Here is a 112,632-nt window from a genome sequence, read left to right as displayed (position 1 = left end):
CGTAGAGGTGAAGGTCCGATCCGCAGATCGCGGTCGAGGTGATCTTGATGATCGCGTCGCGCGGGTTGAGGATCTCGGGATCGTCGACCGTGTCGACGCGGACGTCATGCTTGCCGTGCCAGGTGAGCGCGCGCATCAGGCCTTCTCCTCTTCGAGCTGCGCGCGGGTGCGCGACGAGGTGGCGACTTCGCCGGTTTCCATCAGCTGTTTGAAGCGGCGCAGGTCACGCCGCGCCTGAATGGCGGGTTCGCGCTGAAACATTTTGGCGATGAGCTTGCCCAAGACACCGGCGGGCGGGTCATAGACGATCGTCGCGGTGACGATGGTGCCGCGATCGCCGGCATCGCGGAATTCGATGCGGCCGCTGTTGGGTATATCGGCATCCCCGGACGAGGCCCAGGCGATGAGTTCCCCGTCCCTTTCTTCGGTAATGCGGGCGTCCCATTGGACGGTCTTACCGCCGGGCGCCTTCACGACCCAATGGGACAGTTCACGCGAAGGCACGTCTACCCGCACGACGTTTTCCATGAAAGTGGGAAGCCGCGCGAAGTCGCGCCAGTATTCGTAGAGTTCCGCGCGGGGCCGGTTGATCGTCACGGTCCGCCCGATCAATGTGTCGCCTCGCGTTTCCGGAAGCGCCTGGACTGCGCTATCGCGCGTCGCTTGGGATTTGGATGTCGTGGGCGGGGCGTCGTCATTCCGGCGTGCCATTCCTGCTCTCCATCTGCTTGGATATGCGGCCGGTCCATTGAATAGGGCGGCTTTCATAAATCAAACGACCACAGCGAGCATAAAGACCCAGGAATTCGGCTGGATAATCTCGTCAGGGAAACGTCCTGGCGCAACTGTCGGTCAGGTTGCGAGCATATCGAGAAGGCTCTCGATCCGCGCGATGCGTTCGTCGTCGGAGGCAAGGGGCTGGGACAGGATCCAGCGCCCGTTCTTTTCGACAAATCCGGCCGCCCCGACCTCGATCCTGCATTCGGGGCGCAGCGTGAAGGCTATCGCCGCCGGGCCTGCATCGATGCGCGGGATAAGCAACGCCCGCGCGGCAAGACGGATGCGGGCATGGGCCAGCAGCCGTTCCGCTTCGGCGGGGAGCGATCCGAAGCGATCCAGCAGTTCGGCCTCGAAGGAATCAAGCGCATCGTCGGTCTCGATGCGTGCCAGTCGGACATAGAGGGACAGTCGCAAGTCCGCCTCCGGTATCCAGTTCTCGGGAAGGGCGCCGGTCGCACCCAGGTTGAGTTCGGGGCTCCATCGCTCGACATTCTCGCCGCGCGCGGCCTTCAGCGCGATGCGCAGCAGGTGCTGGTAAAGATCGACGCCGATCAGCTTCATGTGCCCGGCCTGGTCCTCGCCCACAAGATCGCCCGCGCCCCGCATGTCCAGATCCTGGCCGCTGATCGAGAAACCGGCGCCGAGCCGGTCGAAGGTGGCGAGCGTGCGCAGACGCTTGAGCGTGCGCGCGCCGATTGCGTCCTTGCTTTCGATCAGCAGGATGACTTGCCCGCGCCGATTGCCGCGCCCGACACGGCCGCGCAGCTGGTGCAGTTGTGCCAGCCCGAAGCGATCCGCGCGCCAGACGATCATAGTGTTCGCGCGCGGTACGTCGAGGCCGGCTTCGATGATGTTGGTTGCCAGCAGGATATCCCCCAGGCCATTGCCGAAGCTGACCATTACCTCGTCGATTTCGCCGGGCGACATCTTCCCGTGCGCCTGGACCAGGGTCAGATCGGGGGCAGCACGTCGTATCTTCTCGGCGACCTTCGCCATGTCCTCGATACGCGGCACGACTACGAAGCTCTGGCCTCCCCGGGCCTTTTCGCGGGTGAGGGCGGTACGGATTAGTACATCGTCGTACTCGCCGATGCTGGTGCGGATCGGCTGCCGCCGGGCCGGAGGCGTGGCAATGACCGACATCTGCTGAAGGCCCACGAGCGCCGCCTGCAAGGTGCGCGGGATCGGCGTTGCGCTGAGGCTCAGGATATGGACGGTCCCCAAGCCGCGCAAACGGGCCTTGTCGGCAGCACCGAAGCGTTGTTCTTCGTCGATTATCACCAGCCCCAGCCTGGCGTAGTTCACGGCTTTCGCCATCACAGCTCCGGTACCCACCACTATACCGATCGACCCATCGGCAAGCCCGGCCTTTGCGGCTTTCCTTTCCGCAGCGGTGCTCAGCCGCGACAGGCCAACGATCTCTATCTTCGTCCCCTCGAAGCGGCGGCGGAACGTCTCGAGATGCTGCCGCACGAGCACCGTGGTCGGTGCGGCGACCACGACCTGGAAGCCGGCCAGCGCCGCCAGCGCGGCGGCCCGCAGAGCAACCTCCGTCTTGCCGTAGCCCACGTCGCCGATGATCAGCCGGTCCATCGGCCGCCCGCTCGACAGATCGTCCCTGACGGCTGCGATGGCCCGGGCCTGGTCGGCCGTCTCGTTGAAGGGGAACCCGCCGGAGAAACGTTCGTAAGCGGCGGGCTCGGGTTCCATGACCGGCGCCGTCAGCGTCTCGCGCTCGCCAGCAAGCGTCATCAGAGCCTTTGCGCTCTCCTCGATCGCGGCGTTTACCGTCGCACGGCGCTTTTGCCAGGACGAACCATCCAGCTTGTCGAAAGTCACGGCGTCACCGTCGGCACCGTAGCGCCAGATACGATCGGCCTCGTCAACGGATATCAGACGCCGCCCGCCCCCCGCATATTCAAGCACGATCCTTTCGATCGAAGGCTGGTCGCCGCTCTCGCCACCGGCCGGCGAAGATTCCAGCCCCTGGACGCGCGCGACGCCGTGGTCTTCGTGGATCACCACGTCGCCGCTGCGCACGTCGATGCCGATGTGCCAGGGGGACGTGCCGGCCGGGCCGCCATCGCCGATCAGTGCGCGACTGCCCATGAGGTCGGCCGCCGCGACGAGCACTATGCGCTCGTCGACGTATCCGGCGTCGACCGGAGCCATCAGGCTGCCGCCGCAGCCGGCGGGCAATCCATCGAGGTCCGACCAGCCGTTGAGCTCCACGATTTCCAGCGTCAGGCGCTGGGCGATCCTGCCCCGCAGGAAGCGCAGGTCTCGGGCACTGCCGGCCAGTACGAACTTGCGTCCGGCTGCCAGAAGCGGCTTTGCGAAGCGAGCCATGGCGGCGAGCGGTGAGCGCTCATCGGCAAAGCGCGGGACTGCCGTGAAGTCCGCGTCGAACGGCGGCGGCGCCCAGGCCTTGCACGCCGTCTTCCAGGGACCATCCTCTATCGCATCCGGGCGTCTGTCACCGGCAGCGTCGCGGGCAAGCTGGATAAAGCGCTTGCGGCGATGGTCGGCCTTATCCGAAAACGCGAGTATCCCCGGCGTCAGGTGGTCAAGGATCGATGTCGGCTCGCCAAGAGGCGGTTCGGCTGCGCGGCCGATTTCCAGGCTTTCCAGATCAGCGGTGGTAAGCTGGGTCACGGGATCGTATGACCGGATCGCAGCGATCCTGCCCGCTGCCAGTTCGATGCGTGCCGGGCCGCTGGCATCGGCGGGAAATATGTCTATGACCTCGCCGCGTACCGCCATTTCGCCCGGCTCGTCGACCCGGTCGTCAGCGAAATATCCCAGCTCTTCTAGGTGTATCGCGAAAGTCTGGGTGTCGGCCTCGTCACCCGGGTGCAGAGTGGGCGGTGCGCTGTCGAACGCGTCAGGGCCGGGGTAGCACCGCGCGGCAGCTTCCCCGCTCAGGATGCAGGCGACGTGGGTGCCTTGGGCCAGCCGCAGCATCCGTAGCGCGGACGCGCGCCGCCCCGCGTTCGCCGGGCTCGCAGGAGCCGCTTCTCCTGGAAGCGTATCGCTGGAGGGCACGTGCACGACCTTCGCCATCGGCGACAGCGCCTTGACGGCCTCGGCCAAAGCCTCGGCCTGCTGCTCGTCGTCCGCGAGGAATGCAATGGATTGGTCGGCAAGGGTCTGCGTGATGCGGACCGCTGTGAAGGCCAGGTTCATGCGGCACCTGGAGCGCTGACCTGCCACTGGTTCGCTGACCGAACCCTTTTCCATTCACCGGGTTTGCCCCGCTTGGTCATGTCGGTCAGAACCTGTTCCTCTCCGTTCGAGCAAGCCTCCTGCGCGCTGCGGTGGCCATACTCAGCTCACAACGCGCGAAGAAAGCGAAAGGAGAGGCTGCCTGCCGGCTATATTTGATTGACCTATGTTGATGGCCGCATTTGCCGGGATTTGCCGCGAGACGGTTCGTTGCGGCCGAGTTCGAAACAGGATCGGGAAACCGGATATTCCTCCCGCACTCTGAAACTCTGCTCAATCTTCGCTTGTTAGCGCAAGCGACAGGAGAATTCGTTGGCTGATCAAAAAACAGATGACCGACGCGGATTCCAGGCGACGAAGCCGACTGCAATCCCGGCGCCGGGCTGGAAGCAGATTTTGGTCCGCGCCTGGCGTGAGGCAAGCCAGGACAACCTCGGGCTCATCGCTTCAGGCGTTGCTTTCTGCGCGGTTCTGGCGCTCGTACCTGCGCTGGGCGCCATCGTGATGACCTATGGCCTAGTTGCCACGCCCGAGACTGTAGCCTCCAACGTGGCCTCGCTGACTGCGATGATGCCACACGACGCAGCCCGCCTCATTGGGGAGCAGCTCTCCAATGTCGTTCACGCCTCGGACGGCAAGAAGGGTATCGGACTGTTTGTCGCGCTCGCAATTGCGCTCTACGGGGTAATGAAGGGAGCATCGGCTCTCATTGTCGCTCTCAACATCGCGTATGACGAGGAGGAAGACCGTGGATTCTTTCGCCTCAACTTCCTTGCGTTCAAGATCGCGGCTGGCAGCGTTACTGTGGCCGTATTGGCCATGGTCGGCATCGCCGGGTTGCCGGCGTTGACCCAAACATCGAATTCGACACAAGGGTTTGTCGCTGTTCTGGTCACCATTGTATCGTACACGCTGATCGGTCTCGTCGGCGCGGCGCTTGCCGCCACGATCTACCGCTACGGGCCGGACCGTGCTCACGCTAAATGGCGGTGGCTTACGCCTGGATCGATATTCGCTTCGGTATCATGGATGGCCATGACTTTTGGTTTCGGGCTCTATGTTGCGAATTTCGGCAACTACGACGCCACTTACGGCTCGCTTGGAGCGATAATGGTATTGCTCACCTGGCTGTACCTTTCAGCCTATGTGCTGCTGCTTGGCGCCGAGATTAACTGCGAACTTGAACGACAGACCTCGCGAGACACGACCACTGGCGCCGAGGTGCCGCTTGGGCAACGGGGTGCTTACGCCGCCGATACTGTCGCAAGTACACCATAGCATGACAGTGTTTGGTGCCGGATCGATCAGAGCGGGGCGAGGGCTTGGCTGGGCTCTCCAGGGCTCCCCCGAATTAGCTTGATCTCAGGTCATGCTGTCGCCGCCGGTTACCTCCTGACTTCCGAGACGAAGTTCCGGCCGAGGTTAGTGTCGGAAACGGAACCAATCGCGGCTTACACCTTTGATACCTGACAAGGAGACACGACATGATTGGTAAGATTTTTGGAGCAATCGTCGGGAATCAGGCTGCCAAGCATGTGAAGGGCGTCAGTGGCACGAGCGGTACTCTGCTGGGTATCGCTGCGCCTGTGGTCGTGCGGCGTCTCGGCCCCCTTGGAGTGATTGCCGCCGCAGCCGGAGCTTATGCCTACAAGAAGTACAGCGACCGGCGCGAAGTCGAGAAGGCGAGCCGCGTCCGTTCTTTCGGTTTTGCCGAGCCCACGCGTACGCAGGCCTGACACTCACGATCGGAGATGACGTCGGAGCATGGCCGAATGGCGGGCACCTGCGTCATGCGGCAAACCGGAAACTTAGACCGGTGCAACCGGATCGGCAATCGCTCTAGCGTAAAGTCGGCTGCCGACGATCCGTCTCAGCCGGCACGGCGAAGGGACACGCAACGGGCGGGCGCGTTCTATCTGCGCCGCATCGGGCTCGTTCATAACGGTGATCCCGCTTTCATTCGAGGCGATCAGGCCGGCCCACTCGAAAGCGACCAGCCAGCCGGGCATCGGCCATTGCTCCCATTTTTTGTGAAATAGGCCTGCATTGCGCAGGATGTCGCGGAAATGCTGGAACGGTGGGTCAAAGGTGTCATGGAACTGATGGAGCACTCCAGGGCCGCCCATGCGCCGCCTTGCCCGACATGTAAAAGGTGACGTCCTTCGGTTCCAGGCGCTTTAGGCTATCACCGATCACCTGGAAGGCCTCATCCCAACCGGCCCGCACATAGCGGTCGCTCGCGGCGTCGTAGCGCAGCGGTTCGGTAAGACGTCCGGCCTTTTCCAGATAGTGATCCTCCCAGTCGAGCAGTTCAGAAACCGAATGCTCCGCGAAGAACTCGGGCGTGCAGCGCTGCGAGGTCAGGTCCCAGATCGTCGCTTCGGCGCCGTTCTCGCAGAATTCCGCGATATGCGGTTTCGGAGGCTTGGCCTAGGCGCAGGACGAGCACATATAGCCGCCCGGCTTGTTCTGCTCGGCCAAAGTCTGAAGTACGGCAGGCTTCACCTTGCTGGTCTTCTCGACACGGGCGATCCTGTCCAGGGAGGCCCAGCCACCGGTTGCTTGATCGTAACGGTGTGGTTTTGTGGAATCATCCATTATCGTTCCCCGCTGACTCATGATGTAAGCAACCGACGGCGGTGGTCCCTTCGATCTCAGGAAAATAGAGGAACGGCGGTGTAAGGGGCATGCGTTCACTCCCTATAGTTCGGACGTTAACTCCTCGCACCGAGGAACCTTGATAATGCAGGCTTGAAAACTTTGTGCCGAGCCCGGTTTCGCCGACTTACGGTGCCGATTGTCGAAGAAGGCTGCGATTGGCCCCACACATGGTTAGTCGCAATTCCGCCACCGTCCGGCGGGTTCTTAAGCAAGATGGTGCGGGCTGAAACCCGAATTGGATGCAACCCCCGCTTTCGCATCTTATCTCCGTATGACCAACCCAGGAATTTGCTATGGCTAATGGCTGGGCACCCGACGGTGCCGTCCAGGATCAAATTGATGACAGTGTGAAGGACGGCGTTTCAGCGGCTCGAGCTCGGATGCCATGCGGTGAGGGACTGTCTGATTGCGAGGATTGCGGCGAGGCGATTCCCGAGGCAAGGCGTCTGGCCCTGCCAGGAGCGCGGACCTGCATCAGTTGCCAGAAGCTCCGCGATCGCAAGCCGCTCCACTCAGCGATCAATCGCCGGGGAAGCAAAGACAGCCAATTGCGCTGACGGTAAGACACTTGGCCTGTCGAAACACTTGGCATGGCCATTCCAGTGCATATGCGTCGATAGACCATGGCAGCGTGCCGGACGTGCGCCGGCGCTTCGCGCGCAGATTTTGAACCAATGTCAATGATACTGCGGCTGCTAGAAAAATTGCTTTTTATTGCTGCTTGGCACGTTTTGATCTCTGCGCACTTCTTCTTCGATGGACTCGAACTTCCAACATGTCGAATTGTCATTGCTTGGCGGTCATTATCCGGGAGAGGCTTGGGTCGACCGGGTAAACTCTGGGCTTGAAGCGGGATGGCGACGGGGCTGGCTGTCTCGTCCCCAACTTTACCCAGAGGCGCTGTTGTCGGCTTCTCGGCGGATCACTGGTCTCCATGATTTCGGGAGGGACCACGGTTGGGCCGATCGACTGTACCTTTTATGCAAAGCGCTGCGCCAAGAGGCTGCCCTTTCTCCACTGGGCACGACCGTCGCCTATGGTCAGTTGATCGCGGCATTGAGCAACCGGTTGCGTGCCGCCGAGCTATGGCGACAAGTGCCTGAGATCGGGCACGTGCCGATCACTCGCCCGATCCTCGTCATCGGGCAGATGCGTTCGGGCAGCACGCGGATGCAGCGAATGTTGGGATGTGACGCGCAATTGACCTGCACCCGCTTCTTCGAAAGCTGGAATCCCCTCCCGCGTTGGAATCTCGGTGGTCTCGATGACCGTGTGCTGCGCGCCTGGCTGGCGCTGCGGATCGCGCGATGGCTTAACCCTCGTTTCGACGTCATGCATCCCACCGGTCCATGCAAAGTCGATGAGGAAATCGGCATCCATAATATCGCATTGTTCGGAGCAGCCTTCGAAGCGCAATGGCGTATACCTTCGTTCGCCCGCGAGATGGAAGAATCGGACAATCGGCCTGTCTATGCCGAGTTTCGTCGCTTCTTGCAGACCATTCGCTGGCTAAGACGTGATAAGCAGGACAAGCCTTGGGTGCTTAAGCTGCCCCAGTTCGGGCAGGATTTGCAGGCCGTGCTTGAGGTGTTTCCGGATGCCCGCGTCATCTTGCTCGACCGCGATCCGGTAAGCGTGGTGGCCTCTTCGGCCTCGCTGGTCTTCAATCAGATGGCAGTGCAGAGCCGCGATGTCGATCCTGTATGGATCGGCAAGGAATGGCTTGGGAAAACGCTTTTGCGCAAGTGCCGGATAAACGACGGGCTAGAGCAGTTTGCCGGGCCGGTCGTGCGCGTGACGTATGATGATATGCAAGCCGATTGGCGAGGCCAGATGCGACGCGTCTACGCTGGCTTTAGCCTTAAACTCACAGCGAGGTCAGAAGAAGCAATGACAAATTTTGTGGAACGCTCCAAGCACGGTTGCCTGCGCGATCATAAATACCATCCTGAGCATTACGGACTAAGTGCTTCTGAAATTGATCTGGTGTGGAACTTTGCGGATCGGCGATCGGACTTGTGTGCATCGGCTACGGCCGCTTGATGTAGCCTGGATCAGAAGCTTGGGGCAGTCGAAGCCGGGTTTCGGGCTGATACTTGATCGCGTGAAAGTTACCGAGCGATGCTATGGTGCACGACCTTAAAATCCATGGGCGATATCGGCATGGGAACGGCGGCGATAGTTGGCGATTTGCGCACTAGATGAGTGCAGGGCCCAATGGCGGAGCGAATGACGATGCCTTTCAAGCCGAACACCGCACCCATTCTGCGATCAGGCGTGAGGAAATAGGTTGCTTGCTTTGAGCGCTATCGATGCATCAACCAACTATCTACACTGGAAGATACGATGTGGTCGGTATGCTGTTTGAAGGGGGGGCGGCCCAACGCCGCTAAGATTATCAATCAGCGGAACAGGTTGCTCGAAGGATGAAGGTGGCCACTTACAACGCGAATGGCGTCAATGGCCGGCTGCCGGTGCTACTGCGGTGGCTTGAGGAAGCTGAACCTGATGTGGTCGTACTACAGGAACTGAAAGCGTCATCGGAGCGGTTTCCGGAAGCGGCAATTCGCGACCTCGGCTATGACGCCGTCTGGCATGGACAAAAGTCGTGGAATGGGGTCGCCCTTCTAAGCCGGGTCGGCGAAATCCACGAGACGCGGCGCGGCCTGCCCGGCGATCCGGATCCAAGCCAGAGCCGTTACATCGAGGCTGCTGTCAACGGAATCCTGATTGGCGGCTTGTATCTTCCTAATGGAAACCCCCGGCCGGGACCCAAATTCAATTATAAGCTCGCATGGTTCGAGCGTCTTATCGAACATGCAGCGGGCCTGCTCGAGACCGGGCTGCCAATCATGCTCGCCGGCGATTTCAATGTCATCCCGAGCGATCTTGACGTCTATAAGCCCGAGCGGTGGACCGATGACGCGCTGTTCGCGCCCGAGGTTAGGGACGCCTATTTCAGGTTGCTCGATCAGGGATGGACCGATGCTTTGCGCGAGCGCCATCCGGGTGAGGTCATCTACACGTTCTGGCACTATTTCCGAAACGCCTATGGGCGGAACGCGGGCCTGCGGATCGATCACTTTTTGTTAAGTCCGATGCTCGCCGAGCGTCTTAGCGATGCTCAGGTCGACACCCATGTGCGCGGGTGGGAAAAGACCAGCGACCACGCTCCGGTCTGGATAGAGCTCGTCGACAAACCCAAGACTAAACTCGGGAAGAAAGCGAGAGCCTGATGGATATCTCTAGTTTCCTGCTTACCGAAAACGCCTGGCTGCGCAACAATGACAGGGTTCCGGTGGTGATCTATCACGCGGTGCTCGCGGGCGAGAGCGATGATCTGGCTGAGCGGTTCGAAGCCCTGTTCGCCGCCAATGGCTGGATGCCGGACTGGCGTGATGGCATATTCGATTATCATCATTATCACTCAACCGCGCACGAGGTGCTCGGAGTATTTGCCGGAACCGCGACGCTTGAACTGGGTGGACCAGGCGCCAGGCAGGTCGAAGTTGCTGCGGGCGATGCATTGATGCTGCCGACCGGAACCGGACATCGCTGCATCTCGGCCAGCGATGACTTCCAGGTGGTGGGCGCCTATCCCCGAGGGCAGGACTGGGATATTTGCCGGGAGGCGCCTGATGATGCGGCCCGCGCGCGCATGGCGGCGTTACCTGATCCGCGCCCTGACCCAGTTACCGGCGCAACTGGCGCGAGGACCGGCGCGTGACAACCCGCTGGAAGTTCGATGTGATGAACCTGTCGCTGTACCCAGCCAGCTTATGCCGGTTCAGCCGGATGTAATTGCACGCATGTGAGCTCAAATCCGGCCAAAAGGACGACTCTCTGTAAGAGCAGTGCCTGACACGGCGTCCACTCGGTGGATGCAACGACGTGCCAGGCATCACTATTCGAGGGCCGTGCAGGTGGTCCCTGCGCCGCCGATCGAATCAGAAGTGGAAGATCACACCGGCCATAGGGCGAATGCTGTCGAAGTCGTAGGTTTCGGCGGACAGGCGAAGGCGAACGCCGCTGTTCCCGGTCACACCTCCGAGGCCGATGTCCTTGGGGCCAACCTCAACGCCAACGCCGTAGATCCAATCCTTCTCGTCTCCGTAGGCACGCTTGCCGTTGACCCATTGGTAGCCGGCCGATGCGTAGATCAAGCCGCTCTCACCGGCTCGACCACCGATACGGCCCTTGACGCTGTATTCCCAGTCGATGTCGCCGAAGCCTTTGGTCGCATTGCCTTCCACGCCGACAAAAGCGGGCCCGAGCGGGATATTGACACCGGCGACGCCACTCACGAGGCCGCCGTTCATCCGTCCGCCCCGGGGCGAACCGAACTCGCTTTGACGCGAAAACTCGTGGTATCCGCCGAGGACACCGACATAAGGCTCAATACCGAAGGCCTCACTGCCGTCAGGAGCCGTTTCCTCCTGGGCGAAGGCTGCCGTCGGCATTGCTGCGGTGAGTGCGAGAGCAAGAAGACACTTCTTCATGAGAAACTCCAATCGATCCGACGATTATGTCGATGTGCGATTGCTTGAACGACGAAGGCGGAAGTCAGTTTCTCGTGTCTGCGGCTTTTGTCACAAGCGTGTCATTTGTGCATCAGCAGTTTTTCATCAATACTGTTGCATGCCAGTACCGCTTTCGCCGATTGGGTAGGTCGTGGCAGGCTTATCCGAACGATGGTTACCGAATGCGAGGTGCATCGAGTTAACCCCGTTAGAGCCCGTTTGAACAATGCCCGAGAGGGCATTTTCAGAGCGGCACCAGCCCGCGCCCCCGCCCTACCACCCGCAGGATACTACCGTTGGGTGGTAGGGTGGGGGCGTGGGCTGGTGCCGCAAAATTCGCTTTCAGCGAATTTTCAAACGGACTCTTAGGACTGATTGGGTGGATGCGCGTAACTTGGCAGGATCAGTTTATCGCTAGAGTTTCATTCCCGGCCACCGCGGCAGTAAACTGCGGCAGGTGGTTCCGTCGCTCTAGGCTGGCCAGAGGTCAGGTTGGTTTTTAAGGGACGTCTGCGCTAGGCTTCGAAAAGTGATCGACCAGCGCGGGCGCACCATCTCGGCGATACTGTGTTCCCACTCATGGCGGGCGGGTCCGCTCAGATGATAGGCCCCTCTGGGGACCAGCGGTATGGTGATCCGGGCAAAGCCATTCCCACGCCTTCGCCTGAAGCGCATCGCGGCCGGTTCGCCCAGCGAAATACCGACGACATGCTCGTAAAGGGGCCTATCGCGGTGCCACCCGATCCCTGCGCCGGCGTCGTAGCGGATCAGCAAGGCCTGGACGAGCAATGCCGGATCGAGCGCGGCAAAGCTCGCGGCGCGGTCACGCAGCAACATGAGCCAGCCAGGGAAGGGAGGCGCTTCACGCTGCCGCCCCGTCTCGAAATCGTAGTTCCACCCGAACGAGGCAGTGAGGCGCTTGCCGGTCCAGCCCTGGAACCGGAACGGCTCCAGGGCGCATGCGTCGATACGGCTGATGAGTTCGCGTTCCTCGGCATCGTCGATGAAATCGGGCCGGGTCGAAAGACCGGGCAGGGCAGGGGCGCCGAACAGGTCGAGCATCATGCCGCCTGTTCGGTTTCGAACATCGGCAGCGCGGTATCCTGTGCAGGCGAGGGATCGCTCAGGTTCGACACCGTTACGCCGACCAATCTTATTCCCTTGGCGGTCGGAAGGACCGAGCGGGCGAGATCGAGTGCGGTGCGCACCAGAAGCTCGTGCGTCATCACCGGCTCCGTCTGGCTGCGGCTGCGGGTGATCTGCTTGAAGTCGCCGTACTTGATCTTCACGGTGACGGTGCGGCCAAAGATTTGGCGGGCCTCGCACCAGCGCCATACGTCCTCGGCCATTTTCAGCACGCCGGCCTCAATTTCACTGGGGTCCGTCAGGTCAAGGTCGAACGTCGTCTCGGATCCTGAAGACTTGCGGACGCGGTTGGGATTGACCGGACGATGATCTTCGCCGCGGGCAATCGCATAATACCATGCCGCCGAACTGCCAAAATGACGTTCAAGGAATTCCTTGGGCTTGGCACGAAGGTCCGCGCCGGTCTCGATGCCCAGCCGCTTCATCTTTTCCGCCGTCACCGGTCCCACGCCGTGGAACCGGCTGACGGGGAGCGTCTCGACCCAGGCGCCGCCCATGTCCGGGGTCACGGCAAATTGTCCGTTGGGTTTACGATGATCCGAGGCAAGTTTCGCGAGGAACTTGTTGTAGGAGATGCCAGCTGAAGCGGTGAGGCCGGTTTCCTCCAGGATGTCCGCGCGGATGGCCTTCGCGGTTCGCCAGGCGGTTTCGAGGCCGCTTTTATCCGCCGTTACGTCAAGATATGCCTCGTCGAGCGAGAGCGGCTGGATGAGGTCGGTGTAGCGGGCAAACACGGCGTGGATCTGCTGCGAGACCTGCCGGTAGACTTCGAAGCGAGGCGGTACGAACACCAGCTCGGGACAGCGGCGCAGTGCGATGACCGACGGCAGCGCGGAGCGTACCCCGAACTTTCGCGCCTCGTAGCTGGCAGCTGCAACCACGCCGCGCGCCGCCGCATGGCCCACGGCAACGGGACGTCCGCGTAAAGACGGATCGTCGCGCTGCTCCACCGAGGCGAAGAACGCGTCCATATCGACGTGGATGATTTTTCTGATCGCGGAATCGTCCATGCCGTGACCATATCACGATAAGAACAAATATCGAACAAAAAGGATTACTTGCCTGTCTAACGTCATGCCTGGGCATGCTTGCTGCACAGCTCTGTCCACAGGGTTGTCCCTGAACGCGGCTTAGGCCTTCATCGCAAATGGCTTGACCCTGCGGCACCTCGAATGGGAACATAAAGCGAACATCACGAGTCTTCCGAGTCATCATGCAGCTGCTGTCATCACCGCCTCCGTTTACTATCGAGCAGCTGCGCACCCTGGCGTCACCGCTGGCGGAGTATCGCACCATGCCGTTCGCCGTCGAAGCCCTGGACAGCCGATTGAGCGGCGGCGGACTGAGGGCCGGTGCGTTGCACGACGCTGCAGCGCTCACCTGCTCGCTTGTCGACGATGCAGCCGCCACCTTGTTTTTTGCAGGGATAGCAGCGCGCGAGGCGCGCGCTGCAGGCGCTCCGGTCCTGTGGGTGAGCTGCCGCCATGACCTTTACGCGCCTGGCCTCGAACAGGCTGGGCTGGCATCGGCCGATGTCATTCATGCGCAGCCGCGGGACGATGCGGCGCTGCTCGCCGTCGTCGAGGACGCGGTTCGCGACGGTACCCCGGCTGCGGTGGTTGCAGAGGCCAGTAGGGTGTCGATGGTGGCGACGCGCCGGCTCCAGCTGGCGGCAGCAGAAGCCGACATCCCGGTGTTGCTGCTGCGCCGCCACCGCGGACGCGAACGGGATCCGCTCGGTGACCCGTCGGCGGCCTGGACCCGGTGGCGCATTGCCAGCGCGCCTTCCGAACGCCTCGGCGTGGCCGGCGTCGGACGGCACCGCTGGCTTGTCGAACTTGCCCGCCAGCGCGGCGGCGAGGGTTTTACCCTGACCGTGGAGGGATGCGATGAGACGGGTCGTCTCGCTGTTCCTGCCCTATCTGCCGATCGAGCGGCTGAGACGGCAGGACCGGTTCGCCGCTCCGCGGCCTGAACCCCGCGTCCTCCAGCTTCCTGTCGACGACAACCCTGGCGCTTGTTCTGTCCCGCGCGGCGGTGGGTGGCGGCCGGGTGCGCGCTGGGCGCGAGCGGAAATGCTGCGGAAGGTTGCCGGGGAGGCACGGTCGCCCGCCGAGGTGCAGCGCGAGATAGCCTTGCTTCCCTTGCACGCGCAGCCGCCCATGCGGGAGCTTGGTCGCCGTTCGGAAGCAGCGCAGCATCCCTTCAAGCGTCCGGCATCGCCGCCGCGCGCCGCGCGTACCGACCCTCAGGTCGCCGCGTCTCCGCTGGCGCTGATCGGCAAAGTTGGCCGCCGCGACGAGATTGTCGCTGCCTGCCCGGCGGCAAAGGCCCTCGGCATCCATGTCGGGATGGCGGCGACCCATGCCCGGGCGCTGGTCTCCGATCTCGATTTTCGGCCCGCAGCGCCGAAAGGGGACGCGATGCTGTTGGACCGTCTGGCCCTGTTCGGGATCCGCCGGTGGTCGCCGGTGGTCGCCGTATCGCCGCCCGACGGTGTCTGGCTGGACCTGACCGGCGCAGCGCACCTCCATGGCGGCGAGGCGCGCTTCTGCCGCCGCCTTCAGTCCTTTTGCTGCCGCGCCGGGTTCACCGCGCGGATCGCGATCGCCGATACGCCGGGCGCGGCCCACGCGCTTGCCCGCTACGGCCGCGAGGATATCGCGATCGTAGCGCCGGGCGGCGTCCTGCGGGCTTTGTCGCCGCTCCCGGTGGCGGCGCTGCGGCTTGAAGACGCCGCGCTGGCCGCTGCGCGCAAGTTCGGCTTCGAGACGATCGCCGATCTGCTCCCCGTAGCGCGCGCGCCCCTCGCGCGCCGCCTCGGCATGGCGACGATCGACCGGCTCGACCAAGCCCTGGGCGGCAAGGCGGAGCCGATCACACCACGCGAGAATATCGTCGTCCCGATGGTCGAGCGGCGCCTGCTCGAGCCGATCGGCACCGCCGAGGCGATTGCGCAGGTCATGCAGGATCTTCTGAAGGACCTGGCCGAGCTCTTGCAGCGCAAGGGGCTTGGCGCGCGCTCGCTGCGGCTGATCGCGCTGAGGATCGATGGGGGTGAGCAGATGGTCGCCATCGGCACCTCGCGTCCGACCCGCGAGGTCGCGCATCTGCTGCGGCTGCTGAAGCTCAGGATCGACCGCATCGATCCTGGCCTCGGCCTCGAGCAGTTCCGGCTACTCGCCCCGCACACAGAAACGCTCGATGCCGAAAATCTCGGCGCTATCCTTGCCGGTGAGGCCGTGGTGCGCGATCCCGCCCGGCTGGTTGACGTGGTGGCGGGACGGATCGGGCAGGGGGCCGTCTACCGGTTCGCCCCGGTCGAGAGCCATGTTCCCGAGCGCGCGGTGCGAGCGGCGAGCCCGATCGAGGCGCAGGGAACCTGGCCGCCTTGGCAGCGGCCGGTGCGCCTCTTCGCACGGCCCGAGCCCTTGCACGGCGTGATGGCGCTGATGCCCGATCAGCCGCCGCGCCGTTTCGAGTGGCGAGGGCGCACTCACCGGGTCGTGGCGGGTGACGGGCCGGAACGGATCCACGGCGAGTGGTGGCGCCGCGATGCCGAAGTCTGGGCGGTGCGCGACTACTACCGCCTCGAGGACGAGTATGGCGGGCGCTACTGGGTGTTCCGGCGCGGCGACGGCGTGACGAGCGACACCGGCGATCTGACCTGGTGGATGCACGGTGTCTTCGCATGACCGAATATGTCGAGCTTCAGGTGCTCACGCACTTCACCTTTCTCCAGGGCGCCTCCAGCCCCGACGAGCTGTTCGCGGCCGCTGCCATGCTAGGCTATTCTGCACTTGGCATTGCTGATCTCGGCAGCGTCGCCGGGGTCGTGCGGGCCTGGGAAGCCGAGAAGGTCACGGGTGTGCGGCTGATAGCCGGCACCCGGATAGATCTGAGCTGTGGCCGCCGCCTGTTGCTCTATCCCACCGACAGGCAGGCCTGGTCGCGGATCACGCGCCTGCTCACGATCGGCAAGCGCCGGGCGGGGAAAGGCGGCTGCTTGCTGCACTGGTACGAGCTTGCGGCCTGGTCCGAAGGCGTGATCGCCATCCTGCTTCCCGGTGAAGCCGATGGTGGCAATGTCGCTGCGCTCGCTGACCTGCGCCAGGTCTATGGCAAGCGCGGCTACATGGCGCTGTTCCAGCGCCGCCGGCCGGACGACGCGCTGCGCATCGCGGCCCTCTCCCGGCAGGCGGTGGAAGCCGATGTGCGGCCAGTCGTCACCGGCGATGTGCTCTACCATGCGCCGGATGCCCGCCTCCTCCAGGACGTGGTCACCGCGATCCGCCATGGCTGCACGGTCGACGAACTCGGCTATCGGCGCGAGGTCAACTCTGACCGAGCACTCAAGTCGCCGGAAGAAATGGCCCGTCGTTTCGCTGCTTATCCGGACGCGCTGCGCGCCAGTGTCGAGATCGCCGAGACCTGCACTTTCGCGCTCAGTGACCTGACCTATCACTACCCCGAGGAGCGGATGATCGACGGGCTGACCGCGCAGCAGGCGCTGGAGAAGATGGCGTGCGAAGCACTTGACGTCATGTTCGACGGCGCGCCGCCTCAGGATTACCGTAACCAGATCGCTCATGAGCTGAAGCTCATCGCCGACTTGAACTATGCGCCCTATTTCCTGACCGTCCATTCGATCGTCAGCGAGGCGCGGCGCCGGGGCATCCTTTGCCAGGGGCGCGGCTCTGCCGCCAACTCCTGCGTCTGCTTCGTGCTCGGGGTCACCTCGATCGATCCCATCAAGCACGAACTCCTGTTCGAGCGCTTCGTGTCGGGCGAACGGCGCGAGCCGCCGGACATCGACGTGGATTTCGAGCACGAGCGGCGCGAGGAGATCATCCAGTGGATCTTCGAGACCTATGGCCGCGACCGGGCAGCGCTGACGGCCGTCGTCACCCGCTTTCGCGCGCGCGGCGCCGTGCGCGATGTCGGCAAGGCCATGGGTTTGCCTGAAGACCTGACCTCCTTGCTGGCAGGGCTGGTGTGGGGCTGGTCGGCCGAAGGCGTCGGCGAGAAGCAGGCGGCGGAACTCAATCTCGACATGACGGATCGGCGGCTGCGCCTGACCCTTGACCTGGCCCGCCAACTGATCGGCGTGCCCCGCCAGTTCAGCCAGCATCCCGGTGGCTTCGTGCTCACCCACGACCGCCTCGACGAGCTGGTGCCGATCGAGCCTGCCGCCATGGCCGATCGCCAGATCATCGAGTGGGACAAGGACGACATCGATGCCTTGAAGATGATGAAGGTCGACGTCCTGGGCCTCGGCATGCTCGGCTGCATGAACCGCGCCTTCAACCTGCTCGAAGAAGCCAAGGGCATTCGCATCGGCCTTGCCGATCTGCAAAGCGACGATCCGGAGGTCTATGCCATGATCCAGAAGGCCGATACGCTCGGTACCTTCCAGATCGAGAGCCGCGCGCAGATGTCGATGCTGCCCCGCATGAAGCCCCGCCGCTTCTACGATCTCGTGATCCAGGTGGCGATCGTCCGGCCCGGCCCGATCCAGGGCGACATGGTCCATCCCTATCTGCGCCGCCGCGAGGGGCTGGAGAAGCCGGAGTATCCCCGCCCCGAACTGCGCGCTGTCCTCGAAAAGACGCTTGGTGTGCCGCTGTTCCAGGAGCAGGCCATGAAGGTCGCGATCGTCGGCGCGGGGTTCACGCCGGCAGAGGCCGACCAGTTGCGCCGCGCGATGGCGACCTTCAAGATGACCGGCGGCGTGTCCCACTTTTCCGAGAAACTGATCGAGGGGATGGTCGGCCGGGGCTATCCGCGCGACTTTGCCGAGCGCACGTTCCGTCAGCTCGAGGGCTTCGGCTCCTACGGTTTTCCCGAAAGCCACGCGGCGAGCTTTGCCAAGATCTCCTATGCGTCGAGCTGGATGAAGCATCATCATCCCGACGTCTTTTGCGCCGCGCTGATGAATGCGCAGCCCATGGGGTTCTACGCCCCGGCCCAGATCGTTGGTGATGCGCGGCAGCACGGCGTCGAGGTACGTCCCGTCTGCGTCAACGCCAGTCGCTGGGACTGTTCTCTCGAGCCTGCGCGAGGGCCGTATCATGCCGTGCGGCTAGGCTTGCGGCAGGTGCGAGGGCTCTCCAATGCCGACGGCGCGGCGATCGTCACGGCGCGGGGCATGATCCCTTTCGAGTCCGTGGATGACCTGTGGCGGCGCTCAGGCGTACCGCGCGCCGCGATCGAGAAGCTGGCCGATGCCGATGCATTCCATGGCTTTGGCGCCGATCGCCGCCAGGGCCTGTGGAAGGCAAGGGGGCTTGGCGAAGCGCCCTTGCCGCTGTTTGCCGCTGCGGACCGCGCCGCGCAGGCGATCAGCGCCGAGGCGCAAGAGCCGGTGGTGGAACTGCGGCCGCTTACCGATGGACGCGAGGTCATCGAGGACTATCGCTCGCTCCAGCTGTCGCTGCGCGCGCATCCGCTGACCTTCGTGCGCGATGAACTCACGCGGCGCGGCGTCACCCGCTGCGCGGACCTTGCGCATATCCGTGATGGCCGCAAGGTCGAGGTGGCAGGAATCATCCTGGTTCGCCAGAAGCCCGGTTCGGCCAAGGGCGTGCTGTTCATCACCATCGAGGACGAGACGGGCATCGCCAACGGCATCCTCTGGCCCGACCGCTTCGAAGCCCAGCGCCGCACCGTCATGTCCGCCTCGATGGTGAGTCTGAAAGGCCGGGTCCAGAAGGAAGGCGAGGTGATCCACGTCATCTGCGAGAGGATCATCGATCATGGCGACCTCCTGCACCGCGTCGGCGAGATGTCCTTCCCGCACCGCACCGGGAGGGGTGACGGCGCCCGCCACGGCGGCGCGCCCGACCGGGGCGACAAAGGCTGGAGCCCGAAGCCGACGAACAGTTACTGGCCACCGCATTCCGATGGCCGCGATCCCGAGGAGTTTGTGCGGTTCAAGTCGCACGATTTTCACTGACAGGTGTCCACGCTTCCCAAACACCAGCGCGTGATCATCGCGCTTTCGGTGCATATCCTTCGCGGTGGTGTCACCCGGTGCGGCGACGGCCGGGTCGATACTGTCGAGGTTCGCCTGGCGCTGCGGTGCCTGCTGCCGCACTGCCGGGAGCGCTGGCCGCTGGAGCTCTATTGGGATGCCGCCTCTCAGGACAACGAGATCGGCAGGGCGCAGGGCGTGACCGCGGCCTTCAACGGGATCGTGCGGCAGCTGAGGCTTGCCGGGCGTTATGATGAGGCGGGGGCACCGTAGCCTGCTGGCGATAGTTCTTGCACATCTTGCTCTACTGCTCGCGGCGGGCAGTATCCCACACAGCCTCCCCTCGCCTGGCAACGCCAGCAGCTGCAGCGCGTTCTTATGGCTACGGGACTGCCTTCGGCGAATCCGGCTCGAACCGGACAGTTTTCAGGGGCAGATTTGATCCGCCGGACAATATAAGCGCTGTCGCCCGATTGGCAAACACAAGGACTTGTTAACTAAGGCACTTTACATCGAGTTCAGTTCGGCACGCGATTGTCGATTTCAGCAGGAGGGTATTATGCTCACGTCTGGAATGAAACGTTGCGCGTTGGCAGCAGCTTTGCTGCTTTTTCCCGCAACTTCCGCCACCGCTTACGACGGCGCTTCGATTGCCGTGACCGGCCGCGTACGTACAGTCTGTCAGGTCAGCATCTCAGCACCGGCTGCGCATGCCATCCAAACCGGTGCCAACGATCTGGGAGTGATGCGCGAACTGTGCAACAGCCTCGCCGGCTACAAGATTACGCTCAACCATCCCGCCGGACTCGTGGATGCCTGGGTGGATGTCGGCGGCGTTCGTGTACCGCTTTCACCGACGCAGACGCACACGGTGATCGTCGATAATCGCACCCCCGCCTATCGGGAGCGCCAGCTGCGTCTGGTCTTGAACCAGGCACCGGGCGTGGACATGGACTTCAGTCTCGAAGCCGAGCCCAAGGGGGCGGTCTTTTAAACCGAGCGGCTAATCAGGGCCGGACCGATGAGCATCCCTCGCCGCCCGAAAGCCCAAGGCGGGGTGAGAACGTGAGCGTGACCACGTCGGCATACTGACCTGCTGGCAGGCGATGCAGATCGTTTCCGGCAAGCTCGACCTGCACGCCATGATTTCGGCCGCCAGGGGCCGGCGTCTGGCTGCAGGCGATCATCGAGCGATCGGTTACCGGAAAACCCGACACTTTCAGCGCGTAGGGAAGGTCGGCGTCATCGCCGGCGAAGCGCTTCATGGTGCCGCGCTCCTTGTCAACCCGGATCTCGTAAGGAACAGTCGACTGGGCGGTCACCGTGAGACTGCGGATGACGTTGCCGCTGGAGCCGTCCACATCTCCGAAATCAATACGTCCGCGCTGCGTACCCATCGATCCGACGAACGTCGCGATGCGTTCCGGCACGGTCAGATCGACCGCGACCTGGCTGCCAAGCTGCATGCCGCGATCGAGTTCGTCGCGGCCGGCAAGGCACACGAAGCGCAGTTCCAGCGGCTGATAATAGTTTCCGGCAACGATTCCCTGACCCGCTGGCACCTGGATGCGAAAGCTCTCGTTGACATTGTCCCCGCTGGCGCCGGCACCGAATTGAACGACTGCTCCGTTGGTCGGATTGGGCTGCTCCGCGCCGGAAACCAGGACCATGCGCCCGGCATCGCGCACCCAGCGGATATCATAGCGTACCGAGTCCCTCCGCCCCAGGGCCGCGCCGCGATTTACCGCCCCGGGATTGGCAAGCACGAGACGCACGGCTGTGACGCGCGGGTCAAGGCGCCGGACGTGAATGGTGAAGTTCCGCTCGATCTCGGCCGGGTTGAACGGGTCGTAGTCGAGGGTGAGTTCGCTCACGGAGGCCCGGAAATCGGCGCAATTGGCTTTGGCTGCCTGGGGCAGGGCCAGGGTGAGGACGGCGCAAGTCAGGAGCGTGGCGGCGATCTTCATGGGGTTCCCTCGGGCTTCAATGCACCGCCGCGCTGCAATGCGGCTTCGGTTGTCGTCACATCGATCATGTAGACGAGCTTGCCATCGTTCATGGGCATCTCGATGCGCCACTTGCCTGAACGCAAACCTTGCACGGCGAATTGGCCGCTGCGGTTGGTGAACATCTGCACCGGCTTGCGATCAGGCGCTGCGATCTCGAAAGCGTTACCGCCGACCAACTCGAGCGGAGCGCCGCTGGGCATCAGCAATTGGCCAGTATAGGTGACGAAGTAGTCCGAGCCGATCTCCACCAGATGGCCCGAGCGATAAGGCGGCCTGAAATGGACGATGCCCGTTCCGATGTCGTATCCGGCAGGCGCATCGGGCACGTCATAGGTCAGCAGACGGGGAGAATAGGACGTCAGTTGCGACATGACCGCGCCGCCGAACGTACCGGATTTGGCGACGTACTCGTCCTTGCGCGGATCGATGTAGACGGCCTTGCCTTCCAGTGAGGCATGGGGCTTCACGATCGCGAAGCTGTCGTAGATCGGGCGGGACAGGGCAACACTGCCGCCGGTATAGGCCACCGAGAAGGCCGTGCGCAGCGACGTGCGCTGGTCGATGATCGTGCCGCTGTTCGAGAACGATGTGTTGTGGGCCGCGCCGAGTTCGGCGCGGTTGAGGAGAACGTTGGCGGCGGCATTGACGCCCACTGAATCCTCGACCCGGTCGATGTTTGCCGAGGCGTTGTAGGATCCGACACCGGTGCCGCTGGAGCGCTGATAGCTGAGGCGCGCACGCTCGCGCTGGGTATCGAGATCAGCGGTGGCGCTCGAACTGCGGTCGAAGCGGTAGATCAGCGAAACCCGGGCACCCGGCCCGGACCGGCGCTCGCTGCTCTGGTAAGATGCTTCCGCCGTCAGCAGCAGGCGCTGGTTGGGCCGCCACCCGTACGTGGCGCGGGCGGTAGACTGATCCTTCCGATCGCCGCGAGCAAGTGAGTAGAACCCGTCGAGGCTGAAATAGTGGTCGGCCCCCAGTGACTGGGAATACGTTGCCCCCAGATCCAGAGCGTAAGGGTTGCTGGCGGAGAGGCTGTCCGGCAGTGCGAAGTTCTTGCTGGTCGCCTGTATGGAAGCGGTCAGCGAACGGGCATTGCCGCCCGTCCCAACGCGCGAAAGCTCGTAGCCGACATTGACGGCATAGCCGCTGCCGGCGTCCTTGTTGTGCGAGCCGGCGAGATTGAAGGCCAGGGTGCCGATGGGCGACGCCCAGACCACCTCACCGCCGCCCACCCCGCCCCGGCGCTGAAGCTGGAAGTTGCCGCCGATGGTCAGTTCCTCGGTCAGACCATGGCGATAGAAGCCGGAAGCGATCGGATCGTCGCTATAGTGCCGACCGCCGGTACGGAACGGTGCTTTCACACCGCCAAAGAGCCCGAACTCGCTGAGGCCGGCGGCAAGCAGGGTCCGATCGAAATTGATGGAAAACGAGATCACGTTCTCGCGGCCGCTGTCGTCACGGACAATCAGCCTCACATCGTTGGACCCTTGCGCGAAGGGAAAGTCGCCGATGTCGTAAGTGCCCGGGTTGAGCCGGGTGACCTGCACCGACTGGCCGTTGACGATCGTTTCCACCGTGGAGGCACGGGTCAGAGTGAACGACCTTTGGCCGCGCGGCTGGATATTGCGCTGCGGATCGAGGTCGGCATAGACCCGCGAAAGTGAGAGGCCGGCCATCGGGCTGGACCCGGAAAAACCGCGTGACACCGGCTCCAGATCGCCTGCGGTATATCGGGCGGTGCCTCGTGCGTCGTCATAGACGATGCGGGTGCCTTCACGCCGGAAGCTGTCCTGAATGCTGCCTTCGTTCTCGAGCACGAAACCGCTGACCCGCACCGCGCTGTCGAAGACGATATTCGGCGTCTGGAATCCGGTCCGGCTGCCCTTGTGCACGTAGTCGCTGTTGACGAAGGCCGTAAGATAGGCAGAGACATCTTCGGCGGGCTGGATCGGCCCCGCCACGGGGTCGTAGCCCATCACCCGGATCGACTGTCGCACGCGAAGCGCGGGGTCCAGCGTCATGAGCAGGCCGAGGCTGGCCTGGTCGTAAGAGAGACCAACGCCCAGCGCCTGCAGGTCACCGGTAGAGACGGCAGCCTTGCTCTCGATCCCGGCGGCAACCCTCGTCCATGCTTCGGTCGATAGAACGCCGCGCAGCAGGGCAAGCAGTTCCCGGGTGTCGACCAGAATACGGTCGTCTGCGGTCAGCGTGTAGGAAACCTCGCCCAAGACGAAGCCGTTGTCGGACAGCGGCCCTCCCATGGGGATGTCGCGCCCGGTTCGGTTGAGGCGTTCCGAGGGGACGGCGGGGCGTTCGCCCGGCGTTGTCGGTTTTTCGGCCAGCGAGGACACATTCGTCTGCGCATAGGCAGCGAGTGAACCGAACAGCGTCAGTCCCGGCGCCAGGCATGCAAGGCCCAGGAGATAGAAGGAACGGCGGCTGGCCACGGCGTCATTTGCTTCCGGCCGGATTCAGCTCGACCGAGAGGGTGCCGCCGGCATCCGGGAGTTCGACGTTGATCGGGAAAATTCGGCTGGCTTTCGAAGGCACCAGCCCGAGACCCATGCTCTCGCGGATCTCCTCGGGTTCGAAGGTCTTGCGATAAGCCTCGGAACCGTCCCCGCGCCGCTCGATCAGGGTCATGCGGTTGGTGGCGACGTAGCCGTAATTGGCACCGTCGTTGGCGATCGTGATGACCGGCTGCGGCTTTCCGGCCGCATCCGTGCCGACCTTGGCCTCGACGATCTTGAGCGAAGGCGCATTGCCGTTCGTCCCGACGCTGACGAGCACCTTGAAGCGGTGGAGGACCTGGATCGCGTTCTGGCTTTCCGGCATGGCAACCGGAAGCTGGGCGATGGTCACATAGTAGTGACGGCTTTCGCCGTCCAGCGGCTGACCGATCCACTGGACGCGGAACGCCTGGGACTGGTTGCCACCAAGGGTGGCTTGGCTGGGGAACACGAGGACATCGTCGCTTTCGACGTCCTCAGCTTCGCGTAGTTCCCCGTTCACGACATTGACCGGGTGGACCGTCACTTCCACAGGCACAGTGTCGGGGAAGGTATTCTGCAAGGTGACAATGGCCGAAGTCCGGCGACCTGCGGTCTGGAGGTCGACCACGACAGGCTGCACGTTCAAAGCCAGGCTGGGGCCGGTGGTCGCCAACAGCGCAAGGAACGACAGCAGCGGGCGCAGCGCGCGCCGGGCAAGAGGCGTGGTCATGAGGAGGTCTCGGGAAGCAGGGCCAAGGGCAGGGGCAGGAGAAGCCGGAGGCGGACGCAGGCGCCCGCCTCCGAGCAACATCAGGCAGCCGGGGTCAGCTCGATCGAGACGTAACCCGAGTAGTTGCCGGCAGCCAGCCGGCGATCGGTCAGCGACGACCAGTTGGTGGCGGTGCGGCTGGAGCCGTTCGACGAGGCGACAGCGGCGCCCTGGCTGGCAGCCTTGACGAACTGGACGCGGGTTGCGGCCGAGCTGAGGCTGTCATGGCCGCCGAAGCGCTGTGCCACGGTCGAGCCACCGTCGGTCGAGGTCGAGTCGAGGGCAAGGCCGTTGATCGAGGTGTCGAGGTTGTAACGGATGAACTGGGCGAAATCGCCCTGGGCGAGGCCGGTGCCGGAAGCGCCATCAAGGGCGAGCACGGCGCGGGCGACGCGGACGTTGCTGCCGCCATTGTTGCAGAAGGCAACGACGCGGGCGTCGGTCAACTTCTGGGCGATTTCTTCGGTAACGGTCGAACGGACCTTGGCATTGGCATCGGTCAGATCGCCCAGGGTGATCGACGAAGCCTGCGACGAGATGCCGCACTTGCTGTCAACCTGCGCATTGATGTCGATGCGCGTATCGGCGGCGTGGGCCGAACCGGCGGCAACTGCGAAAACGGCTGCCGCGCTGGCGGCGAGGATCGAACGCTTCATATTCAGCTCCTTGAGTATCTTGACGCAGGAACGCGCCGGAGAATTGAAGACCGCTTTCGCGGGTCTTGCGACTTGCACCGGCTACCGGGACAGGCGGCCGATGGTTGAGCGGTGCGTCGACCCAACGCTCCGCCCTCCGTGTGGGTGAACTGCAATTATGCGCGTGGTCCAACCACCAGAATGAGGGTGTCTTTGTAACGGCCCGCCGCAAGGCGGGGCTGGGCAAGAGCTTGCGCCGCCCAGTCGATCGAGATCACGGCATTGCGACCCACACTGATGCCGGCGCCGGACTTGAGGCCGCGTCCGGGAACGAGGCTTGCGAAAGCGCACCGTCCGCCGTCCGCCATCTCGTCGGACGCACAGGGCACACTGCGAACGGCGCCCTTGTCGGTCTCGAGCATGATCGAAACCCGGTAGCGCTTGCTGAAGGAAAAGCCCGAGCCGTCGTCATTTGCGTCTATGTTCGTCAGCGCGCCGCGCTGCGACGTTACGCCCAAGGCATAGGGGGTATTGCAGTCGAGCCCGACTGCCAGCGAGAAGTTGGCGGCGTTTTCAAGATCGCGCGGCGCGGTGATGCTGGTCGGACCGTTGGCGGCAAAGCCACACCGTTCCTTGATGCGGGCGACGACATCGATCGCCACGGCCTCTGTGGCAGCCTGAACCGGCTCGATGATGAGCAACGCGGCAAGCAATACGCTGCCGGTCTTGATGGCGGCAAGCGGCAGCCGCCATGAACAATCAATCATCATCAAGCCCCCGCTTAATGTGTGACCGGCATGATTACCCCTGCCGTCCACATCTGTACGCCCCGCACCGGGCGCTGTCGGGGGCTTAGAAAGACTAAGCAGGGTAAGCAATTGCTAAATGTTAGTTAACGACAGACTTGTCCATTTTGGGACAGTTTGGGAGCGGACTATGAGGCGAAATATCTGATTATTCGCTGGATTCCGTGTGTTGCATTTGTCTTCGTGTGGCCATTGGTGAATCTGAATCGCCCCCCGTCTTCGAGTGGATTAGCTAAATTCTCAGATTGATTGGGCGTGTGAGTAAGCTAGGCGAAATCTTGGGAGAGGACGCGTGCCCGGGGCAGCGGAGATAGGCCGAGCCTCGTAACGAGGCTCGGCGCAGAAGTCAGGCGAGAAACCTGATGAGATCTTCGTTCAGCCTCGCAGGCGCTGTCGCGAAGAGGCCATGCGGCTCGTCCTCGTACTCAACGAACTGCGCACCGGCGATGCCGGCTGCGGCGGCGCGACCTGTAGGATCGATGGGAACGGTCTTGTCGGCGGTACCGTGAATGACCAGGGTGGGGACGGTAAACGATGCAAGGTCGGGCCTGAAATCGGTCCGTGCGAACGCGTCGATGCATTCGATCGTGGCCTTGGGACTGGCCATGGCGGCAAGCAGGAAACTCCAGTCGAGAAGACCTTGGCTGACTGGGCTCGAGATGAAGCCGACACCGTAGAACTGCTTTGCAAAATCCTGAAGGAAAGCGAACCGGTCTTCTCGAACCTGCGCCTTCATGGTGTCGAACACGCTCTCTTCCACGCCATCAGGATTATCATCGCCCCTGAGCAGGTATGGCACGACGCTGCTGACGAGAGCGACCTTCGCAATGCGCGCGGTTCCGTGATTGGTGAGATATCGCGCGATCTCGCCGCCCCCCATCGAGAAGCCCACGAGTGAGACCGTTTCCAGACCCAATTCTTCGATCACCGCAGCGAGGTCGTCGGCGAAAGTGTTGTAGTCATAGCCGAACGCCCCGTGCTCCGATTGCCCGAAGCCGCGACGATCATAAGTGATGACTCTATACCCTGCCTCTAGCAACGCCAGGGTCTGGTATTCGAACATGTCACCGGTGAGGGGCCAGCCGTGAATCAGAATCACGGGTCTGCCCCGTCCCATGTCCTTCACGTGGATGCTGGTGCCGTCGTTAGATTTGATGAAAGCCATTCAGAAGCTCCTTGAGAATGATCGCCTCCACCCACAACGGTGATTATCGAGGATGGTTCGGTTTGCCGCGCACCGTTGTCAGCCCGACTGCGCGACATTTGCGGAGGTCTGATTCAAAGCGCCTAGGCTCCTTGTTCGAACTCTTGGAAACTCTCCTTTCTTCTGGAGGTGCAGGCGCAAGGGGGGCTTCGAAACCTTTCAGGAACGAGACAGGCCGCAGGCGGTTAACGCTGCATGAAGATGATAACCACGCTGACAGCTTCTGCAGCATTGGCCTGCATGATCGCCGCCTGTGACGGCCCGCGGGAAAAGGCGGGTGCAGCCAAAGACGAGGCCGAGGCGAAGGCTGCGGGATTGCCTTACGAAGGCACTGGTCCTGGCGAACGCGCTGGAAAAGCAGCCGATCGGATCGATCGCGCCACCGCGAAGGCTCGGGAAGCTCAGGCAGATGCGCTTGAAGACGAAGGGCACGTAATCCAGGCGAAAGCCGATGCTCAAGCAGACAAACTCGAGGCGCAGGCAGAAAGTATCCGAAAGACGGCTGAGCAGAAAGTTAAATCTCTTCGGGGTCAGGCAGGCGAGCTAAGGGAACAGCGCTGATCATATCAACGCTGGCAGTACCTGTCGGGAGTGGGTTCATGCTTGACTCTACCCCAGCTATTTGGCGACGGTTCTCAGCACATTTGGTTGGCAATCTTCAAGATTGCCGGGACTTGTGCCTGCCTGCCACCGTTAAAACACCCCCTCTAGGCAATTTAGAGCGGCGTACCGCGACCCCACGCAGATGTCTCGGGACTTGGCTGTTGTTGCAGAGCGGACGAGACCTTCTTTCCGGCCACAGACTTTACCTGGCAGCGACGGAAAGAAGACCATGGCGCATTTTAATTACCTCGATATGTTGAATAGCCATACGGACTGACCACCACTGGCACGTGATAATGCCCTGCCTTGTCAGTCACCCTGAAAGTCAACGTAATTTCCGGGAAGAATGGCGACGCTGCGGCATTTGGGTAACCAGACATGTCGAATTGCAGCCTGTAAACTCCGACATCAAATGCACTGGCGGTACCGAAGGAGCGGACGCGGCCGTCGGAGTCGGTTATTGCAGTGCCGATTTTCTGCCAGCTACCGGCTGCGCTGCGCTTGGAGAGAACGACAGGGACCGCTTTGCCACCCACCCCCTGAGCCAGATCAAGGATATGGGTCGAAATATCCGCAGCAGCGGCGGGCGTCGCGATTATGCCAAGCAGCAGTGCCAAGGCAGTGATCTTCATGATCAGGATCCTTGCTGAGGGTAATAGAAAAAGGCGAGGTGGACGCCTAACAGAGAAAAGTAGGTCCGGTGCGGTTCATTTGCGAATTAAATGTGTCGATATCAAACATGCAAAAATCGAATGCCTTTCGTCGACATCTTGACCAGGCGGACGTGCCATGTCTCGACGGCAAAGGCGGCATTCCCGATCGGGGGAAGCAGAGCCTCATGGCGACGCCTACTTCGTTGCCATCTCGCATCCATCATGCCGTCGCAATTTATGTCGCCTATTCATTATCGCGTCACTATCAAAAACCGGAGAGTGGCTCGGGTCGCTAAAGATTAGATTAGCGGCGGCTGCCGACCTGTGCACGCCGTTTACCAAGCGAGTAGCGGCTGCCAGCTTTGCTGCGATGTAGCCGATCATCAGGTCCGAGAGAAACATCTACGCTGACAGGAACAATCACCCAGCATCTCGTTTTTTGTAACATCAAGGAGACGGGTATGATCGGAAAAGTTATTGGCGCTATCGCAGGCAAGCGCCTTTCGCAGGACGTCAGCGGTGTTGGCGGTACTCGCGGCGCGCTGCTGGGCGTAGGCGCAGCCACGGTCCTGCGCCGGCTTGGGCCGCTCGGCATGGTTGCAGTGGCTGTCGGCGGCTACGCCCTCAAGAAGCGCCACGACCAGCACGGAGCGACCCGGTCTCGCTGACACAGCCCCCGGACTATGCCGGGATTCTGAACATACTATTTTAGCTCGGAGACAGACATGGGTTGGATAATTGCGCTTATCGTAGGCGGTGTCGCAGGATGGCTCGCGAGCATGGTCATGAAGCGCGACGCTTCGATGGGAATCTTCCTCAACATCATCGTCGGCTGCGTCGGCTCTGTCATTGGCAACGCCTTGTCGGGTCCGCTGCTTGGTGTTCGCGGTAGCGTACAGCAGTTTTCGCTGACCGGCCTGATCATCGCTTTCGTGGGCGCGGTGATTCTTCTTGCGATCGTGAACTTCTTTCAGCGGAATCGCGCGCGCTAATTAGCAGCTGCTGCTTATGCTAGAACGCCGTCCACCCGTCATGGGTTGGGCGGCGTTTTACGTTAGAGTCGATGCCTGGCGTCGCTATCAAGGACGACGTCGTGCTGCGAACCTTTCAAGAATTTAATCTTAGCGCCGGAGCTGCGATGATACCCTGCCATTGCGGCGACCAACATTCCATGATGTCGATGCAATTACGTCGGCCTAGTGGATTATTCGGGCCGCCGAGATGTATGTCCAGGCCGCTCGCGGCTAAAGATCTCGGCACTTGTTCAAGCAATGTACCTTCAGCCCGGGTCCCGTACTTTCGCAACTTGCATTGTGAATGCACCTGCGTAGTATCGGCCGTGCGCTTTTTATCAGCGTAGAGGCGTGCCAACTTCCTCTTGAAACTATCGCTCGGCGCGAAAGCATCCGGGCCGCCGGCGTGAATGTCCAGGCCTTAGTGGCTAAAGGCGCCGGTACTCGATTTCAAAACGTTGGCTTCGTCCGGTTTAGGCCGGACGAACTCCGTGTGGAGAAAGCCCATGAAGATGGGCAACGAGAGCGCCCGCAACTTGCGGAGCGTATCAGCTGCGGCCGTTGCTGAAAGGGCATGGTCATGCGGCTGAACCGGGCATTGGAAGACCGCCCGGAATCGCGCGTCATCTGCGAAGGCGAGCCCCTGCCGCCGGAGGACCGGCTCGTCAGGCGCGATTCCGACTGGCTCGAGGGTCTTTACCACGCGCATCGTGACCGGCTCATGCGGTTTGCAGTCCGTCATACTTCTGCCGACCGCGCCGCCGATATCGTCCAGCAGCTTTTCACCCGGCTTGCCGGACGAGGAAGGGACGATCCGCTCGAAGTCGTCGCCCCGGCTGCATACCTGAGGCGAGCGACGATCAATCTGATCAGGGACGAGGCGCGCCAGGCGGTTCGGCGCTGCGCCGAATTCCACGATTACGCGGTGGATGAACTTGAGGGTTTCGATACCGTCGCGGCCCTTGAAGCGAGGGATACACTTGCGCGCCTCGAGGCGATCATGGCTCGCCTGAAACCCAGGACCCGGGAGATATTTCTCGCGCACCGGCTCGACGGCTATAGTTATGGCGAGATAGCGGCAAGGACCGGGTTGAGCGTGAAAGCGATCGAAAAGCATATGAGCAAGGCGATCGCTCACGTTTCGCGGCATCTGAAACCGTGATGGTAGCGGCGGGAGCAGGGTCGATGCCGCGATGAGCATAGAGCAGGAAGCGGCTGATTGGTTCGCGATCATGCGTGGGCCCGACGCGAAAGCCTCGTGCGCTGCCTTTGAGGCCTGGCGCATGGATCCGGTGCGCGCGCAGGCCTATGAAGACAAGCTGCGGGCCTGGGACACCACCATGTTCCTCGCCAATACCGCGACGGGCAAGCGTCGTGGTCTCGAAGGCGTTGGGCGGAGGAAATTCACACCGCAAGGTTGGCCATGGGCTGCCGCGGCATTCCTCGCTGTTGGCGTTGGCGCCATGCTGGCCTTCAAGGTCGCGGGCGGTCTCGATGCGCAGACCGGCTCCCACCGGCTCGTGTGGGCGGCGATGGACGAGGCGCCCCGAACCATCCACCTTCCCGACGGATCGAATGTCACCCTTGATCGTGGGGCGCGCCTGCAGGTGGCCTTCGATGACGTAGGACGGCGGCTGCGATTGCTTGCGGGCCGGGCACGCTTTGCTGTCGCTCATGACACAAAAAGGCCGTTCATTGTCGAGGCGGGCGGTGGCAGTGTCGAGGCGCACGGGACCCTCTTCGATGTCGCGCTCCTGCCGGGCGCCGCCGCCGATGTCTCGCTTCTCCAAGGCGCGGTCGAGGTTCGAAGCGTCCTTTCTGGAAGGCGGGGTGTCGGTCTCAAGGCGGGGGAAAGCATTTCTTTTGCCGGTGGGACCTTCGGCAAACCTCGTGCCATCATCGCCGCAACGCTGCAGTGGCCGCGCGACATGATCGTGTTCGACGGTCTGGACCTGGTCGCCGCCGTCGCAGCATTCAACCGCACGAGCTCCATCCCTGTCGTAATCGACGGCGCCATTCCGGCCGGCATGAAGATAACCGGTTCCTTCCGGCGCTCCGATCCGGAGGCTTTTGCCCGGCAGGCGGCGCAGACGTTCGGCCTGGTGGTACAAGCCCGGGATGACGGCACTCTGGCGCTGGTTCTCCGGGCTCCGGAAGAAAATCAAAAAAGGCGGTAGGGTAGATTCGGCACGAGGCCGTTCCCGTCATGAAGGATCCAGCGAACAGCGGTTCTTCGGGATGGAGGTCACCAAGTGCGTTACCGTTTTCTGGCGTGCTGCAGCCTGGCTGCAGCCGCAATGGCATGCTGCGCCCCTGTCGCGGCGCAGTCTCAGGCAAGTGCCGGGGTACTTGAGCGGCAATCGGTTCACATTCCGGCGCAGCCGCTGTCGAGCGCGCTTCGCGAACTCGGGCGGATATTCGCTGCCAACATCAGCGCCAATGACGCCGAAATCGCCGGTCGCAGTGCGCGGAGCCTCCACGGTGATTACAGTGTGGAAGAGGCGCTTCGCGTGCTTCTGGTCGGGACCGGACTGACGGCGACGGCGAGCGGATCCGGTTTCGTGGTCGGGCCGCGGGAGCCGGATGGTGAGGACGGCGACGGGATCGTCGTCACGGGAACGCGCATTCGTGGCGCGGCCATTGCCTCAACCACCCTCACTTACCAGCGCGAGGCTATGCGCAATGCTGGGCAATCGTCCGTCGCCGATGTCCTGCGCGCGATCCCGCAAAACTTCGGCGGCGGGCAGAATGCGGGCGTCGGCTACAATGTTCCGGGCGGGCGGGGCGTCGACCTCGACGGCGGTACGTCGATAAACCTCAGAGGGCTTGGCAGCGATGCCACGCTGACGCTGCTCGACGGTCGGCGGATGAGCTATGCCGGGGTAACCCAGGGGGTCGACGTCTCCGCCATTCCCTTCGGTGCCATCGAGCGCATTGACGTGGTTCCCGACGGGGCCTCGGCGCTGTTCGGTTCGGATGCGGTGGCTGGCGTTGCCAACATCGTCCTTCGTCGCCGTTTCGACGGCTTTGAGACGAGTGCACGGCTTGCCGGTTCGACGGACGGCGGCAACTTCCAGCAGCAATATGCCGCCACGGCGGGCCGGACCTGGCAGTCGGGAAGCGTGCTTGCCGCCTACGAGTTCGCACGCACTACCGCGATCGAGGCGGGGCAGCGCTCCTATGCCGAAACGCGTACCCCCGGGGTCACGTTGACACCCTATCTACGCCACCACAATGCCGCGCTCGTGGTGCGGCAGGATCTCTCCACCAATCTCACGTTCGATCTCGACCTTCTCTACAACAAGCGCTGGTGGGAACAGACGTTGCCGCTCAATGCTTCCGGCGACCTTGCCATCAGCCGCGTTGATTTCGCGCGCGGGTCGGAGGCCTGGGGCGCGGCGCCGTCGCTCACGCTTGCGCTGCCTTCTGACTGGCTGGTGACGCTGGGCGGCAGTTACGGCTGGAATCGCTCCGCGTTCGGCGGTGTGAACACGATCCGCGGGACTCGGACCGAAGCCAGCTCCGGTGTTTATCGCAACACGACCCGGAATATCGAGCTCTCCGGCACCGGCAGGCTTGTCGAACTTCCCGGCGGGAGCGTGAAGGCTGCGCTCGGGGGAGGATATCGTCGGAATGACTTCCGGCGCACGGGCTCGACGCCCGGTGCCTCTATCGAAGCTTCGCAGGACAGCTACTATGCCTTCGGTGAGCTTGCGGTTCCCGTGTTCGGCGAGGGTCAGCTCCCCGCATTAGGCGAGCAGATCGATGTCAGCCTTGCCGCGCGCTACGAGCGTTATCCCGGCGTCGGCTCAGTCGTCACTCCCAAGTTCGGGGTGATCTATGCGCCGACCAGGGATCTTTCGGTCAAGGGAAGCTGGGGGCGTTCCTACCGAACGCCGACGCTTTACGAGCAATTTCGACCGTCGACAGTCTTGCTTTACGCCGCCCCGGTGCTGGGCGGAAGCGGCGGCGGAACGGCCCTGCTGGTCTCGGGCGGCAATCCGGATCTGCGGCCCGAACGCTCGACCAACTGGTCGGCCACGCTCGATGTTCATCCCCGGGCCCTCGAAGGTTTCAAACTCGAAATCAGTTATTTCGACATCCGCTACCGCGACCGGATCGTCACGCCGATCCCTTATACCGCGCAGTCGCTGTCGAACGCGGTCTATGCCCCTTACGTGACGCGCGATCCGGACCCTGCCCAGCAGGCAGACGCGCTGGCGCGGGGGTCAACCTTCACCAACTATTCCGGGGCCGTTTACGATCCGTCGACGGTGATCGCCATTGTCGAAAATTCCAACATCAATGCCGGACGCCAGACGGTGCGCGGGGTCGATGTGCTCGCCAGTTACCGGTTGGATCTGGGCGGCGGCGTGCTGCGCACCGTCTTCAACGGCAGCTACATCGAGAGCAGGCAGCAGATCGCGGCCGGACAGGCGGTCACGCAGATGGCCGGCACGATATTCAACCCGCCGCATTACCGGGCGCGCGGCGAGGTCGGATGGAGCGACGAGCAGTTTTCGCTGCTCGCCGCGGTGAACTACATCGGGCCGGTCCGCGATGTCCGCTCGGCTTCCTCGCCCCGGATCGGCGCCATGGCGCCGGTCGATCTGACCTTGCGTTACCACCTGGAGCGGAACGACGCAGGCCTGGATCACGAGAAGCCTAGACGCACCCTGCTCGCCGGGGTCGAGGTGATCGCCTCGATCCAGAACGCTTTCAACGACAAGCCCAGCCCCATCGCGGTCCGGGCCTACACCGATACGCCTTACGACAGCACCAACTACTCGCCTTTCGGCCGCGTCCTCAGTCTCACGGTGTCCAAGAAATGGTAAAGTTATCTTCAAGCCTGCTCGCACTGGCGGGTGCTCTCTGCGGTGCGGGGCAGGCGCGTGCTGCCTGCGACGACCTCCTTCCTCCGGCTCAGGCAGCGCGGTCGCCGGAATTGTCGTCGGGGGCGGCGCCACCATCAGGGCCGTCGTCAGGAGCATCGCGCCGGACAATGACCACAATGGATCTCGCCCGGATCCGTGACATCGGCGACACCGAAGTGATTTCAAATCCCCAGAGCCCCTATGCGCTGTCGCCCGACGGGCACAGCATCGCCTTCGTAATCGCCCGGGGCGATCCCAGGACGAATGCCTACTGCTCGGCGCTGGTCGTCATGCCGCGCAGGGGCGGGGGCGCGCCGCGGATCATCGACCGCGCGGGAGCGATCCCGCGCCTCGCGGGGGTGTTCCGGGATCTCTACATCGTCACCGGCTTTCCCGACACGATCGTTCCCGCCTGGTCACCGGACGGAACGTCGATCGCCTACCGCAAGGAGGTGGACGGCATTGTTCAACTCGTCTCCGCGAAGGCCGACGGGAGCGGCAGCCGCGTGCTCACCCATGAAGGCAGCAATGTCGAGAATTTCACGTGGCTCCCGGATTCAGCTGCGCTTGCCTACTTCACCAGACCGGGCCGGGACGCAGCGAGACAAAGGATCGCTCGTGAAGCCCGAACCGGCTGGCTTTACGACAAGAGTATCCTGCCCATGCAATCCTGGGAGCCGCAGCCGTGGGCAAAGGATCTGACGAGGGCAGCCTTCGTGGTGGAACTCGCAGGTCCCAGGGTTCGCCAGGCGACGCCGGAGGAAGAGCAGATCATAAATCCGCCGCCGGCGGCGGGAGCTCCTTACGAGCTTGCCATTCGGAGCACGAACGGCGCATCGGCATGGACAGCGCCGATCAATGACCTTCCCTATGCGAAGCGCCGGGTTTGGGCGCGGCTTCCCAGCGGCAGGGATATCGCCTGCAAGGCTGAGGCCTGCGCCGGCAAGATCGGCCGCCTGTTCTGGCAACAGAACGGTAAGTCCGTCGTCTTCCTCGCCCGCGAAGGATGGAACAGCGAGGAATTCGTCCTCTACCGCTGGGTGCCGTCCAGCAATCGCCTCACCACCATCCTGCGCACGAAGGATGCCCTGACCGGCTGCATCTTTGCAGGTGACGAACTCATATGCGGCCGCGAGAACGCCGCCACGCCCCGACGCATCATGGGGGTCGATCTTGCGTCGGGGCGCAGCCGCCTCATTTTCGACCCGAACCCGGAGTTTGCGGACCTAAACCTCGGGAAGGTCACGCGCCTCAAGGTCACCAGCGATCGCGGCTATCCCGCCTGGGCCGACCTCGTGCTGCCACCGGATTACGACGGCAAGAGCAAGCTGCCTCTCGTTGTGGTCCAGTATCGTAGCACCGGCTTCCTGCGGGGTGGGATCGGCGATGACTATCCGATCTATCCCATGGCCGCGAAGGGCCTCGCCGTACTGAGCTTCGATCGCCCGCCGACCGTAGGCAGCCAGGACCCTTCCGTAAGGACATTCGAGCAAGGCCGCGCTGCCGACTGGAACGGCTGGGCCGATCGCAGGAACACGCTTTCTGCGATCGAGGCGGGCATCGATGGCGCCGTGGCCACCGGGATGATCGACCCTGAACGCATCGGCATCAGCGGCCTCAGTGACGGTGCCTCAACCATCGAGTTCGCGTTGATCAATTCCGGCCGTTTCAAGGCGGCGGCAATGAGCACATGCTGCGACGACCTGCTGACCCAGACCGTGCTCGGGGGCTTCGCGTGGGGCGAGGAAATCCTGCGACGGGGGGGTCCGCCTTCGGTCGACAACGACCGGGAGTACTGGAAGCCGATTTCGCTTTCGGTCAACGCGCGCAAGATCGATACCCCGATTCTCATGCAGTTGGCCGACCGGGAGGCGTCACTCGGGCTACCGGCCATCGGCGCGCTGACCGAGGCGGGCAAACCGCTCGAAGTCTATATTTTCCCGGACGAGTATCACAACAAGTGGCAGCCGGCGCACCGGCTTGCGGTCTACGATCGCGCCATCGACTGGTTCAACTTCTGGTTGCGCGATCATGAGGATCCGGCGCCGGGGAAACGGGAACAGTTCGCGCGTTGGCAGGAGCTTGCGCGCAAGGCATCGAAGGGAGGCAGTCCTATCAGTCCCTGACCCCGCGGGCCCAGATCTCTACGTCCATCAGCCTGACGATCCGGCTGCATTCCCGTCCCCTGAAGGGTGTCGGATCGTCCAGAGCTGCTTCGACGGCAGCGATATCGATTACGCCTGCCGCAGCCAACCGGCCGCCGAGCAACCGATCGCGGATCATCTCCCGGTTGGCCTCAAAGAGCTGCACGATAAAGCTGTCCGGGATGCCCTTGCTGCGCCGCCAGATGACTTCGGGCGGCAGCATTTCCGAGAAAGCGCGGCGGGCGATGGCCCGGTTGCATCCTCGCTCGACCCATTGCCATGGCGCGAGCGATAGGCAGTGTTCGATGAGCGGCTGGCTCACGAGCGGAGACACGACATTCGACTTTGCGCCGTGGGGGCCATCCTCCATGAAACTCTGGGCGCCGATGAGCTGCGCGATCTGAGCAGACCGACCCGGTCGCGGCGGATTGCCGGCCGACAGCCATGGGTGCAGCGGTGAGCGGTGGGCTGCGGCAATGGCTTTCGGTGACAGCATCTGCTCGGCGGCGGGCCAGCGGTAGGGTCGCGAACGTTCCCAGGCGCGTCGAACGGCTTTTCTCGCTACCCGCCATGCCGAGGCCTGGGTGAGCGCCGCTATCTCGTTGCAGGTGCGCCGGAACGCGCGCAGCCCTTGCCGATCAAGCAGGCAATCTGCGGCGGGCGAAGCCGACTGCAACGAGCAGAACACATTGTCGCCGCCGCCGCCGTCGACGATCGTGTCGCATCCGAGCTCCTCAGCGATCCCTCCTGCCGTCCGGTAGAGCATCTGTTCGAAGCTGCGGGCCACCGGACGCGGCAGACTTGTTGTAGCCGGCAGGTCCAGCAGCAGTGCGCCTTCGTCCATTCTCCTCTCGGCAAGGGTGAGCTTGAGGCGCTTGCAGGCTGCCCGGGCATAGACCCGTTCGTCGCCGGCCGATGCCGGTGCAACTAGGTTGAGGCAAGCGACGTCCCGGCCCTTCGCGGCCAGCGCAGCAGCGACAATCGACGAATCGACCCCGCCTGAGAGCATGACCAGGCATCGATCTGCATTATGGGTTTTAGCCTGGATGCAGCGCATCGCTTCCTCGCGAAGCCTTGCTGCTGCTTCCTCCGCGCTTCTTGGCGCTCTGCCCGCAAGCACGAAATCCCAGGGCGACCAGAGGATATGATGCTCGACTTTGCCGCGAAGGAAACGGACACGTTCGCCGCCGCGCACTTCGCAGACGTCTTCGAGGCAGGTTTCCCGCAGCCGCATGTCGGCGAATACAAGCTGCCGGGCAACCGCGTCGTAGTCGATGGACCATGACCGCTTCGTACCGAGCTGCAGGGTGTCGATATCGGAGGCCAGATACGCATGCCGGTCGGTGGCGCTATAAAGACAGGGCACCGTGCCGAACGGACTGCGCAGTACCGCCGTGCCCTCGGCAAGCGGTATCAGTGCGATGTAGTCACCCCAATACTTGCCGATCAGGTGTGTGCCGCCGCTCCCCAGTATATGCTCCGCCTCGGATCCGTGCAGGGACAGCACCCGCTTCGCGCTACCCCGCACAAACAGCGAACCGAAAATGCAACCCGATTGTCCGATCGGGATTGCGTTGCACAGCGCATTGCCTGCGGCGAGCAGTCCGGGGCGATCCAGAACGATGGCAAGGCCGGCACGGCGGACTTGCCCGTGAAGGCGGTATTGCCGGCCCTCACCCAGCCCGACGGCGATGAGATACTTCTGCATTACAGCACCGCGATCGGCGTGTAGTGGGCAGCGATCTCCAGTCGCTCGTTGACCAGAACATTCCGCCACTGAACCCAGGCATGGGCTCGGAACGGCGGCATGCCGACGGCGATCACGACATCGGCGGGGATGCCGGCTGCATGGAGCCTGTGCGCCGCTGCGATCGCATACGGCAGGCACAGGTCATGGGAACCGAACATGCGGGCGCAGGCTTCCTGCGCGCGGGCGACCACAGCAAGCGTGTGCCGTGTGGTTTCTGCATCTCCATCTCCATCCTGCGTCGCTGCATACTTGCGCCGCACGAGTGTCGCTGCCGTCGCCGGTAGGCCCCGCAGGCGCAGGCTCGCGCGCGCACGAAGCAAATGCCAGGCGAGGACGGCGACGTCACGTCGGCGCGAGGGGCAGGGCGTCTGGTCGAAAACGCTGTGATGCGGAATTTCTGCGACGCAGGGTGCGAGGCTCAGCGGCGCATTGCCCGGGACGATTATCCGGGCCTTTACCAGAATGTCCCGCTCGGTTCGCGAAATCGGATGACCGGCCAAAGCCCGCCTGAAAACATCCTCCGCTTGTTGTGATAGGCCAAAATAGCGGTCGGCGGGCAGGTCTAGGAAGACGATGCGGTCACCAAGGGTGCAGAACGATAGGCCTCTGCGAAGCGACGTCGGCATGATGCGTTTCCCCGAGAATGTCCTGGCAGAAGGATGCGCGGCCGCAGCCGCGCATCCTCGTGGGTCAGTCGTCCGTGAGACCCGGCTGCTCGAGAGCCAGCACGAGATCGTTGCCCTGGCCGATCGGGCCCCTGGTTTCCACGGTGGCGGAGCCCAGGTCGATGACGATGTCTTCGCGTTCCATTTCAGTCTCCTTCTTCAAGCGCCGCAAGATTGCGGCTTGAAGAAGGTGACCCAAAATCCGAATTATAAAAATTTATAATTTCCCTATAAATGGAGTATAATTTTCTTGATATTCAGTCCGTTCTGTAAATCGTCGAAACTAATGCTCGTGCATTCGCTATTCTCTTGCGGTGATAGGCTCTGATCGCGCGGAGGAATGCGTTTTTGTCTTCATGTTTCGCGTCGTTAATTGATTTTATTTCCTGCATGACGTCATCGAACAGCAGGCTTTCTGCTACGCGGGCGCTCGCGAGCCGGTCATTAATCATGACGAGCTGGGCGAGAAGTTCCGGCCGCTGCGACGAGTCGGCGATAGCGAGAAACAGACCGGCGGCGCTATCGGCATAGGAGGTTCCAGGCAAGTGGATCGGCATCGCCGGGTCCATGCTTCCCGGAACGACATGGCCTAGGCGCAGCAATTCGAAGTTCAGGCGGTAAAGGTCGATGAGGATCGTCTCTGTCATCACCGGCAGGTGAAACCCCGTGTTGAGCCGAATTTCCACCAGCCGCTCACCCGCGAGTCGCAGTAACGCCTCGCGTATCGGAGTGACGCCGGAGACGAGATCGTCTGCAAGCCTCGCCGGATCAAGCCGTTCGCCGGGAGGGATCTTTCCGGAAAGCAGCAGGCGTTTAAGGTCGTCGTAAGCCTGCGAGGAGCGCGGACCGGCGTTCATCATCCGCTCCGCTGGCGCGCCGCATACTCGGCAGTCGCGCTCCACTGTGCCGGAAGCAGCGCGTCAGCCGCGCCGCGGGCCGGTGCGGGGCCGTCACCGAGCAGGAGCGACGGACACAGCCCCTCGTGGTTACCCAGGTTCGGGCGGTGCTGCCGATAGCCCACCAGCGCGGCAAGCTCGGGGGAAAACCGCCGAGCAATCGCCGGTGGATAGGCAAGCCACTGGTTCTCGTAGGGTTTGAGCCAGCCGAGACAGTACCCCGCGATCATCCCCCGCCTGATGTCGCCGCTGATGTTGGCGCCCGCGCCGTGGAGCGCAGAGCCGAGGAACACCAGCGCATCGCCCGGCTCCATCTCGATCTGCAGCGCTTCACTGTCCGGCGGATCTTCGCGAGCGGCCGGACCATGGCTACGCGGCCAGATCCGGGTGGCGCCGTTTTCGCAGGTAAAGGGCGTGAACGGCCATATCACGTTGACCAGGCATTCGGCGGCGCCCGGGCCGAGCCGCCACATGTCCTGGTCGCGATGCGGCATCTGCGCCAGCTCGCCAGGATGGATCGCTATCCCTTGCGTCAGGTTGAGCTGGATCGTGTCGCAGGCGGGAGCCAGGATGTGCTCGGCCGCCTGCAGGATCGCCTCGTGCTGTACAAACGCTTCGGCATGCACCGAACGCAGCAGCAATCGCCCGAACCGCCTGGTGCGGTTGCCGTAGAAATGGCCGGCGCAGAAAGGCGTATTCTCGAAGGCGGGCGCGAGATCTCGGTCGATCGCCTCGACCTTTCCTGCCGGCATCGCGGCGGGCACCAGGCAGAAGCCGTCGGTGAGAAGTGCGTCGGCGATCACGGCGGCCTGATGTTCAGTGGAAGACATCGTATGTCTCCCGTCCGGAACACGGTGCAATGAGACCGCAGCGCTGCAGCAGGGCCGGGGTGTCCTCGTCGATCTCGATGGCCATCGCGCATAATGTGCGCCGGCCTATCTCTCGCGGCGCCCCGAGCGGGCGGCAACGCCAGCCGAACGACAGGACCTGGCGCATCCAAGCTATTTCTGCGACGCCGGTGAAGCGCTCGATGCCGCTGCGCAGCGCAAATGTCACGAGCGCATGTATCAGTTCGTCGCGATCCCGCCGGCGCCGCGCTGCCGAAGACCCGCGATCGAGGCAAAAGCGGGTGATCTCCATGGTCGTCGGACCACGCGGGATTTCCTCATCGCACAGCCCGGCGAACAGCGCCGACAGAATATGTGGTCCCGTGGTCGGCAGCAGGCGGGCCGACGCCCGGTGGGCACCGTCCTCGCCGCTGAGCACAACATAAGTAGCAGGCTCCATGTCGAACTCGTCCAGTTCGAAACGGTCGGCAATCACCGCAAGGTCCCAGTGCAGCAGATCGATGAATACGCGCTTGCGCGCCTCGAACATGCTGCGCAGGACCTTCAGTTCGGCGGCGCCGGGTGCATTGGGCAGGCAGTGGATCATCGCGAACCTCCAGAAAAGGGTTCGCAATCCTGCCTGCCGTCCGGCGCGGAGCGATAGGGACGGTTCCGTCCCTATCGGGCGCAGCGAACCTCGTGATAGCTGATCGCTCCGCCGCGACATGCGAGGAACACTGCCTGTGGCCTTTTCACCGCACCAAGCCGGGCACAGGCGCCGCTGATATGGCGCCGGACGCTGCCCTCCCGGATCCCGATGATCTGTCCGATTTCCCAGTCGGTCTTGCCGGCCGCGACCCAGGCGAGGCATTCGCGCTGGCGCCGGGTCAGCGGAGCACTGCGCATCTGCTCCATGAATTCGCGGTAGCCGATCAGCCGGCGGGCAGCCTTGAAGGCATCGTCCGCGATCAGCCGCGCCAGGACGAGCCCGTCCTCGTCGAGCTTGCGACCAGGGACTGCGGCGAACGAGCACGATGCCTGGATATCGCCGGGCATATGCGCCGGCACGGTGAAGCCTTCCCCGAGGCCATGCCGCTGCGCGAGTTCCATATGCCGCTGGTCGATAGGACTGAAATCTATGTACTGACCGGCATCGCTCCACAGAAACGCTTCGTGGGTTCGCCCTACCGCCCGGTGAACAGGATCGCGGCCGCTAAGGTGGTTTTCGTCATAGAACTGCACCCAGCTCGGCGGATAATTGCACAGTCGCAGCGCGAGCTTGGCTTCGCCCTGTTCGACGTGATGGCCGAGGGCGTAGTAGTCGCAGCCTATCGATCTCGTGATCTCGGCGAGGGTCAAATCCAGATCGTCAAGGTTCGCTGCGCTCTCGATCCGGTTCCGGAAACTCCTGTACATTCTTATGAAGCCCATGCTTCGCCTCGGTTCGCCGCGGCGTCTCAAGCCGCCTGTCTGCGCCGAACCGTCCCTTGCCCGTTCTGGCGCATTCGGCTCCGGCCTTCGTTCCGGAAACGAAGCGCGATTGCAGATAACGCCTATCCTATAAGTTGCGGCTCCGACGGCAAGACACATTCTGTCATGGAATCGTCATGAATGGAGCTGCTGAACACGGCGCGTCAGGCGTGCGTGGCTCGAGCCGTGATGCCTTCGATTGGCGCGATTATAAGTCCTATCGCCCTCTTGCCGGTATCGATCGGGCGGCGCTTGCCTGGGAATGGCTGCGCCGCGATCAAGGCTACATCGACTGGTATGCGCGCGCCAGTGAGGTTACGCGCTCAGGATGTGACGGAGGCGCTGTTCGGGCGTGGGGGCTCCACTTTTGCCGAGAATCCCGAGGTTTCCGCACCGGGCGCACAGCTCATCTGGTCGGCCGATATCGATTCCGGCACCATCGAGGTCGAGGCGCAACCCGCTGGGCTCGATAGCGGCGATGCCATCGATCCGGCGGCATTCGCCAAGTGGCTGGCGCTTGTTCGGGCCGAAGACGGCAGGGAGCATGTCGTCATCAGCGACGGGTTCCGCCGGATCAGGCTTGATGTCGCCGCTGGCTCGCTGGCAGCGGGACCGGTCCGCCTCCGTTACCGGCTGGAGGGCATCTCCGCGCTACGACCGCGCGTGCTCCCGCTTCGCAGGCTTCTGGCGCTTTGCGACAATCACCGCTTTGCTGTCTCCCTCTTCCCGGAAGATCCGAAAATCGGGCGCTTCGTCGATATGCTGAGAGTTCATGACGGGCTGATCGCCGGTGCCAGTCTCGGGGATCTTGCGGAGGTGCTCTACGGTACCGAGGCAGGTGATGCCAAAGCGCGCCGTTCCGATTCCCTGCGCTCACGCGTGCGGCGCCTTGTTCGCGAAGCACGCGCCATGGCGGCGGGAGGCTATCGCGATCTCATGCGCAGCTGATCCCGGTTGATCTGACGTTCGCGAATTCACCATAGGCGATCTGGGAACGAGCTATCCCAGCAGGGCTTGCACACCCACTGAGCAGGGGCGCGGTTACGCGCCTGCGGGTGTGCCAGCATCCTGGTCGTTTGGCAGATCGATAGGCGTTGCCGCACATATCGTACGTAATGCCTGCTTCAGCCCTTCTTCAATGGTGGGGTGATAAACGGGCATAGTGAGGAGCTCGGTCGCGGTCTTACCGTCCTGGATGGACCAAGCTAACAAATGCGCAAGGTGCTCGCCAGCGGGTGCGAAGAGGTCCGCTCCGATCAGGCGGCCGTCCGGCGCGGCGGCATAAAGCGTCAGCGAGCCCTTGTTTACGCCATCTACACGCGCGCGGCCCTGATCATCAAACTCGGCCGTGCCGGTCACCGCCCCGTCCTTCTCTGCAGCGCCTATCGTCGCGAGGGGCGGGTCCGTGAACGTGATGCTGAGCGCTGTATTGCGTTTGATCGGGATTGGCGCCGGATAAGCAGCCGCGTTTCGGCCCGCGATAGCACCGTCGTGCGATGCTTCATGCAGCAGCGAAAAGTCGGCGGCGGCATCGCCAGCAAGGAAAATGGCGCTTTCGCCGCAGCGCATCGTTTCCCGATCGTGAACGGGGATGCCCTGGTCGTTGAGTTCGAGCTGGGCTTCCTCCAGATCGAGCCCATCCAGCTGCGGTTTGCGGCCGACGGCGACGAGCACCTTGTCGAACTCGGCGCTTCCCGAGCTCGATCCGCTCCAGCGCAAACGGACACCTCGTTCCGTAGTCTCGGGCGAGACGTCAACACCAAGATGAAGTGCAAGGTCCTGCTCGAGTACGTCGCGCAAGTTGGCGTGAACCCTGGGGCAGCGCAGCCTGGCCATGCGCTCACCCTTGTCGAAGACGGCGACCTCGACGCCCAGATGCGCGAAGGCCTGCGCCAACTCCAGGCCGATCGCGCCCGATCCGATTACCGCGAGACGGCGGGGCAGGTCTTCCAGCTCGAACACCGTATCACTGGTGAGCGCGGCATCGCCCAGCGCTGCGAAGTGCGTGGGCAGAACCGGCGCTGATCCGGTAGCAATCACGATGGTGCGGGCCTGCACCTTGCGGCCATCGCTCAGCACCAACCTATTGGGTCCAGCAAATCGGGCACGCGCGCGGATAGTAACCTTCTCGGGAAGCTTATTGATCGACTTTCGAGTCAAAGCAGCAAACCGCTCGCGCTCGCGACGCACTCGATTAAGCACGGCACGGCCATCGATGCGTACAGATTCAACCTCGATCCCGAAGAGAGCGGCATTGTTGATGCGAGCTGCTTCTTTTGCCGCCGCGATCAGCAGCTTGGAGGGCATGCAGCCTACCAGCGCGCACGTCGTCCCATTGAAATCAGGATCGATCAGCAGCGTCGATGCACCGTTCTTGCGGGCGGCTCGTTCGGCGGCAAGGCCTGCCGTGCCGCTGCCGATCACTGCGACGTCACAATGGATTGTTTGCGACATACGAAGTTCTCTCATCCGTGCCGGGCGCGGTGGTGATCGAGCGTCTTGACCACATTGGCCAACGCCCGTTCCATTTCCTCACGCCAGCCATTCGGCCCTAGCCGACGCACAGTGGAATGCGCCGCGCAGACAAACGGTGTTCCCGCCCACCGATTCGCGAGATCGCGCGCCCAGGTTGCGAAATCGTCGGCTGCACCGGGCCGCGCTTGCAAAGCCTTGGCGAGCATAGGATGGAAACGCAGCCGCGACTGCGGGAGGACCATGCGCAGCAGGCCGGGTGCGGCGAGCACCATCAGCGTATCGTCGACGTGAACGATCCCGCTCTGTCTGTGCCGCACGAGCACAGAGGCGGCGTGAACGCGGTCATCCGGGGTGACGAGATCGAGCCCAGCAGGAACTGAAAAATCCAGCTCCTTGAACTTCGCTTGCGTTGCTGGATCTTCAATGATCTCAGACTCCCAGGGAAGTTCGGGCGCCTGCTCGCGATGTCGTGATGTCCCAAACAGCCGCGCCTGCGGCGCCAGGAGATGCGCCGCGCGGCAATGCAAAGTGTGAAACGGGTGGACGTTTATGATCGCATCGATCGCAGCGCCCCCGTCCGTTAAAGCGAGCAGCGCTTCCCGATCGTTCCCATCGATGCCGTAGCTGTCTAGCAGGAGGAAACGCCCGCTCGAGCGTCGCACCAGCGACATCTGCGTACCGACATCGATCACCCGAGCGATCTTGAAGGACCCCCGGAAATTCCAGAAGTTCTCGTTGAGTTGGTTCATGTGCACTGGATCCAGGCAGCGGTGGGTGTGAAGTGAGCAAGTGGTTTCAACAAGACGCGACAGCCCCGATCGTTCCGCTGGCCGATTAGGGCGGGGTCAGGAAAGCGCGTCTAGTTGTTTTTCGCTTATGGCCAGGTCACGGACATCTCCAGTTCTCGCGACGTTCCGGCTTGCCAAGGCTTTCGTCCTACCGCTCTTCCCAACTCTGCGCCCGGTGCGTTCGCCCTAATCCATGGCTGTTTTGCCGCGATAACGCCATGCATGGGCGCGTTCGGGTCGGCTAGACAAAGCCGTTGACCCACAGCTGGGACCCTAAACTATCGTGTTCGGGACCACGGCGTGGCTGCCTTCCTCGTCCGGCTTGATCTTGCCGCCAAAAAGCATCTTCAGCTTTCCGGTGAGAGACATGTCCGACTCCCACAGCTCTGCTTCGTTGATGTCAAAGCGAAGCAGGGCAAGGTTTGGATCGGACTTACCGCCGGGGAACCAAGCTTCGACAGGTTTGGACCAAAGCTTTTCGATCATCGCCGGATCATTATCGACGGCAACATTCCCAGACAGGGAAGCGAAGAAGTCCTGTCCCTTTGAGACAAATTGCGCCATTGCCGCACCGCCTGCCGCCAGGCGGTTGTCCTTGCCGATGAAAAACCAGATTGTATCAACCTGATCCTTGTCGAGCTGCGCAGTCAGCGGTTCCGAGTGGGTATTGCCACCGTCGGCAATCCCGACCATGATAAAGGGGCCTTTCTCAAGCTTGTCCCACATGTGCTGCTTCAGGGTGTGCGTGTCGGTTCCCATTGCGATCTCCTCAGGTTGCGCAGCCACAACACATGAGGACCAAACGAGGTTGCGCTGGGTGACGAGGCGCGCAAGGCGGGGATTTGCAGGCTCTATATCGATACCAGCCAATGGTAGTCACAGACCTTGAACATGCGAGCTGTACACCGTTTGGTTTGAGCACGACCGCAGTTCTCCCGCCGCCGGGAGGTGGTGAAGAAATCTGCGTCAGCGGCAAACTATGCGGGTTTTCAGACTGCCCAATCACTTGGAAAGGCACAGGTCGGTTAGACGACGGTTCAGCCGCGAATGATCAGCCTCATACCTTTTCGGTGAAGCCGCCCATTATCGGCAATGGCAACTTCTGAAAGCCTGGCTTGGCTAGAAAGTACCCTTGCATGTAACGGACCCCGAGATCGCGGAGCACAGTGTATTCGCCGCTGGTCTCGATGCCTTCTGCAATGACAGAAATTCCCAAGGCCTTTGCTATATCCATCACACCTGCAACCACCACGCGCCGTGGTTCGCTTTTGTCAATGCCGCGTATCAGGTCCATGTCGAGCTTGAGCAAGTCAGTTTGAAATTGAACAAGTAATCCAAGTCCGGCGTGTCCGGCTCCAAAATCATCGATCGCGGTCGTAAACCCCATTTCACGATAGGTAGCGATAATGTTTTGTATATGCTTGGTATCCGCGATCTGCTCGTTCTCTGTGAATTCCAAGATTAGACGTTCCGCCGGAAATCCGACTTCCGACGCGGTGCTAATGGTCAGCTGAATGCACGCAGCGGGAGAATAAACGGCATTGGGAAGGAAATTTATCGAAAGTTTAGCGTCGGTATCCAAGATCCCAGCATTTACCGCCTCCTTTATGGCAGTCACTCTACATTGCTGGCCGAAAGCATACCGATTATCCGGCGTTACGCGTGAAAGCACAGCTGTCGCGCTTTCACCCTGACTACCACGAACCAGCGCTTCGAAGGCAAAAACACTGCCCTTCTCGATATCGATGATCGGCTGGAAGGCCATGGCGAGATCGAAGTTCTGGCTTTCGCTTCGGCAGCCCTGGCATCCAACAGTCATCGCATTTCTCCTCGGCTGGCGCGGGAAAGCCGCCTCGAATGATTCGGCTAAGCGGTTATGGCAATTTGAAACTCGATGCCTGCCGGCTTGTATTCGATTGCAGATGTCCCCCTAACGTGGCGGCGCAACATCCGCTCGATCATCTTGGTCCCGAAACCAGCACGCGCTGGCACGGTGACGGGCGGGCCGCCCTCTTCGCGGCATTGGAACCAGATATGACGTTCGCCATCGCTGTCATTGATCGCCCAAGCGATATGTACGCGGCCATGGGAGGTGGATAACCCGCCATATTTAACGGCATTTGTTGCTAGCTCATGGAGTGCCATAGACAACGCCAGCGTGATTTCCGGCGATAGACGGACATTCGTCCCGTTAATAAGGAAACGATCACCCGCCCGATCCGAGAACGGAGAGAGGCTACCCGCTACAATATCAGCGAGGCCGGCCCCTTCAACTTCATCTTTGATCAGCAGTTCATGAGCCGTCGCCAGACTGGCAATGCGGCCGGAGACGCTGTCTTTGGCATCTTCAAGCGAGACGGCATCACGCAGAGTTTGTGTCACCACAGCGTTGACGGTAGCCAGGGTATTCTTGACCCGATGGGTCAGCTCTCGCGCAAGCACCGCGCGGTGCTCTTCGGCAAACTTGCGATCGCTGATATCGGTCGAGAACCCGCTGAGCGACAGTGGCGAGCCATCTGCACGATACTGCATCTCGCCATGTACGCTAACCCAGCGTTGTTCGCCTTGTGGGGTGAGGATGCGATACTCAATGTCGTAGGGCGCCCCTTGAGTGATTGTGTTCTCGACGGCCTGTCTCATGCGAGGGACGTCGTCCGGATTGATTGCCGCTAGCAATTGCTCATAGGTAAACGGGTCATCCACCGGCCGGCCAAAATTCCGCTTGCAACTGCTGGATGCGGTGAGCACCCGGTGGGCGAGATCCAACGTCCACGTGCCCAAACCACCGGCTTTCAGAGCCATCTGCAGGCGAGCATCATGGTCCACAAGGTCGGCATCGCGCCTCGCTATCTCGGCAGCAAGTTCCTCGCGATCCTGTTCGAGCAAAGCCACGCGGTGACGCTCGATGGTCACATCGAACTGCGAAGCCACGAAGTATCGCAGTGCACCGTCAGCCTCGAAGACCGGTGCTACCATCAACCGGTTCCAGAATGGCGTGCCGTCGCGGCGATGATTGAGGAGATCAATTTCGATCTGTTGGCGGGATTCGACCGCTGATCTCAGCTTCTCGACGTCGGAAGGGTCCGTCAGTGGGCCTTGCATGAAACGGCAGTTACGCCCCAGAACCTCACATGCCGCGAAGCCCGTCAACCGCTCGAACCCGGGATTGACATATATCACCGGATTGTCGGGCAGGGTGGGATCGCTGACCACCATTGCCACCGGCGTCATGTTGAAGCCGATGAAAATGGGATCGCGAGCATCCAGCCGCGCAGCAAATGCGTCTATGAGGCGGACAGTCGAACGGAGTCAGCGGGGCGTGGGGAAGCGGTGATCGGTCCAAAACAGGAACGGTATAGCCCAAGTTGCTATCGCCAGCAATTAACCTAAATCAATAAGGCCATCGCGAACTCGTCAGGCAAGCGCGATTTCCAACGCTGTTCGAAGTTGTTTTGGCGTGGAAGGCTTGTTGCAGATCTGAGATCCGGGATAACGTTCCAGCAGATGCGTTACATCTGCGTGTCCGGAATGGAAAATCATTGGGACCTGTGCAGCGCGAAGCCTGTCGGCGACCGGAAACACCTCACCATCTTTCAATCGCACGTCGAGGATTGCGCATTGCGGCATGCGCAAATCCAGCGCCTCGTTGGTCTCCGCAACCGAGACGTAGGGACCATCAAACTGATGCCCCGAATCCTCAACGATGGTTTCCAGGTCAAGCGCGACAAGAAGCTCATCTTCAACGATCATCACGGTCGGCACGACTACTCCAGCACACTTTCCGGCAACCTGAGGGTCAGATTGTATTCACAAACCCCTGTCGCTTGGTTTAGCTCCCCGTCCAGTTGCCGGACGGACGTATTCACCAGCACCGTGCCAAACCCTCCCTTGCTTTGGGGCGGTAGCGGCGACGGGTTCGTCTCTCGCCAGAAAAGGGTGAGATAATGATCGGCCACGGTCCACTTTATGCCGAGCTTACCCTGCGGCGTGCGTAGGGCTCCGTATTTTGCGGCATTGACCGTCCACTCGTGGAGAATGAGAGCGAATGCCGACAAGGCGTCGGAGCTGATCGTACTGTCGTTTCCCTCGATCGAGATGCAGGCTCGTCCGGCGTAGGCTTCAAGCGTCGTGTCGATAAGAGCACGCAGGCGGACGGCCTGTTGTTCACCCGACGGCGATGCAAGGGAATGCGCTCGACCAAGGGCGGAGATACGATCGCGTACGTCCTCGCAATAGGTTTTGACATCGTCATGCGTTCGCGCAGCGACCGCCAGGAGGCCGCTTACGATTGCAAACAGGTTTTTGACACGGTGATTCATCTCGCGCAGCATCATTGCGCGATTTTCTGCCAGAGAAAGTTCCGGCGTCACGTCAATCGTCGCGCCGATCAGGCGGGCGGGGGCGGAACCAGTGACTATTTGTGCGAAGCTTTTAAGATGCCGCTCTTTCCCGCCAGACCAGACGCGATAATTCTGTTCAAAGGCCTCACCCGATGAAACCGCCAGATGCAACGCAGAGAGGACGCGCCCACGATCTTGCAGATCGATGGCGGCAGAGAAGGTCGCGATGTTTACCGTGCTTTCGGGCAGGCCGAGAAGCGTTCGGTTCGTGTCATCCAGGACGACCAGATCATCTTCGGCGCACAGTTCAAAAACACCGATGCTACCAGCCTGGGCGGCGAGCTTCAGCCGCTCCCGTTCAACTGCAAGCTCGCTTTGCAGCTGCAAAGCACGGGTGATATCGGTCAGCACCAACGTGGCGCCATCTATCTCACCTTTCTGAGTCCGGTAAGGAAGAACACGAAGGGCGTAGGTCCGATGTCCGTCCTTGGAATGGATCTGACGCTGGATTTCCTGCCCCGAAGCCGCAACGCTTTGCGCGTCTTCCAAATAGGCACTGTCTGCCAGGCGCGTAGAGACGTCCGCCAAAGGCCGGCCACGGTCAGACGCTTGAATCGGAAACACCGCAACCGCCGCTTCGGTGAAGCTACGGATACGCAGTTCATGATCCACCACGATCACCGCCATGTCCGTCGATTCGAAGAAATTGCGCACGTCCGCATTTGCTACCGTTAGCTGCTCGACTTTGTGTTTGAGTTCGTCGTTGACTGTGGACAGCTCCTCGTTTGTCGATTGGAGCTCCTCGTTCATCGACATCATTTCTTCATTCGAGCTCTTGAGTTCCTCGTTGGCCGTCTCAAGCTCTTCCACAGCCGAACGAAGCTTGTGCCGGGTGAAGCGCAACTCCTCCTCGAGCGCATCCATGTGATCGCCGCCGGCTTCGAGATCATCAACGCCTGGATCATCGCTGATATTGAAGACGCCAGTCTCGCGGTACACCACAAGAAAACTCTTATCCGCCAGAGGCTCGCAGATCACCTCGATGGGCTGCGTTCCGAAATCGGTGACGACCGTAATATTGCGCGCAGCGGTGCGACGGCCGGTGTCGCGGGACTGACGCAGCAAGGGACCGAGGCTTTCGCGCAGGCCTGGGCGGGCAAGGTTAAAGGCGCTGACGCCGCCGGTGCGGGTGACGGGGAAATCGAAGTAGCGAGCCAATTTGCCGTAGGCCGCAAGGACAAGGCCATCCTGGTTGAGAATCATCGATGGCGGCGCGTACCGCTCGGCAAGCCGATTGACCGCTTCCGAGGTTTGCACGGGATCGGCGTTACTGCTTCTGCGGCCGTACCCTTCATCGCGCCGTCGCACCGTCCGATCACTCATCGGCAAATCGAGCGGATAGCGGGTGCCGCCCTCGCTTCGCTCGAAAATTCGAGCATGATGGTCAATTGCCGGAAATAACTGATCAAAACGACCGATGCTTTCCGAGGGGCCAAGAAAAAGATAGCCGCCAGGACGTATCGCATAGTGCAGAAGCGGCATGACGGTCTGCTGTAGCCGATCGTCAAAATAGATCAGCAGATTGCGGCATGACACGAGGTCGATCCGAGAAAACGGCGGATCGCGCACGACGCTATGATTTGAGAACCTGATGAGATCTCTAATGTGGCTTGCGATCGTAAAATGATCGCCATGTGGAATAGTGTACTGCTCCTGAAACAAGGGCGGCAAATTGCCCAGCGACGAAGTGGGGTAGCGGCCCTCGCGGGCAACCTGCAGCATTTGCTCGTCGATATCGGAAGCGAAGATCTGCACCGGATTGGGCACATCGAGGTTTCGCGCCGTTTGCGCGAACAGCATGGCGATCGTGTAGGCTTCCTCCCCGCTCGAACAGCCTGGCACCCATACGCGGATTTCTTCCTCAGGGTGGCGGTTGCGTAGCAGGGGTTCGATGACCTTGGCGCGCAAGGCATCGAACATTTCGCTGTCGCGGAAGAAACGGGTCACGTTGATCAACAGGTCGCGAAACAATGCTTCGCATTCGGAAGGGTCGGAGCGAAGCCTTAGTACATAGGCCTTGCCCGATGTAATGCTCAGGACGTGCATCCGCCTTTCCACCCGGCGTACAAAGGTCGATTTTTTGTAGCCAGAGAAGTCATGCCCCACCGCCTTGCGCAGCGTGGTGCACAGATCGTCGACATGATCCGCGACCCGCCCTGCCTCATCTTCAAGGTCGTCCGAACTGTTTCGACCGAAGAAACCTAGAAGACAGTCGATGATCTGCTCGGGCGGCCGCACGAAATCGATAAGGCCAGTGCCGACGGCAGCCGTGGGCATCCCATCATAGCGCGCGGTGTCTGGCCGCTGCGCGATGCTGATGCCGCCGTGCTCTTTGATGGCGCGCAGGCCTGTCGATCCGTCGGCTCCCGTTCCAGAAAGGATCACGCACGCGGCATTACCCTGCTGGTCATTGGCAAGGGAGACGAAAAAATCATCGATCGGTCGCCGAAGTCCCCGAGGCTGTGCGAAATCAGTAAGAACAAGCTTTCCATCCTCTATCGCCAACCCCCGCCCAGGCGGAATGATATAGACCCGGTCGGCAAAGATCTGTTCGCCGCCCTCGCATTGCAGGACGTCAAGCTTCGTCGCTCGGTCAAGCAGCTGCGCGAGCATACTTTCGTGAGTTGGATCCAGATGCTGAACGACGACGAAAGCAAGACCTGTCGGCGCCTCAGCGGCGCTCAACATCTCTCGCAGCGCTTCCAGGCCACCGGCAGAGGCGCCGATGCCAATGATCGGCACCCCACCGTCATCATTGGAATTGTCGGGCAGAGTACTATCCCGCGTGGATATCATGGAATGGAGCGGCCTTCGAGATCGGCCAGCATCATTCTGGCCTGCGCTATCATATGTGCGGAATTGGCGATCGTGGTCAACGAGCCCTCGATGATCATGCCTGATTCCGCCACGAGCGGAGTGATCGAAGCCAATGTCTGCCTCAGCCTATGATCATACTCCTCCAGACGCTCTGGGTGCGCCCGGCTCACGTCGAACTGCGAAGCAAAGAAAAACTGCGTCCGGCCGTCCGACGAGCGCAGGCGCGACATGTAAAGCAGGTTAACGAAAGCTGGTCCGTCCTTCCTGAAATTCACAATGGGCGTACGGACATTCGGCGACGCTTCATTTTCGAGGAAGGCGCGAAGGATAGCGCGAGCCTCCCGGTTATCGGCGTCACCTTGTAGGAGTCTGCAATTTTTTCCCACTACGTCGTTCAAGGTGTAGCCCGTCAGTTTCTCGAAACCCGGGTTGGTCAGGATCAGCGGGGTGTCGTCGCCGGTCGAGGCCAATGCCAGAGCGATCGTCGACGTCTCAAAATATGCGCGCAAATGGGCAGGGGCATTTTCCAAGGCATATTTCGACATTGGTACCTAACTCCAGAGGCTCGTTACCCCCCCGGTTGAAGCCAGGGCCGCTTCTGCACGAATTTGCCGAGCGGCGCCATCCTGCGCGCGTTTTCAGGAGATGCGCCTCCTCTGAGCCCGCGCTGGTTCTCGATCGCGCCATTCTGATGAGATTGGCGCGGCTGCTGCTGCTCTGCGTCCTGCAATGATATTCACACTGGGCTTCATATCATAGCGTCAGATCCTGCAGACCTTTGGTAATGAGATTTCAGCACGCGACCGACTAGCTGTCGCTGCGCTTCTCGGCCGCGCGACGGCTGTCGGTGGGCAGGGAATTTTAGAACCTCTCCGCGAGAGCGACATGGATCATGTTCATCCGGCGAGAGCTCCTTACAGGGTCGGCCGTTCGCGCTCAGGCCGACCCCATGAATGTGACCTCGGCCCCCGTCTATGCCGGGCTTAATCCGTCATGAAAGTCGGCCGTCACCCGACAGCAGCTCAGCGATTTCCGTCTTGATAAGCTCCATGGCGAATGGCTTGGTCACTAGCCTTACGCCTGGTTCAAGCTGGGCGTTGCCCACCACAGCGTTCTCTGCGAACCCGGTTATAAAGATGACCTTGAGGTCTGGCCGTCTGGCACGAGCGGCATCCGCCACCTGCCTGCCGTTAAGGCCGCCCGGCAAGCCAACATCTGTGATCAGGAGATCGATATGAGCGTCGGAATTCAGGATGTTTAGCGCCGACGGCCCGTCACCCGCCTCAAGTGTGGCGTGATCCATATCCTCTAGCAGCTCGCAAACCAACATCCGGATGGTTGGTTCGTCGTCCACCACTAGCACGCTACTTTTATCGGTGCTTGGAAGCTCATTGATTGCACGAGTACCATCTTCAACAGGCGTATCGCCATAATGGCGCGGCAAATATAGGCATGCCGTCGTGCCCATGCCGAGTTCGCTATAAATGCGGACCTGCCCGCCGGATTGACGGGCGAAGCCGTAGATCATCGACAAACCAAGCCCAGTGCCTTCCCCCATCGGCTTGGTGGTAAAGAAGGGATCAAACGCGCGCTTGATTGTCTCAGGAGTCATACCGGTCCCGGTATCGGTGACGCAGAGCGAGACGTATTGTCCCTCAGGCAGATCGCGCTCACGGCTGGTGCGTGTGTCAAGCCACTTGTTCGCCGTCTCGATGGTTATACGTCCGCCACCCGGCATCGCGTCGCGTGCATTGATGCATAGATTGAGAAGCGCGTTCTCTAGTTGATTGGGATCGACGAGCGTTGGCCATAGTCCAACGGCACCAACCACCTCGACATGTACCGCAGGCCCGACCGTTCGCCGGACCAAATCCTCCATGTCCGCGATGAGGCGATTGACGTCGGTTGGTTTGGGATCGAGAGTCTGGCGTCTTGAGAAAGCCAGCAGGCGATGCGTCAGCGCAGCAGCTCGACGCGATGCTCCTTGCGCCGCTGTGACATACTTCTCCAGTTCGCCGATGCGCCCCTGCGCGATCCGGATCTGGAGCATCTCAAGCGAACCGGCGATGCCAGCCAGCATGTTGTTAAAGTCATGAGCGAGGCCGCCGGTGAGTTGGCCGACTGCCTCCATCTTCTGCGCCTGGCGCAATTGCTCCTCTGCCGCAACAAGGCTCGCGGTACGCTCTTCGATTTGCTCCTCAAGCGACGCTGTGAGCTCAGCTAGATCATGCTCGGCTCGGCGGCGTTCGGTGGCGCTGCGGGTTCGCGCGGCGATCTCCCGCATGAATTCCTCTTCTTCCGCCAGCCACGCTCGCGGGGTGGCGTTGTTGACGTAGATCAGCGCGACGAATGCGCCATTCTCATGCAGCGGCATATTAATGAAGGAATGCGCGGTGATCGCCTTGAGGACATCGGCAGTGTCTTTCGTCCGCGCATCCACATCGGCATCGACACATAGCACGGTTTCGCCCCGCTTGAGATCCTCGATGTAGCTTCCGTGTTCGCGAAAGTGCAGAGTTCCCGCGATCGTTTTGACCCCTGGGGCGTTCCAGTCGCGTTCCACGGTGATCGTCTCTGCGACTGGGTCGATCGTGCCATAGCCGGCCCGGCTTACACCGAGCGTACGACCAAGGATTTCTGAAGCGGTAAAAGCGATATCAGACGGGTCGTCCATATCGCGAAGACGATCGCTTAGTTCGAGGAGTGCTGCCTGCCGCGCCTCTGTGCTGCGGCGTTCGGTGATGTCGAAGCTGACACCAGGAAAATGTCGCGCACCATTAGCGGACACTTTACATTGGCCTTCTGCGGCGACCCAGCGAAATGACCCGTCGGGCTGGATGAGACGATATTCGGATGAGAATGGCGCCGCAGTTTCCACTGCCTCGTTAATCTGCGCGGTCACGCGTTGACGGTCGTCAGGATGGATATTCTCGAAAAACTCGTTGATGGGCACTCCGCGTCCGGCGCGTTCGATATCGACGCCGTAAAGATGGGCGAAATTGGCATCGGACACGACAAGGTCCTCGCCGACGTGCCAGTCCCAAGTTCCTACCGAGCGTGCGGCTGCGAGCATCGCGTCCCGCTTACGCTGCAGGATACGCAGTTCGATCATGGCCATGATCTGGCGTGCAAGTACAGTCAGCCCCTTACGCTGTTCTTCGGTCAGGCCGCCAGGCCGGGGGGCTGTGTCGATGACGCACAACGTGCCCAAAGGCAAACCGTTCTCGCCGACAAGAGGAACACCTGCGTAGAACCGGATATGCGGTGCATCCGTGACCAGGGAGAAGGTCGAAGTTCTTGGATCTTGCGAAAGATCCGTTATCTCGAAAATCCTGGCATGGCGAATGGCAAGCGCGCAAACCGAAGTTGCGATTGGCGTTTCCGAGACGGTAACGCCAACCCGCGCCTTAAACCACTGACGCTCCGTATCGACGAGGCTGACGAGTGCAATGGGCGTGGAGCATAACGTTTTTGCAAGCCATGCAATCTCATCGAATGCGATCTCGCGAGGCGTATCGAGCAAGTTCGCCTGGATCAAGGCATCAATACGCGATGCTTCGTCCCAATCTGAAGGCATCTGTTCGCTGCTCACTGCATTTCCAGACCGCTGAGCATTACAAAAACAAGGTATGGTTGGTGGGACAATTCAGCTTCCGGAATGCGCGGGTCTGAGGATCAGTTACTGCGATTGCAAACGCTTCAAGCGGATACCGGTTGCGGACCGTCTCCCCTCGTTACGAAAAAGGTCTAGGCTTTGGTCAAGAGGCAGCCTGCATGCAATTTGGAAATGCAAAAGGAAGTCCTGTCTGAAATGCCACAGTTCGCCACCCGTTGTCGCCATTCCGATGCAGATTTTCGATCCCAGGTGCAGACCTACCGCTTTCATAGCAGGTCGCGACCAGAGCAAGTCGTTAGCGCGAAGAATGGCGAATGACCTTTCCCGACGAAAGCGGATAACAGCCTAGATTCGGAGGGACAGGCGGCTGCCCATAGCTAACCGATCGCGGTCGCCTTGAACCTCTTCTGATCGTGACGCTGAGCTTACGACTGGACGATGACGTTTCGTCCCGGTCGTCGCTCTCTGTTGGGAAGTGCAGCGTCCTAGCGGTCTGCATAAAACACGCGCCATCGCCCAGGCCCAGCCCGCCGATCCGGGAGTACGCCGTATGACCCGGCATGATCCGCCCGTCCCATGGCCCCGCAAAGCGCGTGGCGGTCAAAGGGCCGACTTGCTCCAGGCGCGCGCCGCACCCGCGTCCGCTCTTGGCATCATCGTCGACAGCGCGGAAAACATACCAAATCGCAAATCCCCATAGCGCAGCCTATCATGCCCGCAGGTTCCTGCATGGGAGGCATTCATACGCAGCGCCCGAAAAAAAAGTTCGCCATTTCCGCCGTCGTGCTAGGAAATTGCCTGCCCGTTAGCGGGCAATCGCTTTCTCGTCCAAGACAAGACTTGGCATGGCGGCCCTGCTCTGCGAGGGCTCTGCTTATGCAAACTGACAAGGCCATGCTGCAGCCCGATCACAACTGCTGGCGGATAGAGCGTGCCGATCGCGCACGCGTCATCGTGGATGCGGACGATTACTTCAAGGCCGCCAGATCAGCGATGCTGAAGGCGCAAAAGCAGATCCTTCTGGTGGGCTGGGATTTTGATGCCCGTATCCGGTTTGGCGAAGAAGCCGATGATGGCGGCCCCCCGCAAATCGGCGAATTCCTCAGCTGGCTGGTACGCCGTAAGCCAGGGCTGCAGGTTTATATCCTGCGCTGGGACACTGGCGGGCTCAAAACCTTGTTCCACGCGCGCACCCTGATCCGTCTGGCGCGCTGGATCAGGGATCCGCAAATTCATCTCAGGCTCGATGGGCACCACCCCCCGGCTGGGTCTCATCACCAAAAGGTCGTGGTGATCGACAACGAGGTGGCGTTCTGTGGCGGCATCGACATGACCGTCGACAGGTGGGACACATCCGCGCACGCCGATGATGAGCCCAGACGGATTGAACCTGACGGGACCGCTTACAAGCCTTGGCACGATGTGACGACACTATTGGAAGGGCCGGCCGCACGCGCCTTGGGCGATATGTGCCGTGGACGCTGGGAGCTGGCCGGGGGTGGGGAACTTTCGGAAGAGCAAGGAAGCGGTTCTTGTTGGCCCGACGGCTTCGAGCCTGACTTCAAAGACGTGGATGTCGGCATTGCTCTGACCGTTCCGGAAATGGCGAAGCAAGACCCGCGCCACGACATCGAGGCGCTGTACGTTGACCTTATCGCGCGGGCTCGCAAAAGCTTTTATGCCGAAAGCCAGTACTTCGCGTCGCGCAAGGTGGCAGAGGCTATCGCCAAACGGCTGGGGGAACCCGACGGACCCGAATTCGTCATCGTGCATCCTGTCAGCGCCGAAGGATGGCTGGAGCCGATCGCGATGGACTCCGCCCGCGCGCGGTTGGTCGAAGCGCTGAATGCCCAGGATCCATACGGGCGCCTGCGGTTGTACCATCCCTACACCGCCGGAGGCGCACCGATCTACGTCCATGCCAAAGTGACGGTCGTCGACGACGAAGTGCTGCGGGTAGGCTCGTCGAATTTCAACAATCGCTCCTTGCGGCTCGATACCGAATGCGATGTCGTCATCGATGCCGACATGACCGCAGGGCAGGACGTGCGCAAAACGATAGTGGGCATCCGCGACGCCCTTTTGGCTGAGCATCTCGACACCGATTGCGAAACGATCGAGACTACCGTCAGGGAAACGGGATCTCTGATCGCCGCGATCGAAAGACTGCGCGGGCCGGGCCGTTCCCTGCGCCATTATGAAGTGCCGGAGCTCGACGCCGTGCGGGCATGGCTGGCCGATAACAAGGTGCTCGACCCCGAGGGGCCGGGTGAAATGTTCGAACCGCTGTCGCAGCGCACAGGTCTCCTTAAACGGTTGCGGCCCGGCAAATTGCCCGTTCATGGCAAAGGCAGCTTGATCGGTGCGGCGGCAGCTGGGGCGGGAGCACTGCTTGCAGTTGCTGTGGCGTCCCGGCTGGTCAGGTCGACGTCCAGGGTCATCTACGAGCCCCTGCCTGACGGTTGAGATTGGGATTGAAATGAAGTTGTGGGTCTTAGCTCCTGCCAGCGATTTTTTTGATTGCGGTTTCGTCTTCTGCTGTGCACCAACTTGCTGGTTCAACGCGGGCGGCCGCCATTTCGCATGCTGTCGGCAGGCGCAAGAGATCCAAAGCGTTCTCCTCCCAGCGCACGAGGCCGAGCCGTTCGAAGTCTGCAAGCCAGCCTTCCATCGGCCACCGATCCCAGCGCGCCTGGAACACCCGTGCATTGCGCACAATATCAGCGACGTGCTGCAGAGGTGGCTCATAGCTGTCATGATACTGATGGCAGGCGATCGCCTCTCCGACGAATAGCAGCTTCAGTCCGGCAGCAGCAGCCCGGAAACCGAAATCGGTATCCTCGGCGCCATAACCGGTGAATCCCTCATCGAAACCGCCAAGCGCTGTAAATGTCGATCGGCGCAGCGCGAAAGCAAGCGACCAGAAAAGCCCGGCATTCGTTTCCTCACGCACGCCTTGGGTGGGAAACATCCGCACGGGATGCGCCCGCCCACGCTTGAGCAAGTCGGCTTCCTCCCAAGATCCGCGCGCATCATCGGGGCCAAGATAGCGAATATCCGCGCAGAGCAGGCCGTCATGTTCGGTGAGGGTTTCGGCCAGGACACAAACGCAATCACGCAAGGGAATGCAATCGACATCGAGGAACACCAGCATATCGTGATCGGCCAAGGCCGCCGCGCGGTTGCGGGCGGCGGCCAATGGAAGCCCGACCGTCTCGAACCGCTCGATGCGGACGGGGAAGCTTGTCGGTCCCACTGTGACCGGATCGTCACTCATATCGACGACAATCAGCTCATCGGGTCGGCGATCGCTCCGGCGAAGGCCCTCGACGAGCTGCTCTAGATGCGCGCTCCGGTTACGGACAATGGTGAGGACCGAGATCCCCATCAACGTCGCTTCCACAAATCGAGACGATATGTGTCTCGCCGTTCGGCGAGCTCAACGTCAAAGTCCGCTGCAAGTTCGGACCATAAGGCTTCGACGGCCTCATCGCCGCTTTGCGGATAGTCGGTTTCGCCTGTGTAATGGACAAGGATGATCCGGCCGCCGGGAGAAACGTGATCGCGGAGCCATTCGCTTGCACGATCCAGATCCACCAGACCCCAATAATAGGCCACTTCGGACAGCACCACGAGGTCGAAATCTTCGGTCTCGGGAGTTTCGTGCGGAAACGCCATTTGGGCCAGCGACACGCCAGGACGATCCCCGACCCGTTCCCGTGCTTTTGCTAATGCCTTGGTACTGATGTCGACGGCAAGCAGGCTTTCGCACATGGGAGCGAGATGCCCAGTCAGCACGCCATGGGCGCAGCCTATCTCCAGTGCGCGCGCATATCGTCGGTCGGCCAGAACATCATGCGTGTGGGCAAATTTGGCGGCTTCATACTCGCTCGACGCAAGATTCCATGGATCATCGTCCGATCCGAAAATGTCATCGAAATATTGTGCGGTCAGGCTGGCGCCGGTCATCGGCAATCCCTTCTCAATGTCAGAACGTCTTGCGCGGCCATGTTCAACTTCTCCGGTGGAAGACGGAAACCCTCGCCGATCACCGGCGAAAGCTGGCTGCGATGGGCCAGAAGAGCATGCCGCCGCCCAACGGGCATGGTCGGCGTTGCGATACGTCGCGCACGGCGCGGTGCCTCGCCCCAGACATGATAGGCGAACAGAGCGATCGGACGCCTCGCCCTTCGCAATGCCGCTTCGGCCAGCCTGTACGCCGCAACATGGTCGCAATGCGCCTCGCTTTCATCGGAGACGGCAATGGCATCTATCCGGTGCCAGCGCAGCAGCGCAGCAAGCCGATCGGCCCCCCGCGCGAATGCTTTACTGTCGGTGGGAGGGTGGTGCGCATCGCGCCATCCCATCCAGATCGTCGGGATCGCTCTGGCACCTAGCCTGCCAATCGCATTGCGGGCTTCCTTGCGCCGGGTCGCAGCAACGCGGGGCGTACCTTCGGGGTGGGAGCCTGTCCCATCGGTCAGGAAGACGATCCCCCCGAGCCGGTCGTTAGCGGCGCAGTTTGTGATCAAGGCACCCGCGCCGAGCGTCTCGTCGTCGGGATGGGGGGCGAGCACGAGCCAGCGCGCCTGCGCCCAGCGGCTTTGGGCCAAGGCCTCGGCTTTCACCACAGCCGTTCGCTTTCTTCCCAGATGTCATGGTCAAGAAGCGTCCGGGCAGCCTCGTCCCGCGCATGATCGGGTCCGGCCTGGCGCAGGTAGAGGGAAAGGTCGCGGATGATCTTGTCCGCGCGTTCCCCGTCAAAGGCGCTGCGTGTGCCAAGGATGCGCGCAGCGGCCTCCATCACGGTGAACCCGGCATTTTCGACGACCCCGCGCGTCAGTCGCGCGACGGCAACGGCATCCGCATCACCCGAAGCGAAGCGCTGCGCTGCTTCCCCCACCCAGAAACCCGCGGTTCGCACCGCCACGACGACATCGGCAAACCGTACCCGCTGCAGCGGATCTTCGCGGGCGCTATCGCGCATGGCCGACCAGATTTCCGAGACAAGCGCCTCGATGCCGCCAAGCTGCGCCGCGCAGAAGCGCCAGGCGCCTGCGGTAAAGCGGGGATCCCGGTCATAGTCGCCCGGCTTACCCAGCAGCATGAGCGGCTCGACAGCCATGTCGTCGAGGACATATCGACCACTCACGCTCGCACGCATTCCACGAACACGCCAACCTGACAGGTCCGTCCGCGCCTTTTCATTTGCGGGAACGATGACCAAGCGCCGCGCGGTGTTCTTGCAGGCAGCTGTGACGAGTGCATAATCGAGACCGCCGGCTCCGCTTGCGAACATCTTCTCGCCCATCAGCGACAGGGTCGCTTCGCCGGCGAGCCGGACACCGGGCGCCGGCTCGGTCGCCCACACACCGAACCATGCACCGCGATCCAGCACCTGCGTCAGCCACGCAAGCTGTTGGGGTGTTGCGTACCAGTCGAACAGCGACATTGCGTTGACATGGCCTTCATACAAGCGACCGATACTGAGATCGCCGCGCCCGACCTGGCGCAAGGCCTTTGCCATCGCGCGTGCGCGGGCCGCCTCGTTTTCAAAGATATCGCCTCCACATAGTTGCGGTGCGAACCGGCGATGATGACCGCTCTGGATCAGCGCTGCCAGACTATCACTGGGGAAATTAGGTGCGGCGTCATAGCGCGCGCCAAGCATTGCAAGGCGATCGACGATGTCGGTCGAGTCAATGACTTGGTCCTGAGGATCGGGGATCACGCGATATGGCTCCTGTTTAAGACTGCAGGGGCACAAAGGTCATCGAGCCAACGCGCGACTCGTTCCGGCCCGCTTTCACTTTCAAGGCAAGCGGGCCATTGCTGGTTTTGTTCGATGGCCCGACCGATCAGGCCAGGCCATTTCTGAGGCTGGGGCCAGTCATGCCGCACAATTGCTGCGCCCACTGCCGCCAGCCTGTTGGCTTTCGATTCCTGCTCGTGGAACGGACGAGGTTCGGGCAGGCAGATGAAGGGGCGCCGCGCCGCCAGGACGGCGCTGACGACGCCATCGCCTGCAGCGCCAATGACGACCCTGGCCGCAGCAATCTGCGCGTCCGCATCATCGACCCACCCCCGCAATTGGAGATTGGGTGGCAAATCAGCGGGCACGGTGCAGGGACCGATGATGCGCCATTTCCATGCGGGCGCTGCTCGGGCTGCGGCTGCCCAATGCTCGCCATTGGATATCCCGCCCCCGCGCCCAAGAACGACCAGCACAACGTCATCATTCACGCGGATATTCTGGCTGGCAGATCGGACGACGCCCGGCGCGTAGAAGGTCTTCTCGCGCACCCAGCCTGGGGTTTCGTCATCGTCGAGCGCATCGTGGAAAGGAGCGAGCAGAGCGGTAGCTGCGCGAAAGGCGTCCAGATGGGCAGCATCGAGCCGGCGCCCGCTCAACCGGACATAAACGGTCGGCACCGATGCAAGCCGCGCCAGCATCGCCACCTCGGCCGAGACATCCACCACCATCAGGCGCGGACGCGCCTCAGCGATCCAGCCTGTCATTTGCGCAGAGCGCTGGCGGAGACCTTCATGATCGAGCGGCGCATAGTGCAGGGAAGAAGGACGGTCGACATGATCGATGCCGGCGAAGCTGTCGTCGAGACGGTCGTCAGGCAAATCGAGGCAGCGGAGGTTTTCGGTTCTGCCGGCAAGCCCGCTCCCCATGAGCATGACATTGTCCAGCGATTGACCGATCGCGATCGCGCGCTGGCGATGGCCGTCGCCGTGATGATGGACATAATATCCGATCGGGCGGTTCATTGGACGGCAGCCATTTCGACTTCCGCCATGCCGGGAAGCGGCATGTCGCACGGCATGGGTGGTAGGGTGCGCTCTGCTTCCAGACAGGCCACTACGCCCATCTTAGCCCTCTTGCGAAGCCGCCAGCGTGCGCGCTCTTCCCAATGGGAGTAAGCAGGGACCATTGGAGTTTCACCGCTTGCGGCGCAGTCGATCCACCGCTGCATGTCCGCCGCCATACCACCATTAGCACGCCCCGCAGTCCGGGAGGACGCCCGGGTCCACACCGCATTCGGGTGGACGAGCTTGCCCCCCGCCTTGATCGCCGCCTCGACCAAGGCACGATCCTCGCCGGTCGGCAGCAGCGGAACGCCGCCCGCGCGGCGATAAAGGCCGACGGACAGCGCAAGGCTGGCCCCCGTATGATCGCCGTGTCGGGGCGGCATATCCCACGCGACGGGATCGATCTTGTCCTCGATCGCGCGCACGGCCTGCCAATAGGCATCGAACCGGCGGCGCAGCCTGAAGATCGCCGGGGCCATGTCCGCTTCCAGTTCGTCCAGTTCGATGCGACCGCCAATGATCCGCTCCGGCGAAAAATGTGCCAGGTTGGCCTCGATCCAATCGGCGGGAGGTCGGCAATCCGCATCCGTGGAAAGCAATAGGCCGCCGGGCGTCAGAAGATCAGCGCCCATGTCCATCGCCGCGCGGCGGGCAGATCCGGCGTGGGCAAGTTCCGGCTCGAACACACGCTGAACGATGTGAAGCGCAAACCCGGCATTGGAGCGAAGCGTGGCTTCAACGGCATTCGCATGGGTGGCATCGCTACTATTGTTGACGCATATCGCGACAGCGAAGGTCTGAACGGTTTGCTGTGCCAGAGCTTCGATCAGGCGACCGATATGCTCCGCCTCGTTACGAGCCGGTATGCAGACGCAGACTGGTGGCCTCATGCGACGCTGGCAATGAGAGGTGCAGTCTGCGGCTCGTGGGCGACAACAGAGGCAAGCGCAAGCTGACGGTACACGGCTTCATACTCATCGACCATCCGCTGCGCGTCGCAATATCGCTCCGCATGAGCCCTGCAGGCGCTGCGGCTCAGCACGGAAGCGGCCAGCGCCGACGCTGCGAGCGATGCGACATCGTCCGGCTGCGCAAGAACGCCGCAATCTTCATTCAAGAGCGCAGGCACCCCGCCGCGCCGAAACGCGGCGACGGGGGTGCCGCAAGCCAGCGCCTCTGCCACGACCAGGCCATAGGGTTCTTCCCATCGCGGGGTGCAAAGCGCGGCGATAGCCCCTCCCACCAGGCGGGCGAGCTCGCGGTGGGACAGATGCCCGACATATTCGACGTTCGCACCAAGACGCGGTGCGATCGTCTCATCGAAATAACTCTGGTTCGAAATGGGGCCGGCGATACGCAGCGGCAATCCTGCAAGCCGCGCCGCATCGATCGCGTAGTCCAGTCCCTTTTCCGGGACGATCCGGCCATACCAGACCAGATACGGCGTTTCGCTTGCGACATTCTGGTACGGGAAGTGTGTGAGATCGATGCCGTTGGGAATGACATGATCGGTCCTGGCCACGTGGCTCCACATGTCGGCCGTCGCCTGCGAAACGGCGACATAGGTCATCGGTCCGCGGTTGAGCCGGACACCGCTTTCCAGCCAACAAAAGGGCGGGGTGTGGAGCGTGGTTAGGACGGGGGTAGCAAGCGTCTCGGCCATGCTGACGGGGAGATAGTGGAGCGAATTGTTGTGGATCACGTCAAACGAGCGCGACCGCAATTCGGTCATCAGCCCGAGATACGCATGGTGTTCGCGGAAGAACGCAACATCATTGGCTTCAGCAATGCCCGTTTCGAGAAGCGAGGTCTCATCGCAGATCGCTTCCACCCCTAGTGCGGGATCGGAGCGCGTCGAAGCAAAGAGCGTGACGTCGTGCCCGCGTTCGCGCAGTGACCGCGCAAGCATGTGGGTGTGCATCTCCAGCCCGCCTGCAAACGGCTCACTGATGGGAAACTTCAAATGGGCTATAATGGCAATGCGCATTCAACGGGCTCCCAGCGACGATGCACATGTTTCGCAATCGCCACGCCGTTAACGCCTATATGAAGGTTTATTTCCCGGAGGTGGCAGGGTTTTTCTGCGGCGAATGCAGGTTAACTTCGGTCGATATAGTGATCGCAAGCTTGCGCCGCTAACAGGCGAAAATCAGATGACCACATAGAGGCATTTTACATACACGTGATAATCATAGAGAAAAATCTTGACTATAGGGACATTATAGTCCGCCCACACTCGTGATTAAATATCCTGCTATTTCTAAAGTATAATTTGCAACCCTCCAGTTTGCCCGTTCACCATCACGGACAATCTTTTCCGAATCTGATTTTCAGATGCCGACTTTTTCCCCCCTGATGCGTTGCGCGAGTGAACCATTTCACGATCAGCGCGAAAGGGACCGACATGGCCAGTAAGAACGCAATCGAAAACACCACGGGAAGTGGCGGGGAAACGCATCAGCAAGCAAGCGACGATAAAGTCCTGACCACCAACCAGGGCATCCGGATTTCCGACAACCAGAACCAGCTCAAGGCAGGCTCGCGGGGCCCGGTCTTGCTGGAAGATTTCGTTCTGCGCGAAAAGATTTTCCATTTCGACCATGAACGCATCCCCGAACGCATCGTCCATGCCCGTGGCTCAGCGGCCCATGGCTATTTCGAGGCGACCGAAGACATCTCCGACATCTGCAAGGCGGCGGTCTTTACCAAGGGTACCAAGACTCCGGTCTTCACGCGCTTCTCGACGGTTGCGGGCGGCGCAGGTTCGGTCGACACCCCGCGCGACGTGCGGGGCTTTGCGGTCAAGTTCTACACGACCCAAGGCAATTGGGATCTGGTCGGCAACAACATCCCGGTGTTCTTCATTCAGGACGCGATCAAGTTTCCCGATTTGATCCATGCCGCCAAGATGGAAGCCCAGACCGGCTATCCCCAGGCGGCGACAGCCCACGACACCTTCTGGGACTTCATTAGCCTGATGCCCGAATCCACCCACATGATCATGTGGGCCATGAGTGATCGCACCCTGCCGGCTTCGTTCGCCACGATGGAAGGCTTTGGCATCCACACGTTCCAGATGGAAAACGAAGCGGGGGACGTGACCTTCGTGAAATTCCATTGGAAGCCCAAGGCTGGCCTTCAATCGACGATCTGGGACGAGACGGTGAAGATTGCCGGCGCCGATCCTGATCATCAGCGCCGTGATCTGTTCGAGCGGATCGACCGGGGCGACTTCCCGGAATGGGAGCTGGGCATCCAAGCTTTCGACAAGGCGTTTGCCGACAGCCTCGATTTCGACGTGCTCGATTCCACCAAGATCATTCCGGAAGAAATGCTGCCGGTGCGTGTGATCGGCCGCATGGTTCTCGATCGCTATCCTGACAACTTCTTCGCCGAAACCGAGCAGGTTGCCTATTGCCCGGGCAACATCGTGCCTGGCATCGGCTTCTCCAATGACCCGTTGCTGCAAGGCCGGCTGTTCTCATACCTCGACACCCAGAAGTCGCGGCTTGGCACGGCTAATTTCCACCAGCTTCCGGTGAACGCGCCCAAATGCCCGGTGATGAATTTCCAGCGCGACGGCCAATTTCAGATGGCGGTGCCGAAGGGGCGCACGAATTACGAGCCCAATGGCCTGTCTGAAGGTGCCGAGACGCGGCCTGGAGATGAGCCTGGGCCGCGCGAATGCCCCGTCACCGGCTATCGCAGCATCGCCGCTGCAACGGGGCCGGACGAGGAAGGCGGCAAGCTTCGTATCCGCGCCGAGAGCTTTGCCGATCATTATAGCCAAGCGAGGCTGTTTTTCCGTTCCCTCGCCGAGCCGGAGCAGGCGCATCTGGCCTCGGCTCTCGTATTTGAACTCAGTAAGGTCGGCTTGGCCCATGTGCGCACGCGAATGATGGCCAATCTCGTAAATGTTGATCCCAAGCTCGCCAAGCGCGTTGCGGACGGGCTCAATATGGAAGTTCCTGAGGCTTCACCATCGGCTGCGCCGGTCAAGGACATGGAGCCTTCGCCGGCCCTGCGCATCATCGATGGTCCGCGGGCGCCAAAGTCGATTGAGGGGCGCACCATCGCGATCCTCATTGCTGATGGCTCTGATGCGGGCGTTGTCGACGAGCTGACCAGTCAGATCGGGGATGCCGGGGGCCGGCCGGTGATCGTCGCACCCAAGATCGGCGGCGCGAAGATGTCCGATGGTTCGGTGCTGGAAGCGGATTTCCAGCTCGCTGGCGGTCCCTCTGTGCTGTTCGATGCCGTTGCCGTCGTCCTGTCGGCAGAGGGCTGCACGCAGCTTCTCAAGGAGGCGGCTGCCGTTCAGTTCGTGATGGATGCTTTCGGGCATCTCAAGGCCATCGGCCATACAGAAGAGGCACAGCCTTTGCTCGACAAGGCAGGTGTTGAGCCCGACGCCGGCGTCACCGACCTGGGTGCAACCTTCATCAAGGTTGCCGCGACCCGGATTTGGGCGCGCGAACCAAAGGTCCGCATGCTGGCGTAGGCATCGATTGGGAACACGGCACCCCGGCACGTGTTTTACAGTCATTCCATTTGAAGGAGAGCATCATGAGCATCGAAGGCAAAGCCAAGGAAGCTGCCGGTTTCGTCAAGGAAGAGCTGAACGAACACGGCGACACCCCCGAAGCGAAGAAGAAGGCTCAGGAAGGCCGCGATCTACGCAACGAAGGTCGCGTCGAAGACGGCAAGGCGCCCAAGACGACCGAGCCGGGCACCGGCGCCAAGGAATAAGTCTAAATCGAGATTCGGGACGCCGCCCCTCATGGGGCGGCGTCTTTGTATCTGCCAAGGTTGATCAGATCGTCAGGGCATCTTCCAGCCCATCAGCATTCCCGGCCATTCCCGGAACTTCTTCCAACTGACGCAGCGCGGTGAACGCGCCGCGATCTTCACGGTAGCGCACGATCTCAAAACCATGGCCCTTGAGCCGGGGTATCGCATCGAGCTCGTCAGCGCTCGCCGTATTCACATTGATCTGCGTCATAGGTTGCCTTGCTCCTTCAACGGCACAATGGCGTCGGGCGGGTAATAAAGGGCAGCGCATTCTTCTCGCAGGCACCCGCCTTCAATCACGATGTCATCGCGATAGGCATCAGCGATGAACGCCAATGTATCTACATGCTTGGCCTCGAAATACATTTCATGCACATCGTCACGCCCTGCGCCATAGACAACCCTGCCTACTTTCGACCAGATCGACGCCATCGTACACATCCCGCAAGGCTGGAGCGTCGAATAGAGCGTTGCACCGCGCAGCTCCATTTCACCCGTGTCTTCGCATCCTCGCCTGATCGCCATCATCTCGGCATGCGCGGTAGCGTCGGGCAGTTCCTCGGTCTGGTTACGCTCACCGGCAATGACCTTGCCATTCAGCACAATCACGCAGCCCAAGGGTGAGGTAGAGGGATCGGAACCTTTGGACCGTGCAATCTCGATGGCCTTGCGCATCCACTCTTCATCTTCGGCCTGCGACACTCTCGTCCTCCTACTCGTCAGCGAACGCGCAAAGGAGCGCTACCTGCCCCGGATAATAGGCGTTCGGCAACGCCAGAGCCCCTTATGGCCCCAAAAAACCAGTTTCCTCCTGGCGCGCCAACAGCACGCAGATCGGCGCAAATTAGACAGGCTGGATGCTGAGACCATTGTCAGGTCGGGTTTGAAAGACTTCGCGGTCATCATGTCTCCCCTGTCGGGTTGAGGAACGCCTTCGGTCCGGAGATGGTTTCGCGAGAGGATTCGTGGAAGTGAGCATGGCGGACGAACGATCATCGCCTACCAAGGCCGCACATCATCCCGTCACGCCTGACGGACGCTATTTCGTCGTGCGTGGTCGGCTTTGGCGCACCTCCGATCCATCACTCGACCCGGACGAGCGCGCGCAGATGGTCCGGCAACTGATAGCGGCCCGGCGCGCGGTCGCGCAGGCCAGAAGGACCGGCGACATGGCGGCCGAGGATGGGGCCCACGCCGATGTCGACCAGGCGAAACGCGCCCTGGGCGAGCGTGGTCCGGTCTGGTGGAGCGACGGTGCGCCCGATCTTAATCGTCACATGGCGCGCACCGGTCCCTATGCCCAATGGTATGCCGATCTGAAAACTGACGAATAAGAGGATCGCGAAACCCTAGCCGCGTGCTTGCCTGCCGCGCGTATCCCATCCTTTCTTCGCCGCGGCGGACCGTTTCTCGTGGCTCTGGGACGAACCGCTCTTGCGACCGCCCTTGCGCGACGCGCTGTGGTTATCGGGCTTGCCGCGGCCCGATCCGGATTTGTTGACGCCACCGGATTTCTTGTTCACCGTCGCCGACGCACGGCGTTCGGCTTCCTTCTTGCCGACACCGCGGTCCTCATAGCCTTCCTCGATATGCTCGGCCTCGCGCTTCTGCTTGTCCGTATAGCTCGACTTGTCGCCCTGCGGCATCGCTGGTCTCCTGAACACTGGCCCCCGCATTCTGCGAGAACGACCAACCCGCAAATTTGCTTTCTCGCTTCGTCGCGGATGCCGGCACGGGAACCGACGGTTCATCTCTCCGTTCTTAAAAAGAACAATATGGGAACATGAAATTGCTATGACCGAACAGCTGCACAATCTCAAGCTCGATGAGCATCCCGGCTCGAACACCGAAAAGAATCCCGAAGACTGGGTGTCCGGCGACGATCCGATGACGGGGGCGCAGGGCTCCTATTTGACCACGCTGTGCGAGGAAGCAGGCCAAGCGCCGCCGCCTGCCGACCTCAGCAAGGCCGAAGCGTCAAAACGCATCGACATGATCAAGGCGAACCTCGGTCTCGACTGACCGCAAACAATTCGTTGGTCAGTGAGCGAGCTGGACGCGGGCGAGGCATATGGTCACGACCCGCTCGTCGCCATGCCACGCTTTTTCGATCGTCCCGCCGAGTCCACGCAGAGCGGCGCTCATCAGCTCTGTCCCGAAGCCCTGATCGCCATTGTCATCACTGCCACCGTCTTCGCGCCAGGCGATAGTGATGGTTGCATTCGCCACGGTGATATCGACCGTGAGTTGGCCGTCGGAATGGGAAAGAGCGCCATATTTGACGGCGTTGGTGGCGAGTTCGTGCAGAAGCAGCGCTAGTGACGTCGAGGCATTAGCGCCGACGGGCGCGTCGCACCGCGCGATGGTGATCTGACCCTCGTTGCGATAGGGCTCCAGTACCGCCCTGAAGACCTCGCTTAGCGTTACACAGGGCTCCTCTTCGCCAGGAAGCCTGAGGACAAGTTGCTGCGCAGCGCCGAGCGCGGTGATCCGGCTGCTCAGGTCGTTAGCGAAGTCATCGACATCGTCGGCCCTTCGGCGGCCGACTCTGACCAGCCCTTGCACGATCGACAGCAGGTTCTTGATGCGGTGATGCATCTCGCGAACAAGGAGCCGCTGGTTCTCGGCATGACGGAGCCGTTCGCCGATATCACGCGCGATCGTCGACGCCCCAATGATCTCGCCCGCGGCGTTGCGCACCGGCGAAATGGTAACCTCGATGTGGACAGGTTCGCCATCCCTGCGCCGGCGTACCGTTTCGAGCCGATCAATGCGTTCGCCGGCCCGGAGTTTGCCGATGATGTCGGCTTCCTCCTGGAGCCGGTCCTCGGGAATGATGAGGGTAATGGGCTGGCCGATCGCCTCTGCGGCGGCAAATCCGAACAACTTTTCGGCTCCCGCATTCCAGCTGGTGATGATGCCATTGAGCGTTTTGCTGAGGATGGCGTCTCCGGAATTGTCGACGACCGAGGAAAGCCACAACCCGGCGTCGAACTTGGGATCATACAAGGTCCAATGGCTCATGTTCCCTCGTTCGCGCAATGTCCGGAGGCCATTTGAAAAACTTGTGGTAACGGCCCACGTGCAGAGGCGCAGCAGCGGGCGGCGAGCGGACATTATAAATATCGGCGGATGACATCAACGCCTGTCGGGTTGCCGGTTTCGTGGTTGACCAGCCACCCTGATTGCTGCGGTTGTTTGTATTGGCGCCGAAGCGGACCTCTGGTGATCGTCCGATTTCCCTTTACCCAACTTTCAAGAATGTGCTCACAGCCAGCAGCTTTTCTCAGCCGACGTGGTCGTGTCCCGCGGGGTGGTGTAGGAACCGTCGATCCACGGCAGGATCGAGTTCAGATCAGGCTGCCAGTGCTGGCAAGCTGACGATAGGGTTATGGCTCACCGAGCCGAGAGTTTCCAGTGTCATGTAGCGGCGCGATACCGCCCACTCATCATTTTGCTCCAGCATGAGTGCTCCGACGAGACGAACGACGGCAGCGTCATTCGGGAATATGCCGATCACGTCTGCCCTTCGCTTGATCTCCTTGTTGACCCATTCCGGTGGATTTGTGGAGGCGATCTGCGCCCAATGATCCTTGGGGAAGGCCATGTAGGCGAGCAGGTCCTCGCGTGATGCGTCCATCATGTCGGCCAGCTTTGGAAACTTCTTGCGCAGGGCATCGGTAACCTGGTCCCACTGTTGTCGCGCTGCCTCGGCCGTCTCCTGCGCGAAGATGGTCTTGATCATGGCAATGACAGCGGGTCGTTGTTTCGGCGCGGCATGGGCGAACGCATTGCGCATCCAGTGCACCCGGCAGCGCTGATGGGTCGCGTAAAATACCTTGCTGGCGGCAGCGCACAGCCCTTTGTGATCGTCGGCGATGACCAACTTCACACCGCGCAAGCTTCGGTCAGCCAGAGAGCGCAGGAAGGCTTTCCAGAAAGGTTCGGCTTCCGACGGGCCGGTGGCCACGCCCAGAACCTCGCGTCGGCCAGGGGATCGGCCACGGGCCGCCAGCGCGGCGAAGCGCACCCGCCATTGTCCACGCCAAGCGCGTCCAACCTGGCTGGTCGCACTCGGCGCTGGCTCGATCACGGGTCGAGCATCTGGCGATAGCGCGCTCGCCGCGCTTGGTCCGGTGAGGTTATCGTTGACGGATGGCCCGGAACCGAAGCCCCGGGCCAGATCGTCAGGCCGCCTTGCCATTGACCGGGATGCGGCGGACATTTTCGTTCGCCGCATCCGTCTTCGGCAGGGTGACCGTCAGCACGCCGTTCCTGAAGGTTGCGCCGGCTTGGTCACGGTCGATGCCCTGGGGCAGTCCGATACGGCGTTCAAAGCGGCCGTAGCTGCGCTCGGTATAGCCACGATCCTTGTCTTCGACCTCGGACCGCTTCTCGCCACGAAGCGTCAGCGCCCCGTCTTCGACGGTAATTTCGACGTCCTTCTCGTCGAGACCCAGCAGTTCCGCCGTGACGCGAATCTCCCTGTCGGTCTCGCCGAGCTCGACATGGGGCCAGCCGGCAGCGCGGTCGAGGCCGGCCAGTGGGGGCACACCGAACCCTCGGAAGACATTGTCGAACAGCCGGTTCATCTCGCGGTGGAGCGAGAGCAATGGGTGAGTATCATTGTCGCGGCCGCGCTCGGCGCTGACCTGGACGGGAAGCCGGTTTTCCTGCCGGCTCCAGGGAATGAGATCACGAAAAGCCATGATGGTCATCTCCTTTTCTGGCTGGAAGAGGCACGGCCTGCCGGCCCGCTTGAAACGGCGCCGGCAGACCTCTTAAACCGGGATCAGGCCGCTTCGCGGACCTCATCCCTGGGCGCTTCGATCTGATCCGGGGCAGCTTTGCTACCGTTGATCTCGATCCGGCGCGGCTTCATTGCCTCGGGGACAACGCGCTTGAGCGAGATGCTCAGCAGTCCATTCTCAAAACGGGCATTGCCAGCTTCCACGAAGTCGGCAAGCTGGAAGCGCCGCTCGAATGCGCGTGTGGCAATGCCGCGATGCAGATACTCGCCCTGATCGTTGTCTTCGGCACGCTTACCGGTGACGGTGAGCAGGTTCTGCTGAGCCACCACCTCGATGTCCTCGTGGCGGAAGCCAGCAACCGCCAGCGTAATGCGATAGCTGTCGTCACCTTCTTTCAGAATGTCGAAGGGCGGATAGCCATCTTCATCGCGTGCGCCTGCCTCGAGCAGGTTGAACAAGCGGTCGAAGCCGACCGTCGAACGCCGATAAGGCGTAAAGTCGAATGCAGTTCTCATTTCCAAATCCTCCAAAGAAGCGATCTGGACATGAGTTGCGCCAGTACAGGAGAGCTGGCGCCCTCGATGTCCACCGGACCCGAACAGCGGCGCCCGGCAAGTGGGACTTAGGAAGGGAATTTTTGCAGTTCAAGACCTCCCTACGCGCAAATGACGAGTTTTCTGCTCCCTTCGCTCCCGCCTGATATTTGCCGCAATTGGCAACGTGATGGCCGGCAACCGGCGTCCATTCGCCTGAGTTTCGCCGTCACCGTTTCTAGCGGGATCAATGTGAGGAGATTCGACGACGCTTCAGCGCGACACTCCATCCTCCGTAAGAGATTAAAGCGTCGCCACCACCCGTTGAACCCACACCCAGCCCCGGTCATAAGCGGACTTACCGCTGTCGACGCAGCTGAGCGGCAACTATCTCCGTATCTGCGCTCCAAACGCGACAGTCGCCTACCGGCCAATTGCGCGCATTCCGTGAACGACAATCAGGGCGTCGGGAATGGCTGGTGCTGGATGGGGACCTGTCATTCCTGGGCCGGATCGCGAAAGTCGGTTTTGTCCCAACGCGGGTCGCTCGGCCTATCCTGAGGTTAGGCGAACAGGGGCCGGCTTTCACCGCACCTCGATAGGGGCTGACATGATATGTCAGCGCGTCGGGCACGGCTCATGTACGTGGGTAAAAGGCGGCACGGAAACCCGCAATGCCGCTCCTGCGTTGCAAGATCGGCATCTTGGCGCGCTCGATCTGCCGCACTCGACTGGAACATGATGATGAAAGAGGACCTAAACCAGAGACACGGGGGCCTCGGCACCGAACATCGCGGCGGAGAGCCCCGCATCCGGCCTTATGTTCTTTGCGCGATCTTCGGGGTATTCGCTATCGCCGTCGCGATCCTGCGGGTTTTGATTGGGGTCTGGGGTCGTCCCCGCCTAGGCAATGTCGATCCCGGTGTAGGCCAACAAGGCCGCGCGCAAGTCCAGAAGTACCCACGCTGAACGCCGTGGAGGCAATCCGCTCCAGCCCTGCGAGCGATGAGCCGCTCCACGACCTTGCCGCGGCGGCCGGGCTTCAGCGGCATTGGCAAGGCGCTGACGAAAAGGCGCATGTCGTCCCCGACGAAGCGCTGCGCGCGATCCTTCAAAGGCTGGGCTATCCGGCGTCGAATCCGGTCGACATCCGGGAAAGCCGCTCGACAGTTGAGGCTGAACTGCAGGCCGTTCCGCGACTGCTGACCGCCGACGTGGGAAAGCCGATAGCCTTGGCGCACGGCCTGAAGCAGGCCATCCATGCCGAGATCGTTCCCGAAAACGGCGGTCCTGGGCGACAGGTCCTGCCGGTCGATGGCCGGCTTCCGCCTGTCGAGGAGCCGGGGTACTACCGAGTGCGGATTTTGGGGCGGGAGCTTCGGCTCGCCGTGGCGCCCCCCGCCTGTTTCTACCCCGCCGGTGCCGAAGGTCGCAAACGATGCTGGGGACCGGCGATACAGATACCCTCGTTGCGGACCGAGCAATCGGCTCCGTTCGGGGATCTGGAGGCGCTGTCGCAAGCGGTAGGCCTGTTCGCGAAACGCGGCGCGGATGCGGTGGCGATCAGCCCCGTTCATGCCATATCCGCCCACGCTGGTGCGGGGTTCAGTCCCTATAGCCCGTCGAGCCGGCTCTTCGTCAACACCGCATTGGCCGCGCCGCGATTGGCGGGTCTTCCCGGTTTCGAGGAAGAGAAAGGAGGCGCGATCATCGACTGGGAGTCGGCGCTTACCAGCCGCAGCGAGGCGCTGCGCCGCCTTTTTGCGGCGCTCGAACCTTCCGCGCGCGCGCGCGTCGATGCCTGGGTGGAAACGCAGGGAGAGGCGTTGCAGCGACATGCCCTTTTCCAGGCCCTCTCTCTGCATTTTGGCCCCCGGCACGCGAGCGGCGCGGCACCCGACTGGCGGGATTGGCCGGCCGAATACCGCGACGCCAGCAGTCCGGCAGTGACGCGTTTCCGAGAAGACCATCCGCAGGAGATCGCCTTTCACCTCTTTGCACAATGGTTGGCCGGCTTGTCGCTGGCCCATTCTCAGGACAGGGCGCGGGGGGCCGGGATGGCGATCGGGCTCATCGCCGATCTCGCCGTGGGCATCGATCCCGGCGGCAGCGATGCCTGGGCGATGCAGCAAGACGTCTTTTCCGGTCTCACCATCGGCGCTCCTCCTGATCCGCTGGGTCCGGAAGGGCAGAACTGGGGGCTCACCGCATTTTCACCGAGGGGGCTGGCCCGCTCCGGCTTCGAACCCTGGCTTGCTACCCTGCGTTCGGGGTTGCGCCATGCGGGAGGGCTGCGCATCGATCACGCGTTCGGCCTCTCGCGTCTCTGGATTATCCCGGAAGGCGCGGACGCGGCGCAAGGCGCTTATCTTTCGTTCCCGTTCCGCGACATGGTGCGGCTCATCGCTTTGGAGTCCCACCTCGCCAAGGCGGTGATAATCGCCGAAGACCTGGGCACCCGCCCCCCCGGTTTTGACGAAGAGCTGGCGGGCCGCGATCTGCTCGGCATGCGGGTGCTCTGGTTCGAACGATCGGCAAAGGGCTCGTACCGCGCCCCTGCGACGTTCGAAGCGGCCAGCGTTGCCATGACGAGCACGCACGACACGCCTACAGTGGCGGGCTGGTGGAGTGGCAGGGACCTCGCCTGGAATAGCCGATTGGGTCGCGGCGGCGACCCGCAGATCGAGCAGGATAGGCGCAGCGAAGAGCGGCAGGCGCTATGGCAGGCGATCGGCGGCACGCCCCCCACCAAGACGCCCTCCACCGAGACGGAGGCGGTCGTCGATGCTGCCGTGTCCCACGTGGCCGGGGCACGATCCGATCTGGCCATCGTGGCTTTGGAGGACCTGCTCGGCCTGGAAGAACAGCCCAACATACCCGGCACCGTCGGCACTCATCCCAATTGGCGCCGGCGCATGGCCGCTACCACGGGAGAACTGCTTCAGGATCGAAGGGTACAGTCCAGGATCGACACGCTGAACCGGCGCGGCCCCTAGGTCACAGATCCATAAACAGGATTCCCAAAGCGCCGTTTCGCCCACACACGATCAATCCCATGTGGACGCACAGTTCATGCGCTTCAGGCCCCGGCAATACCTGTAGGACTGCGATGAGGCGGTTGAACCGGGGCCTTTTCAATCCAACCTTCCTCCTCGACTAGTGCCTGCCTGAGCATCGCGATCTGGGCCACCGGCCCGCCGAAAGCGAGCGAGCCGAAGCGGAGGAACTTCAGGAAAAGAGGCATCATTGTGATAGGCGGCGGCCCGGCCTCAACCGGCGATAGCGCGGCAGTTTCGATCGTCATTCCAACGCTCCCCTCGCCGCAGGCGCGACGGATGGAGCGGACTTGCACGAAACCGTCTAAACGGGCGTGCGCTTAGCCCCGTTGATCGACGCATCGCTTTCATCTGCTTTTAAGTCAACGACAGCTTGTCCCGACATCTCAGCCAGCCTCGGGCGCAGATCGCGAGCCTGACACCGGACGTTCGCTCCGCCGGTCCCGCCTCAGACCATCGGCGGTTTACAGCACAATCAGCCGTTCGGTAGCGACACCGGGAAAGGCAGTAATGTCCCAATCCAGGGCGTTGGGCGCCGGATGAAAGCACCCAATTGTGTCAGTTCACTCGGTGATTTCGTATTTCCAGTTCGACGGCCAGCCTCCCGATCGGAATCCTAGCAAAAGTGGAATGCAGAAAAGAGGCAGCGTTAAGGTTCGATCCGCGCAGATGTTTGACCGAGATGAACCCTTCGAAATATCCAACAATGTCAAACGACGGTTAATACAAGTATTTTGCGCGCAGGCTCGCACAGCTCCAGCGTTACCGTCGATATCAATGCGTTGATCATCCCTTTTATGAGCTATGAAGGCCGCGATGACTGTTGTACAATATGCTATCGGCCAAGCGAGCCTCAGGACGTTTGAGATGGCGTTGCCTACTACGCAGAGATCAGTATTTGCGCCTGACGCGCGGTTCTTTGTGATTACGGCGATTGTTATGGCGCTGATAAACGTAGGCGCTTTTTCGTTCTTTGCAGCCATGGGCATATCGTCGTTCCAAGCGCCCGTTGCGGTACATATTCACGCGATATTGTTCATGGGGTGGATCTTGCTGTTCGTGTCTCAGGTCTCGCTTGGAGCCGCCGGATCGCTCGCCCTTCATCGCAAGTTGGGCTGGCTGGCGGTAGGCTGGGCTTTGGCGATGGTCATCGTCGGCACCATGACGACGATCTGGAGCGCCCAGAAAGCTGCAGTACCGTTCTTCTTCCTACCCGCGCAATTTGTACTGATGAACCCGTTAAGCGTGATGCTGTTCGCGGCGCTTTTGATTGGGGCCGTGGCCAAGCGGCGCGATCGCGAATGGCATCCACGCCTGATAATATGCGGCATGGCAGCGATCATGGGGCCATCCTTCGGGCGGCTGCTACCCGCTCCCTTGCTCATGTACTCGATGCTGACTGCCGTCTTCATAGGGATGATCGCTTTTCCCGTTGCCGGCATTGTCCGGGACAAGCTGCGCTACGGCCGCGTCCATCCGGCATGGTGGCTTGGCTTGGTTTCGCTCTTGCTGTTGCAACTGGCGACTGAGACACTGGGCCGGAGCGCAATTGCAGGGGCAATCTACGCACGCACAGTGGTGGGAACGCCGGGCGCGCGTGTGCCCGGATTGATTTATCAGCGGCCACCGTTTCCGACAGATTCGTGACTTTGGTCAAACTACCGGGGAACCTCATCATCGAAAGCGACCCTTATTGAAAGCGTAATGGTCAATTTGAGCATCTCTCGATGCTGACGGTCCGGTTCCCGACGGACGTCAGGCGACCGGGCCACTTGGAGGTAGGCCGGTAACGGCATTCAGCTTTGAATGTCTCATAACCCGCGATAAGCGCATGCATAATGAACATTCCTTGTGGCCAGCCCGCACGCTGATCGATCTGGGTCGATCGCGAAACCGATCCGCCGCTGCTTGGCAATATGCACCGAACAACCGATCACCTCGTTGACATAAATGGGGTCGTGGACAGCCTCGAGCCATTCTCGCGGCATCACTTCGGGCGTGTGGACCGTCATCGTCACGCCGCTCTCGCCCAGCATCCGCAGGACCAGCGCATACTTGTCATGCGCAAATGTGCCCGTGCGCTCGGTTTCGGCCACGTAGCCGGGATGATGGACGACATGAAGCATGGCCTTGCAGGTAGAACGCCTGGGCACCAGGTCGAGCAGCAATGCCCCGCCCGGGTGCGGGCGGTTGGCTGCATTGCGCGGCTTCCAGGAAAGCGAACCGCGCTCGATCGAGATCGGCCTCCAATCGGCATCTGGTGCGTTAGGACGATATGCCGCACCACAAGCTGACCTTGCCCACCAAAACATGCCTCTCCTGCCAGCGGCCGTTCGCGTGGCGGAAAAAATGGGCGCGGGACTGGGATAGCGTCAAGTTTTGCTCGGATCGCTGCCGGAGTGCAGGGGCGACGAAGCAGCCATGACGACGCTCGTTCCCGTGCTGGGTGACCAATTGTCGCTTGGCCTGTCGTCGCTGCGCGCGGTGGACCCCGGCGATGCCGTGGTGCTGATGATGGAAGTCGCCGACGAGGCGACTTATGTCCGCCACCACAAGACCAAGTTGGCCTACATCTTGTCGGCGATGCGCCATCATGCCCAGGCGCTCGAAGCGGCCGGATGGCGGGTCGATTATCTGCGGCTGGACGATCCGGAAAACAGCGGCAGCTTCACAGGCGAGGTCGCACGGGCAATCCAGCGGCATGATTCAGACAGGATCGTCGTCACTGAGGCGGGAGAATGGCGCGTCTCCGCCATGCTCGATGGCTGGGAGACGCTGTTCGGCCTTCCGGTCGAAATCCTCGCGGACACGCGATTCGTTTGCTCGCATCAAAAATTCGATGCCTGGGCGAGCGGGAAGCGCGAGCTGACAATGGAGTTCTTCTATCGCGAAATGCGCAGGAAGACCGGGCTGTTGATGGAAGATGACAAACCGGCCGGCGGGCGCTGGAACTTCGACAAGGAAAATCGCAAGCCCGCGAAGGCTGATCTGCTCACGCCGCGACCGCTTCGCTTTGCGCCCGACGCGATCACCCGCGACGTCATCGCACTGGTGGAAGACCGGTTTGCCGATCATCCCGGCGAGCTCGAGGGTTTCGATTATGCCGTGACCGCCTCAGACGCCGAACGCCAGGCCGCCAGCTTTTTCGCGAACGCGCTGCCGCAATTCGGCGACTATGAAGATGCAATGCTGACCGGCGAACGGTTCTTGTGGCACTCGATCCTGTCGCCCTACATCAATTCGGGATTGCTTGACCCGATCGAATTGTGCTGGCGTGCCGAAGCGAAGTATCGCAAGGGCCGGGCCCCGCTCAATTCGGTCGAGGGCTATATCCGTCAGATCATCGGATGGCGCGAGTACATGCGCGGCATCTACTGGCGCGAAGGCCCTGGCTATGTCGATCGCAATTTTCTGAATCATCACCGCGCGCTTCCGCACTGGTATTGGACCGGCGACACCGACATGCATTGTCTGTCCGAAACGATCGGGCAAACGCTAGCGACGGCACATGCCCATCATATTCAGCGGTTGATGGTGACGGGCAATTTTGCTTTGCTGATCGGCGCCGATCCCAAACAGGTCCATCTGTGGTATCTCGAAGTCTACCTTGACGCCTATGAGTGGGTGGAGTTGCCGAACACACTGGGCATGAGCCAGTTTGGCGACGGAGGGCTGCTCGGATCGAAACCGTATGTATCGTCGGGCGCGTACATCAACAGGATGTCGGACTACTGCAGCACCTGCCGGTACAACGTGAAGGAGCGGATCGGCGACGATGCATGTCCGTTCAATGCGCTATACTGGGACTTCCTCGCCCGTCACCGGGAAAAGCTGAGCGGAAACCACCGGCTGGCCATGCCCTACCGCACCTGGGATCGCCAATCAGAAGAGGACCAACAAGCCACCCGTGCGCAAGCAGCAGCTTTCCTTCGCCAACTGGATAAGGAATGCCGGCCTTCCTACGCAAACCGTGGATGATCTGTTACAGTCACTACTTAAGCCGCTGACGAGCGGCCGATTGCGCTAAGACCCGCCATCCGCTTGTGGCCGGGATGACTTGCCCCAGCGCAAAACAAAATGTTCTCGGGCGATTACAACGGATGAATATGCCCGGGTGACGGCCACAACCTTTTTTTCGCAGTTCTATGGCGTTGGCGGCACTGCGCCATATGCACGGCTCCGACCAGGGATCTATCCTGGGCCCGGCCGTCAACCGTTCGGCGCAGGGGCGCATGGACGGCGTGGAGGTACGCCTGGCGCTGCGCTGCCTCCTTGAGCATTGCCCGGAGCGCTTGCCCACGGGCTCTACTGAGACGCGGCCCGGCAGGAGAACGAGATCGGCAGGGCGCACGGCGTAACGGCCGCTTTCAACGGCATCGTGCGCCAACTGCGCCTTGCCGGACGCTATGATGAAAGGTCGCCGTGACCGATCCTAGACCGCGTCGCTGCGGACCCAGACGCTGACGCTGCCGCCATTGACCCGCACGTCGAGATTGCCGGCGTCGTCGGCAAAAATCTCTTCCTCGCAGTGACCCAGATAATCGCGAAAGCCCTGTCCGGCATGGCCTTCGCCCACCGGCACCGTCTTGCGGGTTTCTTCGCCATTCGACAAAATGGTGACGCTGCCTTGCTCGTTAGCCGTCCCGGCCCGGATGATCGCAATGCAGTGCGGATCATCGAAAATGTCGGTCTGGGCGCCGTGGGCGAACCGCTTGCGCGCTTCGATGAGCTTGGGAAGGCAAGGGATCGCCGGCATTTCTACCTCGTGGGTCTCTCCATCATCGCCGCTATCGCTGTACTTTGCGCCGTACAGGTCGGGATAGAAGATGCACGGTGTGCCTTGCTCGCGCATCAGAATGAGGGCGTATGCCAGCGGCTTGAACCATGGTTCAACCGAGGCTTCCATTGCTTGTAGGGGCTGGGTGTCGTGATTGGAGACGACTGTCACCGCATGATCCGGGATCGAGGCGGTCAGGCTGCCATCGAAGATCGTGCGCAGGTCGAAACCGCCGCCCGCTTTGGAAGCGTCGTAGAAATGGTGATGCAGTGCGACATCGAAAAGCATCAGCTGCTGGTCGACCTGGTCGAGATAGCGCTGCAGGACATCCATGTCGGGGTGCCAGTATTCCGCGACCACGAACAGCTCGGGGTTCACTGTTTCGCGGACATGGCCGACCCAGTCGCGGAAGAACCAGGCAGGGATGTGCTTGGCGGCATCGAGGCGAAAGCCTGTGCAGGCTACCTGCTGGGGGAGCCAGCGGCCCCAGAATTTGAGCTCCTCGTAGACAGCGTTGTTCCGAAACTCGATATCCGATCCCATCAGGTAATCGAAATTGCCCACTTCATCGTCGACTTCCGCGTTCCATTCGCCTGCGCCATATTCGTTGTCGATTCGGAACACGCCGTTCTCGTCGGGGTCTTCGAGATGATCGACGCCGCTGAAGCACTTCATGTCCCAGATGAACTTTGAGTGCTGGCCCTGCCGCCCTGGGAAGGTAAAGCGGGTATAGGCTGAGGCCTCGAAACTCTCGTCTTCGATCTGGTTGCGATCCTCTGGGTTTGCCCGGCGCACATGGACCCGCTCGGTCTCGTCAGCCCCCATCTTGTGATTGAAAACGACATCATGGATCACGCCGACGCCGGCGTCGGTGAGCGACTGAGTCGCCTTCTGCAGGCTGGCAAGATCACCGTATTTGGTGGCAACGGTTCCTTTCTGGTCAAACTCGCCGAGGTCGAACAAATCGTATGTATCGTAGCCGATCGACGCAGCGCCCGAGGCGCCTTTGTAGGCAGGGGGTAGCCACACATCGGTGACGCCCATCTGCGAGAGGCTTTCAGCCTGATCGGCAACCTCGCTCCAGAGCTTTCCGCCCTCGGGAGTGTACCAGTGGAAAAACTGCAGGAGCGTGCGACCGGGCATCGAGATTTTTCCTAGAAAGGAGCGCGGACGTGAAAACGCCCGCCGGGGGAACAGCGGGCGTTTTCTCTGCCGGGGCAGATCTGCTTAGTTGGCTGCGACCGCTGCCGGTGTGAGGCCACGCGCGGTGGTATAGCCGGTTTCGAGCGAGGGCACGGCGAGGGTCGCGACCTGCTTGAGCGCAGGATCGCTGCCGGTCATCGCATAACCCTTCTGGAGCGCCCACATCGATGGCGAAGCATCGGCCATCTGGGTCAGGTAAAGATTGTCGAAGCTGGAGCTGCTCTTCTTGAGCAGTTCGAGCGAGGCTGCATTCTGCGACGACAGCGTCAGCGAAGGCCGGGTGATCTTGCGATCCTTGTTCGACAGCGCCGCGTAGAGGGCATCGCGCTCCTTCTTCGCCGTCATCAGGTCGGCCTTGGCATAGGCCTTCACATCGGCGCGCTCGGCCTTGCGCATGGCCAGCGTCGAAGCGGCAATGCGGTAGTTGAGCGCATCGGCGGTCATCTTCACATAGTCGGTTGCCGAGACCTGGGTGCGGGGTTGGACCGAGAAGACGGTGGTCGTCTCGCCTGCGGCATTGGTATGCGCGATGCCCGAAACCGTCTGGGCCATGGCGGCGGGGGAAAGAAGAGTGGCGGCCATAACCGCAGAAAGAACATAACGCATTTAGATACTCCGCGTTTGTTGTGTAGATGACGGTAAAAAGCATCTTGGAAAGCGCGGGTTCCACGGACAAAATAGTCAATCAAAAAATTATTTATCGGGTTGGTGGCTGGATCTATTTGTATTCGTCTATGTTGTTACGAATCGGACTCAATAAAACATATCCGATTCAGGATTTCTGATTTGAACTATCTCTTTTTGCGTCATGGGTGTTCAGGGACTTCCTGCTATTGCCGCAGCGTTCGGAGCAGAACTTCGCCTGCTCCCAATCACGCTCCTATTTTTTCGCCATGCGCAACGACGAGCGCCGACCAGGCAGGTCTTGGTCGGATGGTGGGGTTTCTTGTTCGCCAAATGCTACCGGCCCAACCTCACGCTATTGCCCAGCGCTGCTCCAGATGAGGCGATGGAATGAGGCAGGCAGGCATAGGGGAGCTGGGCGGCGGATCGAAGACGCCATTAGCCAGATATCTGAGTGCATGCTTGATGCCTGCATGGGAAAACGGCTTAGCGATGACGCCGTGGGCGCCGGAGAAATCCTCCGGAATCTTGGCAACGTTGGCGGTAACGAAGATGATCAACGCGTCGGGCCAGCGCTTCTGGATCACTTTTGCCACATCTAGGCCGTTAGATCCGTTGGTGAGATGGATATCGACGAAGGCAAGTTGGGGGTCGATATCGTCGGGCAGGTCCTCGACATCCTTCAGGCCAGCGGCCTCGGATAGCACACTGTGGCCGCTGTCTTCGACTATGGCCTCGATGTCCATGGCCAGGAGGATTTCGTCTTCGACTATCAGGACGTTCATGGCGTCGTTCATACTTCCGTCTCACTACGGGGAAAGGTAATCGTCACACAGGTGCCAGGAGCGTTGTCGCTCCATGTCGCTTCCGCCCGCGCCTGACGGGCAAGCCGGGTGATCATCGAAGTGCCGATGCTCTTGGTACGGTGGGTTGAAGGAATGCCGGGGCCATCGTCACAAATTCGAATGATCCCGCGGTCGATATTGTGCTCGACATGGACGCTGAGCCGGCCTGATCGGCCGTCGGCGAACGCATGTTTGATGGCATTGGTCAGAATCTCATTGAGGATCAGCCCGAGCGCGGAGGCATTTGCCGCATCCACGAACAAGGGCTGGGTGGTGAAGTCCAGCATGATATTGCTGCGTCCGCTCGCACCGACCACGTCGGCTGCGAGGCTATGGACGAATGAGCCAAGATCGAAGCGGGCTAGGTCGCTCGATTGGTACAGCTGACGATGAACGACCGCTAGGGCATCGACACGCTCCAACATGGAGTCGAGAATTGCCACTACCCCGGGATCGTCGATCGTGCGAACCTGGAGGCGCAGCAAGGAGCCGATCATTGTCAGGTTGTTTTTTACCCGATGATCGACCTCGTGGAGCAGGAGTGTCCTGGCATCGAGTGCAGCGCGTAAATCTGACGTGCGCCGATCAACCTCGCGTTCAACAAGCAGTTTCTGATCACTGATGACCTGCTGCGCCTCGATGCGGTCGGACACGTCCATCTGTGACGCGAAAAAGAAACGGATTACGCCTTCATCATCGCGTACTGGCGACATGTACAGAGCGTTCCAGAACGTCGAGCCGTCCTTGCGGTAGTTTAGGAGGTCGACATCGACATCATGGCCGTTTTCTATCGCCTCGCGGACGCGCGCGACAGCGTCGGCGTCGGTATCCGGTCCTTGAAGAAATCGGCAATTGCGACCGACGATTTCCTCCCGGGTATAGCCGGTCAGTGCTTGGAACGCTTGGTTGCAAAACACGATCGGATTATCGGCCTTCGCCGGATCAGTAATGACCATCGGCATGCGGGTCGCGCGCACCGCTGCGGCAAACGGGTCGCCGCGTCCATGCTCGTAATCAAGGATGTCGGTAAGATGCCAGTCGTCTCTCTGCTTCAATTTCGCCTCCAGCGAAGGCCAGAGGGCATCGCGCAATTTTCCAAACCGAATCTGCCGACGTTGGTTCCCCAGGCTGGTTGCCTTCAAAGCATAGCAGGGCGCCATTCCTGATCAAAAACCATGACAGACGATCGTCGCACGCCCCGAGACAGCATCGGCGGCTGAGCTGGCAGACTTCGTGGAAGCTGGCGATGCTGATTGGAGAACGGCCTGCTGAGCGTCGCCCCCAAATGCATGGCGCCCGAGGCGATGAAGCCGCGCCGGATCGAGATCGCTGGCGGCAAGGGCGCATAGGATCAGATCGAAGCACCCAGGGATGGGGCCCAGGCAGCACGATTCCTTGATCAGAGGTATGCCGGGCCGCCCAAGGCGGGCCGGCATACCCTGCCCCTTCCAGTGAGAAAAGGAGATGACCATGATGGCTTCTCGTCATCTTACGGCCTGGGTTTGGCAGAAACACGGCTGCCCGCCCCGGTCAGCAATAAGCGCGGCCGCGACACCAACCCGCCGCTCTCGCTCCACCGCAAAGCGATCCGCTGTTCGACGACATCTTACGCCGCCTCGGCGTGCCCGCCTTTGGCCAAGTGTGATCCATTGCCCGCTGCCCCATGTCGAGCTCGATATGCCGGGTTTGCTCCAGTCGGCCGACCAGGTGTTCAACGTGACTGTGATCGCGGAGATGACTGAAGTCGCGGGCGGGCGGCTCTCTGTGGTTTACCTTTGGCGGTTTAATCGTTCGATCAACGCAAGAAGAGGCACGCGATGCCCAGCATCGTGTGCCTCTTCTTGACGTACTCAGTTAGTAATCACGGTGAGTCACAGCAAACTTCCATCAAAACCCCAGGCGAATTCCTCCAGTGATGTTGGTCACGCCATTAGCTCGGGTGAAAGCCGTGTTGCCCCGCGCGAACAAAGTTATTCCTGGGGTCGCCACCCAATCGAATCCACCGCCGACCTGCGCATAGTTCCGATCGCGCTCTGCTCCAGCCACCGTAAACTGGCTGGAGGCGTTTACAAAACCGGCAGTGGCAAGTGTGGAGTCACCGCTGGCGCGGTAGCGCCAACCGGCTGTCAGCCAGGGGCGTAGCCGCGTCTGAGCCGGCATGTCGAGGCGCACGTCCGCGCTTACGAAAGTTGCATCCTGCTTGCGGCCGGCCACATCGAGCGCGAATACGTCGTTGCCGATTTCATGCGCATCACCGCGCTTCACCCGAATGTGCGTCACGCCGATCTCGGGTCCCAGACGCCATCCCCCCTTGCCGATCGCAAAGCCGTAGCCCCCATGGGTGTCGAACGTCAGGCTGTGCAGATCGTAGTGCCCGGTCATTTCGGTGCGATCGAAAAGGCTGCGGTGCGTGGTCGCCGAACTGCCGTCCCAGACGACCGAACCGCCAAGATCCAGGCCGCCTCGTTCGAAGGAGACGCTTGCGCCTACGAAGGTGCCGTCCGACTTGGTCCTGGCCCCCAGTGCCGGCAGGCTCTGGTTGGCGTAGATACGGCCGACAACCGCCGCGACCGCCACCGGCCCGGCCTGATACCCTATACCGCCGAGAAGCCCCCCGCTGTTTTGCCGAACGTTCGAGGTGCCTTCGGCTGAATTGCCGCGCAGATTCTGCCAGCTGCCGAGTCCCTGCCCCAGCATGAAGAAGCGCGGTTTTCCGGCCTCTCCGGTCCGCTGCGAGGCACGCAAGGCCGACGAAATGGCAAGGCCGTTGTCGATGCCGATCTGGCCGGCGACCGCATAGGCTTCGGGATGAAGCGTGTTCATTGCCGCTTCGTTGACATAGCCGTCCGCCTGGGTGAGCTTTTGCACCGCCGTCATGAGACCGCCGTTGGCCGTACCGGCGATCAGCAGGTCGTTCAGATAGCCGGTCGTTGCCGTGACGTTATGACGGGCACCCGCATGCAATTGCAGCGTTCCAAGCAGATCGAGGCTATCGGACGTCTGGACGATGTAACCTAGAACCGTCTGTGCCTTGTCGATCCTGGAGAAGCTGCCGGTTATTCCACCGGTCGTGGTGATCAGATGATAGGTGACACCCGGTGTGAGCGGCCGTTCTCCGACGATGTTCAGCGTCGTGCCACTGGCGATCGTCAGGCTGCCGTTGATGACCAGCGCGTCGCTGACCGTCGGCGTCATTTCGAACAGCGTGGTCGACCCGGAAGCAAGCGTCACGTTGCCGTTGACGGTCATCATTGCCGGAGAGGCGCCCGGCGACAGCGTGCCCTGTACCGTGATGTTGCCGTTGACGGTTCCGGCGCTGCCGAATGTCGCGCCCTGCGCCACGGAAATCCCGTTCCGCGCGGTGATCGTCGATCCGGCAGGACCGATCAGCCTGCCGCCGTTGACCCAGATGCCGTCGAAGCTGGCATCGCTGGCCAGCGAACCCGTTCCGCTTTCCATCGCGAACTCTTCGAAGTTCGCATAGGTATTGAGATCTATCGCAGTCGGTGCTGTCGCAGCCCGGTCGAAGTGCAGAGCCAGGCGATCGGTGCCCGTGCCGCCATCGACAACGCCGCTGACCGTAGAGCCGGCAAATGCCTCGAACACATCGTTTCCGCCGCCCAGCGCGACATTACCGATGATCGTGCCGCGATTGACCACATGCTCGGAGCCATCGGTGCCCGTCAGCACCGTTTCGCCTAAGGTCTGCAGGGTGGAGCCGGCCGCCAGTTCGAACGTCGCGCCTGCGCTGACGACCAGCGTCTGGACCGGCAGGACGCCGTTCACGGTCACGCTGCCGCCGCCCGTCACGCCGAAGTTTTCGAAGCCGGTGAAGGGCTGGAAGAAGGCGCTGTCCAGAGCGCCGCCGCCGGACAGATCGGCCAGGAGCGTATCGTTTCCGGCTCCGCCTTCGACTGTGCCCGTCATGACCGCCGAAAGGCGCTGCACGAAAAGATCGTCTCCGTCGCCGAGATAGACGTCGCCGATGATCGAGCCGGTGTTCTTAATGTAATCGTTGCCGCTGCCAAGGTCGATCGAACCGATGATGGTTCCGCTGTTGACGATCCTGTCGTCCTTGCCGCCGAAAGTCTGCACGGCCCCTGCGAACCGGGTCGTGCCATAGGTTTCTGCACTGAGGTTATCCGCGGTGACAGTATAACCCGTCGTGCCGTCGATCGTGCCGGTATTGACCAGATCGAGCGCGCCGCTGACCCGGATCGCAGCAGCATACGCGCCCTTCGCTTCGATCGTGCCGGCATTGACGAAAGAGATCTGACCTGTGCTGCCGGACACCGACACCGCCGTGGAGGCGAAAGTCTCGGGACCGACGATGAGATCGTAATAAGGATAGTCGGGCAAGGGAATCCAACCGTAGAACATCCTTTCATATCCATCGCCGTCGCTGCGGATCGTTCCGGTGTTGGTAATGGTTATCGTAGCCGACCCGTCACCTCGCATGTTCAGGGCCGAAGCCCCGCTGGCCGAGGCGCTGAGAGTGCCCGAGTTTTCCAGCGCAAGGCTGTAGTTGCCCGGCTGCTCGTAGAGATTGGACGGTGCAATGGTCAAACCGTCTGCCGTCTCGATCGCGCCGCTGTTGCTGAAGGTCAGCGACGGGGAGACCGCATACTGGGCGAAAGCGTAGTCGACGACGGCACTACCGCCCCTGATCGTGCCGCTATTGGTGATCTTGGCGCCGGTCAGTTGGTAACCTGTAATGCCGAGCGCCGAAACGGAGTCGGCTGCAGCAATCGCGCCGCTGTTATCGAAACTGAGCGCGCCGGTTCCCCATTGGGCGACCGTTGGGCCCAAAAGCCCTTCCGAGCCAATGGTTGCGCTGTTGGAGAGCGCGTTGGCCGCCACGGTAATGCTGCCGACATCGGCTTCGTTGGATAGAGACCCGAGAGGCCCGGCGAAGTCCTCTAGGTCAATGGAAAAGACTTCGTAACTGACGAGCGCTTCGCTGGTGGCGGCCTTGTTTACGATCTGCCCGTTGCCAGCCAGGACGATGGTCTCGGCAAGCGGAGCGTCACTGACGATCGTGACAATCGTATCGCTTCCCAAAGATCCGGCAAATTCCCCTTCGAAGGATGTCGGCAACGGGCCGCCAAGGGTGACGGTCCCGCTGGCCTTGCGTACATGCCCGACCCTGTCATAACCGCTTCCGCCGTCGATCGCGCCGGAAACGCCAAAGCCAGAACCGTCCTCGATCAGGACGTCATCGCCGGACCCGAAACGCAAGTCACCCTCGATCGAGCCGCCGTCCGCATAATAGTATCCGCGCGTCGCGGAGTAGCCGTAGCTGGACCACCCCAGATCGACATCGCCAACGATGGCCCCGGCATTGCGCAATGTGCCGCCGTTGCTCTGGATTGCGATACCGGCGCCCCCGGAGATCGTGCCGCCCGCACTATTTTCGACGGCCAATGTAGAGCCGCTTGTCGATACGATGGCAGCCTGTTTTGTGCTGGCGATCGTGCCGGAATTGACGATCGACGTGGCGTCGATCGCATAAACGGCGGCGGCGCTTGCAGAAATCGTGCCCGAATTGTCGAGGTCGGAAACGTAGGCGAGGCCATTGCCGCCTATTGCCGTGATCGTTCCCGCATTGGTTACGGAGCCGCCCGAGATTGCCGACGGCGTGCTCCAGGTTGCACCGGTCGTATTGTTCAGCGCAATCGTGCCTTCGTTCGTGAGGTGATCTCCCGACCCCAGATTGATCGCGGCCAGGATGTAGGTGCTGGCGTTGTCCTGGATGGCCGTGATCGTCCCCCGGCTCGTGATATCCAGCGCGCCGGCCGTCCCGGAATAGCCGGAACCGGACAGCATGCCGATCAAACGTATCGCAGATTGGTTTCGCGCATCAATATCTGCGGTCAGGTCGACGCTGCCCTCGCCTGCAAAAGAAAGCGGCCCAGTGATAGCGCCTTCGGCATTGAGCGTAAGCGCTGCGTCATCGTGAAGTTGATAGCCTACCGAGTTAAAACCGGCATGCGAAACCAGTGTCGCGCTGGCATCCTTGCGCACTTCGTAGCGGAGATAGGATCCTGATGCCTTTACCGTCCCGTTGATACCTGCAAACTCGCCAGCTCCCTCGTTCTCGAGCTCGGTGATCAGATAGGATCCCTTGCCGAGCGTGAGGTTTCCATTCAGGACGCCGCCGGCAAGCGCGTAGTAGCGATTGTCGGACTCAGACGTCGATACATACGGACCAACGAACGAAACGTCGCCGTTGATGGTCCCGCCGTTCCTGACCTGCGCGTTAAAAATGAACGAGCCGTCGGCGGCGATTGCGGCTGTTCCGCCGGAAATCGTGCCGCCTGCTCGATTGTCCAGAACCCCATAGGAACCCAGGAGGACCGCAGTCGCCGGCGAAGATATCGTGCCGGTGTTGGCGAGGCCGGCCGACAGGTTGACACCGACGCTGCCACCGGAAATCGTCCCGCTGTTGGTTGGAAGTTCGGCTGCGTAGCTGGACCCCCATAGCACCAGACCCGTTCCATTGGCGGAACTGATGGTGCCGGTGTTGGAGAAAGCCGAACTCAGACGGACTTCGGCGGCGGTTCCGGTTGCACTGATCGTGCCAGAGTTGTCGAAGGCGTAAGTGTAGACGTTTACGCCGGCGCCCTGGGAATTGATCGTGCCGCTGTTGGTGATGCTGCTGAGCGAGTCGAGATCGAGCGCATAGTTCTCCGACAGGCCCGTGCTCGTTATGATACCTGCATTGACCATCTTGCCACCGCTTCCGATTGAGGCGTTCGAGATGACCGTTCCGTTGGCGCTCAGGCCGGTTTCGTTGCGAAGCGTGCCGCTACCGTCGAAGGCCAGGCCCCCCGGAACTGAGAAACCGTCAGCGAGCGTGACGGTGACGGCATTTTCGACAACAAGCGCAGTTCTTTCGAAATTGGTGGGCAAGACGATGGTCTTGTCCAGCGTCCGATCGCTGGCGAAATCAATCTGGACCGAATCGGTCCCGGCTCCGCCGTCGATCGATCCCGTTACGCCGGTGAGCAGATCGCCGGCCTCGGTGTAGATCGCATGAAGCACATCGTTGCCCGCGCCGAACACCAGATTGCCTTCGATCGTGCCACCGGTCGAATCGACGTTGCTTTGCGAATAGGACAGGCTGCCGATCGATCCGGAAAGAACGGTGCCGGTGATGACGCCCTTGTTTACCAGATTAAGCTGGCTTGAGGCCGAGATCGCAGTGCCCGAGGAACGGATCACGCCGCCTGCATTGTTCGTCACCGATATTGTGGCCGAGTTCAGTGCGGCCCCGGTGGCCAGATTTGCGACTGTTCCCGAGTTATTGAGCGACAGCCCGTACCCGCCGGACAGCGTGCTGCCTTGCGCGCTCGTAATTTCGCCGCCCGACTGATTCACCACGATCACGCTGGCATTGCTGGAGGATATCGCTGCCCCCGAACCGCTATTCGCTATCCTGCCGCTGTTGGTAACCTGCGATCCCAGGTTGAAGATCGTCGAGGCCGCGCCATTGGACACGATCTGGCCGGAATTGGTCAGGCTGGCATAATTCGCGGGAGTGGCGCCGGTGATTGCGCTGTTGAAGCCTCCGTCGATGAGGCCGGCATTGTCGATCGTGCCCACCGTACCGGAAATGCCGCCGATCGTGCCGCTGGCCCGATTGACCATGCTGGTGAACGAGACATAGCTCCCGCTGGCGACAACCGCGGCGCCGGAAGTCCCGATAAGCGAGCCGGCATTGTCGAGCGTGGCGCGCGTAGAGCTTGTAAAGCCCGCGACCGGCCCGAGCGTGATCGCGTTCGCGCCGGAAATGCTGCCGCCTTCGGTCACAGTGATACCGATGCTGGTGGAAATGCCGTAGTAACCGCTAGGCAGTGTTCCCTCGGTCAAGCGGATACCAGCGGACGAATTTCCATTGATCGCGCCGGCTACGAGGATCGTAGCGGTACGCGAAGCGATGTTGTTGGGCGCATTGATGGCAACGGTGACCGCCGAACCGGACATCGCCGAAACGGTTGCTCCAGATTCGACGGAAACGGTCGTTGCGTTGGTCGTCACCGTTAAACCATCGGTATCGCCGCCAGTGCATGTCGTCGTCGATGATGGTTGTGTCGGATCGGGAGAGCACGCTGCGCGCGCCGCATCCGACGCGAAAACTGAACTACATCCAATCGCCAGGATGCTGCAGGCGCGCAAAAACCGGCCACGCGAGCCACTATTTATCATCATTTCGCCAAAATGCCCCGTCTTGCCGCAGTCAACCCGAGCGATTGACCACCCCCAATCCAGGCCAATGCGAAATTTTCTGCCTGAATGCAATGTTATGAATTAAATGCAAATGAGCCGAAACGCGCTGATTGAGGGCGAACGGATAAAACGCTGTCGTTGATGACAGAATTCTCATTTAACGGAGCCGTGTTTTTTCATAGTGGCTTGGCAACCGACGAGGTCTCGCCTTCCTTCGATTGAAAGCGGCCACCTTTTGCTCTCGAAAGCATGAGGCGCATGGCGATCGGACTTTGCCTGCCTACCGCAAGCGCATGTTGTGCTAGGTCGTAGACTCATTACGCAGCACACCAGATGCGCACGCAGATGAGTTTGATGGCAGCGAGGAAGTTGGCTGCGTCTTTGTCGTAGCGGGTTGCGATACCCCGGAATTGCTTGATGCGGTTGAAGAAGCGCTCGACGAGGTTTCGCTGTTTGTAGAGCCATGACTGGAAGGCGAAGCGCTGCTTGCCGTTGGATCGATTGGGGATGTTGGCCCAGACGTTCCTGGCGGCAGCGGCCTCGCGGATGGCGTTGCTGTCATATCCCTTGTCACCCAGCAGGGTTGCGCCCTTGGGAATGGCCTGGATCAGTGCCTCGGCCTCACAGGCGTCATGGACCTGCCCGCCGGTCAGCCTCAGGCTGACAGGGCGTCCGTCAGCATCGACGAGAGCGTGCAATTTGCTGGTGAGGCCACCCCGGGAATGTCCCATGCCACGATTGCAACTCCCCCCTTTTTGCCCGTCGCACCGTTCTGGTGGACGCGCATACAGGTGGAATCGATCATCACCAGTTCGCCATTATATCCCGCTGAAACCGCTGCCAGCAGTCGGTCCCAGACCCCGGCTTTGCGCCAGCGGACAAACCGGTTGTAGCAGGTCGTCGAGGGGCCGTAGCGCTCAGGCACTTCGGCCCACGTCGCTCCCGATCGAAAACGCCACATGATCCCGTTGAGAACCCGGCGATCATCCACCCGCGCCACACCGCGCGGTTTGTTGGGGAGCAAGGGCTCAATGATCGCCCATTCCCGATCCGTCAGTTCATACCGCCGTCGTGCCATCAAGCCTCCATCGCAATGGAAAGCCTGAATCACGTGAGCCAGATAATCTCAAGCCTGCTCGGAAATTTACGGCCTAATGCTGGCATTGGCCGTCCCTCCACGCGCCACCGCTATCGAGGCAGGCATCTTGAGCCACCCAAGGCGAAAACCATATGAACGCTGCAAGGGCGACAATCGCAAGGCTCAACGTCAGAGCCACCCGCTTCCATGTGATGTGCATACCCATCCATATCACACGCAAAATCAGTCGCCAGATTTTATGAGTTTACGGGCTAGTCGGGTACTGCCGGGTCGGCGCCTTCGCGTAGCGGATCGGCAACGCACCGTGGCGCAAGGTATGGTGCATAGCCGTTCCGGTCGTTTCGCAGCGGACAGAACTGCCGCAGAACGGAGCCTTTTGAACTCTGGAGCCAAATTCGTTCTGGAGCCTTTACACCTTGTCGCCGCGGGCCATCGCGGCAAGGACAAAGGAGAGACCGATGAGCATGAAGGGCGAAGCGAAGGAAGCCGCAGGCTACATCAAGGAAGAGCTGAACGAGCACGACAAGTCTCCGGAAGGCCAGCGCAAGGCTCAGGAAGGCCGCGATCTGCGCAACGAGGGCCGCATCGAAGACGGCAAGGCGCCCAAGACGTCCGAACCGGGCGCCGGCAAGCCCGAATAAGCCGAACAGGAGCCGGCGCACCCCGGTGCGCCGGCCCTTTCGTAGCCATCCAGAGGCTCCCAATGTTCACGCAGCTCAACCCCACAATCCCGCTCCACGTCGTCGGCAAGGGCGACGGTTATGCGATCGGAATGATCGACTACGGTCAGGAGCATAATCTGATCTGGGTTACCGCACTTGACAGCTCAGGCGAGATCTGGTGCGCACCCAACGCAACGGTTCGTCTCGGGAAGAACTGGACCATGGGGCGCCAGGAAAACCCACTCATCACCGAAGACAAGCAGGCCGAACGAAGCCGGCAGACGAATTGCTGAGGCAGGCTTCCGGCTTTGCTGCGGAGCTTCCAGCTGGCGGCGCATGGCCCGTCAAGACGACATGACCTCGAGCCATTGAGCGAAAGGACGAATTCGACGCGGTGACTGTCCCGGCCAGGGCCGCATCGAAACCGTTCGGGCGGCGGCTATCCTTGTACGTTTCCAGGTTCGCAGAGGCCAAGTTCGGCAGACGGCCACATGTGGCGCGGCTTGTGGCCGCGCAGCTCTCCGGCGAGACGGCAACAACCGGCTTTGCCGGATACTCATTCGTGAAAGTTCGGTGGCGGCCCCCCCCCCTCGGCCAGGCCGATCTCAGGGCCGCTTCTCATGCGAGGTGGCCCTTTAGAATCTTCCTGTCGAAATCGATCGGGTGGCTGCACGGGATACACGGACGAGAATAGTGCGGCGCTTCTCGGCGAACCCTCCGTTCGACCTTTTCCGGGTGTTTCACATGACCCTTTCCCGGCGAGCGTCTGCCGCATCCGCCGGAACATCCCTAATCCCGGCGAGGTTATTCTGCCGTGCGTAATGCGGGAGCAGAACATGGCGTTTGAATGCGTAGCCTATCGCGATTCGAAAGGCGGACTTCACAGCAGTCTCGAAAAGGCGACGCTGGAGGACCTGGCCTCCGTGCTCGGCCGGGTTGGCGATGAGGGCGGCATGACCAGCGGCGTGGCGCGCATGATCTTCGACAAGCGTGCGGAGATTGAGCGCGTCTTTGCCGAGCATGACGCGCTTGTAGCTTCTGCTTCCGGCTCTCTTACAGGAAATGTCGGCTCCGGATCGTCCGGGGCCGGCACCATTCGCGTCGTGAGCACAGAGTTGCCCTGATTTCCTCAGCGGAAGAGCGTTGTACTGCGCCTTTTTCCTCTATCCCTACCAAATCTTTGGTTCCTTGCCGACCTCAACGCCTAAGGCACGGCGTAGCCAGCAAGGCCCCTTTAAAGCTCGGCAATTAGCTCAAACGGCGGCGCGGAGTGGCGGGCTGATGATAGCAAGAAAAGGCGCAACGTTCTGCCTCTATGCCCAATGTCGCTTACCGCACCGAAAGGAAGAAGATGCGAGGAGCACTCCGAGCCGTGGCATTGCCGCTCGCACGGCCTTCCGCTGCCAAATGAAAAAGATGTTCAGGTAGATCGACCCTCACCTGAATTCGCTGAATATGGCCGCCAATCGATTAGTCGATGAGCTATACACCACAATAAATATGCGCATTTAGCAGAAGCAGCGAGCCGAAGCTTTCATGGTGACGTTAAATAGCCATTGTTCAGATGATGCTGTGACCTGCCTTTTTAGAGGAAGTTTTTATTTGCGTGCATCAAGCAAAATTTTGGAAGTTATAAAATGGTGATATTTTTAACCTCGGTGATTTTTCTCGCAGCCTCGCAGATTTTAATTATAATTCCAAGGGCGAATTAACTTACGAAACTTATGACAAAAACCGTCATTTATCGATCAGATGGGGCTTTACCCTCGTTTATTAAATTTGGCGTGTGAAAGTCGTCGATTGCCAAATTTTCAAGGTATTATAAAGTTTTAACTATCTGGAGCTGTGAAATCAGGCTTAACGACGCGCGAATTCAAGATTCCGGCAGATGGGTGAGCAGCTCAATTTCTGGCGGATTGAATTCGTCACCTTATTTTAACAGGGATTTCCGATCATGAAATTCAGCAAGGCCGTGTCGTTCATTGCTGCCGCCGCTGCCACTTTGGCCGCAGCGGCGCCGTCTTTCGCCCGAGACATTGTAACTCCCGCGGCTGATTATGGTCTCCCCGGCACCCAGATCTTGTATCCGAACGATGCGTTTGTTTCTCAGGACGGCCGCTTCAGGCTTACCTTCCAGACCGATGGCAATTTTGTGCTTCGGCAGGGAACTGCCGTCTTGTGGAGCAGCAAGACAGACTTTCCGATGTGGATCGATGCCCCCCCGGGTGTTCCCGGCCAGATGCTGAACCCGCGTTACGCGGAAAAAGTCGTGTTTCAGGCCGACGGCAATCTCGTCGTATATCATCAGAAAACGCCAACCAAGGATAATACTCCCTGGGCATCCAATACTGATGGCCATCCGAATGCTCGGCTGATGGTCCAGAATGATGGCAATGTCGTCATCTATGACAACGGCAAGGTGATCTGGAATACGAAGACCTGTTGCCACTAACACTTAGTATCTAAAGAATGTAATTGCCGCCTTCTAAGTTTTTTTACGGGGGCGGCAATTCTATTTCGGTGCGGATAGAAAATCGTACTCTACATTATGAAGCTTCGCCCGATCATGGATTTAGGTGATGCGTTTTTTGTAAAACCATCTTCTTCGGCCGCTATTTCCAAATGCCTTGTGTCCGTCATGACATTGCAGCTGGGGTGGTTTGGTGCGCCGGCAGTTGCTCAGTCTGTCGGCAAACCTTCCATTTTCACGCCGCGTGCGTCGGCAGAAGGGTTGGGCCGTAGAAATGAAGCAGCGGATGGAGAAATCATCGTTATCCGTAAACGCCGGGGAGACGCTGATGTCGCCTCGGAAACCGAATTCAACGAGTCGGAAGTAGCGTCGGAAGGCGCATACGACATCCAGGAACTGCTCAACCGCCTTCAGCCGTTCATCGATCCAACCGGTACTCCCCCGCTCTTGCTCATCAATGGGCGACCTGCCGGGTTTGATCGCTCCATCCTCGCTTACCCTCCGGAAGCACTGGAGAAAGTGGCGCTTCTGAAGCCGGAGGCAAGCGTCCGCTATGGAGCAAACCCAGCGCAAAGGGTCGTCAACCTGGTGCTAAAGCCCAAGTTTGCGAGCTATGAAGCCGGCGGAAGCGTGAATTTTGCCACCGCCGGGGGCCAGCTTGGTCAAGACCTCAATGTCGCTCGATTTGCCATCAACGGCGACATGCGCTGGAGCGCGAAGGTGAAAGCCGGACATCAAAGTGAACTTCGCAAGAGTTCTCGCAATGTTCCTGCGGCTTTCGGGATGTTCGACAGTGGAGGCTTTGTCACTGGAATCAACGGTAGCGAAATCGATCCAACGCTCAGTCAGGCAGCCGGAGAGATCGTTAGCGTCGCTGCGGTGCCGGATTACCTGGTTACACCGCCATCGTTGGAAGCTTTTCTGGCAACAGCAAACCGGCGTAACCCAGTCGATGCGAACGCATTCGAGACATTACAGCCTTCCAGCCAAAACCTTTCGGTAGGCTTGGGCGTCTCATATCCGATCGGAAGTTTTTCGGCCTCGCTGTCGCTGGACGCAAATCGAAGCAAAAATGCCGGCTCGAGCGGTTTGCCGATGGTACTACTGACACTGCCATCTACCAACCCCTGGTCACCGTTCGATACAGCGGTATTTCTTTACCGGCCCTTCGCAGGGCTGAGAGCATTGCAAAGCAGAAACGACCTTGAAACCGTTTCGACTTCACTCACGATCGATGGACGAGCGCTTGGATTTCAAACCAATCTTGCCTTGATTTACTCTCGGAGTTCAAGCCGAAGCCTTCAGGAAACGGGCATTGCCGCTGAAAAACTGCAGGATCTAATCGACGGCAACGACCTAGCATTTAACCCTTACGCACCCATAACCACAGGAAAGTATCTGAAGGGGAGCCGTACAAGATCGAACTCCAGCAACATGAACATGCGCGTCAACCTTCAAAGATCACTTCTCAGTCTGCCAACCGGCTCCCTCGGCTGGAATTTTTCAGCGGCTATGGGGCAGGCGAAGAGTACCAGCACAACGACAGATATCTTCTTAGACATACCAACTACCACCCGATCAGACAATGCGCAGTGGAGCGGCCAGATGTCACTGAACTTGCCGATATCACGTCGGGAGTCGAAGTTCGGTTTGCTTGGCGACCTTTTGCTCGATGCGACCTTTGGCTACGCAGGTGCATCAGGGAGCGCCGGCCAAGACACCATGGGTCTCAGCGCCACCTGGCGACCGCTTTCGCAGATACAAATCAGCGGCTCGATAAATCGCAGCAGTGTTCGAGCGACGGTTAGCCAAACGTCAAATCCGACCGTGACGACCGTCAACCGGATTTTCGATTTCAAACGTCAGGAAATAGCAGAGCCCATATGGACGACCGGGGGAAACTCCGAACTTGACCCCAGGCGCAGTCGGCAAGAAAACGTGAATATGGCATTGCAGTTGACGCCATTCAGCAATCAGGATTTCACCCTCGGGGTCAATTATCATCGTTCGAAAGCAACGGACGGTGTTGCCGGTTTCCCTGAGCTTACCCCCGTCGTTGAAGCTGCCTTTCCTGAACGCATAAACCGCGACAGCGAAGGCCGCCTCGTCGCCGTGGATGCGCGCCCTATAAGTATAAAGCATAGTGTCAGCAGCGATTTGGATTCCACCTTGGCCTTTCGTCTCGGCGGCAGAAGACAGCGCAACTCCGGACACGCGCTTTCCTCGCTGATCCGCGATCCTCTCCAGTTCAGCTTTGCTGTCACGCATCACTATCTGCTTCGGGACGAGACGTTGATACGGCGGGGATTGCCGGTGATCGACAGGTTGAACGATAACAGCGGCGTATCCCGCCAGACAGTCGACCTGCAGTTCGGCTTCGGAGAACGCGCCTTTGGCTCCAATCTCGGCATCACGTGGGGAAGTCCCTCCACAGTCCGCGCCGAGGACGCCGCTTTTCGCGTCAAACCGCCGTTGTTGTTCAACCTATCTGCATTCATTAATCCGGATCGCCTATTTGAGGGATGGTCGGATATTTCGTTCATCCGGAAATTGAAAATCTCTTTGAATGTGACCAACCTTTTCAACGGCTATCGCCGGGTTATCGTTGAAGATACCGTTGCCCGCTCCGTTTATACCCGTGATGAGATCAATCCCCTAGGACGGACGGTCCTGATCACCATCCAGAAGCAGCTCTGAAGCGTATCTCCTACTAAGCCCCCTTAATGCCTGGACTGAATGGCACCGGAATGAATTTCGCCCGAACGGCAATAAGTTAACACAAATCAGGTCGAAGCGATGCCAGGCTCCGGATCCGCTCGTGAATCCTCCATCTTGCTGATGTAATTCATCCGGCTCATTTCAGGCAATGAGGTAGCAAGGGCGCCCCATGGCTTCGGCATGGCCGCGCTCTATGCCGCGTGCGGGCGGGCTATCCGCCCTTGATGCCCTGGCGTGGCACCGAGCCCCTTGAGGGTCTCGGCCTGCCGGTTTCGATCGCTGGCGCGCAAGGGGGAAGTGGCGGTCGGCGGGGCATGCCCCGCCTCGATGTTGACGCGCGCAGGCTTCACCTGCGCGCGGCATCATTTGTGAGCCTCTCCCGATCAAAGTCGGGGTGTGGGCTCGACAACCGTCTGGGCCCGCCATCGTCCCCTGCAAGCCGCTCCTTCGTCGCGGCTCCTCCACTTGCGTTCCGGCCCTTCGGGTGCAGGCGCCGCTTAGCGCGGGCCCTGTCGGTCGTCCGGGCCGCCCACCCCCCGCCTTTTCGGGGGAGGCCCATGATGGGTTTTTTCGGGCAGTGCAGGAGGTGAGACATGCGCAGCAATCGCAAGGTCCCGCAATGCGCGAGGCCGCAAGATCAGTTTCATGGTGTTGCCAGTTCCGACCGGTGTTTTGAAGGTGGCAGTGCCGATCCGCTGGGGGCCGAGGCCCGGACGCGAGGTAAGCCGGGGCGGGGATGTCGGGGCGGCTTGAATAGTCCTGATCATAATCTCCCTCATAACCCTGGTGGTAAGCTTGCGGGTCACTCCGGCGACATCCGCTCATGCCCCGAACAGGTTGGAAATCGGGCCCATGATCGCGATAAGGGCCGGGCGGGGCGTCAGGAAGGCCAGCGCGGGAATGACAACCGTGGTGATGGCCGGAGCAGGCGCGGGAAGCAGGAGACGCGGCTCTCGCTTTATGACGAGGTCACGGCGCGGATCATTGCCGAGCTGGAAGCGGGGCGCATTCCCTGGGTCCAGCCATGGAGCAGTGCGGCTTGCGGCGGGGCGGGGGGAAGCGGGGCTATCCCGTGCCTGCCGCGCAATGCCCTGACGTCGCGCAGCTATTCGGGGATCAATATCCTCCTGCTCTGGGCCTCGGCGCTTGCCTCCGGCTGGGAGCGTCCCGGCTGGCTGACGTTCCGGCAGGCCATCGCGGCGGGCGGCAACGTGCGCAAGGGCGAGCACGGAACGCAGGTGGTCTATGCCGACCGCTTCACCCCGGAAACCGAGAAGGAACGGGCGCGGGAAAGCGGCGGGGAGGCGCGGTCGATTGCCTTCCTGAAGCGCTTCACCGTCTTCAATGTCGCGCAGTGCGAGGGCTTGCCGGATGATATCATGCCCCAGCCGGTTGCCTTGCCCGAGCGCGAGATCTTGCCGGTGGCCGAGGTGCTCATTGCCGCAAGCGGCGTCGATTTCCGGGTCGGGGGTGACAAGGCCTTCTATGCTCCGGGCGCGGACTTTGTGCAGGTACCCCCGCAGCAGGCCTTTCATGATCAGGTTAATTACTACCGAACCTGTCTTCATGAACTGACCCATGCCACCGGCCACAAATCCCGGCTGGGCCGCGATCTCACGAACGGCTTCGGGTCGAAGGACTATGCCCGCGAGGAACTCGTTGCGGAAATGGGTTCGGCTTTCCTCTGCGCCTCGCTCGGCATCGTGCCGACCGTTCGCCACGCCGATTACGTCGGCGCATGGCTCGAGGTCCTGCGCGAGGATGCCCGCGCGATCTTCCGTGCCGCCTCCATGGCGAGCAAGGCCTCGGACTGGCTGCTGGCGCGCCATGCCGCAGCGGACGGCGAGGTGGCGGAGGATATCGCGGCAGGTCCCGGTCTTGGCAAGGCGCTAGAGGCGGGCGGCGATCCACGAACGGATACGGATGCACGAACGGAGCCAGCGTCGCAAACCGGTGCGGGGAGGGCGGTATCATGACCCTGCTGTCCCCCGGCATCCGCGCGCTGCTCGCCGCGAACTTCGAGCATTGCGTGCGCAAGCCCCGCTTCGATCCGTTTCCCCTGGTCCGGCTGTTTAATCCTACGGGCCGGGCGGCCTGGCTGGTCAGCGAAATCTATCCCGATGACGATACCCTCTATGGACTGGCGGACCTCGGTTTGGGCTGCCCGGAACTCGGCATCTTCTCGCTGCGCGAGATCGAGGCCATCGACCTGCCGCTGGGCATGAAGATCGCACGAGACCTCGTCTTCACCACCCGGCACCGCCTGTCGGTCTGGGCCGAGGCATCGCGCCTTGCCGGGTCGATTCCCGGTGCCGCCGACCTGTTGGCCCGCCTGACCCGAGAGGACCCGGGCGCCATTCGAATTCTGCCCCGCTGAGGGGCCGATGACGCGGGCAGGCGTTTTCCTGCCCATCTGAAAGCCGGTCCACCCTATCCCATCACGAAAACGGTGGACCGGCACTCCTGAGGAGTACCTGCCATGAAACTCGAATTCATTGCCCTTGGCAACCTTTCCGTCAGCAAGTCCAACATGCGCCATGCCCGCAAGGCTCCCGATGTGGCGGACATCCTGCCCACCGTCCGGGCGCGAGGCGTTCTCCAGCCGGTCTCGTACGGCCCTGTGCACCGCCGGAAGAACATCTCGCTGCCGGTGCCGCCGATCCGCAGGCGCATGCCCGCCGGGAGGCTCGGCATTACGAGATCGTTGCCGCAAGCCGGCGCTTCCATGCAGCCTGCATCGTCGCTGCCGAGCGGCTGGCGGCGTCAGCCGAAACCGGTGAGCCCGATCCCGAAATCGTCCTGCTGCCCTGCGCGGTACTCGATGAAGCGGACGATGCCAGCGCCGTCGAGGCCTCGCTTATCGAGAACATCGCCCGGCTCGATCCGGACGAAGTCTCGCGCTGGGCCTGTTTCACCCGGCTGGTGAAGGAAGGGCGCAGCATTGCCGAGATCGGCGCGACCTTCGGCCTGCCCGATCTCGCCGTGCGCCGCGCGCTGGCGCTCGGCAATCTCCTCCCGCGTATCCGCGAGATGTATCGGCAGGGGGAAATCGATGCCGTGACCATCCGGCATCTGACCCTCGCCTCCAGGAGCCAGCAGAAGAGCTGGCTCATGCTGGTGGATGATCCCGATGCCTATGCTCCGCGCGGGCATTCGCTGAAATCGTGGCTGCTGGGGGGAGCGTCGATCTCGACCCGCCATGCCCTGTTCGATGTCGAGGGCAGCGGCCTTACGGTCGTCACGGACCTGTTCGGGGAAGATGCCTATTTCGCGGAAGGCGTGACGTTCTGGGCCTTGCAGAACGCCGCCATCGAAGCGCGCAGGGTGGCCTATATCGAGGCAGGCTGGGCTGATGCCGTCGTCATCCCGCCGGACGAGCATTTCCATGCCTGGGAATACGAGAAGACCGCCAAGCGCAAGGGCGGGCGGGTCTATCTCGATGTGCGGGGCAATGGCGAAGTCGTTGTCCACGAGGGCTATCTCTCGCGCAAGGAGGCGGCACGTCTTGCCAAGAGCAGGAACGCGGGACAGTGCGGCGAAGATGAGCACGGCAGCGGCGGCGGTACCAGCCCGGTGCGGGCCGAACTCACCTCGCTCACGCAGACATATGTCGACCTCCATCGCCATGCCGCCGTGCGGACCGAATTGCTTGGCAGTCCGGCCCTCGCCCTGCGGCTGGTGGTCGCGCATGCGATCGCCGGGTCGGCGCTGTGGCGCGTCCGGCCCGAGCCGCAATCGGTGAAGAGCGATGCCGTCCGGCAAAGCCTCGACGAAAGCCGCGCCGAAGCGGTGTTCGACGCGCGGCGGCGCGAGGTTCTTGGGTCATTGCGGCTCGACGCCGAGGATGCCACTGTCACCTCCAGCGGCTATGGTTACGGCGCAGCGGGCCGGAATATCTGCGAGCTGCTCGCCCGTCTCGTTCCGCTGCCCGACGCCGAAGTGCTCGATATCCTCGCTCTCGTCATGGGCGAGACTTTGGCCGCCGGTACTCCGGAAATCGAGGCGCTTGGCACAATGCTGGGCCTATCGATGGCCCACTGGTGGGAGGCGGACGAGGTCTTCCTCGAGGGCTTGCGCGACCGCGAGGTGCTGCTCGCGATGCTCGCGGAAGTGGCGGGCGAACAGATCGCCGCTGCGAATGCCCGCGAGACGAGCAAGACGCTCAAGGCGATCATCCGCGCGCACCTTGCAGGCGAAGGCGGCCGGACGAAGAAGGAAGGTTGGGTGCCGCGCTGGATGGCCTTCCCGCCCTCTGCTTATACCTCGCGTGGCGGCGTCGGCACGGTGGACGCCCATGTCCGGGCCATGGCGCTATTGAACGAACCGAAGGAGGCCGCCGGGGAAATCGGTGCTGCCGAGGTCGTCGGTCCGAGCGATGATCCGCTGGCCGTGCCGGTGCCCGGTGGAGCAGCTGGTGATGATAGCTCTGCTCTGGATCAGTCGAACGCCCGACAAGCCGCGTAATCCGGAAAATGCCCGGCAGGACCGTTCAGGACCTGCCGGGCTTTGCGATTGCGGGGAGCTGGTTTGTTCGAGCGATTGCGAGCCGGTGGATCGGATCCCTGCAGCGGTCATGCTGATGCAGTCGGAACAACTGTCCGGCGCGAAAAGGGGGAGAATTTTCGCGCCCGTGCCCCTTTCGGCGCACGGGCGCGCAGCTGGTCGGCCCTGGATCATCTGCCGATTGCGCTGCACACCCTCAGGTGGCACGGATCAGGGAATGGATAACGATGAGATCCTTGGTGCTGTTACGGAGCGGCGCGCGGTGCGCGCCGTTCTCCTTACCCCGGATCGCGAAGTGCTGCTGATCCGGATCCAGCCGCCGGTTGGCGCAGCGTTCTGGGTCATGCCGGGCGGCGGCATCGAGCCGGGTGAGGACCCTGCCGATGCCCTGCGACGCGAACTGCGCGAGGAACTCGGTCTTGTGCATTGCCAGCCCGGCCCGGTGGTCTGGCTGCGGCATCATACGTTCGACTGGGACGGCAGGCGGCTCTCGCAGCGCGAGGAGTACCGCATCGTGCCGGTCCGGCGGTTCGATGCCCGGATGCTTGATCCCCGCGAGGCACAGTTCGTGACCGAACTCAGATGGTGGCGGCTGGACGATCTCGCCCACGCCGCCGAGCGGCTGACGCCGCTAGCCGTCGCGGACATCGTGCGCGATTACCTCGCGAAGGGCGCGCCTGATCCACTGCCGCCCGAGGAAGTCCTGGTCGACTGAACGCCCGGTCTTTGCGGCGGAACCGCGCGCCCGGAAGCGTGGGAGAAGGCCTTTCCGTCCACCGGAATGGTATGGGCGAACGCGTCTTCATCGTCCGATCCGGCGGCGCAGGAAGGGGCCTGGACGAACCCGGTGCCTGAATTCCGGGCGCAGGGCTAGGGCTGGCAGCCGTGGGGACAAGGCGTCGCTGCGGCGGATCCAGCCTGCCCCGACTTCGGCGCCGCCGGAGGTGACGCGGTAGTCCGGCAGGGGTGTCCTTGGACGTGGCGGGACAGGACGATTTCGATGATTGGGCGGATCGAGAGGGAGCTTCCATTCCGGCATCGAAGCTGCGGCCGTCGCGGCTGACATATCCAAGCGGACAAGTCCGTCTCCTCTGAAAAGCAAATCGTCGTAGAGTCATTTCCGGCTGGAGGGCATCGACCTGGAACGGTCGCGGTCTTCCGAAACCATCGACCGGCCTTATTTCCCCGCCTGCCTTGCGGCAGGCTCCTCGCGGCCGCTTCGCTTCAAATAAGGCCTTGTCTTCCGGTCCTTCGCTGCCGCTGCGGCCTGGCGGTTCGGATGCCCGCTGCAACCGTTCCCGAAGGTCTGCCCATCGCCCGGAAATCGCTCTGCGGCGAATGCTTCAAGGAGACGAAAGATGCCCGCAATCGGATATGTCACCCGCGACGGCCGCAGCTTCAAGGGCCAGCTGCGCACCCTCTCGATCCGCACCGAGATCGAGATCACCCCCAACACCGCCAAGTCCGGCGACACCCAGCCCGATTACCGCGTCACCTGCGGCGGCGCCGAAGTCGGGGCAGGCTGGATCCGCCGCAGCGAAGCTTCCGGCAACGACTACGTGTCGCTGAGCCTTGCCGCTCCGGAATTCGGGCCCCGGCGGCTCTACGCTAACCTTGGCCGTGCCGCCGGACGGGACGATGAAGACAGCTTCGCCATCATCTGGAACCCGGCGGACTGAAGGTCCCGGCCCCCGCGCCTCCGGGCGCGGGGTTTCGCGGCGTTCGGCAGCAGGACAAGCGCTCACCCGGTTATCCGGGACGGGATGGACAGAACAGTTGTTCCTGGCCGAAACTAGTCTAGAATCAGCTGATTATGAGGACCGATCTCGACCATTTGCCGGAGCAGAAGCGCGCCGATCTGAAGCGCGTGGTCGAGATCATCTTTGCCGAATTCGAGGACGTTCTGGCTCTCGCCACCCAGGGGTGGAAGCGCCAGGGTCGGATCATGAAAGTGATCCTCTACGGCTCCTATGCGCGCGGCGACTGGGTGTCCGATCCGGTCGGCGGCTACTTCTCCGACTACGACATTCTCGTCGTCGTCAACGACGAGCGCCTTGCCGACGAGGCGGAATATTGGGGCAGGGCAAAGGATCACCTCAACCGCGAATACGATATCGCCAAACGGCTGTCCGCCCCGGTCGGTCTGGTCGTCCATTCGATGAAGGACGTGAACTTTCAGCTGTCGCGCGGACGTCCCTTCTTCGTAGATGTCGTGCGCGAGGGCATCGTGCTCTACGAATTGGCCGCGGAACAGTTCGAAGCCCCCAAGCCGCTCGACACCGGCCTCGCGCATGTCGAGGCCGAGAATTATTTTGATAAATGGTTTAGTAGTTCAGCAGCCTATCTGCGAGGCGCGAAATTTTTTATTTCGGAGGGTTCAAACAACGAGGCTGCATTCCTTCTTCATCAATCGACAGAGCATTTTTATCATACAATTTTGCTGGTGATGAAGTTGTACTCGCCGAAATCGCACAACATAAAATTTTTGCGAGGACGTGCTGAGGATGTTGCCCGTGATCTCATTTCAGTTTGGCCACGAAATACTAAGTTTGGACAGCGATGCTTTGAGCTTCTTTATCAAGCCTATGTGAAGGGAAGATATTCGGAGCATTATGTCATTCGCGACATGGAACTGGAGTGGTTGGCAGAGCGTGTTGAAACGCTTCAGGCTGAGGTCAAGGCGGTCGCCGAGCGCCGGCTGGGCCGTAAGTAAGGCGCTGATCAAAAAATCACTTGTTGGACTGTGATTGAGCATAGCACAAGGGTGGGTAATGCATCCGCTAAGGCGATGCTGCTTGCAAACGCGATCCTTTTCGCCACCGATTTAGCGCCCGGCTGATCCTTCGCGCGCCGGCTCCCGGCACGCAATTGCCGATCGACAGCACCATCAGCTTCACGCCTCCCGGGTGTCCCCGGAGGGGGGTCGGAATCGGCTATAGCCGTTTCCGACCCTGCCTGAGCGCCGTGTTCTGCCTCAGATCGAATGTCCCTCGCGGGCGGCACGGTGCCGCCAGCAAAAAGAGACAGGGACGTCATGGAAAGATCTAGCGAGATCGACAGGGCGCAGCGCGCGAAGAGCGGTTCGCCATTCCTGAATACCGATCAGGCAGCCGCGTATCTGAAGATATCGAACCGCCTTCTGAGGCAGCTTCGGCGCAACGGTGGCGGTCCGATCTTCAGGTTTCACTGCCGCTTCGTCCAGTACCACATCGACGATCTCGATGCCTGGAGCGAGGCAAATTCCGGCCAGGCGTTCCGGCGATGAATATGCATCGGCCTTCTGTAACCGAGGCGCCCTTGCGCGCCTTCGGCGACGCGCTCCGCAAGGCTCGACTACGCCGCAATAGGCACTGGCGAATTCTACTGGCAGCAAGCGCGGCCCTATGCCTGGTCGGTCTCACCCCGGCCTTTCCACTGGGCCCACGCCTTGTCTGGAATGCAAGTCCCAGCGCTCCGTTAGGCCTCTATCTCGTGGAGCCTGAAGGGGACTTCGGCCCCGGCGAAACCGTGATCGCGAGACTTCCCGGCCCCTGGCGCGCCTTTGCCGCTGACCGGCGCTATCTGCCCCAGCGGGTTCCGCTCGTGAAGCGTATCGCCGCTGGTCCGGGTCAGGAAATCTGCGCGCTCGGTCCGCGTCTCTTCGTGAACGGCAAACCGCTTGTCCGGCGGTTGAAACGGGATGGGAGCGGTCGTCTCCTGCCATGGTGGGAAGGGTGCCGGCAACTTCGTGGCGGAGAGTATTTCCTGCTCATGGCGGAGAACCGCAAATCGTTCGATGGCCGCTATTTCGGGGTGACGAGGGCGTCGGATATCATCGGTCCCGCGAGGCTGATATGGGCGCGCTGAAGCCCATCATCGGTGCGGGGGCGGCCCTTGTCGCGCTGCTCGCCGCCGTTCCGCTTCAGGCGGACGAAGTGGACCGCTGGCGCCCTCAGATTTCCGAGGCCTCTTCCCGCTTCGGTGTGCCCCCCAGCTGGATCGAGCGGGTGATGCGCGCGGAAAGCCGGGGCAGAACCCGGCTTTCCGGCCGCCCGATCCGGAGTCCAAAAGGTGCGATCGGGCTCATGCAGCTTATGCCGGGGACATGGGCGGAAATGCGCGACCGGCTTGCGCTCGGCAGCGATCCGGACAATCCGCGCGACAACATCCTGGCGGGTACATTCTACTTGCGCCTCCTTTACAACCGTTTCGGTTATCCCGGCCTTTTTGCGGCCTATAACGCCGGTCCGAGGCGCTACGAAAAGCACCTTGCCGGGCGACTGCTTCCTCGCGAAACGGTGGCCTATCTTGCGGAAATAGCCGGTCCCGGGACTGAACCGTTAGAACGGAAACTCGCTCCGATTTCTGCAGATGGATTAGCGTTCGAGCAGGTGCAGGAAATGCGAGAGGCAGTCCAAAAGCCCGAAATTGACCCACTCTTTGCCATCCGGCGGGATGTCCCCTGAGTGCGTAACGGGTGGTGTCGCTGGTGAGGCGCGGAAGCAAGAAGCGGGGGCTGTGTCGTGTTCGCAGCCCCCGCTTCTTAGGGCCACCAGGAAAATTCGGCAGGTTGGGGGCGGAGTGCAAGATAGAAGCAATGCCTCCCGGCACCGTTTTTTTCGTGTCTGCACATCACTTTAGAAGGAGGCATCCGCCTCCCCCGATAGTGTGTTCGGAGCATTCCGGTTCGGAGGCTTTGAAATGGCGAAAGACGACGATTTCGAGCCCTGGCTCGGCCGGCAACGCGGTTCCGGCGGGAAGGCGCCTGATCGCTATGCCACGCGTGTCGCGCATGCTGCCGGCTTGCTTGGGAAGGGGCGGGGATCGAGAACCCGGGGCTACGACGGAAGCAGGATCGGTCGCGGTGCGGCAACAGGACGGCTGTTGTCGACACGTGATGTGCTGGCCGGCTATCGCTCGCGCCGCGTCGTGGTGAAGACCCGGCTCGCGGCGCTGCGCGGCAAGGGGCTTGGAGCGGCCCGGGCTCACCTCCATTACATACAGCGGGACGGGGTCACCCGGGAAGGGAAGCCTGGCGAGCTTTACGGTCCCGAAAACGAGCGCGACGACGGGAAGGACTTTCTCGAGCGCAGCAGGGCGGATCGGCATCAATTCCGCTTCATCGTTTCGGCAGAAGACGGTGATCGGTTCGAGGATCTCAAACCGGTCATTCGGCGCCTGATGGAGCAGGTCGGCGACGATCTTGGTACGAAGCTGGACTGGGTTGCCGTCGACCACTTCAATACCGGCCATCCCCATACCCACGTCGTGCTGCGCGGCGTGGACGACCAGGCCCGCGATCTTGTGATTGCCCGGGAGTATATCTCCCACGGATTTCGGGAGCGCGCTGCCGAGATCGTTTCGCTTGAACTTGGTCCCCGTAGCGAACACGAAATCGAGACGCGGCTCCGCATGGAAATCGAGCAGGAGCGGCTCACCAGTCTTGATCGCCGACTGATCGGCCGGATGAACGAGGAGCATGTCGTCGCGCCGAGTGTTGCCGACCCGCTGTTCCATTCTCTGGAAGTCGGGCGTCTTCGCACCCTGGAGCGCATGGGGCTGGCGGATGATCGGGGCGGCGGCCAATGGCAGCTTGGCGAGGACATGGAGGCGACGCTCCGGACTATGGCTGAACGCGGGGACATCATCCGCCGGATGCAGCGGGAAATGTCCCGCGCCCGGCTCGATCGCCCCGAGCAGAGCATTTTCCTGCCGGAGATTGGACCACTGGTGGGACGGGTCGTAGCCCGCGGCCTTTGCGACGAACACCGCGACCGTCATTTTCTGGTGATCGACGGCGTCGACGGCCGAGCACATTATGTGGACATCGGCGCTGCATCCGCTGTCGATCCGCTACCCGGGAGGGCGACGGTTCGCATCGTTCCTCGTGTGCCTGCAGTAAGGGCGATCGATCGAACGGTGCTGGAAGTGGCCCAGGCGAATGCCGGGCGCTATTCCGCAGATTTGCACCGACGGCATGATCCCCGCGTCAGTGAGGCTTTCGCCGAGACACATGTGAGGCGCCTCGAGGCCATGCGGCGGGCGCGCGTTGATATCGAGCGCGAGGCTGACGGCACCTGGCGCATTTCACCGGAGCATTTGGAGCAGGTGAAGCGCTTCGAGGACCGACTCGTTCAGGATCGTCCCGTCGACGTCGAGGTCCTCTCGGCTTTACCTGTCGACAAACTGATCGACATCGACGGTGCCAGCTGGGTCGATCGCGAATTGGCGTCGCCATCCGGGCTCAACTTCCGAGCCGGCGGATTTGGCGGCGAGGTGCGTGCTGCCGTGACGGCGCGCCGGCAATGGCTCGTCGAGCAGGGGTTGGCCGACGAGGACGGAGAAAACTTCGCGTTGAGGCCGAACGCTTTGGCGTCCCTTCGGCGACGGGAGCTGCTGCGGATCGCGGCGGGACTCTCCGATGAGCTGGGCAAGGGGTTTGCAGAGGCACGCCATGGGGATTGGATCGAAGGCAGCGTAGCGCGGAGGATCGGAGGCATCTCCGGCTCCTATGCCCTGATCGAAAAGAGCCGTGAATTTACGCTCGTCCCTTGGAGGCCGGTACTGGAGAAACAGATCGGTCAGCAGGCGGCCGGCATCATGCGCGACAGCGGCATAAGCTGGCAATTCGGGAGGGGCCGGGCAGGGCCGGAGATATCCTAGAGCCTCTTCGGGCATGCAGAACGGAAGCGAAGATCGGTGAACGGCTGCAGCACTCCGCCGCCTCAGCGCGGGTCGAGCTCCGGCATTCGGTCCAGGATGGCACTGGTCACGCCGTTGGTCCATCCGAAGCCGTCTTGCAGCGGATATTCGCCGCCGCCGCCGGGCCGTTTTTCCTCGACATCGTATTTTTCCAGCATTTTGCCGTTCTCGCGGTAGGTCACATCCACTGTCCGGATCCAGCGTTTGGCAATATCGTGCGCCAGATCCTTCTGGCCGTAGCGTTCGAGGCCGTCGATCCCAACCCACTGGAGCGGTGCCCAGCCGTTCGGCGCATCCCATTGCTGGCCCGTCCGCAGCCTTGTGGTGCGCAGGCCGCCGGGTGCAACCAGCTTGTCCCGCGTCGTGCGGGCAACCGCTTTGCCTTGAGCGAAAGACGCCATGCCGACGAAAAGCGGGAAGAGAGTTGCACTGGAGACCACCGACGTGGGCTTGCGGTCGGTCAGCGACCAATCGGCGTAGCGGCTTTCTCTGCTGACCCAGAGGTGGCGGTCGACGGACGCCTTTCGCTGGTCTGCCCGCCGGGTGAACTCGATCCGGCAACGCGTATCCGCGACCTGACGGCAGCCATCGGCGATACGGGTTTCCATGACCCAGAGCAGCGCATTGAGGTCAACCGGGACTATCGTGGTCGTCCGGATCGTCGACAGGTTCTGCGGATCGGCCAGCCAGCGTGAACTGAAATCCCACCCGCTTTCCGCACCTGCGCGCAAGTCGCGATAGATCTTCTCAGCCGGGCGAGTAGGAGCCAGGGCGGCTGTTTCACGGTCTTCGGCGAAAGACTCGTCCCTTGGCCTATCACGATCGTCCCAGTAGCGGTTCAGCACACTGCCGTCCGGCATCGGCACGACGCGTTCGCAGGGCTGTTTCGTTTCGCGTACGCAGGTCTCGCCGGCCATCCAGTAGGCATGTTCACGGCGCAGCGCGGCAAGGCGGCGCGTACGGATCGCTGGATCCTTTTGTTCGGACAGGTCGAGCATGAGAGCGAAAAAGGGTGGTTGCGAGCGGCTGAGATAATAAGTTCGCGTGCCATTCGGAATATGGCCGAAGCGCTCGACGATGTCGGTGAAATTGTCGAGCATGCTCTCGAGCAGATCGGCGTGGCCGTCCGCCTTCAGACCGAGCATGGTAAAATAGGAATCCCAGTAATAGGATTCCCGAAAGCGTCCGCCGGGCACCACATAAGGGTGTGGAACGCGGATCAGCGAGGAATTCTCGATCCTTGGGGACGTTGCGTCATCGCGCGTCAGTTGCGGCCAAAGGCCTCTGACATGTTCACGAAGCGAAGCCTTCGCCTTGTCGTTCACGCCGGGGACGGTGAAATGCTCCAGCACGAAACGCCGCAGTTCGGCATTGGTCTTCGGTGCCTCGGCATGGAATCGTCGCATGATCTCCACCGGCGCCGTCCGGGGCGCCGCGTCGACAAAGGTCTTGCCGTCGCCGAAGATCCGCTGCTCCTGGACCGCGATGAACAGGTCGCCATACTGATCGGCCGGTGTGGGAGGGGCGCTGTTCGCGCACAAGGCGATGGCGAGAATTGCAGCGCAGAGACCGCGGGTGGGCGAGGGCATCATGGCTGCTCCCTTCGGCATAGCTTCGTTGCAAACCTCTGTCTTGGTGATTGATATGTCACGCGGTGGGCAACGCCCGGCGGCCCTTGAGGTGCCTGCCGTGTCGATGGGTTCATTACCTGGCGGTGAGAAAAGGTCGAAACAGGGCGGTATTGGCTCGAACGACGTGGGTGACCAGTCGTTGTTGGCGATCATTTTCATCCTGCCCTTCGCAGCCTCGGTACCGATCGCTGCCCGAATCTCGTTGGTGGGTGCCGCCAATCGGTGGGATTCGATTCGCATCATTGTGCGCCTTGAAGATGAAAGACGAACCTGAGTTGCCGCAAAAACGTACCTCGGTGCCTTAGACAGGCTCTGTCGGCAGATTTGGAATTTCGGGATTGTAAGCACTGCTCCTGCGGCCATCGCCGCGACGGGCGGAGGCTTTCATGACCCCAACCAAACTCCTGATCGGCCAGATGCTGGTGGTGTTCGCCATTGTCCTTGCCGGCGTATGGTTCGCGACCCAATGGGCGGCAGCTGAGCTCGCCTACCAGCCTGAACTTGGCCAGCCGTGGATTCAACTCGGAAGCTGGCGGGTCTACGAACCTTGGGCGCTGTTCATCTGGTGGTTCCAGTTCGATGCCTACGCTCCTGTCGTCTTTGATGAAGCCGGGAGTATGGCCGCCTCAAGCGGGTTGGTCGGTTGCGGCGCCGCGATCTTCAGATCGGTCTGGCGCGCCCGGCAGCAGCGCAATGTCACCACTTATGGTTCGGCCCGCTGGGCCGATCGGATGGATCTTCGGAAAGGGGGGCTCCTTGCTGGACAAGGTGTATTCCTTGGACGGGCCGGCGGAGACTATCTGCGGCACGACGGTCCGGAGCACGTCATGGCTTTTGCGCCGACCCGCTCGGGCAAAGGTGTCGGCCTCGTGGTGCCGACGCTGCTCAGTTGGCTCGGTTCGGCCGTAATACACGACATCAAGGGGGAGAACTGGAATTTGACCGCCGGCTGGCGCTCGCGCTTTTCGCACTGACCGGCCCCCACTGAGTGGTCCGTGTTGATTGTTAGTGCAGAACCGTCTCCGG

General features: G+C 61.5%; 95 protein-coding genes and 5 pseudogenes. 45 read left to right on the top strand and 55 right to left on the bottom strand.

From position 1 onward, the window contains the following. The 3 genes and pseudogenes from RT424_RS04530 to RT424_RS04520 form a co-directional block, all read right to left on the bottom strand. A pseudogene (locus RT424_RS04530) lies at positions 1–136 on the bottom strand (glutathione-dependent formaldehyde dehydrogenase); the annotation flags it as partial. After that, the gene (locus RT424_RS04525) at positions 136–711 is read right to left on the bottom strand and encodes an SRPBCC family protein (protein ID WP_313434775.1); all 576 of its coding nucleotides are present in this window, start codon (positions 709–711) and stop codon (positions 136–138) included. The pseudogene RT424_RS04530 and the gene RT424_RS04525, both read right to left, overlap by 1 nt. Positions 712–852: 141 nt before the next feature. After that, complete coding sequence (locus RT424_RS04520) at positions 853–3,966, bottom strand: TRCF domain-containing protein (RefSeq protein ID WP_409521441.1); 3,114 nt, start codon at positions 3,964–3,966, stop codon at positions 853–855. 351 nt (positions 3,967–4,317) lie between these two features. Between RT424_RS04520 and RT424_RS04515 the strand changes: the two genes are divergently transcribed. Next, complete coding sequence (locus RT424_RS04515; protein WP_313434773.1) at positions 4,318–5,283, top strand: YihY/virulence factor BrkB family protein; 966 nt, start codon at positions 4,318–4,320, stop codon at positions 5,281–5,283. A 206-nt stretch (positions 5,284–5,489) separates the two neighbouring features. Then, complete coding sequence (locus RT424_RS04510) at positions 5,490–5,741, top strand: hypothetical protein (RefSeq protein ID WP_313434772.1); 252 nt, start codon at positions 5,490–5,492, stop codon at positions 5,739–5,741. Positions 5,742–5,813: 72 nt separating this feature from the next. On the opposite strand, the gene RT424_RS04505 is transcribed toward RT424_RS04510, so the two are convergent. Together RT424_RS04505 and RT424_RS04500 are read right to left on the bottom strand one after the other, a co-directional pair. Next, a complete protein-coding gene (locus RT424_RS04505; protein ID WP_313434771.1) occupies positions 5,814–6,116 on the bottom strand; it encodes a hypothetical protein in 303 nt (100 codons plus the stop codon). A 319-nt stretch (positions 6,117–6,435) separates the two neighbouring features. After that, positions 6,436–6,603 (bottom strand): hypothetical protein, encoded by a 168-nt coding sequence (locus tag RT424_RS04500; RefSeq protein ID WP_313434770.1) that lies wholly within the window; start codon positions 6,601–6,603, stop codon positions 6,436–6,438. Positions 6,604–6,959: 356 nt separating this feature from the next. Here RT424_RS04500 and RT424_RS04495 point away from each other — a divergent pair, with 356 nt between their 5' ends. The 4 genes from RT424_RS04495 to RT424_RS04480 all read left to right on the top strand — a co-directional run bounded on the left by RT424_RS04495 (position 6,960) and on the right by RT424_RS04480 (position 10,393). After that, positions 6,960–7,223, top strand: coding sequence for a DksA/TraR family C4-type zinc finger protein (locus tag RT424_RS04495; protein WP_313434769.1), 264 nt, complete (start codon positions 6,960–6,962; stop codon positions 7,221–7,223). 199 nt (positions 7,224–7,422) lie between these two features. After that, a complete protein-coding gene (locus RT424_RS04490) occupies positions 7,423–8,709 on the top strand; it encodes a sulfotransferase (RefSeq protein ID WP_313434768.1) in 1,287 nt (428 codons plus the stop codon). 383 nt (positions 8,710–9,092) lie between these two features. Next, positions 9,093–9,902, top strand: coding sequence for an exodeoxyribonuclease III (gene xth, locus RT424_RS04485; protein WP_313434767.1), 810 nt, complete (start codon positions 9,093–9,095; stop codon positions 9,900–9,902). Then, on the top strand, positions 9,902–10,393 hold the full coding sequence (locus tag RT424_RS04480; protein WP_313434766.1) for a cupin domain-containing protein: 492 nt from the start codon (positions 9,902–9,904) through the stop codon (positions 10,391–10,393). The genes xth and RT424_RS04480 overlap by 1 nt, the downstream gene beginning before the upstream one ends. Before the next feature lie 220 nt (positions 10,394–10,613). On the opposite strand, the gene RT424_RS04475 is transcribed toward RT424_RS04480, so the two are convergent. The 3 genes from RT424_RS04475 to dinB form a co-directional block, all read right to left on the bottom strand. Further along, complete coding sequence (locus RT424_RS04475) at positions 10,614–11,165, bottom strand: opacity protein (protein WP_313434765.1); 552 nt, start codon at positions 11,163–11,165, stop codon at positions 10,614–10,616. Positions 11,166–11,657: 492 nt separating this feature from the next. After that, complete coding sequence (locus RT424_RS04470) at positions 11,658–12,251, bottom strand: alpha-ketoglutarate-dependent dioxygenase AlkB (protein WP_409521439.1); 594 nt, start codon at positions 12,249–12,251, stop codon at positions 11,658–11,660. After that, positions 12,248–13,342: a DNA polymerase IV gene (gene dinB, locus RT424_RS04465; protein WP_313434763.1), complete on the bottom strand. Its 1,095-nt coding sequence runs from the start codon at positions 13,340–13,342 to the stop codon at positions 12,248–12,250. The genes RT424_RS04470 and dinB overlap by 4 nt, the downstream gene beginning before the upstream one ends. Before the next feature lie 203 nt (positions 13,343–13,545). On the opposite strand from dinB, the gene RT424_RS04460 reads away from it, so the two are divergent. The 5 genes from RT424_RS04460 to RT424_RS04440 all read left to right on the top strand — a co-directional run bounded on the left by RT424_RS04460 (position 13,546) and on the right by RT424_RS04440 (position 20,299). Continuing rightward, on the top strand, positions 13,546–14,307 hold the full coding sequence (locus RT424_RS04460) for a protein ImuA (RefSeq protein WP_313434762.1): 762 nt from the start codon (positions 13,546–13,548) through the stop codon (positions 14,305–14,307). Further along, on the top strand, positions 14,222–16,027 hold the full coding sequence (locus tag RT424_RS04455) for a DNA polymerase Y family protein (RefSeq protein ID WP_313434761.1): 1,806 nt from the start codon (positions 14,222–14,224) through the stop codon (positions 16,025–16,027). The genes RT424_RS04460 and RT424_RS04455 overlap by 86 nt, the downstream gene beginning before the upstream one ends. Then, complete coding sequence (locus RT424_RS04450; RefSeq protein WP_313434760.1) at positions 16,024–19,287, top strand: error-prone DNA polymerase; 3,264 nt, start codon at positions 16,024–16,026, stop codon at positions 19,285–19,287. Before RT424_RS04455 ends, RT424_RS04450 begins: the two co-directional genes overlap by 4 nt. Positions 19,288–19,290: 3 nt before the next feature. Further along, complete coding sequence (locus tag RT424_RS04445) at positions 19,291–19,578, top strand: hypothetical protein (RefSeq protein ID WP_313434759.1); 288 nt, start codon at positions 19,291–19,293, stop codon at positions 19,576–19,578. A 217-nt stretch (positions 19,579–19,795) separates the two neighbouring features. Further along, complete coding sequence (locus RT424_RS04440; RefSeq protein WP_313434758.1) at positions 19,796–20,299, top strand: hypothetical protein; 504 nt, start codon at positions 19,796–19,798, stop codon at positions 20,297–20,299. A gap of 13 nt (positions 20,300–20,312) precedes the next feature. On the opposite strand, the gene RT424_RS04435 is transcribed toward RT424_RS04440, so the two are convergent. The 6 genes from RT424_RS04435 to RT424_RS04410 form a co-directional block, all read right to left on the bottom strand. Beyond that, positions 20,313–21,272: a hypothetical protein gene (locus tag RT424_RS04435; RefSeq protein WP_313434757.1), complete on the bottom strand. Its 960-nt coding sequence runs from the start codon at positions 21,270–21,272 to the stop codon at positions 20,313–20,315. Beyond that, positions 21,269–23,764, bottom strand: a complete 2,496-nt coding sequence (locus tag RT424_RS04430) for a fimbria/pilus outer membrane usher protein (protein ID WP_313434756.1) — start codon at positions 23,762–23,764, stop codon at positions 21,269–21,271. Before RT424_RS04430 ends, RT424_RS04435 begins: the two co-directional genes overlap by 4 nt. A 4-nt stretch (positions 23,765–23,768) precedes the next feature. Beyond that, entirely contained in the window at positions 23,769–24,539 is a 771-nt protein-coding gene (locus RT424_RS04425) for a hypothetical protein (protein ID WP_313434755.1), read from the bottom strand. Between the two features lie 80 nt (positions 24,540–24,619). Continuing rightward, positions 24,620–25,234, bottom strand: a complete 615-nt coding sequence (locus RT424_RS04420) for a hypothetical protein (RefSeq protein WP_313434754.1) — start codon at positions 25,232–25,234, stop codon at positions 24,620–24,622. A 155-nt stretch (positions 25,235–25,389) separates the two neighbouring features. After that, a complete protein-coding gene (locus tag RT424_RS04415; protein WP_313434753.1) occupies positions 25,390–25,980 on the bottom strand; it encodes a hypothetical protein in 591 nt (196 codons plus the stop codon). A gap of 385 nt (positions 25,981–26,365) precedes the next feature. Next, positions 26,366–27,184: an alpha/beta hydrolase gene (locus tag RT424_RS04410; RefSeq protein WP_313434752.1), complete on the bottom strand. Its 819-nt coding sequence runs from the start codon at positions 27,182–27,184 to the stop codon at positions 26,366–26,368. A gap of 234 nt (positions 27,185–27,418) precedes the next feature. Here RT424_RS04410 and RT424_RS04405 point away from each other — a divergent pair, with 234 nt between their 5' ends. Then, a complete protein-coding gene (locus RT424_RS04405) occupies positions 27,419–27,784 on the top strand; it encodes a hypothetical protein (protein WP_313434751.1) in 366 nt (121 codons plus the stop codon). 281 nt (positions 27,785–28,065) lie between these two features. Here the strand turns inward: RT424_RS04405 and uraH are convergent, their stop codons facing one another. Beyond that, complete coding sequence (gene uraH / locus RT424_RS04400; RefSeq protein ID WP_313434750.1) at positions 28,066–28,458, bottom strand: hydroxyisourate hydrolase; 393 nt, start codon at positions 28,456–28,458, stop codon at positions 28,066–28,068. 482 nt (positions 28,459–28,940) lie between these two features. On the opposite strand from uraH, the gene RT424_RS04395 reads away from it, so the two are divergent. The 6 genes from RT424_RS04395 to RT424_RS04370 all read left to right on the top strand — a co-directional run bounded on the left by RT424_RS04395 (position 28,941) and on the right by RT424_RS04370 (position 36,492). Further along, positions 28,941–29,147 carry a hypothetical protein gene (locus RT424_RS04395; RefSeq protein WP_313434749.1) on the top strand — a complete coding sequence of 69 codons (207 nt, stop codon included), beginning with the start codon at positions 28,941–28,943 and terminating at the stop codon, positions 29,145–29,147. A gap of 57 nt (positions 29,148–29,204) precedes the next feature. Further along, positions 29,205–29,471 (top strand): GlsB/YeaQ/YmgE family stress response membrane protein, encoded by a 267-nt coding sequence (locus tag RT424_RS04390; protein WP_313434748.1) that lies wholly within the window; start codon positions 29,205–29,207, stop codon positions 29,469–29,471. Positions 29,472–30,066: 595 nt separating this feature from the next. After that, on the top strand, positions 30,067–30,654 hold the full coding sequence (locus tag RT424_RS04385) for a sigma-70 family RNA polymerase sigma factor (protein ID WP_313434747.1): 588 nt from the start codon (positions 30,067–30,069) through the stop codon (positions 30,652–30,654). Between the two features lie 31 nt (positions 30,655–30,685). Then, a complete protein-coding gene (locus tag RT424_RS04380; RefSeq protein ID WP_313434746.1) occupies positions 30,686–31,669 on the top strand; it encodes a FecR domain-containing protein in 984 nt (327 codons plus the stop codon). 120 nt (positions 31,670–31,789) lie between these two features. After that, positions 31,790–34,327 carry a TonB-dependent receptor gene (locus RT424_RS04375; RefSeq protein WP_313434745.1) on the top strand — a complete coding sequence of 846 codons (2,538 nt, stop codon included), beginning with the start codon at positions 31,790–31,792 and terminating at the stop codon, positions 34,325–34,327. Positions 34,328–34,494: 167 nt separating this feature from the next. Further along, positions 34,495–36,492, top strand: coding sequence for an Atxe2 family lasso peptide isopeptidase (locus tag RT424_RS04370; RefSeq protein ID WP_313434744.1), 1,998 nt, complete (start codon positions 34,495–34,497; stop codon positions 36,490–36,492). Here the strand turns inward: RT424_RS04370 and RT424_RS04365 are convergent. From RT424_RS04365 to RT424_RS04335, 7 genes are all read right to left on the bottom strand, one after another. Then, complete coding sequence (locus RT424_RS04365) at positions 36,482–38,218, bottom strand: asparagine synthase-related protein (RefSeq protein ID WP_313434743.1); 1,737 nt, start codon at positions 38,216–38,218, stop codon at positions 36,482–36,484. The genes RT424_RS04370 and RT424_RS04365 overlap by 11 nt on opposite strands. Next, a complete protein-coding gene (locus RT424_RS04360) occupies positions 38,218–38,886 on the bottom strand; it encodes a lasso peptide biosynthesis B2 protein (protein WP_313434742.1) in 669 nt (222 codons plus the stop codon). The genes RT424_RS04365 and RT424_RS04360 overlap by 1 nt, the downstream gene beginning before the upstream one ends. A gap of 64 nt (positions 38,887–38,950) precedes the next feature. After that, positions 38,951–39,070, bottom strand: coding sequence for a benenodin family lasso peptide (locus RT424_RS04355; RefSeq protein ID WP_313434741.1), 120 nt, complete (start codon positions 39,068–39,070; stop codon positions 38,951–38,953). Between the two features lie 112 nt (positions 39,071–39,182). Next, positions 39,183–39,782, bottom strand: a complete 600-nt coding sequence (locus tag RT424_RS04350) for a GntR family transcriptional regulator (RefSeq protein WP_313434740.1) — start codon at positions 39,780–39,782, stop codon at positions 39,183–39,185. Further along, positions 39,782–40,651 carry a phytanoyl-CoA dioxygenase family protein gene (locus RT424_RS04345; RefSeq protein ID WP_313434739.1) on the bottom strand — a complete coding sequence of 290 codons (870 nt, stop codon included), beginning with the start codon at positions 40,649–40,651 and terminating at the stop codon, positions 39,782–39,784. The genes RT424_RS04350 and RT424_RS04345 overlap by 1 nt, the downstream gene beginning before the upstream one ends. Then, entirely contained in the window at positions 40,638–41,255 is a 618-nt protein-coding gene (locus RT424_RS04340) for an acyl-homoserine-lactone synthase (protein WP_313434738.1), read from the bottom strand. Before RT424_RS04340 ends, RT424_RS04345 begins: the two co-directional genes overlap by 14 nt. Before the next feature lie 71 nt (positions 41,256–41,326). Then, positions 41,327–42,007, bottom strand: coding sequence for a LuxR family transcriptional regulator (locus tag RT424_RS04335; protein WP_313434737.1), 681 nt, complete (start codon positions 42,005–42,007; stop codon positions 41,327–41,329). A 248-nt stretch (positions 42,008–42,255) separates the two neighbouring features. Here RT424_RS04335 and RT424_RS24510 point away from each other — a divergent pair. Together RT424_RS24510 and RT424_RS04330 are read left to right on the top strand one after the other, a co-directional pair. Beyond that, positions 42,256–42,426, top strand: a pseudogene (locus RT424_RS24510) (transcriptional regulator domain-containing protein); the annotation flags it as partial. 1 nt (position 42,427) lies between these two features. Continuing rightward, positions 42,428–43,066, top strand: coding sequence for a DNA -binding domain-containing protein (locus RT424_RS04330; RefSeq protein WP_313434736.1), 639 nt, complete (start codon positions 42,428–42,430; stop codon positions 43,064–43,066). 93 nt (positions 43,067–43,159) lie between these two features. Here RT424_RS04330 and RT424_RS04325 read toward each other — a convergent pair whose 3' ends face one another. The 9 genes from RT424_RS04325 to RT424_RS04285 form a co-directional block, all read right to left on the bottom strand. Next, positions 43,160–44,572: a dihydrolipoyl dehydrogenase gene (locus RT424_RS04325; protein WP_313434735.1), complete on the bottom strand. Its 1,413-nt coding sequence runs from the start codon at positions 44,570–44,572 to the stop codon at positions 43,160–43,162. 11 nt (positions 44,573–44,583) lie between these two features. Then, positions 44,584–45,342, bottom strand: a complete 759-nt coding sequence (locus RT424_RS04320; protein ID WP_313434734.1) for a hypothetical protein — start codon at positions 45,340–45,342, stop codon at positions 44,584–44,586. Between the two features lie 312 nt (positions 45,343–45,654). Next, positions 45,655–46,140 carry a pyridoxamine 5'-phosphate oxidase family protein gene (locus RT424_RS04315; protein WP_313434733.1) on the bottom strand — a complete coding sequence of 162 codons (486 nt, stop codon included), beginning with the start codon at positions 46,138–46,140 and terminating at the stop codon, positions 45,655–45,657. A gap of 298 nt (positions 46,141–46,438) precedes the next feature. Continuing rightward, positions 46,439–47,200 carry an EAL domain-containing protein gene (locus RT424_RS04310; protein WP_313434732.1) on the bottom strand — a complete coding sequence of 254 codons (762 nt, stop codon included), beginning with the start codon at positions 47,198–47,200 and terminating at the stop codon, positions 46,439–46,441. A gap of 47 nt (positions 47,201–47,247) precedes the next feature. Then, entirely contained in the window at positions 47,248–48,612 is a 1,365-nt protein-coding gene (locus tag RT424_RS04305; RefSeq protein WP_313434731.1) for a PAS domain-containing protein, read from the bottom strand. Positions 48,613–48,795: 183 nt separating this feature from the next. Continuing rightward, positions 48,796–49,131 carry a response regulator gene (locus RT424_RS04300; RefSeq protein ID WP_313434730.1) on the bottom strand — a complete coding sequence of 112 codons (336 nt, stop codon included), beginning with the start codon at positions 49,129–49,131 and terminating at the stop codon, positions 48,796–48,798. 14 nt (positions 49,132–49,145) lie between these two features. Continuing rightward, entirely contained in the window at positions 49,146–52,577 is a 3,432-nt protein-coding gene (locus tag RT424_RS04295; RefSeq protein ID WP_313434729.1) for a chemotaxis protein CheB, read from the bottom strand. After that, positions 52,574–53,143, bottom strand: coding sequence for a PAS domain-containing protein (locus RT424_RS04290; RefSeq protein WP_313434728.1), 570 nt, complete (start codon positions 53,141–53,143; stop codon positions 52,574–52,576). Before RT424_RS04290 ends, RT424_RS04295 begins: the two co-directional genes overlap by 4 nt. A 446-nt stretch (positions 53,144–53,589) precedes the next feature. Next, on the bottom strand, positions 53,590–56,190 hold the full coding sequence (locus tag RT424_RS04285; RefSeq protein WP_313434727.1) for a GAF domain-containing protein: 2,601 nt from the start codon (positions 56,188–56,190) through the stop codon (positions 53,590–53,592). 900 nt (positions 56,191–57,090) lie between these two features. On the opposite strand from RT424_RS04285, the gene RT424_RS04280 reads away from it, so the two are divergent. After that, on the top strand, positions 57,091–58,680 hold the full coding sequence (locus tag RT424_RS04280) for a phospholipase D-like domain-containing protein (protein ID WP_313434726.1): 1,590 nt from the start codon (positions 57,091–57,093) through the stop codon (positions 58,678–58,680). Positions 58,681–58,708: 28 nt separating this feature from the next. Here the strand turns inward: RT424_RS04280 and RT424_RS04275 are convergent, their stop codons facing one another. From RT424_RS04275 to RT424_RS04245, 7 genes are read right to left on the bottom strand one after another with little or no spacing between them, the layout of a single operon-like run. Then, complete coding sequence (locus RT424_RS04275; RefSeq protein WP_313434725.1) at positions 58,709–59,602, bottom strand: glycosyltransferase; 894 nt, start codon at positions 59,600–59,602, stop codon at positions 58,709–58,711. Further along, positions 59,602–60,183, bottom strand: a complete 582-nt coding sequence (locus RT424_RS04270; protein WP_313434724.1) for an SAM-dependent methyltransferase — start codon at positions 60,181–60,183, stop codon at positions 59,602–59,604. The genes RT424_RS04275 and RT424_RS04270 overlap by 1 nt, the downstream gene beginning before the upstream one ends. Further along, entirely contained in the window at positions 60,180–60,842 is a 663-nt protein-coding gene (locus RT424_RS04265) for a PIG-L family deacetylase (RefSeq protein WP_313434723.1), read from the bottom strand. The genes RT424_RS04270 and RT424_RS04265 overlap by 4 nt, the downstream gene beginning before the upstream one ends. Continuing rightward, complete coding sequence (locus RT424_RS04260) at positions 60,839–61,945, bottom strand: acyl-CoA dehydrogenase family protein (protein ID WP_313434722.1); 1,107 nt, start codon at positions 61,943–61,945, stop codon at positions 60,839–60,841. The genes RT424_RS04265 and RT424_RS04260 overlap by 4 nt, the downstream gene beginning before the upstream one ends. Further along, a complete protein-coding gene (locus RT424_RS04255) occupies positions 61,942–62,991 on the bottom strand; it encodes a glycosyltransferase (protein WP_313434721.1) in 1,050 nt (349 codons plus the stop codon). Before RT424_RS04255 ends, RT424_RS04260 begins: the two co-directional genes overlap by 4 nt. Beyond that, positions 62,988–63,923: a glycosyltransferase gene (locus RT424_RS04250; RefSeq protein ID WP_313434720.1), complete on the bottom strand. Its 936-nt coding sequence runs from the start codon at positions 63,921–63,923 to the stop codon at positions 62,988–62,990. Before RT424_RS04250 ends, RT424_RS04255 begins: the two co-directional genes overlap by 4 nt. Beyond that, entirely contained in the window at positions 63,920–65,020 is a 1,101-nt protein-coding gene (locus RT424_RS04245; protein WP_313434719.1) for a glycosyltransferase family 4 protein, read from the bottom strand. The genes RT424_RS04250 and RT424_RS04245 overlap by 4 nt, the downstream gene beginning before the upstream one ends. Positions 65,021–65,437: 417 nt before the next feature. Between RT424_RS04245 and RT424_RS04240 the strand changes: the two genes are divergently transcribed. Together RT424_RS04240 and RT424_RS04235 are read left to right on the top strand one after the other, a co-directional pair. Continuing rightward, complete coding sequence (locus RT424_RS04240) at positions 65,438–67,534, top strand: catalase (protein ID WP_313434718.1); 2,097 nt, start codon at positions 65,438–65,440, stop codon at positions 67,532–67,534. 65 nt (positions 67,535–67,599) lie between these two features. Further along, positions 67,600–67,782, top strand: coding sequence for a hypothetical protein (locus RT424_RS04235; protein WP_036529417.1), 183 nt, complete (start codon positions 67,600–67,602; stop codon positions 67,780–67,782). A gap of 64 nt (positions 67,783–67,846) precedes the next feature. Here the strand turns inward: RT424_RS04235 and RT424_RS04230 are convergent, their stop codons facing one another. Both RT424_RS04230 and RT424_RS04225 read right to left on the bottom strand, forming a co-directional pair. Next, the gene (locus RT424_RS04230; RefSeq protein ID WP_211152051.1) at positions 67,847–68,035 is read right to left on the bottom strand and encodes a helix-hairpin-helix domain-containing protein; all 189 of its coding nucleotides are present in this window, start codon (positions 68,033–68,035) and stop codon (positions 67,847–67,849) included. Beyond that, positions 68,032–68,526 (bottom strand): nucleoside deaminase, encoded by a 495-nt coding sequence (locus RT424_RS04225; protein WP_313434717.1) that lies wholly within the window; start codon positions 68,524–68,526, stop codon positions 68,032–68,034. The genes RT424_RS04230 and RT424_RS04225 overlap by 4 nt, the downstream gene beginning before the upstream one ends. A 275-nt stretch (positions 68,527–68,801) precedes the next feature. Here RT424_RS04225 and RT424_RS04220 point away from each other — a divergent pair, with 275 nt between their 5' ends. Then, complete coding sequence (locus RT424_RS04220) at positions 68,802–69,158, top strand: hypothetical protein (RefSeq protein ID WP_313434716.1); 357 nt, start codon at positions 68,802–68,804, stop codon at positions 69,156–69,158. A gap of 15 nt (positions 69,159–69,173) precedes the next feature. On the opposite strand, the gene RT424_RS04215 is transcribed toward RT424_RS04220, so the two are convergent. Then, entirely contained in the window at positions 69,174–69,470 is a 297-nt protein-coding gene (locus RT424_RS04215; protein ID WP_313434715.1) for a plasmid stabilization protein, read from the bottom strand. 148 nt (positions 69,471–69,618) lie between these two features. Here RT424_RS04215 and RT424_RS04210 point away from each other — a divergent pair, with 148 nt between their 5' ends. Further along, positions 69,619–69,846, top strand: coding sequence for a DUF3072 domain-containing protein (locus RT424_RS04210; RefSeq protein ID WP_313434714.1), 228 nt, complete (start codon positions 69,619–69,621; stop codon positions 69,844–69,846). A gap of 18 nt (positions 69,847–69,864) precedes the next feature. On the opposite strand, the gene RT424_RS04205 is transcribed toward RT424_RS04210, so the two are convergent. From RT424_RS04205 to RT424_RS04190, 4 genes and pseudogenes are all read right to left on the bottom strand, one after another. After that, positions 69,865–70,848, bottom strand: a complete 984-nt coding sequence (locus RT424_RS04205; RefSeq protein WP_313434713.1) for a PAS domain S-box protein — start codon at positions 70,846–70,848, stop codon at positions 69,865–69,867. A 331-nt stretch (positions 70,849–71,179) separates the two neighbouring features. Next, positions 71,180–71,821, bottom strand: a pseudogene (locus tag RT424_RS04200) (IS256 family transposase); the annotation flags it as partial. 190 nt (positions 71,822–72,011) lie between these two features. Continuing rightward, positions 72,012–72,533 carry an Hsp20/alpha crystallin family protein gene (locus RT424_RS04195; RefSeq protein WP_313434776.1) on the bottom strand — a complete coding sequence of 174 codons (522 nt, stop codon included), beginning with the start codon at positions 72,531–72,533 and terminating at the stop codon, positions 72,012–72,014. Between the two features lie 83 nt (positions 72,534–72,616). Beyond that, a complete protein-coding gene (locus RT424_RS04190) occupies positions 72,617–73,090 on the bottom strand; it encodes an Hsp20 family protein (RefSeq protein ID WP_147223258.1) in 474 nt (157 codons plus the stop codon). Between the two features lie 992 nt (positions 73,091–74,082). Between RT424_RS04190 and malQ the strand changes: the two genes are divergently transcribed. Beyond that, positions 74,083–76,104 (top strand): 4-alpha-glucanotransferase, encoded by a 2,022-nt coding sequence (malQ, locus tag RT424_RS04185; RefSeq protein ID WP_313434712.1) that lies wholly within the window; start codon positions 74,083–74,085, stop codon positions 76,102–76,104. An 83-nt stretch (positions 76,105–76,187) separates the two neighbouring features. Here the strand turns inward: malQ and RT424_RS04180 are convergent, their stop codons facing one another. Next, positions 76,188–76,412, bottom strand: a complete 225-nt coding sequence (locus RT424_RS04180) for a chromate transporter (protein WP_313434711.1) — start codon at positions 76,410–76,412, stop codon at positions 76,188–76,190. Between the two features lie 619 nt (positions 76,413–77,031). On the opposite strand from RT424_RS04180, the gene RT424_RS04175 reads away from it, so the two are divergent. After that, positions 77,032–77,811, top strand: a complete 780-nt coding sequence (locus RT424_RS04175; RefSeq protein WP_313434710.1) for a hypothetical protein — start codon at positions 77,032–77,034, stop codon at positions 77,809–77,811. Positions 77,812–77,975: 164 nt separating this feature from the next. Here RT424_RS04175 and RT424_RS04170 read toward each other — a convergent pair whose 3' ends face one another. Next, positions 77,976–78,476, bottom strand: a complete 501-nt coding sequence (locus RT424_RS04170) for a hypothetical protein (protein WP_313434777.1) — start codon at positions 78,474–78,476, stop codon at positions 77,976–77,978. Here RT424_RS04170 and RT424_RS04165 point away from each other — a divergent pair. Together RT424_RS04165 and RT424_RS04160 are read left to right on the top strand one after the other, a co-directional pair. After that, positions 78,440–78,589, top strand: coding sequence for a DUF2256 domain-containing protein (locus tag RT424_RS04165; RefSeq protein WP_313434709.1), 150 nt, complete (start codon positions 78,440–78,442; stop codon positions 78,587–78,589). The genes RT424_RS04170 and RT424_RS04165 overlap by 37 nt on opposite strands. Beyond that, positions 78,586–80,142: a cryptochrome/photolyase family protein gene (locus tag RT424_RS04160; RefSeq protein WP_313434708.1), complete on the top strand. Its 1,557-nt coding sequence runs from the start codon at positions 78,586–78,588 to the stop codon at positions 80,140–80,142. The genes RT424_RS04165 and RT424_RS04160 overlap by 4 nt, the downstream gene beginning before the upstream one ends. 454 nt (positions 80,143–80,596) lie before the next feature. Here RT424_RS04160 and amyA read toward each other — a convergent pair whose 3' ends face one another. The 6 genes and pseudogenes from amyA to RT424_RS04130 all read right to left on the bottom strand — a co-directional run bounded on the left by amyA (position 80,597) and on the right by RT424_RS04130 (position 92,920). Continuing rightward, on the bottom strand, positions 80,597–82,084 hold the full coding sequence (gene amyA, locus RT424_RS04155; RefSeq protein WP_313434707.1) for an alpha-amylase: 1,488 nt from the start codon (positions 82,082–82,084) through the stop codon (positions 80,597–80,599). An 84-nt stretch (positions 82,085–82,168) separates the two neighbouring features. Beyond that, positions 82,169–82,750 (bottom strand): DUF4142 domain-containing protein, encoded by a 582-nt coding sequence (locus RT424_RS04150; RefSeq protein ID WP_313434706.1) that lies wholly within the window; start codon positions 82,748–82,750, stop codon positions 82,169–82,171. 368 nt (positions 82,751–83,118) lie between these two features. Then, positions 83,119–83,565 carry a response regulator gene (locus tag RT424_RS04145; protein WP_313434705.1) on the bottom strand — a complete coding sequence of 149 codons (447 nt, stop codon included), beginning with the start codon at positions 83,563–83,565 and terminating at the stop codon, positions 83,119–83,121. Continuing rightward, on the bottom strand, positions 83,562–84,773 hold the full coding sequence (locus RT424_RS04140; protein ID WP_313434704.1) for a PAS domain-containing protein: 1,212 nt from the start codon (positions 84,771–84,773) through the stop codon (positions 83,562–83,564). The genes RT424_RS04145 and RT424_RS04140 overlap by 4 nt, the downstream gene beginning before the upstream one ends. Positions 84,774–85,500: 727 nt before the next feature. Next, a complete protein-coding gene (locus RT424_RS04135) occupies positions 85,501–91,653 on the bottom strand; it encodes a hypothetical protein (protein ID WP_313434703.1) in 6,153 nt (2,050 codons plus the stop codon). Positions 91,654–92,159: 506 nt separating this feature from the next. After that, positions 92,160–92,920: pseudogene (locus tag RT424_RS04130) on the bottom strand (IS5 family transposase). A 479-nt stretch (positions 92,921–93,399) separates the two neighbouring features. Here RT424_RS04130 and RT424_RS04125 point away from each other — a divergent pair. The 7 genes from RT424_RS04125 (at position 93,400) to RT424_RS04095 (ending at position 101,168) form a co-directional block, all read left to right on the top strand. Next, positions 93,400–93,582, top strand: a complete 183-nt coding sequence (locus RT424_RS04125; protein WP_313434702.1) for a hypothetical protein — start codon at positions 93,400–93,402, stop codon at positions 93,580–93,582. Between the two features lie 62 nt (positions 93,583–93,644). Beyond that, positions 93,645–93,896 carry a hypothetical protein gene (locus RT424_RS04120; RefSeq protein WP_313434701.1) on the top strand — a complete coding sequence of 84 codons (252 nt, stop codon included), beginning with the start codon at positions 93,645–93,647 and terminating at the stop codon, positions 93,894–93,896. 528 nt (positions 93,897–94,424) lie between these two features. Beyond that, entirely contained in the window at positions 94,425–94,727 is a 303-nt protein-coding gene (locus tag RT424_RS04115) for a hypothetical protein (RefSeq protein WP_313434700.1), read from the top strand. 830 nt (positions 94,728–95,557) lie between these two features. Next, positions 95,558–96,055 (top strand): hypothetical protein, encoded by a 498-nt coding sequence (locus RT424_RS04110; RefSeq protein WP_313434699.1) that lies wholly within the window; start codon positions 95,558–95,560, stop codon positions 96,053–96,055. A gap of 96 nt (positions 96,056–96,151) precedes the next feature. After that, positions 96,152–98,770, top strand: coding sequence for a hypothetical protein (locus tag RT424_RS04105; RefSeq protein WP_313434698.1), 2,619 nt, complete (start codon positions 96,152–96,154; stop codon positions 98,768–98,770). A 770-nt stretch (positions 98,771–99,540) separates the two neighbouring features. Beyond that, the gene (locus RT424_RS04100) at positions 99,541–100,767 is read left to right on the top strand and encodes a zincin-like metallopeptidase domain-containing protein (protein ID WP_313434697.1); all 1,227 of its coding nucleotides are present in this window, start codon (positions 99,541–99,543) and stop codon (positions 100,765–100,767) included. Beyond that, complete coding sequence (locus RT424_RS04095) at positions 100,764–101,168, top strand: DUF2958 domain-containing protein (RefSeq protein ID WP_313434696.1); 405 nt, start codon at positions 100,764–100,766, stop codon at positions 101,166–101,168. Before RT424_RS04100 ends, RT424_RS04095 begins: the two co-directional genes overlap by 4 nt. 386 nt (positions 101,169–101,554) lie before the next feature. Here RT424_RS04095 and RT424_RS04090 read toward each other — a convergent pair whose 3' ends face one another. Beyond that, the gene (locus tag RT424_RS04090; RefSeq protein WP_313434695.1) at positions 101,555–101,863 is read right to left on the bottom strand and encodes a hypothetical protein; all 309 of its coding nucleotides are present in this window, start codon (positions 101,861–101,863) and stop codon (positions 101,555–101,557) included. Here RT424_RS04090 and RT424_RS04085 point away from each other — a divergent pair. The 8 genes from RT424_RS04085 to rlxS all read left to right on the top strand — a co-directional run bounded on the left by RT424_RS04085 (position 101,849) and on the right by rlxS (position 109,936). Continuing rightward, positions 101,849–103,255, top strand: coding sequence for a chromosome partitioning protein ParB (locus RT424_RS04085; RefSeq protein WP_313434694.1), 1,407 nt, complete (start codon positions 101,849–101,851; stop codon positions 103,253–103,255). The two genes, RT424_RS04090 and RT424_RS04085, sit on opposite strands and share 15 nt — an antisense overlap. Positions 103,256–103,511: 256 nt before the next feature. Continuing rightward, entirely contained in the window at positions 103,512–104,009 is a 498-nt protein-coding gene (locus tag RT424_RS04080; RefSeq protein WP_313434693.1) for an NUDIX hydrolase, read from the top strand. Between the two features lie 643 nt (positions 104,010–104,652). Beyond that, the gene (locus tag RT424_RS04075) at positions 104,653–104,973 is read left to right on the top strand and encodes a DUF736 family protein (protein WP_313434692.1); all 321 of its coding nucleotides are present in this window, start codon (positions 104,653–104,655) and stop codon (positions 104,971–104,973) included. A gap of 134 nt (positions 104,974–105,107) precedes the next feature. Further along, positions 105,108–106,007 carry a HEPN domain-containing protein gene (locus tag RT424_RS04070; RefSeq protein WP_313434691.1) on the top strand — a complete coding sequence of 300 codons (900 nt, stop codon included), beginning with the start codon at positions 105,108–105,110 and terminating at the stop codon, positions 106,005–106,007. A gap of 321 nt (positions 106,008–106,328) precedes the next feature. Next, positions 106,329–106,559: a helix-turn-helix domain-containing protein gene (locus tag RT424_RS04065; protein WP_313434690.1), complete on the top strand. Its 231-nt coding sequence runs from the start codon at positions 106,329–106,331 to the stop codon at positions 106,557–106,559. Further along, a complete protein-coding gene (locus RT424_RS04060; RefSeq protein ID WP_313434689.1) occupies positions 106,556–107,140 on the top strand; it encodes a S26 family signal peptidase in 585 nt (194 codons plus the stop codon). Before RT424_RS04065 ends, RT424_RS04060 begins: the two co-directional genes overlap by 4 nt. Continuing rightward, the gene (locus RT424_RS04055; protein ID WP_313434688.1) at positions 107,128–107,739 is read left to right on the top strand and encodes a lytic transglycosylase domain-containing protein; all 612 of its coding nucleotides are present in this window, start codon (positions 107,128–107,130) and stop codon (positions 107,737–107,739) included. The genes RT424_RS04060 and RT424_RS04055 overlap by 13 nt, the downstream gene beginning before the upstream one ends. Positions 107,740–107,974: 235 nt before the next feature. Then, complete coding sequence (gene rlxS, locus RT424_RS04050) at positions 107,975–109,936, top strand: relaxase/mobilization nuclease RlxS (RefSeq protein ID WP_313434687.1); 1,962 nt, start codon at positions 107,975–107,977, stop codon at positions 109,934–109,936. Positions 109,937–109,998: 62 nt separating this feature from the next. On the opposite strand, the gene treF is transcribed toward rlxS, so the two are convergent. Next, entirely contained in the window at positions 109,999–111,564 is a 1,566-nt protein-coding gene (gene treF / locus RT424_RS04045) for an alpha,alpha-trehalase TreF (RefSeq protein WP_409521440.1), read from the bottom strand. Between the two features lie 428 nt (positions 111,565–111,992). Here treF and RT424_RS04040 point away from each other — a divergent pair. After that, positions 111,993–112,577 (top strand): annotated as a pseudogene (locus RT424_RS04040) (type IV secretory system conjugative DNA transfer family protein); the annotation flags it as partial. Positions 112,578–112,632: the final 55 nt, after the last annotated feature.

The sequence above is a fragment of the Novosphingobium sp. genome (genome assembly GCF_032093395.1).
Taxonomy (GTDB): domain Bacteria; phylum Pseudomonadota; class Alphaproteobacteria; order Sphingomonadales; family Sphingomonadaceae; genus Novosphingobium.
The sequence above is the reverse complement of the archived record's forward strand: the minus strand, read 5'-3'. Positions and strand labels throughout refer to the sequence as shown.

Excerpts from the sequence above, each read along its gene's own strand:
- RT424_RS04525 (WP_313434775.1), bottom strand. The coding sequence starts at position 711 with ATGGCACGCCGGAATGACGACGCCCCGCCCACGACATCCAAATCCCAA.
- RT424_RS04520 (WP_409521441.1), bottom strand. The coding sequence starts at position 3,966 with ATGAACCTGGCCTTCACAGCGGTCCGCATCACGCAGACCCTTGCCGAC.
- RT424_RS04510 (WP_313434772.1), top strand. The coding sequence starts at position 5,490 with ATGATTGGTAAGATTTTTGGAGCAATCGTCGGGAATCAGGCTGCCAAG.
- RT424_RS04500 (WP_313434770.1), bottom strand. The coding sequence starts at position 6,603 with ATGGATGATTCCACAAAACCACACCGTTACGATCAAGCAACCGGTGGC.
- RT424_RS04495 (WP_313434769.1), top strand. The coding sequence starts at position 6,960 with ATGGCTAATGGCTGGGCACCCGACGGTGCCGTCCAGGATCAAATTGAT.
- RT424_RS04490 (WP_313434768.1), top strand. The coding sequence starts at position 7,423 with ATGGACTCGAACTTCCAACATGTCGAATTGTCATTGCTTGGCGGTCAT.
- xth (WP_313434767.1), top strand. The coding sequence starts at position 9,093 with ATGAAGGTGGCCACTTACAACGCGAATGGCGTCAATGGCCGGCTGCCG.
- RT424_RS04480 (WP_313434766.1), top strand. The coding sequence starts at position 9,902 with ATGGATATCTCTAGTTTCCTGCTTACCGAAAACGCCTGGCTGCGCAAC.
- RT424_RS04475 (WP_313434765.1), bottom strand. The coding sequence starts at position 11,165 with ATGAAGAAGTGTCTTCTTGCTCTCGCACTCACCGCAGCAATGCCGACG.
- RT424_RS04470 (WP_409521439.1), bottom strand. The coding sequence starts at position 12,251 with ATGATGCTCGACCTGTTCGGCGCCCCTGCCCTGCCCGGTCTTTCGACC.
- dinB (WP_313434763.1), bottom strand. The coding sequence starts at position 13,342 with ATGGACGATTCCGCGATCAGAAAAATCATCCACGTCGATATGGACGCG.
- RT424_RS04460 (WP_313434762.1), top strand. The coding sequence starts at position 13,546 with ATGCAGCTGCTGTCATCACCGCCTCCGTTTACTATCGAGCAGCTGCGC.
- RT424_RS04455 (WP_313434761.1), top strand. The coding sequence starts at position 14,222 with ATGAGACGGGTCGTCTCGCTGTTCCTGCCCTATCTGCCGATCGAGCGG.
- RT424_RS04450 (WP_313434760.1), top strand. The coding sequence starts at position 16,024 with ATGACCGAATATGTCGAGCTTCAGGTGCTCACGCACTTCACCTTTCTC.
- RT424_RS04435 (WP_313434757.1), bottom strand. The coding sequence starts at position 21,272 with ATGAAGATCGCCGCCACGCTCCTGACTTGCGCCGTCCTCACCCTGGCC.
- RT424_RS04425 (WP_313434755.1), bottom strand. The coding sequence starts at position 24,539 with ATGACCACGCCTCTTGCCCGGCGCGCGCTGCGCCCGCTGCTGTCGTTC.
- RT424_RS04420 (WP_313434754.1), bottom strand. The coding sequence starts at position 25,234 with ATGAAGCGTTCGATCCTCGCCGCCAGCGCGGCAGCCGTTTTCGCAGTT.
- RT424_RS04415 (WP_313434753.1), bottom strand. The coding sequence starts at position 25,980 with ATGATTGATTGTTCATGGCGGCTGCCGCTTGCCGCCATCAAGACCGGC.
- RT424_RS04410 (WP_313434752.1), bottom strand. The coding sequence starts at position 27,184 with ATGGCTTTCATCAAATCTAACGACGGCACCAGCATCCACGTGAAGGAC.
- RT424_RS04405 (WP_313434751.1), top strand. The coding sequence starts at position 27,419 with ATGAAGATGATAACCACGCTGACAGCTTCTGCAGCATTGGCCTGCATG.
- uraH (WP_313434750.1), bottom strand. The coding sequence starts at position 28,458 with ATGAAGATCACTGCCTTGGCACTGCTGCTTGGCATAATCGCGACGCCC.
- RT424_RS04395 (WP_313434749.1), top strand. The coding sequence starts at position 28,941 with ATGATCGGAAAAGTTATTGGCGCTATCGCAGGCAAGCGCCTTTCGCAG.
- RT424_RS04390 (WP_313434748.1), top strand. The coding sequence starts at position 29,205 with ATGGGTTGGATAATTGCGCTTATCGTAGGCGGTGTCGCAGGATGGCTC.
- RT424_RS04385 (WP_313434747.1), top strand. The coding sequence starts at position 30,067 with ATGGTCATGCGGCTGAACCGGGCATTGGAAGACCGCCCGGAATCGCGC.
- RT424_RS04380 (WP_313434746.1), top strand. The coding sequence starts at position 30,686 with ATGAGCATAGAGCAGGAAGCGGCTGATTGGTTCGCGATCATGCGTGGG.
- RT424_RS04375 (WP_313434745.1), top strand. The coding sequence starts at position 31,790 with ATGGCATGCTGCGCCCCTGTCGCGGCGCAGTCTCAGGCAAGTGCCGGG.
- RT424_RS04370 (WP_313434744.1), top strand. The coding sequence starts at position 34,495 with ATGACCACAATGGATCTCGCCCGGATCCGTGACATCGGCGACACCGAA.
- RT424_RS04365 (WP_313434743.1), bottom strand. The coding sequence starts at position 38,218 with ATGCAGAAGTATCTCATCGCCGTCGGGCTGGGTGAGGGCCGGCAATAC.
- RT424_RS04360 (WP_313434742.1), bottom strand. The coding sequence starts at position 38,886 with ATGCCGACGTCGCTTCGCAGAGGCCTATCGTTCTGCACCCTTGGTGAC.
- RT424_RS04355 (WP_313434741.1), bottom strand. The coding sequence starts at position 39,070 with ATGGAACGCGAAGACATCGTCATCGACCTGGGCTCCGCCACCGTGGAA.
- RT424_RS04350 (WP_313434740.1), bottom strand. The coding sequence starts at position 39,782 with ATGAACGCCGGTCCGCGCTCCTCGCAGGCTTACGACGACCTTAAACGC.
- RT424_RS04345 (WP_313434739.1), bottom strand. The coding sequence starts at position 40,651 with ATGTCTTCCACTGAACATCAGGCCGCCGTGATCGCCGACGCACTTCTC.
- RT424_RS04340 (WP_313434738.1), bottom strand. The coding sequence starts at position 41,255 with ATGATCCACTGCCTGCCCAATGCACCCGGCGCCGCCGAACTGAAGGTC.
- RT424_RS04325 (WP_313434735.1), bottom strand. The coding sequence starts at position 44,572 with ATGTCGCAAACAATCCATTGTGACGTCGCAGTGATCGGCAGCGGCACG.
- RT424_RS04320 (WP_313434734.1), bottom strand. The coding sequence starts at position 45,342 with ATGAACCAACTCAACGAGAACTTCTGGAATTTCCGGGGGTCCTTCAAG.
- RT424_RS04315 (WP_313434733.1), bottom strand. The coding sequence starts at position 46,140 with ATGGGAACCGACACGCACACCCTGAAGCAGCACATGTGGGACAAGCTT.
- RT424_RS04310 (WP_313434732.1), bottom strand. The coding sequence starts at position 47,200 with ATGACTGTTGGATGCCAGGGCTGCCGAAGCGAAAGCCAGAACTTCGAT.
- RT424_RS04305 (WP_313434731.1), bottom strand. The coding sequence starts at position 48,612 with ATGACGCCGGTGGCAATGGTGGTCAGCGATCCCACCCTGCCCGACAAT.
- RT424_RS04300 (WP_313434730.1), bottom strand. The coding sequence starts at position 49,131 with ATGATCGTTGAAGATGAGCTTCTTGTCGCGCTTGACCTGGAAACCATC.
- RT424_RS04295 (WP_313434729.1), bottom strand. The coding sequence starts at position 52,577 with ATGATATCCACGCGGGATAGTACTCTGCCCGACAATTCCAATGATGAC.
- RT424_RS04290 (WP_313434728.1), bottom strand. The coding sequence starts at position 53,143 with ATGTCGAAATATGCCTTGGAAAATGCCCCTGCCCATTTGCGCGCATAT.
- RT424_RS04280 (WP_313434726.1), top strand. The coding sequence starts at position 57,091 with ATGCAAACTGACAAGGCCATGCTGCAGCCCGATCACAACTGCTGGCGG.
- RT424_RS04275 (WP_313434725.1), bottom strand. The coding sequence starts at position 59,602 with ATGGGGATCTCGGTCCTCACCATTGTCCGTAACCGGAGCGCGCATCTA.
- RT424_RS04270 (WP_313434724.1), bottom strand. The coding sequence starts at position 60,183 with ATGACCGGCGCCAGCCTGACCGCACAATATTTCGATGACATTTTCGGA.
- RT424_RS04255 (WP_313434721.1), bottom strand. The coding sequence starts at position 62,991 with ATGAACCGCCCGATCGGATATTATGTCCATCATCACGGCGACGGCCAT.
- RT424_RS04250 (WP_313434720.1), bottom strand. The coding sequence starts at position 63,923 with ATGAGGCCACCAGTCTGCGTCTGCATACCGGCTCGTAACGAGGCGGAG.
- RT424_RS04245 (WP_313434719.1), bottom strand. The coding sequence starts at position 65,020 with ATGCGCATTGCCATTATAGCCCATTTGAAGTTTCCCATCAGTGAGCCG.
- RT424_RS04240 (WP_313434718.1), top strand. The coding sequence starts at position 65,438 with ATGGCCAGTAAGAACGCAATCGAAAACACCACGGGAAGTGGCGGGGAA.
- RT424_RS04235 (WP_036529417.1), top strand. The coding sequence starts at position 67,600 with ATGAGCATCGAAGGCAAAGCCAAGGAAGCTGCCGGTTTCGTCAAGGAA.
- RT424_RS04230 (WP_211152051.1), bottom strand. The coding sequence starts at position 68,035 with ATGACGCAGATCAATGTGAATACGGCGAGCGCTGACGAGCTCGATGCG.
- RT424_RS04220 (WP_313434716.1), top strand. The coding sequence starts at position 68,802 with ATGGCGGACGAACGATCATCGCCTACCAAGGCCGCACATCATCCCGTC.
- RT424_RS04215 (WP_313434715.1), bottom strand. The coding sequence starts at position 69,470 with ATGCCGCAGGGCGACAAGTCGAGCTATACGGACAAGCAGAAGCGCGAG.
- RT424_RS04210 (WP_313434714.1), top strand. The coding sequence starts at position 69,619 with ATGACCGAACAGCTGCACAATCTCAAGCTCGATGAGCATCCCGGCTCG.
- RT424_RS04205 (WP_313434713.1), bottom strand. The coding sequence starts at position 70,848 with ATGAGCCATTGGACCTTGTATGATCCCAAGTTCGACGCCGGGTTGTGG.
- RT424_RS04195 (WP_313434776.1), bottom strand. The coding sequence starts at position 72,533 with ATGGCTTTTCGTGATCTCATTCCCTGGAGCCGGCAGGAAAACCGGCTT.
- RT424_RS04190 (WP_147223258.1), bottom strand. The coding sequence starts at position 73,090 with ATGAGAACTGCATTCGACTTTACGCCTTATCGGCGTTCGACGGTCGGC.
- RT424_RS04180 (WP_313434711.1), bottom strand. The coding sequence starts at position 76,412 with ATGACGATCGAAACTGCCGCGCTATCGCCGGTTGAGGCCGGGCCGCCG.
- RT424_RS04175 (WP_313434710.1), top strand. The coding sequence starts at position 77,032 with ATGGCGTTGCCTACTACGCAGAGATCAGTATTTGCGCCTGACGCGCGG.
- RT424_RS04165 (WP_313434709.1), top strand. The coding sequence starts at position 78,440 with ATGCCGCACCACAAGCTGACCTTGCCCACCAAAACATGCCTCTCCTGC.
- RT424_RS04170 (WP_313434777.1), bottom strand. The coding sequence starts at position 78,476 with ATGTTTTGGTGGGCAAGGTCAGCTTGTGGTGCGGCATATCGTCCTAAC.
- RT424_RS04160 (WP_313434708.1), top strand. The coding sequence starts at position 78,586 with ATGACGACGCTCGTTCCCGTGCTGGGTGACCAATTGTCGCTTGGCCTG.
- amyA (WP_313434707.1), bottom strand. The coding sequence starts at position 82,084 with ATGCCCGGTCGCACGCTCCTGCAGTTTTTCCACTGGTACACTCCCGAG.
- RT424_RS04150 (WP_313434706.1), bottom strand. The coding sequence starts at position 82,750 with ATGCGTTATGTTCTTTCTGCGGTTATGGCCGCCACTCTTCTTTCCCCC.
- RT424_RS04145 (WP_313434705.1), bottom strand. The coding sequence starts at position 83,565 with ATGAACGACGCCATGAACGTCCTGATAGTCGAAGACGAAATCCTCCTG.
- RT424_RS04140 (WP_313434704.1), bottom strand. The coding sequence starts at position 84,773 with ATGGCGCCCTGCTATGCTTTGAAGGCAACCAGCCTGGGGAACCAACGT.
- RT424_RS04125 (WP_313434702.1), top strand. The coding sequence starts at position 93,400 with ATGAGCATGAAGGGCGAAGCGAAGGAAGCCGCAGGCTACATCAAGGAA.
- RT424_RS04120 (WP_313434701.1), top strand. The coding sequence starts at position 93,645 with ATGTTCACGCAGCTCAACCCCACAATCCCGCTCCACGTCGTCGGCAAG.
- RT424_RS04115 (WP_313434700.1), top strand. The coding sequence starts at position 94,425 with ATGCGGGAGCAGAACATGGCGTTTGAATGCGTAGCCTATCGCGATTCG.
- RT424_RS04110 (WP_313434699.1), top strand. The coding sequence starts at position 95,558 with ATGAAATTCAGCAAGGCCGTGTCGTTCATTGCTGCCGCCGCTGCCACT.
- RT424_RS04105 (WP_313434698.1), top strand. The coding sequence starts at position 96,152 with ATGAAGCTTCGCCCGATCATGGATTTAGGTGATGCGTTTTTTGTAAAA.
- RT424_RS04095 (WP_313434696.1), top strand. The coding sequence starts at position 100,764 with ATGACCCTGCTGTCCCCCGGCATCCGCGCGCTGCTCGCCGCGAACTTC.
- RT424_RS04090 (WP_313434695.1), bottom strand. The coding sequence starts at position 101,863 with ATGCCGGATGGTCACGGCATCGATTTCCCCCTGCCGATACATCTCGCG.
- RT424_RS04080 (WP_313434693.1), top strand. The coding sequence starts at position 103,512 with ATGGATAACGATGAGATCCTTGGTGCTGTTACGGAGCGGCGCGCGGTG.
- RT424_RS04075 (WP_313434692.1), top strand. The coding sequence starts at position 104,653 with ATGCCCGCAATCGGATATGTCACCCGCGACGGCCGCAGCTTCAAGGGC.
- RT424_RS04070 (WP_313434691.1), top strand. The coding sequence starts at position 105,108 with ATGAGGACCGATCTCGACCATTTGCCGGAGCAGAAGCGCGCCGATCTG.
- RT424_RS04065 (WP_313434690.1), top strand. The coding sequence starts at position 106,329 with ATGGAAAGATCTAGCGAGATCGACAGGGCGCAGCGCGCGAAGAGCGGT.
- RT424_RS04060 (WP_313434689.1), top strand. The coding sequence starts at position 106,556 with ATGAATATGCATCGGCCTTCTGTAACCGAGGCGCCCTTGCGCGCCTTC.
- RT424_RS04055 (WP_313434688.1), top strand. The coding sequence starts at position 107,128 with ATGGGCGCGCTGAAGCCCATCATCGGTGCGGGGGCGGCCCTTGTCGCG.
- rlxS (WP_313434687.1), top strand. The coding sequence starts at position 107,975 with ATGGCGAAAGACGACGATTTCGAGCCCTGGCTCGGCCGGCAACGCGGT.
- treF (WP_409521440.1), bottom strand. The coding sequence starts at position 111,564 with ATGCCCTCGCCCACCCGCGGTCTCTGCGCTGCAATTCTCGCCATCGCC.